Raw genomic sequence first — 115343 nt, forward strand, 5'->3', positions numbered from 1 at the left:
TGACCGAGAACAGGCTCGGGTCGAAGCTTTGGGCGCGCGTCGAATTGAGAATGATGTCGATGCCGCGATACTGAATATGCGCCGCGTCGCCGAAGGGAGCGAAGCTTTCGCCGAAACGCATTTCGGCGTTGCGCACCAGCCGCATCACTTTGACCGTACCATCGATCGGACTGCCCGTGCCGGGGGCGGACTTTGCCCCGAAGCGCAAGGGGATCTCCGCGCCTTCGCCGGCCGCCATGCAGATCTGCACGGCCATCGGATCCCAGATGGTGCCGATCGCTGCGTCGGTGACGCCTTTAGCGAGCAGTTCCCCGAGCACCACGGTCGCGTCGCCCGCCGTGCCGCCGCCGGGATTGTCCCACATGTCGGCGATCACCACCGGGCCGCAGGGCGCGGCGATTGCCGCGCCGACCGCCTGCCGTTCGTCGATTTCCGGCATGCGGAAGGTGCCGCGCTTGGCGAAGAGTTCGAGGCCGAGCTCGCGGGCGAGCGCCTCGCCCTTCTCCGGAACCCCATTGGTGACGGCAACCATCTTGGTGCCCATTTCCGGGACGTCGCCGGCCATGAAGCCGTGCACGACCGACAGCGACAGGACGTCCGCGTCCTCCCGCTCGATCCGCATGAGCTTGTCGACGAAGCTGCGCATCGGTTCGCGCGATGTCGGAAAGACGTCGATCATCCGGCAGTCGAACACCGACATGACCGGCCGGACGCGGTCTTCGAGCGTATCGACTGCAATGCGCCAGAGGTCTTCGGCGCGCTCGACGAAATCGGTGTGCGGAAATTCCTTGAAGAAGACGAAGAAATCGGCCGCCGCAACACGCTTTTCGGTGAGATGGCTATGCGGATCGAGCTCGACGCAGACGAGCACCTGCGGGCCGACGATCTCGCGCACGCACGTCAGGAGATCGCCCTCGGTATCCTCGTAGCCGTCGGCGACCATCGCTCCGTGTAGTCCGAGCACGACGGCGTCGACGGGGAGCGCGGCCCGCAATTGCCCGAGGATCTCGTCGCGCAGCGTTTCGTAAGTCTGCCGATTGACGAGTCCGGCCGGATCGGCCCAGGCCGCTGTTCCCTCGATCAGCTGCCAGCCTTTCTCCGCCGCCACGCGGCGGCCCACGGTTATCGGCGCGGTGCAAAGCGTCGGCGTTTCCGGGTGTTTTCCGGGAGGCGCATAGAGCGACGCTTCGAAGGCGCGCCGGTCGATGCAGATAGGAGAGAATGTGTTCGTTTCGGTCGCCAGGGCTGCCGTGAAGATCCGCAATGCCATTGCCTTCCTTGCCCTCAGTTCGAACCCATCGGATTCGGCAGATAGCCAGTGAAGCCGCAGATCTTCCACCGGCCTTCATGCAGCCGGCAATAATAGACCGTCTGCCACTTCAAGACATCGTAGCTTCCATCGGCCTTCCTGATGCCGCCATCGAATTTCTTGCGGGCCAACGCCTTCTCACCATTGATCTCGATGTCCTCGAGCGTCGTAGTCGTGAAAATGGCCGTGCGCACATCCTCCGCGAAGGACTGTCCGGCAAAGTCCCGCGCCTGGCGCAGCCACTCATCTCGATAGGCGCCAAGCGACGGGAAAGTCAGCCGCCAATCATCTGGGCTTGCTTCCCGCCTTCCGTCGATGCCGATGAAGCCGTCTTCGACAAAATCACCGGCCACCAATGACCAGTCGGCAGAAAGGAAGGCGGCGATGTCTCTGGTCACCAGCATCTCCCAGATCGAATGCCGGGCGGCGTCGCTGGCAGGAAACGGATTCTGGAAGGGATTCCGCATGTGTTTCGCTCCGGATTGAAATTCTTTTCATAAAAGGCGTTTTTCTCTGGCCAAATTCGGCTTTCTATGGTGACTTGTCAACGAGATGCGAAAATAATTTGCACAAAGGGTTCCGATGTCCATCAAACGTTTTGGTGCCGAACAAGTTGGGGCAGGCGGAAAAACTCTGCCTTTCGCGCGCGCCGTGGAGGCAGATGGCTGGCTCCACGTCTCCGGGCAGGTCGCCATGGAAAATGGAGAGGTCGTCGACGGCAATATCGTCACGCAGACCCGCAAGGCGATTGGCAATTTACTGGCCATTCTGAAAGCGGCCGACTACGGTATCGAACACGTGGTGAGAGTCGGCGTCTGGCTGGACGACCCGCGCGATTTCTGGAGCTTCAACAAGATCTATCAGGAGTATTTCGGAGCTCATCCGCCGGCACGTGCCTGCGTGCAGTCTTCGATGATGGTCGATTGCAAGGTGGAGATCGACTGCGTCGCCTACAAGCCCAAGGACGCCCAATACGACGTGGGGTGAGGAAAAGTGTGTGCGGTTTTCCGCCCGCATCCTGCGTCTCACGCAGTTATAGGAGTGGTCGTCCGGATGGATATTTTCGCAACCTTGCAGCATGAGAAGGAGCGGCTGTCGCAGTCGGAGAGCCGCATCGCCGACATTCTGCTCAATGATTTCGAATTTGCCGTCAACGCATCGATCATCGAGCTTGCCGGCAAGGCCGATGTCTCGCCGCCGACGGTGACGCGCTTCTGCCGGCGCTTGGGTTGCGACAGCTTTTCCGATTTCAAGGTGCAGCTGGCCCGCACCGCTTATGTTGGCATGCGCTATCTGAAGCCGGAGCCGAAAAGCGAGAAGCCGGGCGATGTCGCGCAGGACATCATCACCAAAGCACAGAATGCGCTGTTCCTGCTGCATCGTTCGCTCGATCTTGCAGCGATCGAGCAGGCCGCCGACCGGCTGGCCGGCGCCGAAATGATCTATGCCTTCGGTTCGGGCGGCAATTCCTCGATGATCGCCGGCGAATTGCAGAATCGCCTCTTTCGCCTCGGTCTGCGCATCACCGCAAGCTCCGACCACAGCATGCAATTGATGCTGACGGCAGCGGCCAAGCAGAACGACGTGATCATCGGCTCGTCCTTCTCCGGACGCAACGCCGAACTCGTGCGTGCCTTCACGCTCGCCCGCGACGCCAAGATACCGACCATCGCGCTCACCCAGACCGGCAGCCCGGTGGCGCGCGCCGCCGACATCACCGTTCCGATCGACCTGCCGGAAGGCAACAACATCTACCGTCCGACATCCACGCGCATCGCCTATGTGGCTCTGGTCGACATCCTCGCCAGCCTCGTCGCCTATCGCGTCCAGCCGCAAGCCACCGCGACGCTGCGGCGCATCAAGCAGCAACTGGTGGCGCACAGGGATGGCGATGATCGCCAGCTTCTCGGAGACTGATGTGGCACAGCAAGATCGCATGCCGAAATCCGTAGCGATCGTCACCGGCGCCGCCGGGGACATCGGCCGTGCCATCGCCTGGCGCCTGGCGGATGGCCACGACGTCGTTCTCCTTGCCGATATCGACGGCGATGCTGCAGGCAAGGTCGCGCGCGATCTCGGCGGCGAGGAGCGTTTTTCAGCCGTCGCCTGCGATGTGACGGATGCGGCGAGCGCGGCGGCCATGGCCGAGGCTGCGGCGGCGCGCGGCCTCGTGCATACGCTCGTCAACAATGCCGGCGCGGCGCACGCCGTCAGCCTGCACGAAACGACGCAGGACGTCTGGCGGATGGACAATGCCCTCAATCTCGAAGCCGCATTTCTCTGCTTCCGCGCCGTCGAGGACATGTTGAAGGAGAGCCGGGGCTCCGTCGTCAATATCGCCTCGGTGAACGGCATGGCCGTCTTCGGCCATCCAGCCTACAGCGCCGCCAAGGCCGGCCTCCTGCATCTGACGCGGCTGATCGCCGTCGAATACGGCAAGTTCGGCATCCGCGCAAATGCCGTCGCGCCGGGTACGGTGCGAACCCAAGCATGGGAGGCGCGCGCTGCCGCCAATCCTCAGGTCTTCGAGGAAGCCAAGCGCTGGTATCCGCTTCAGCACATCGTCAATCCGGAAGACGTCGCCAATGCCGTCCACTTCCTGGCTAGCCCCCAGGCGAGCGCAATAACCGGCGTCTGCCTGCCGGTCGATTGCGGGCTCACCGCCGGCCAGGCCGAACTCGCCCGCACCTTCTCGCAGTCCAGCCATTACTGACCAATCCCATTGGAGGATGTTCATGCAGCCGGTCTCTTATCGCCTTGAATCTGCCTGGCAACCGGATGGTGGCCTCAACGGGCGCTTCACCTTCAGCCTCTTCAACCTTTCCGGCAGACCGCTGAGCGGCTTCCGTCTCGTCTATACGTCACTCACCCGCGTCATCGAACCGGCCGCCTGCGAGAACGCCGTCTTCCTGCGCCGCAACGCCAATTTCCATGAGTTCGCGCCGCCCGAGGGGCTGACGCTACAGCCCGGCGAAAGCTGGACCTTCACCGTCAGCGGCCTGCACCGGCAGGCGAAGCACTGCACCGACGGGGCGAAGTCGGCTTATCTGACGTTGTCCGACGGCAAGCATGTGCCAGTGACGGTCTCCGATCTTCGGCTCGAAGGCGCGACGAGCGAACCGCCGCCCCTGCGCCTGCCTGAAGGCCGGCTCGACCTACCTTTCGCGTTGCAGCCCTGGCCGGCCGAGGTCGACGCGGTGCCCGGAGAAGGCTTCCCCGTCCTCCTCTATCCGTCGGCGGCAAGCAGCGCAGAGGACATCGCGGCGCTCTCCAACGTGCTGGCGCTGTTTCAACGGCTGTTTTCCGGCGGCCACGCCCCCTTCAGCCTTGTGCCCTCCGGTCAGGGGCTGCCGATCGTCTTTGTGAAAAACGGCGAACTCGGCGGCGAGGCGTACAGGCTTGCCTTCTCGGGTCGCGACATCCGGCTCGAATACGGCGCCGCCGCCGGGCGGCAATACGGGCTGACGACGCTGGCACAGCTTCTCGATGGCGCCCGCAATCATCCCGCCAAATTCCGCTTCCCGGCTTCAGGCACGATTTCCGACCAGCCGCGTTACGGCTGGCGCGGCTGCCATCTGGATGTGTCGCGGCAATTCTATCCGGCCGCCGACGTCCTGCGCCTGATCGACATTCTTGCCTGGCTCAAGCTCAACATCTTCCATTGGCATCTGACGGATGACGAGGCCTGGCGGCTGGAGATCAAGGCTTTTCCCACGCTGACGACGCTCGGCGTTCTGCGCGGACCCGACGAACCGATGCTGCCGCAGCTCGGCAACGGCGCCGTACCTTCGGGAGGCTTCTACAGCCAGAAAGAGATCAAGGCGATCGTCGCGCATGCGGCCGCCCTCAATGTCGAGGTGGTTCCCGAGATCGACATTCCCGGCCACAGCACAGCAGCGCTCGTTGCCTTGCCCGAGCTCGCCGATGGGCAGGAGGCGCCGGAGAGCTATCATTCGGTCCAAGGCTATCCCAACAACGCGCTCAATCCGGCCGTCCCGCTCACCTATGAATTCCTCGAAAAGGTCTTCGACGAAATGGTCGAGCTCTTTCCGAGCCGGTACATCCACATCGGCGGCGACGAGGTGGCGAACGGCTCCTGGCTGGCCTCGCCGCTGGCGCGAAAGCTGATGGAAGAGGAAGGCATTTCCGGCACCTTCGCGTTGCAATCCTACTTCCTGAAAAAAGTGAAGCAGATGCTGACGGCGCGCGGCCGCAAGCTGGTCGGCTGGAATGAGGTCGCCCACGGCGGCGGTGTCGGAATCGAGGGGACTTTGCTGATGGCCTGGGAGAACCCGAAGGTCGGGATCGAGCTGGCGCGCGAGGGTTATGACGTGGTGATGACCCCCGGCCAGGCTTACTACCTCGACATGGCCCAGGCGGACGCCTGGCAGGAACCCGGCGCCAGCTGGGCCGGCACGGCAACGCCGGCGCATACCTATGCCTATGAGGCGGAGGGCGAGTTTCCTGACGAACTGAAGAGCCGCATGAAGGGGGTGCAGGCCTGCATCTGGTCGGAGCATTTCCTGTCGCGCGGCTATTTCAACCGGCTCGTCTTCCCGCGCTTGGCGGCGATCGCCGAGGCAGCCTGGACGCCGAAGTCTGAAAAGGACTGGCTGCGCTTTGCCGCGATCGCTCCTCTCGCCCCGACGCTGTGAGGTTTGAGTGATGCGGATCGCCGTCGGTGGTATCCACACGGAATGCAGCACCTATTCGCCCGTCCTGATGTCGATCGAGGACTTTCGTATCCTGAGGGGCGATGAACTGCTGGCGGCCGACTATTTCAGCTTCCTCGAAGCGGCGGATGTGGAGCACGTTCCGCTGCTCCATGCCCGCGCCGTTCCCGGCGGCCCGGTTTCGCGGCCAGCCTATGAAGCGATCAAGACGGAATTCCTCGAAGGGCTGAAGGCGGCCCTCCCGATCGACGGGCTGTATCTCGCCATGCATGGCGCGATCAACGTCGACGGCATGGACGACGCGGAGGGCGACTGGATGTCCGCCGCCCGTGCCGTCGTCGGTTCCGATTGCCCGATTGCGGCAAGTTATGATCTGCATGGGAATGTCAGCCAGCGGATCATCGACCAGATCGATATCTTCGCGGCCTACCGCACGGCGCCGCACATCGACACGCGTGAAACCATGGCGCGCGCCTGGTCGATCCTCGTGGAGGCGCTCCGGAGCGGCACGCGGCCGGGCGTCGCCTGGGCCCCCGTACCGCTACTCCTGCCCGGCGAGCGGACCTCGACGGAAGACGAGCCGGCGGCAAGTCTTTATCAAGTCCTGCCGGAACTCGACAAGCGAGCCGGGGTTCTCGATGTCAACCTGATGGTCGGCTACGTCTGGGCGGACGAGCCGCGGGCGACCGCCTGCGCCGTCGTCACCGGCACAGATAAGGAAGCGGCCTCGAAGGCGGTGGAGGAAATCGCCGCAAGCTACTGGAATGCGCGGGAAAACTTCCGCTTCGGTTCGGTGACCGGAACCCTCAACGCAATGCTCGACATTGCCGAAGCGTCGACAACAAAACCGATTGTTCTCGCCGACTCGGGCGACAATCCGACCGGCGGAGGCGTCGGCGATCGGGCCGACGTGTTGAAGGCACTTCTGGCGCGTGGTTGGCAGGACGCGCTGATCGCCGGCATCACCGATCGGCCGGCGGTGGAAGCCTGCTTTAACGACGGCGAGGGCGGCACAGTCACGCTGCGGATCGGCGGCAGCCTCGATCCGTCAAGTCCAGCGGTGGAGGTAGAGGCGAAAGTGCTGCATCTCGACGATCCGGGCCCTCTCGCAGAACGTCAGGCGGTGGTCGAAGCGAGTGGCATCGTCGTCGTGCTTTCGGCGCGGCGGCGCCCGTACCACAATATAGAAGATTTCCACCGCCTCGGGCTCGATCCGAAGGCCGCGCGCCTGCTGGTCGTCAAATCCGGTTATCTTTCACCGGAACTCGCGCCGATCGCCAGTCCCAACCTGATGGCGCTCACCGAGGGTGTCGTCAATCAGGACATCGAAAACCTGGCGAGCGAGCGCCGTCAGCGGCCGATCTTCCCTTTCGATCGGGATTTCGATTTCACGCCGAAGGCGCGGCTCTCCGCCCGCTGGCGCTGACCCCGCAAGCCGCATGACCCCGCCCGGGGCCTTAGGCGGACAAAATTGACTTTGCCCCTCCCGCGGAACCGCCCCACCATGTCTTCGTCGCCGCTCATCGCGATGCGAAACCCGGTCATTCGGGCAAGCATGCTTGCAAGCCATGTCGATGCGCTGGCGCTCGGCACCACGGTCTACGTCGTCTATATGGTGCTGCTCGGATTTTCGGACCGGCCCTGGCAGGTCTACGCCCTGACGCTCGTCAGCGGCTTCGGCGCAGCGGCGCTGATCAGCATCCCGATCACCTATCTCCAGGACCTGATCGCCGATCGGCCGGGGCTTGGGAGTTCGCTGATTGCTGTCAACATCTTCCTGGGCGGGGCGCTCAGTGCCGGGCTCTTCGCGATCGGTACGCGGTTCAGCGACTATTCCGGGACCGCACTGCTCGGCGCGGCGGCCGGGCTCTTGGGGCTCGTCCTGGTGCTTATGCTCGACGGCAAGCGCGCCCGGACTTCCGCACCATAGGAGACGAACTGTCAGTGGAGAGGGAGGCCGCGGCGCAGCCTCCCGGCCTTTCATCAGTTCCCGAGAATGCCCGGCAGTCGCAGGCCCTTGTCCTTGGCGCACTCGAGCGCGAGGTCGTAGCCGGCATCGGCATGGCGCATGACGCCGGTCGCCGGATCGTTCCAGAGCACCCGCTCGACCCGGCGGGCGGCATCTTCCGAACCGTCGCAGCAGATGACGACGCCCGAATGCTGGGAGAAGCCCATGCCCACGCCACCGCCGTGATGCAGCGACACCCAGGTGGCACCCGAGGCAGTGTTGAGCAGCGCGTTCAAGAGCGGCCAATCGGAGACGGCGTCGGAGCCGTCCTTCATCGCTTCGGTCTCGCGGTTCGGCGAGGCGACCGAGCCGGAGTCGAGATGATCGCGGCCGATGACGACGGGCGCGCTGAGCTCGCCGGTTCTGACCATCTCGTTGAAGGCGAGGCCGAGGCGGTGGCGATCACCGAGGCCCACCCAGCAAATGCGCGCCGGCAGGCCCTGGAAGGCGATGCGCTCGCCGGCCATGTCCAGCCAGTTGTGCAGATGCTTGTTGTCAGGCAGCAGTTCCTTCACCTTGGCATCGGTCTTGCGGATATCCTCCGGATCGCCGGAGAGCGCCGCCCAGCGGAACGGGCCGATGCCGCGGCAGAACAGCGGACGGATGTAGGCGGGCACGAAGCCCGGGAAGGCGAAGGCGTTTTCGAGGCCCTCTTCCTTGGCCATCTGGCGGATGTTGTTGCCGTAGTCGAAGGTCGGGATGCCCATGTCCTGAAAGGCGATCATCGCTTCGACATGCTCGCGCATCGAGGCGCGGGCGGCCTTTTCGACGGATTTCGGATCGCTTTCGCGCTTTTTCTTCCACTCGGCCATGGTCCAGCCCTTCGGCAGATAGCCGTTGATCGGGTCATGTGCCGAGGTCTGGTCCGTCACCAGGTCCGGGCGGATGCCGCGACGAACCATTTCCGGCAGGATCTCGGCCGTGTTGCCGAGCAGACCGACGGATTTCGCCTCGCCCGCGGCCGTCCAGCGGTTGATCATCTCCATCGCTTCGTCAAGCGTTTCGGCTTTTGCGTCGACGTAGCGGGTGCGCAGGCGGAAATCGATGGAATCCGGATTGCATTCGACTGCAAGGCAGCAGGCGCCGGCCATGACGGCGGCGAGCGGCTGGGCGCCGCCCATGCCGCCGAGGCCGCCGGTGAGCACCCATTTGCCCTTGAGGTCGCCGTTATAGTGCTGGCGGCCGGCCTCGACGAAGGTCTCGTAGGTGCCCTGCACGATGCCCTGGCTGCCGATATAGATCCACGAACCGGCGGTCATCTGGCCGTACATGGCAAGACCCTTCCTATCCAGCTCGTTGAAATGATCCCAGGTCGCCCAGTGCGGCACGAGGTTGGAATTGGCGATCAGGACGCGCGGCGCATCCTTGTGGGTGCGGAAGACGCCGACCGGCTTGCCGGACTGGACGAGCAACGTCTCGTCCTCGTTGAGATCCTTCAGCGTCGCGACGATCCGGTCGAAATCCGCCCAGGTGCGGGCGGCCCGGCCGATGCCGCCGTAGACGACGAGCTCGTGCGGGTTCTCGGCGACGTCCGGGTCGAGATTGTTCATCAGCATCCGGAGCGGCGCTTCGGTCAGCCAGCTCTTGGCGCTGATCTCGGTTCCGCGCGGGCTGCGCACGTCACGGATGTTATGGCGCGGATTGTTCATGTTCATGCCTCACTCCCTGTCAATTGTGGTCCGGCGGGCAGATGAGGGTCCCGCAATAAGTGTTTGTGTTCGTTCAATTCTGCAAGTTTAAGCGTGATCGCGATAATGAAGTGCGATCGCTTCGATGCGTTCCAAGATCGCGCTGAGATGGCCGCGAAGTTGGTCGGCCTTGCCGGGGTCCAGGGCGAATGGCGGCGCCTCCATTGCCAGATGCGTCGATTGCGCCAGTTCCATCTGGATCGCGTGGACGCCGGTGTCCGGCTTTCCATAGTGCCGGGTCGTCCAGCCGCCTTTGAAGCGGCCATTGAGGATATGAGTGTAACTCTCTGCTTTTGCGGCGATTTCAACCACGGCTCTTTCGATTGCTGGAGCGCAGGTCCTACCCGTATCAGTGCCGATATTGAAGTCCGGCAGCTTGCCCTCGAAGAGGAAGGATATATGCGAGCGAATCGAGTGGCAGTCATAGAGGACCGCCACGCCGTGGATTGCTTTCACGCGGGCGATCTCGGCGGCGAGCGCGGCGTGATAGGGAGCGTGGAAATCGCGCAGCCTTGCGGCGATGTCGGCATCCGCCGGACCTTCGCCCTCCTTCCAGATAGGCACACCGTCGAAATCGGTTTCCGGCACAAGCCCGGTCGTATTCTGGCCGGGATAGAGGCTAACCCCTTCGGGGTCGCGATTGGCATCGATGACATAGCGATGGAAGGTGGCACGCACGGTTGTCGCTGCCGGCAGCAGGCCTTCATAGAGCTTGTGAATGTGCCAATCGGTATCGGCGAGGATACGGCCATTGTCGTTCAACCGCTCCCAGATCGAGGCAGGGACAACGGTGCCCGTGTGGGGAAAGGCGAGAATTACCGGCGAGGTCCCCTGCCGGACTTCGAAGACCGCCATCTCAAACCTCCAGTCGCGGCAGGATGCCGTCGGAAACGGCGGCCGCCAGGCGGCCGGAGGCGACCAGTTCGCTGGCAGCCCTGAGGTCGTCTGCCATATAGCGGTCTTCCTCGACCGTGGGGGAAACGGCGCGCACCGCAGCGGCCGCTTTCTCAAGCTCCGGGCTGGTTGCAAGCGGCGCCCGGAATTCGATGCCCTGAACGGCTGCCAAGGCTTCGATGCCGATGATCGAGAACAGGTTGTCGGTCATCTGCAGAAGTCGGCGGGCGCCGTGGCAGGCCATCGATACGTGGTCTTCCTGGTTGGCCGAGGTCGGCGTCGAATCGACGGAGGCCGGGTGCGAGAGCTGCTTGTTCTCCGACATCAGCGCGGCGGACGTGACTTCGGCGATCATCAGCCCCGAATTGAGGCCCGGCTTCTTGGCGAGGAAGGCCGGTAGCCCGTAGCTCAATGCCGGATCGACGAGGAGGGCGATGCGGCGCTGGGAAATGGCACCGATCTCGCAGATCGCCAGCGCCATCTGGTCGGCTGCGAAAGCGACCGGTTCGGCATGGAAGTTGCCGCCGGAGACGACGGAGTTGTCGGAGAGCACGAGCGGATTGTCGGTGACTGCATTGGCCTCGATGGTGAGCGTCGCGGCCACCGAGCGCAACAGATCGAGGCAAGCGCCGTCGACCTGCGGCTGGCAGCGGATGCAATAGGGATCCTGGACGCGTTCGTCTCCCTCCAGATGGCTTTGGCGGATCACCGATCCCTCAAGCAGCCGTCGAAGCGCAGCGGCCGTGTCGATCTGGCCGCGATGGCCGCGTAGCGTATGGATGTCGGGATGGAAGGGAGCGGACGAGCCCATGGCCGCATCGGTCGACAGCGCGCCGGTGATAAGCGCCGCCTGGGCTGCGCGATGGGCGCGGAAGAGGCCGGCAAGCGCCAGCGCCGTCGAAACCTGGGTGCCGTTGATCAGCGCCAGGCCTTCCTTGGCGGCGAGCGTCACCGGGGAAAGTCCGGCCGCCTTCAGGGCAGCATCGCCCTTCATGCGTTCGCCCGCGACGAAGGCTTCGCCATGGCCCATCATCACGGCGGCCATATGGGCGAGCGGTGCGAGGTCGCCGGAAGCACCGACCGAACCCTTTTCCGGGATCAGCGGGATGACGCCCTTTTCGAGCATTCCTTCGATCAGCCGAACAAGCTCGAGGCGCACGCCGGAGGCGCCGCGTCCAAGCGAGATCAACTTCAGGGCGAGGATCAGGCGCACGATGTTTTCCGGCAAAGGCTGACCGACGCCGCAGCAATGCGAGAGGATGAGATTGCGCTGCAAGGTCGCCACGTCGGCACTGTCGATCTTGATGGAGGCGAGTTTGCCGAAGCCGGTATTGATGCCGTAGACGGGGGCGCTGCCCGCGACGATCTCGGCAATGCGCCGAGCGGCGTTCTCGATGCCGCCATCGAAGGCGCGATCGAGGTGGGCCGGCTCGCCGGTCCAGTAGATCGTCTCCAGGTCCCTGAGCGTTACCGAGCCGGGTTTCAGAACAATGGTCATCGGGCAATCCTTTCACCCATGAATATCCGCTCCGAGAGGGGGTTGAAGCCGATGCGGTAGATCAGTTCCGCCGGCGCATCGATGTTCCAGAGGGCAAGGTCGGCGGATTTTCCTGCTTCGATCGTGCCGGTCTCGCCGAGTATACCGAGCGCACGTGCCGCCTCGCGCGTGACTCCGGCGAGGCATTCATCGAGGGTCAGGCGGAAGAGCGTCGCCGACATGTTCATCGTGAGCAACAGTGAGGTCAGCGGCGACGTGCCCGGGTTGCAATCGGTGGCAATGGCGATGCGCGTACCGGCGGCGCGCAGCGCTTCGACCGGCGGCACTTGTGTTTCGCGCAACGTGTAGAATGCCCCCGGCAATAGGACGGCGACCGTGCCGGACTTCGCCATCGCGGCTGAGCCGTCCTCATCGAGATATTCGAGGTGGTCGGCCGACAGCGCCCCATAGGCGGCGGCGAGCTTGGCGCCGCCGAGATTGGAAAGCTGTTCGGCATGCAGCTTCACCGGCAGGCCGAGGGCCTTGGCTTTGTCGAAGACGCACGCGATCTCGGCGGGCGAAAAGGCGATCCCCTCGCAGAAGCCATCGACGGCATCGACAAGCCCTTCGGCATGGGCCTGGACGAGGCCGGGAAGAACGACGTCGTCGATGTAGGCCGCATTCCGGCCCTTGTATTCCGGCGGCGTGGCGTGCGCGGCGAGATAGCTAGTGAGGACGCGGACCGGACGCATGCGCTCCAACCGGCGGGCGGCACGGAGCATCTTCAACTCGGCATCTATGTTGAGGCCATAGCCCGATTTGATCTCGACCGTGGAGACGCCTTCGCAGAGCAGCGCGTCGAGCCTCGGAAGAGCTGCAGCAACCAGATCGTCGACCGATAGCGCATTGGTCGCCTTTACCGTCGAGATGATGCCGCCGCCGGCACGGGCGATCTCTTCGTAAGACGCGCCTTCGAGCCGCAGCTGAAATTCGCGCGCTCGGTTCCCGCCATGGACGAGATGGGTGTGGCAGTCGATCAGCGCCGGGGTCATCCAGCGGTCTTCGCAATCAATCACCTGATCGGCCCGGGAAAGGTCGGAAGGCAAGTCCCGTTCAGCGCCGGCATAGACGATCCGGCCGCCGCGGACAGCGACAGCGCCATTCTCGATGGTGCCGAGCGGCCCCATCTCCTCGCGAAGCGTCGCGAGGCGCGCATTGCGCCAAAGGCTGGTCCGTTCCGGTGACATGTCGGCGTTTCCGTCCATCAGCTCTTCGCCCTTCCGTTGCGATAATGTATATACATAACAAAGCAGACGGCAAGCGGAAAAATGTTTGGTGTCGTGGCAAGAGGTAACGCGGCCGGCGTGAGGGGCCAGCGACCGCAACGAAAAAGCCCCGGACTCTTGGTCCGGGGCTTGGGGGGAATAGCCAGTTGTCGGTAATCAGGCGGGGAGATGGGCCTTGGTACAATGCTGTTCAACAAGCCCGATGAAATGCTGGCCGGCGATCTCAAGCCGCCCGCTGTTGTCGATCGCGGTCACGTCCGGCCCGGCGACGACGTCGGGCACTTGCCGCTTCAGTCGACGTAGCACGTCTTCCTCGTTTTCGCGTCCACGCTGGGCGAGGCGCTTCGCCAGCACCGACGCGTCGGCGGTGACGAGGGCGACGGCGACCTTGCCAAAGGCCGCCCGAATGGCGGGAAGGGCGGCGCGGCTGCCGTTGACGATCGCCGTCATGCCGCTCTCGATCTTGTCGGCGATGTCGCGCGGAATGCCGTAGCTCAAGCCATGCGCCTGCCAGGAAACGGCAAAGGCGCCGCTCTCCTCCATTTCCTCGAATTCCGCGGTGGAGACGCTTTCGTGCACTTCGCTGCCTGCATCCGAGGGGCGTGTGATGACACGTCGGACGAAGAGAATATCCGGCCGATGCGCGAAGTGGCGAGCGGCAAAGCCCATGACGCTGTCCTTGCCGGCCCCACTCGGGCCGACGACGACGATGAGCGTTCCGCCCTGGTTTTCCTCCGCCATCATGCGACACGCCGTCCTTCGCGCCATACGGAGCGAACAACCGGAATACCCTCTGGCCGATGGACCCGAACGATATCGGCGCGTAGCCCGACGGCGATCCGGCCGCGGTCGCTGAGGCCGACGGTGCGCGCCGGTGTTGCGGTCACCAGAGCGATTGCGTTCGGCAGGTCGATGCTCTCGACCTCGTCGGCGAGGATAAAGGGGGCGTGGATCAGGCTGAAGGGCACATAATCCGACGAAAGCACGTCGAGCACGCCGCGCTCGGCGAGGTCACGCGCGGCGATGTTTCCGGAATGCGATTTGCCGCGCACGACGTTGGGCGCGCCCATCAGGACGCTCAGACCCGCCCGGTGGGAGGCCTCCGCCGCTTCGAAACTCGTCGGAAACTCTGCAAGCCGGACGCCATAGCCGATCGACTCCTCGACATGCGCAAGCGTCGCGTCGTCGTGGCTGGCGATGGTGATGCCGCGCTTGACGCAGGCCTGGGCGAGTGCGGTGCGATGCGGTGCGGCATAGCGTTCCGACAGCGCCTGCTGACGCTCGACGAAAGCGGCGAAGGCCTCGTCCGTGAGGCCGCGCTTGGTTTTGTAGTAGAGCGTGTATTGGTCCATCGTCTGGAACTGGCGTTGGCCGGGTGCGTGATCCATTAGCGAGACGAGGCGAACCTGCGGGTCGTCGTGAAAATCCTCGAAGTGCTCGAGCACGTCATTCGTCGAGACCTCGCAGCGCAGGTGGATGAGGTGGTCGGCGCGCAACCGGCCCTCCGCCTTCGCCTGCGCCAAGGCATCGGCCATGCTGCGCATTTCGCCCTTCGGAAAGCCGCTCTCCTCGTCCGAGCCGAGACGCAGACAGTCGAAGACGGTGGTGATGCCGGAGGTGACGACCTGGGCGTCGTGCGCTTGGATTGCGGCGATCTTCAGCCAGCGCACACCGGGACGCGGCGAGTAGTGCGCCTCCAGGTGATCGGTGTGAAGCTCGATCAGGCCGGGGAGCAGATAGTCGCCTTCGACATCCTCGCCAACCCGGCTCGTGCGTTCCGAAATGTCGGCGATCCTGCCGTCGCGGATCAGCACTGAGCCTTCGACGATATCGTCTTCGAGGACGATGCGGGCATTGGTCAGAACCTGTTCGCTGCTCATATCATGCAATCTTTCGTGTGGATGCGCTGCCGAGCGGCAGCAGGGAATGAACGGTGAAGGGCGCGCCGCCCTGCGGCTCGACAAAAAGAGCGACCGTCGAGATGCCCAACGGCTGACCGATAAACGGGGCGAAGGCGGCCTCAAGCGTTTCGCGCATGATGCTGCGCATCTCGTCCGGCACGGGACCGGTGAGCGTCAGATGGAACTGGAACTCTTCGAAAACATACGGATAGCCCCATGCCGCAAGGTAATCCCTTTGACGCTGCGTCAGCGTCTCCGGATTCCGGCGGGCGACATCGATTTCGGACAACGGTGCCCGGAAGGGCTCGAAACGGCGAACCGCCTGTTCCGCCAAGTCTTGCAGAGGCGCGGACGGTGCCCTCGGTACGAGCGCGAAGAACGGGCCGATCTGGTGAAGCGCGATCTCCGGCACTTCGAAAGGCTCGATCTCCGCCGCAAACTCATCGAAGGCAGCAATCAGCTCGGCCTCGCTTCGCCCTGGCGCCAGCGTGAAGGGTGCCTTCAAGGTGCCATGAAAGCCGTAGCGGCGTGGCTCGGCCGTCAATGTCATCTGCTGTTCACCGTCGAGGGCCGAGCTTTCCGCCCAGGCCAACGCCCCGTCGCGGAAAGCATCGCGGCCGAGCCAACGGGACGCGGTCTGCGACAGCCGGTCATCGGACGGCGGCGCGAAGTAGATTGCATGACGCACGGATCTTCACTTTCTTGATGTCGCCTCGCCGCTAAGGCGAGTCGACTAGTCGTGGGTGCAAAGCGCAGCTATCCGATTTGCATGACAACATCATGATCGCATCGCTGTGAAGCGCAAAAAGGAATCAGTGTGCGCTGCGTCCGATCAGTCGCGACCGGCACGCGTTCGAGATGCTGTCGAAAACGAAGACAACCATCAAGATCAAAAGCACCATATAGGCGACATTTTCCCAATCCGAATTGGTGCGCATCGCTTCCCAGAGCTTGAGCCCGATGCCGCCGGCGCCAACGGCACCGATGATCGTCGCCGAGCGGGTGTTCGATTCCCAGAAATAGAGCGCCTGGCTCGCAAAGACGGGGAGCACTTGCGGCAGCACGCCGAAGCGCTGCACGGCGATCGACGGAGCGCCAACCGATTTCACTCCTTCGCGTTGCTTGTCGTCGATGTTTTCCAGCGCTTCCGAGTAGAGCTTGCCGAGCGTCCCGGTGTCGGTGAAGAAGATCGCCGAGATGCCGGCAAGCGGCCCAGGGCCGAAGGCACGCGTGAAGAACAGCGCCCAGATGAACATGTCGACCGACCGCAGGAAGTCGAAGAAGCGCTTTATCAACTGGTTGGTTACGCGGCTCGGCGTGATATTGCGGGCGGCAAGGAAGCAGAGCGGGAAGGCGATGAAGGATGCGAAGAGGGTACCCACGAAGGCCATGACGACCGTCTGCAGCATCTTGGTCCAGACGTCGAGATGCTGCCATTCGGCATTGTAGAGGATGTTGTTCCAGGCAAGCGCCAGGTTCGAGCGTGTCGGGTCGATCCGGTCTCCCGACAGGATCAGGGCTGCGACGTCACCATAGGACTTTCCGAAGAACGGCGAATTTGTATCGAAAAGGAAATTCGCCCAGCCGAAGAAGCGGTTGCGGATCGAGACCTCGTTCCCGGTAACCTCGGCCCAGCCGGTGGCACCGAAGGCGAGCGTGATCTTTTCGCCTGGGCGTTTCTGGGTGGCCCAGCGCGGCAGGGGTCCCTGCGGCGTGACGCTGTCGGCGCCATCGACCGTCATGGTGAGAGTTTCGCCGCCGTGGATGGCGGTGACCAGCTTGCCGGCGACTTCGATGCGCGTCGAGCGATCAAAGGTCACGACGGCGCGCGTGACGACCTGAACAGTGCGGGTGGTCGCGGCGCTTTGCCCGGTTGCGCTCCCTCCGTCGCCGAGCGCGGCCTTCGGCGCCATGAAGTTGAAGGAGGAATTCGTCTTCGGTCTCGGCGCTTGCACGGCGACCGCCGGCGTTTCAACCGCTCGCGTCACCTGTTGTTTGTCGAGCGTCACCCATTCCGGATTCGGATTTTTCCCAAGCGGTGAATTGCGCTGATAGGAAACCGTCATCATTCCGTCAGGCGCGATCGCGATTTCGGGTCGGACCTCGTAGGACACCCAGTCTGAGAGGTAGGTGCCGGCAATGCCCCAATTGGCGTTGGCAAGCACATGGCCGATCGAAAAGAACCACCAACTGAAGACCAGATAGAGCACCACGCCCGCACCGATCAGCATCGGTTTCAGCCCCTTCTTCGAAGAGGACTGCAAGAGATGGGCGTGTCGAGCCGCGATCGCTTCCATTTCGAGCGTGCTGGGCTTTGTCAAGGCAATCATGGCGCGCTCCTACTGGGCAAGCTGGAAGGCCTGATCGCCGACGAGGCGGCGGCGGAGCCAGGCGGAAAACTGATCGACGGCAAAGATCGTTGCGAAGAGCAGAAGCACGATCGCGAGTGTCTTGGCCTGATGCCCCTGCCCGATCGACAGGCGCAGGAGTTCGCCGATACCACCACCACCCACCGCGCCGATAATCGTTGAGGCACGCACGTTGATCTCGAGGCGCAGTAGAAAATAGCTGACGAAATTGGGCAGGACCTGGGGCACGACGCCAAACCAGACCCGCTCGATCCAGTTCGCGCCAACGGCGCGCAGACCTTCCTCCGGCTTCATGTCGGCATTCTCGACCACCTCGAAGAACAACTTGCCAAGCGCGCCGATCGTGTGGATCGATACCGCCGCGATCGCGGGGATTGGTCCGAGCGAGAGGATCGCCAGGAAGAAGCCGGCGATCACAACTTCCGGAAAGGCGCGCACCACTTCCATCAGCCGGCGGACAGGGGCGCGCACCCAGCGGTTTGGCATGAGGTTGCTCGCGGCGAGGAAGCACAGGATGAAGCCGAAAAACGCACCGATCATCGTCGACAAGATCGCGATGTTCACCGTCTCCAGCATCTTGTGGAAGTACTCGGGGATGTAGAAGCTGTCGGTCAGATAAAGGCGACCGTCCGGGTAATTGTATTTGAAACTGCCGTCGTCATAGGGTGAGGGCAGATCGAAGAGGGCGCGAACGATCTCCATCGTATCGCGCGGCATCAGGTCGCCGACGAAGTCGAAGAAGTGCGGCAGCCGGTCAAGGAATTTGCCGGCGTTTGAATCATTTGCGAACCAAAGCGAGCCAGAGAGTGTCAGCGCCAGGATGGCGAGCCCGAGCCAGGTGTAGAGACGCCGGCGGGCGTTGAGCTCTTGCCAATGACGATCGATGAGAGCGCCGTTCTCGCTTAGATGCTGTGAGAGCAGGGAAGTGGCCATAGGTATTCGGCGATGCCGGCCTCTCTAAGGCGCCCTCTGGCGCCCCGTAAAATGAGGCGCTGGCCGCTTGGCAGCCAGCGCCGGCAAGTGAGTTGGAACGATCAGCCGCCGATCGTTGCCTTGCGGGCGTCGATGATCGGCTTGTAGAAGTCGCTGTTGACCTCGGTATAGCCGGTGAACTCCCCGCCTTGGATAGCCGAGAAGCAGGCGGCGTCGGTCTTCGGCAGATCCGTCATGAACTGCTTGAACTTGGCCTTCAGGTCGTCATTCAGGGCGGTGCGCACGACGATCGGGCCGTTCGGGATCAGCGGCGAGCGCCACAGTTCGACGAGGTCGTTCATGTCGAGAATGCCCTTGTCGACCATCTTGCGCAGGTTGCCCGACGTGTAGCCGTCCTTGAACTCGCCGACGCCCGAGCCGAAGGTCGTGCCGGCATCGAAGGTACCCTTGACGACTTCGAGGACGAGGTTTTCATGGCCACCGCCGAAGCCGGTTTCGCCGAAATACTCCTTCACGGGAGCGCCGATCGTTTCCGGCAGCGTCACGAGCGGAATGAGGTAGCCGGAGGTGGAGTCCGGATCGGCGAAGCCGAGCTTCTTGCCCTTGAGATCCTCGAGCTTGGTGATGCCGGAATCCTTGCGGGCGACCATGATCGAATGATAGCCGGTCGAGCCATCGGTCTGGACCGTCGTCAGGATAGGCTCGACGGCGTCGGCCTTGGCGAGATAGATCTTGGCGTAGCCGGAGGCGCCGAGCTCGGCATAGTCGAGCGTGCCGCCGAGCAGGCCCTGGATAACACCGTCATAGTCCGCGGCCGGGAACAGCGAAACCTTCTCGACGCCGATGGCGGCCGGCAGCTTGTCCACCAGGCACTGGTAGTTGCGCAGGCGGTCGGCTTCGTTTTCGCCGCCGATGATGCCGACGCGGAATTCCTTGAGATCTTCGGCCTGGACGTGGCCGGCGAGGGCGATGAGCGCAACCGCGCCCAGAAGAGCTTTCTTCAGCATGAGGTTCGTCTCCCGTATTTCCGGCCGCGCCGGATCAGTGGCTGTTTCGATTAGGTACCCTTTACGCGGGCATTCGATCGCGCCGGCCTCAGAGGCCGGCCAGTGCCAGCGGCTTGTAGCCGGCCGATGCTGTTTCTTCCCGGGCGGCGGCCGCGGGAATGTTGATGCTTGTCGAGGTCATCGATTCCTCGATCGCCGTGTCGGCGCCGTAGATCGAGGCGACCGCTGCAGCGGTGAGGTCCTTCGGCTGGCCGTCGAAGACGACGCGGCCATGCGCCATACCGATGATCCGTTCACAATAGTTGCGAGCCGTATCGAGCGTATGCAGGTTGGTGACGACGGTAATGCCATCGCGCTCGTTGATGTCGCGCAGCGCGTCCATCACGATCTTGGCGTTCAGCGGATCGAGCGATGCGATCGGCTCGTCGGCGAGCAGCACCTTCGGCTGCTGCATCAGCGCCCGGGCGATCGCGACGCGCTGCTGCTGGCCGCCGGAAAGCGTCCCGGCTGGCTGCAGCGCCGTCTGCTCGATGCCGAGACGCTCGAGCGCACCGATTGCCATGATCCGCTCTTCTCGGCTGAACAGGTTGAGGATGCTCGAGGCGGTCGAGCGATGGTTGAGGCGGCCGAGCAGCACGTTGGTCAGCACGTCGAGCCGCGGCACGAGGTTGAACTGCTGGAAGATCATCGCGCAGTCACGCTGCCAGTGCCGCAGCGCAGAGCCCTTGAGCGACGAGACCTCGACGCCCCCGAATTCGATCGAGCCGGAGGAGGGATCGACGAGCCTGTTGATCATCCGCAGCAGTGTCGACTTGCCGGCCCCGGATCGGCCGATGATGCCGACCATCTGACCCTGCGGTATGTCGAAGGTAACGGCGTCGACGGCTCGCTTCTTGCCGAACTGGCGGGTCACTTTCCTCAACTGAAACATCGGCAGCAGGTCCTCTCTCTCGGAGACCGGTCATCTATTAGCGACCTCTGCCATAACGGCGCTTCATGAAGGCGCGATGTCAGTTTGTTGTCGGTTCTGTTACAGATCACAGGCGCGGCGCCTGGGCCTCTCATGATCTCCAACCCAAGCGCGTGAGACAGCTGCGGTTGCTACTTTCTGAGGCTACAGCTGGACTGGCGCAGGCGACATCAATTTCCTCGGCCTGCACGTGGACGGCTGGTTGCGACGACCTTCCGATCCAAGGAAATCATGTACCGAGTGCATGAGCCATTGTCTCAATTTCATTTGAACCCATTGACCTGCCTTGCGATAACTCCAGCAGACAAGGCGGGATGGGGAAGGTGCGTGCGGCTTTCCGCTTGAATCCCGCTTCTATTGTATCCGACGGGAGAGAATCATGGCCGGCAAAAGTCAATTTCAATGGGACGACCCATTCCTCATCGAGGATCAGCTGACCGAAGACGAGCGGATGATCCGCGATACGGCGCGTGCCTATGCCCAGGAAAGGCTGCAGCCGCGGGTGATCGAGGCCTATCGAGAGGAAAAGACCGACCCGGCGATCTTCCGCGAGATGGGCGAACTCGGCCTGCTTGGCGTCACCGTGCCCGACACCTATGGGGGCGTCGGCGCCTCCTATGTCGCCTATGGCCTCGTCGCTCGCGAGGTCGAGCGAGTCGATTCCGGCTACCGCTCGATGATGAGCGTGCAATCCTCGCTGGTGATCTACCCGATCTTCGCCTACGGCTCCGAAGAGCAGAAGCAGAAATACCTGCCGAAGCTGATCAGCGGCGAATGGATCGGCTGCTTCGGCCTGACCGAGCCGGATGCCGGCTCCGATCCGGCCGGCATGAAGACGCGGGCGATCAAGACCGAGAGCGGCTATCGGCTGATCGGCTCCAAAATGTGGATCTCCAATGCGCCGCTCGCCGATGTCTTCGTCGTCTGGGCGAAGTCGGAGGCGCACGGCAATGCCATTCGTGGCTTCGTGCTGGAGAAGGGAATGAAGGGGCTTTCCGCCCCGAAGATCGCCGGCAAGCTTTCGCTCAGGGCCTCGATTACCGGCGAGATCGTTCTCGGCAATATCGAAGTGGGGGAGGAGGCGTTGCTGCCGAATGTCGAAGGCCTCAAGGGGCCATTCGGTTGCCTCAACCGCGCCCGCTACGGCATTTCCTGGGGAGCGCTGGGTGCGGCCGAATTCTGCTGGCATGCGGCGCGCCAATACGGCCTCGACCGCAGGCAGTTCAATCGGCCGCTCGCCCAGACGCAGCTATTCCAGAAGAAGCTTGCAGACATGCAGACCGAGATCGCGCTTGGACTGCAGGGGTCGCTCCGCGTTGGGCGGCTGATGGACGAGGGGCGGATGGCTCCGGAGATGATCTCGCTCGTCAAGCGCAACAATTGCGGCAAGGCACTCGACATTGCCCGCATGGCCCGCGACATGCACGGCGGCAACGGCATTTCCGAGGAATACCAGGTCATGCGCCACATGCTGAATCTCGAGACTGTCAACACCTATGAGGGCACGCATGATGTGCATGCGCTGATCCTCGGCCGCGCCCAGACCGGGCTGCAGGCCTTCTTCTGAGCGGCGCCATCATGGAAGCGCCGCTCAAGGGCATACGGGTCCTCGAACTCGCCCGCATCCTCGCCGGTCCCTGGATCGGCCAGACGCTCGCCGATCTTGGCGCCGAGGTCATCAAGGTGGAAAGCCCGGCCGGAGACGACACCCGGACCTGGGGCCCGCCCTTCGTGGAGGGTGAGGGCGGCGAGACGCTCGATGCCGCCTATTTCCACGCCTGCAATCGCGGCAAGCGTTCGGTCGTCCTCGACTTCACGACGCAGGAGGGCCAAGAGGCCGTACGCCGGCTCGCGGCGCAATCGGACGTTCTTCTGGAGAATTTCAAGGTCGGCGGTTTGGCCAAATACGGGCTCGACTATGAGAGCCTTCGACAAACCAATCCGCGGTTGATCTATTGCTCCGTCACCGGGTTCGGCCAGGACGGCCCCTACGCCCACCGCGCGGGCTACGACTACATCATCCAGGGCATGAGCGGGATCATGGACCTGACCGGCGAGCCGGACCGCGAGCCGCAGAAGATCGGCGTTGCCTTCGCCGACATCTTCACCGGTCTCTACGGCGTCATCGCCGTGCAGGCGGCACTGGCGCAACGTGAACGCACCGGCGAGGGGCAGCAGATCGATATGGCTCTGCTCGACTGCATGACCGGCGTGCTCGCCAACCAGGCGCTGAACTTCCTCGTTTCCGGCAAGGCGCCGCGCCGCCTTGGCAACGCGCATCCGAACATTGCGCCCTACCAGGTGTTTGCGACAGCCGACGGCCATCTGATCGTCGCGGTTGGCAACGACCGGCAGTTCGTCAAGTTCTGCGACCTGCTCGGTCGTCCGGACCTCGCCGCCGACGAGCGCTACCGGACGAATGCCGGCCGCGTTCGGCACCGCGACATCCTGACGCCGGAACTCGCGGCGGAAACCGCGAAGTTCGAGCGCGACACGCTGCTCGCGAAGCTCGAGGCGGCCGGCGTGCCGGGCGGCCCGATCAATACGGTTGCCGACGTCTTCGCCGACCCGCAGATCGCCCATCGACAGCTGCGCATGGAGACGCCTCACAGGGGTGCGGCGACCGGAACCTCACCGGGCGTCAGGACACCAGTCCGCTTTTCCGGTGCGTCCTTGGCACTCGAACGCGGCGTGCCGCGGTTAGGCGAGCATACGGCGGAAGTGCTGGCGGAGATCGGGATGAGCGCAAGCGGCAAGGAGAAAGGGTGAGACCGGTCCAGATGCAACTCACCCAGCCTTGTTTGTGTGTGTCTTGATTTGCCCCTCAACCTAGCCTTCTCCCCCGCAAGCGGGGAGAAGGTGGCCGGCAGGCCGGATGAGGGCCAACAAGAACGAAACCGTGCCGGCTTTGCCTTACCCCTTCAAAGCCCGCTCGAAAACGCGCGACAGCCGTTCGGCGAACGCGCGCGGGTCCTCGGGCTTGTCGCCGTCGAGAATGCGTGCCTGGTCGAAGAGCAGCTTCACCGCATCCTCTCGAAACGCGCCGTCTTCCGCCGGGCAGCCGGCCAGCGCCGCGATCAATGCGTGGCCGGGATGGATCTCCAGGATCGGCTTTGCCGCGCCTTCGATTCGCCCGGCACCCTGCAGCATCTTCTGTAATTGGCGGTCCGGGCCGTGCTCCGGGGCGACTAGGCAGACGGCGCTTTCCGTCAGGCGATCGGAAGCCCTGACGTCCGAGACCGCCTCGCCGAGCGTCGCCTTGGCGAAGGTCACGAATTCGGCCACCGTCGGGCTCGTCTCGGAAGTGGCGGCTTCGGAGTCCTGCTTTGCGATGCCGGCGAGGTCCGCGGCACCCTGCGTGATCGACTTGAAGGGCTTGCCCTCGAAATCCGGCGCCGTCGTTACCCAAAAACTGTCGACCGGACACGTCAAGAGCAGCACCTCGATGCCGCGGGCGCGGAAACCCTCGAGCTGCGGCGACGCCTGCAACTGAGCGAGATTGTCGCCGGTGAGATAATAGACCGCCGCCTGGCCGTCTTTCATATCCTTGACGTAATCGCTAAGCGCGCGCGGCTTGTCCTCGGAAGCGGTGGTGCGGAAGCGGGAAAGGCCAAGGAGCTGCGTGCGCCGCTCGAAGTCCTCGTAGATGCCCTCCTTGATGACGCTGCCGAAGTTCTCCCAAAGCTTGGCGAAGGTCTCCGGCTCGTTCTCCGCAAGCTTTTCCATGCTCGTCAGCACACGGTTCGTCAGGCCCTTGCGGACGCTTGCAAGCAGCGGGCTTTCCTGGATCATTTCGCGCGACACGTTGAGCGGCAGATCGGCGGTGTCGACCAGGCCGCGCACGAAACGGAGATAGCGGGGCAGCAACTCCGCCTCGTCGGTGATGAAGACGCGCTTCACATAGAGCTTCATGCGGCCCTTGCGGTCGGGGTCGAACAGGTCGAACGGCTTTGAGCCAGGGACGAAGGCGAGCGCCGTATATTCGTGGCGGCCTTCGGCCCGGAAGTGCACCGTCAGCGCCGGCTCGTCATATTGGCCGGCAACGCCGCGGTAGAAGTCCGTGTAGTCTTCCTTGCTGATGTCGCTCTTCTGTTTGGTCCAGAGCGCGGTGCCGTCGGCAACCTGCGCGGCCTCGGCGCCGGGCTTCTCGACGATCGAGATCGGCACGGGCACGTGGCCCGACTGATCCTTGACGATGCGCTCGACGGTCCAGCGCGACGTGTAGGTTTTCGCGTCGTCCATCAGATGCAAGGTGACGCGCGTGCCGCGCGCCGGCGCATCGGCGGGTTCGACGGCGGAAACAGTGTAGCTGCCCTTGCCGTCCGATGCCCAGTGCCAGGCCTTGTCGGAGCCGGCGCGGCGGGAAACGACGTCGACATTGTCGGCTACCATGAAGGCCGAATAGAAGCCGACGCCGAACTGGCCGATCAGCTGCGCGCCATCCTTGCCCTGTGCCGCCTCGATCCGCCCCATGAAGGCGCGCGTGCCGGACCGGGCAATGGTGCCGAGCGATTCGACCAGTTCGTCGCGGCTCATGCCGATGCCATTGTCCTCGACGACGAGGCGAGCCTTTTCCTCGTCCAGCGTCAGCGTGATGCGTGGGGTGGGATCACTGCCGAGCAGTTCCGGCGCGACGATCGCCTCATAGCGCAGCTTCTCGCAGGCGTCGGCCGCGTTCGAAATCAGTTCGCGGAGAAAGACGTTCTTGTCGGAGTAGACCGAGTGCACCATCAGATGCAGCAGCTTCGCCACATCGGCTTCGAAGACATGTTTCTCTACGGACATTTCGACTTCACTCATCGTGTTGCAGACCTCCTTTAATTTCTGCCCCAATTGGCAAGGCCCGCGAGGAATTTCAAGAGTCGCCTTGCGAGGCGACCGTTTCGGTGCGATGCTAAACGCCGGAAGCGTCGCCAGAATGCTCGACGCTTTCTTTCGAAGCACTTGAAGGAGGCGGCGTCGAAGGACAGGATACGCGGCCAGGAACGTTCGCCCGCGTGCGGATGACAAATCGCCGTAACACACCGATGCTACGCTCTTCGAGCCGGTGAAGTCAGCTTCACGGCCATCAATGCCAAGCAATGTTGCGGCCGTGCCGCCCACCTTCTTTGACGCAGATCATCGCTCGAAAAAGTTACCCTATTTGCAGAGCAGAATGGGGCCGACCTCCGGTCAGGCCGAGGAGTGGACATCATGCCCAAGCAATCCACCATCCCGACATTTGCAGACGCATTCGCCTATTCGCTTGATGCCTGGCAGCGCTCCGTTCTGTTTCTCGACGTCATGCGTCGGCGTGGCGAGCAGTACGAGGAAAACACACGGCACAGACTGCTCCGCACGTGTTGAACTACGACGCGGAACTCGTCGTTGACGGCCGCAAGCTCGATCATCCGGTCAACTACGCGCTCGCCCGGATAATTCCGCCTCAAGGCATCGTGGTCGATCCGTTGAAACGACCCTTCGTCGTCGTCGACCCGCGCGCCGGCCACGGCCCCGGTATCGGTGGATTCAAGGCCGATAGCGAGATCGGCGTGGCCATGAAGGCCGGCCACCCCTGCTATTTCATCGGCTTCCTTCCGGAGCCTGTTGCCGGCCAGACCATCGAGGATATCGCCCGCGCGGAAGCGCTCTTCCTCGAGACGGTCATTGCTCGCCATCCAGACGCCGACGGCAAACCCTGCGTGATCGGCAATTGCCAAGCCGGCTGGGCGGTGATGATCCTCGCGTCGCTGCGGCCTGAACTTTTCGGCCCGATCATTATAGCGGGCACACCGCTTTCCTATTGGGCGGGCGTCAGAGGGCAATATCCGATGCGCTATTCGGGCGGGCTGCTCGGTGGCAGCTGGCTGACGGCGCTCACCAGCGATCTCGGCGCCGGAATTTTCGATGGCGCCTGGCTGGTCCAGAATTTCGAGAACCAGAATCCCGCCAATACCCTTTGGACCAAGCAGTACAATCTCTATTCGAAGATCGACACGGAGGCCGAGCGCTATCTCGGCTTCGAGCGGTGGTGGGGCGGTCACGTGACGCTGAACGCCGAAGAGATGCAGTTCATCGTCGATGAACTCTTCGTCGGCAACAAGCTCGCCGCGGGCGAGATACGCACATCCGACGGCACCGCCGTCGACCTGCGCAACATCCACTCGCCGATCGTCGTCTTCTGCTCGAGAGGCGACAACATCACGCCGCCGCCACAAGCGCTCGACTGGATCCTCGACCTTTACGACAGCATCGAGGAGATCCGCGCGCACGGTCAGACTATTGTCTACGCCGTGCACGAGAAGATTGGCCATCTCGGCATCTTCGTCTCCGCCGGCGTCGCGCGGAAGGAGCACGATGAATTCGCGTCAAACATCGATCTGATCGATGTGCTGCCGCCCGGTCTCTACGAGGCCGTGCTGGCGCCTGCCAGCGAGATTGTCGAGGGCAGGGATCTGATCGCAGGCGAGTGGGTGATGCGTTGCGAGGCCCGCACGCTGGACGATATCCGCGCGCTCGGTGGCAACGATCTGGAGGACAAACGTCGCTTCGCCGCAGCCGCGAAGGTTTCGGGGGTCAACCTGGCCCTCTACCGAACCTACTTGCAGCCCACGGTCAGGGCCATGGTTACCCCGCCTATGGCCGAGGCGATGCGCCACATGCATCCGCTGCGCCTGCAATACGAGTTCTTCGGACCGAGCAATCCCTTCATGGCCTGGATTCAGGCGGCCGCCGAGCATACCAGCGAAAACCGCAAACCCGCATCGGTGGAGAACCCATTCCTGGCGCTGCAGGAGAACATGTCGCGGCAGATCGTCGAAGGGCTAGAGTCCTGGCGTCAGGCGGTCGAACGCCTTTCGGAGGAAACGTTCCGTACCGTCTATGGCTCGCCGGTGCTGCAGGCCGCGCTCGGCATCGACAGCAAATCCGACCGCCTGCGCAAACCGGCCAAAAGCCTTCTGCACGAAGCGCTCGTGGAAACGCGGATCGCTTCACTCAGAGCCGAGATCGCCCAAGGCGGTCTGCGCGAGGCCCTTGCCAGGGCCTTGCTGTTCGTCGGAAAAGCGCGCGGCGGTGCCGACGAGCGCGGCTTCGAGGCGATCCGCCGGTTGCGCCGTGCCCATCCGACCGCAAGCCAATTGTCGCTTCCAGAGTTCAAGGCGCTGCTGCGCAAGCAGTATTTCATACTGCTGATCGACGAGGAGGCTGCTCTTTCAGCAATCCCGAAACTGCTGCCGGAAGACCTCGAGGAACGCCGCTCCGCCTTCAGCGTTCTGCGTGAGGTTCTGGAAGCTTCGGGAGCTGTGACCGACGCCGCCGCCGAGCGGCTGGAGCGCATCGAGAGGCTCTTTGCCCTCGGCAGCGAGACGGTGCCCTTCGTGGCGCGCAAGACCGCACGCGAGCGCAAGACGTCCTGATCCAACTGTTGGGAGGGTCCGTAAGTGTCCGAGGTGACTGCACTGACGGCCGAGCCGTCCAAGTACGACCGCCTGATCGCCGCCGCGCAAGCCGAAACGCCCGCGGTTACGATCGTTGCCCATCCCTGCGACGAGACCTCGTTGCGCGGCGCGCTCGAAGCGGCGGAAATGGGCTTATCAAGCCGGTGCTCGTGGGGCCGGAAGCGAAGATCCGCTATGTGGCGGCGGAGCAGCGGCTCGAAATCGGCGGCATCGAGATCGTCGATGTACCGCACAGTCACGCCGCCGCGGGCAAGGCGGTTGCGCTCATTCGTGAAGGCAAGGGCGAGCTTTTGATGAAGGGGAGCCTGCACACCGACGAACTGATGCGCGAGGTCGCCGCCTCCGCCACCGGTCTCAGGACCGATCGGCGGATCAGCCATGTCTTCGTCATGGATGTCCCCGGCCATGCCGACACGCTGTTCATCACGGACGCCGCCATCAACATTTTCCCGGATCTCGAAGCCAAGCGCGACATCGTGCAGAACGCGATCGACCTCTGGGTGACGATCGGACTCGGAGAGCCGCGGGTCGCGATCGTTTCGGCGGTGGAGACGGTCACGACGAAGATCCCTTCGACAATCGAAGCGGCGGCGCTCTGCAAGATGGCCGAGCGCGGCCAGATCACCGGCGGCCTGCTCGACGGGCCGCTCGCCTTCGACAACGCGATCGACCCGGAGGCTGCCCGCATCAAGGGCATCCGGTCGCCTGTTGCCGGCCGTGCACAGATCATCGTGGTGCCGGATCTGGAGGCCGGCAACATGCTCGCCAAGAACCTGACCTTCCTTTCCCATGCCGATGCGGCTGGCATCGTTCTCGGCGCGCGCGTGCCGATCGTGCTGACATCGCGGGCGGATTCGGTGCGAACCCGTCTCGCTTCCTGCGCGGTTGCCGCACTCTTTGCGGCCCGGCGGCGCGCGACACAAGTAGCGGCGGTCTAGTGCCATGGACGCGATCCTCGTCGTCAATGCCGGTTCATCGAGCTTGAAGTTCCAGGTCTTCGGCATCGCAGACGCGAACCTGACGCGCCAGGTGCGCGGCCAGTTCGGCGGCATCGGCACGCGGCCACGCCTGCAGGCGAAGAAGGCGGACGGAACGGTTCTAGTCGATCAGAGCTACGCCGCGGAAGCGGTGAGCGATCTCCCAGCCGCCACTGCTGCAGCACGCGAATGGCTGCTGACGCTCGACGGATTCGAGCTGCGCGCGATCGGTCATCGGGTCGTCCATGGCGGCCCCGACTACGCGCAACCTGTGCTGATCGACGCGACTGTGCTCGACCGTCTCGCCAGCTATCAGGACCTTGCGCCCCTTCATCAGCCCAACAATCTGGCGCCGATCCGGCTCGCCATGGAAATCAATCCCGACGTGCCGCAGGTCGCCTGTTTCGACACGGCCTTTCACCGAGGGCACCCGGAGCATACCGATTGCTACGCCCTGCCGCGGGCGTTTTATGACCAGGGCGTGCGGCGTTACGGCTTCCATGGCCTTTCCTACGAATACATCGCCGAGCGGCTCAGCGAGATTGCCCCCGAAGCGGCGCGCGGCAAGGTCGTCGTCGCGCATCTCGGGAGCGGCGCTTCGATGTGCGCACTGCGCGACGGCCGTAGCGTCGAGAGCACCATGGGCTTCACCGCGCTCGATGGCCTGCCGATGGGAACACGGCCGGGTCAGCTCGACCCGGGCGTCGTGCTCTATCTCATCTCGCAGAAGGGCATGAGTGCCGACGCCGTCTCGGACCTTCTCTACCACGAGGCCGGTCTCAAGGGTCTCTCCGGCATTTCGAACGACATGCGCGAACTCTTGGCGAGCGACGACCCGCGCGCTTCCTTCGCGATCGCCCATTTCGTGCACCGCTGCAGCCTCAATGCAGGCATGCTCGCGGCGGCGCTCGGCGGCATCAATGCCTTCGTGTTCACGGCCGGCGTCGGCGAGAACTCAGCGCCGATCCGCGCACGGATCGCCGAGGGTCTCGCCTGGCTTGGCGCGGAACTCGACCCGGCGGCGAACGACGCCGGCGCGGAGCTGATTTCGACCGCGACAAGCCGCGTCGCACTCCATGTTGTTCCAACCGACGAGGAATTGATGATTGCGCGCCAGACGCTGGCGCTGATCAAGACCCATCAAGCCTGATCCGCCGGAGGTACACGCTATGTCCATTCCTACCGTCAAGACCAAGCTTCTCGAAGGCCGCAAGGGCCTCATCGTCGGCATCGCCAACGACCGCTCGATCGCCTGGGGTTGCGCCCGCGCGTTCCGCGCCTTCGGAGCGGAACTGGCGGTGACCTATCTCAACGACAAGGCGAAGCCCTATGTTGAGCCACTGGCGCGCGAGCTCGAGGCGCCGATCTTCCTGCCGCTGGACGTTGCCGTGCCCGGCCAGATCGAGACGGTTTTCGAACGCATCGCGGAGACCTGGGGAGAGCTCGACTTCCTCGTCCACTCGATCGCCTTCTCGCCGAAGGAGGCGCTCGGCGGGCGGGTGACCGACGTGCCGCGCGAGGGGTTTCTCACGACAATGGAGATCTCCTGCTGGTCCTTCATCCGTATGGCGCACCTCGCCGAACCGCTGATGAAGCGCGGCGGGACGCTCTTTACCATGACCTATTACGGCTCGCAGGTGGTGGTGGAGAATTACAACATCATGGGCGTGGCCAAGGCCGCACTCGAGAGCGCCGTGCGCTACATCGCTGCGGAGCTCGGACCGAAAGGCATTCGGGTGCACGCGATCTCTCCAGGCGCTCTGGCGACCCGCGCCGCCTCCGGAATTCCTGAGTTCGATGCGCTCCTGGAGAAGACGAAAGTGAAGTCGCCGACCCGTGAACTGGTCGACATCGACGACGTTGGCGTCGCGACGGCCTTCCTCGCGCATGACGCCGCACGGCTGATAACCGGTCAGGTGCTCTACATCGATGGCGGCTATCACATCATCGATTGATGATGGCGGCGGCCGCCTGCGACCAGTCTCAGATGTTGCCCATGCAGAGATATTTCATCTCGAGATAGTCCTCGAGACCGTGGCGCGATCCCTCGCGGCCGATGCCGGACTGCTTGATGCCGCCGAAGGGGGCTGCCTCTGAGGACATGCGGCCGGTATTGATGCCGACCATGCCGTATTCCAACGCCTCGGCCACATGCCAGACCCGCTTCAGATTCTCGGCATAAAAATAAGCGGCGAGGCCGTAGATCGTGTCATTCGCCTCGGTCACTACCTGTTCGGCGGTCTCGAAGCGGATGATCGGGGCGATCGGCCCGAACGTCTCCTCCTGGGCGACGCGCATGTCGTGCGAAATGCCGGTGAGAACGGTCGGCTCGAAGAACGTACCGTTCGTGCCGATCCGCTCGCCGCCGCAGCGAAGTTCGGCGCCCTTGGCGAGCGCGTCGGCGACATGCGCTTCGATCTTCTCGATCGCGTGGCCGTCGATCATCGGGCCGATGGTGGCGCCGGCGGAAAATCCGTCCCCGACGCGAAGTTCGCGCACCCGCGCGACGAATTTCTCCGCGAAGACGTCGTGCACCGCCGATTGCACATAGATGCGGTTTGCCGAGACGCAGGTCTGGCCGGCGTTGCGGAACTTCGCCTGGATCGCGCCGTCCACCGCCTCGCCAATGTCCGCATCGTCAAAGACGATGAAGGGGGCATTGCCGCCGAGTTCGAGGCTAACCTTCTTGATCTGGTCGGAGCATTGCCGCATCAACAGCCGGCCGACTTCGGTCGAGCCGGTGAAGCTGATCTTGCGGACCTTGGGGTTGCTGCAGAGTTCGCGCCCGATCGGCGCGCCCTCGGACGCGTAGAGCAGATTAAGGACGCCCTCGGGGAAGCCGGCCTTTTCGGCAAGCACGAACATCGCACCGGCGACCAGCGGCGTCTGTTCCGCAGGCTTCAGGACAATGGCGCAGCCGGCGGCGAGCGCCGGCGAAATCTTGCGGGCGACCATCGAAGCAGGGAAATTCCAGGGCGTGATGGTACCAACCACGCCGACCGGCTGCTTGATGACGAGCATGCGGCGGTCATTGGCAGGAGCCGGGAACGTCTCGCCATAGACGCGTTTCGCCTCTTCGGCGTACCACTCGATATAGGAGGCTGCATGCAGGACCTCGCCCATCGCCTCGCCGAGCGGCTTGCCCATCTCCGCCGTCAGAATGGCGGCGAGATCGTCGACATGCTCGACGATCAGGTCGTGCCAGCGGCGCAGGATCGCGCTTCGATCCTTGGCGGGCTTTCCTGCCCAGATTGGCTGGGCCGTTGCGGCCGCATCGATCGCGACCTGCGCGTCTTCGACCCCCATGTCAGGAAGCGTCGCCAGCAATTCACCGGTCGAAGGATTGAAGACGTCGAAAGACGGGCCTTCCCACTTCCCGGAGGAACGAGTGACACGATCGAGGCGGGCGAACTGGTCCGCTGCGCGAAGGTGTTTCGTCAATGCGGATGTCAGGGCCATGGCGCGTCCTCCGGCGAGGACCCGCCACGGCTCAGCAAGCCTCGCTCTTTTGTTTTGTTGAGGGGCGCAGAATTTGCGCCCCCGAGCCGACAGTCGAACGAGCGCGATAGCCGTCGTTCGGCCTGCCGTCAACCGCGCGCTTCGAGGATCGATGCCTCGAGGATATCGAGAGCCTCGGCGAAGACCTCGTCCTGGATGGTGATCGGTGCAAGAAAGCGGATAACATTGCCGTGGACACCGCAGGTGAGCAGGATCAATCCTTTTTCGAGGGCAATGAGGCGGACCTTGTTGGCGAACTCGGCGCTCGGCAGGTTCGTTTTCGTGTCGTTGAACTCGACAGCGTTCATGAAGCCGGGGCCGCGAATGTCGACGATCTCCGGCGCCTTTTCGCGGATCGCTGCAAGACGCTGCTTCAGCCGGTTGCCGAGTTGGTTGGCGCGCTCGCAAAGCTGTTCCTCCTCGATCACGTCGAGGACGGCGTGCGCCGCGGCGATGCCGATCGGGTTGCCGCCATAGGTGCCGCCGAGGCCGCCCGGTCCCGGTGCGTCCATGATCTCGGCGCGGCCCGTTACTGCGGCGAGCGGGAAGCCGCCGGCAAGGCTCTTGGCCATCGTCGTCAGGTCCGGAGCGACATCGTGGTGTTCCATCGCGAAGAGCTTGCCGGTCCGGGCAAAGCCAGTCTGGACTTCGTCGGCAATCAACAGGATGCCATGCTGGTCGCAGATTTCGCGCAGCGCCTTCATGAAGGCGGTGGGGGCGGGATAGAAACCGCCTTCGCCCTGGACCGGCTCGAGGATGATCGCTGCGACACGGGCCGGATCGACATCGGCGGCAAAGAGCTTCTTCAGTGCGGCGAGCGACTGCTCGACACTGACGCCGTGGAGCGAGATCGGGAAGGGGGCATGAAACACATCGGCCGGCATCGAGCCGAAGCCAACCTTGTAGGGCACGACCTTGCCGGTCAGCGCCATGCCCATGAAGGTGCGGCCATGGAACCCGCCGCCGAAGGCGATGATGGCCTGCCGTCCCGTCGCTGCGCGGGCGATCTTCACGGCGTTTTCGACCGCCTCGGCGCCGGTGGTGACGAAGATCGTCTTCTTCGCGAACTTGCCGGGTGCCAGCGTATTCAGCCGCTCCGCCAGATGCACGTAGTTCTCATAGGGAACGACCTGGTGGCAGGTGTGTGTAAAGCGATCGAGCTGCGCCTTGACGGCGGCGATCACCTTCGGGTGACGGTGGCCGGTGTTGACGACGGCGATGCCGGCGGCAAAATCGATATAGCGATTGCCTTGCTTGTCCCAGATCTCGGCATTTTCGGCGCGGTCGGCATAGATCTGCGTGGTCATTCCCACTCCGCGGGAAATGGCGGCATTCTTGCGGTCGGTCAGGCTGGTCATCGTCGCTGTCCTGTCTGGAAGTGGTAGATATATTGCATTTTTTCTGCAAGATTTCTCCGGAAGAGGTACATCTTTTGGAATGGAAAGCAAATCAAATTTGGTGATCGAGACAACACCGCGAGTGATGACCGCTCCTTGTAAATTGACGAGCCTCACAGATAGATTGCCGAAAGCTGCAGAACGCAGGGAATCGCGTCGCTTTCGGCGCCGGAAGGACAGCGACGGATGAGCGGGGCGGGAAATATACGCTACAAGGTGGCCGAGGCGGCGAGGCTCGCCGGCGTCTCGGCTTCGACGCTGCGCCTATGGGAAACCCAGGGGCTCGTCGTGCCCGAGCGTTCGGCGACCGGTCACCGACAATATACCGAGACGGACCTGGCGCGGCTGCAGCGCATTTCCTGGTTTCGCGCCGAACGTGGCCTCAATCCGGCTGCGATACGCGAGGCCCTGGAAGCCGAAAGTGGCTTAAATGACGAACCCGGCAATGCAACCGCACCGGAAGGCAATATCGACCTGCAGGTCGGCCGAAAATTGCGGAGTCTCAGGCATGCGGCGGGCAAGACGCTGGAACAGGTGGCCGGCGACGTCGGCATAGCGCCGTCGGTGCTCTCGACGCTGGAGCGAACGTCCCAAGGCGTCTCGGTTGCCGTGCTGCACAATCTTGCGGAATATTTCGGAACCACGGTCTCGAGCCTCTCCGGCGAGGAGGAGCCGCAGGCGCGGGCACTGGTGCGCGCCGGCGAATGGCGCAATTGGCCGCGCACCACCCCCGGTGTCACAGTGCAACTGCTTGCCGAAGGCAAGAACCAGATGGACTGCCACCGCTTCGTGCTGGCGGCCGGCGCGTCGAGCGAGGGAGCCTACCGCCACGACGGCGAGGAATTCGTCTACGTGCTTTCCGGCCGCGTCGAGTTTGTGCTCGACGGGGATCAGTTCTATGACCTCTATCCGGGCGATTCCCTCTATTTCGAGAGCCGTCGCCGCCATGCCTGGTCGAACCGCCACGATGGCGAGACCATTCTACTGTGGATCAATACGCCGCCGACTTTTTAGGGCGGTTGGGCAATGACTTACAGCCAGACGTTAATGTAGTGCATCTGAATTGAAGTGCAGCTAATTTGATGTATTTCGAAAATTATCGCAACTAACGCGATGGTGTCGCGGCGTCATGCAAGGTCAAATCTGATTTCGCGCTTGCCGTTGCGCCCGCAACACACTTCGATTTTGTTGAGGTCCAGGGCGCAATTCTTGCAGTAGCCGCGTCAAAGTTTGGCCCTATTCGCCGATACATTCGCGCTCAACGCCTTAACCATCTTTCACCTAATTAACTCACCGCTTCTTCCAAAGAGCGTTTGACGAAACGGCGGCAACAATCATACCGGCCTAGGGAGTGATGCCACCAGGGGAGAATCCCGCAAAGGTTTTGCTCGGGGGATGTTCATGCAGATTGTGCGCGACCGGCAGTTGGATGGCCTGAGAGCCGTCGCCGTCTCATTGGTTCTCTACGCGCATTTCTTCGCGGCCGACGGAACCCATTGGGGTCATATCGGCGTACGACTGTTCTTCGTGCTGAGCGGTTTCCTGATCACCCGGTTGCTGCTGGAGGCGCGTGCGGATGCCCGTTTCGAAACGGCAACGGCGCTAAAATCCTTCTATGCGCGCCGGGCGCTGCGCATTTTTCCTCCCTATTTTGCCGTGCTCGGCTTCGTTTGGCTGATCGGCCTGGAAAGTTCCAAGGAAGTGCTGGCCTGGCACGCACTCTATCTTTCCAACTTCTGGTATGCACTGCAGAACGAGTGGAGCCCTTGGGTTCTCTGTCATACCTGGAGCCTGAGTATCGAGGAGCAATTCTACATCGTCTGGCCGCTGGTGGTCCTGGTCGCGCCGCGACGCTCGATCGGCGGAATTTGCGTCGGTGTCATCGCGTTCTCGCTGGTCTACCGCTTCTACTGGCCCCTGACCGGAACGCCGTCGCTGGTGCGCGACCTGCTGCCACCGGCATCGATGGATGCGCTGGCTGCGGGCGGTCTCCTGGCCGTCCACCGGTCTCAGCGGGGAGGGGTTTGGCCGCAATGGGCCCAGAAAAGCTGGATGCCGCTGCTCGCCGCCTCTTTGATCCTTTTGTGGCTCAGACCTGTTCCGAAGGCGCCAATGCTGGAGTGGCTGGCCTGGATTGGCCTGGAGGTCTTTCCGCTCTTGCCGCTCACGATGCTGGTGGGCAGTTGCACGCGCGGGATCGGCGGGTATCTCGGCCGCTTCATCGAATCTCCACCGATGACCGCGCTCGGCCGCGTCAGCTACGGCGTCTACCTTTTCCACGCAATCGTCCTGGCGCTTGTCGTCGAGGCGCAGCCTTGGATTCCCGTCAATGTATCCGAGCAGGGGTCTGGCCGCTTCCTCGTCGCCGGTGCCGGCACCCTCATCGTCGCTTCGATCTCCTGGCTTGCCTTCGAAAAGCCTCTGAATGCACTGAAGCACTACTTTCCTTATATGCGCTCCGGCGGAACCGCCGCTGCATTCGTGAAATCAGGCGGGCCAATCCGTAAGGAGAGGGGGAGCGCAGAGCATACCGTGTATCCGCAGGCATCCCTCGAACGCGGCAAAGCCTTCCAGACCTCTGATGTTCAATAAACACGCGAGCCGAACCATGCCGTCGCCCTTGGTGTCCGTCCTGCTGCCCGTCTACAATGGCGAACCTTATCTCGCGGCTGCCGTCGAGAGCATTCTGCGCCAGGACTATGAACGCCTGGAGATCATAGCGATCGACGACGGATCGACGGATCGTTCGCTCGAGATTCTCGAGCGCTTTCAAAACACGGACCGCCGCATCTCCATCCGGTCGCGGGAAAATCGGGGTCTCATCGCGACCTTGAACGAAGGGCTGGCGCTCGCGCGCGGCGAACTCGTCGCGCGGATGGATGCCGACGACGTCTCCTATCCGTCACGGTTTTCACGCCAGGTCGCGCTGTTCACCGAGCAGCCTCATCTCGCCATTTGCGGTTCAGGGGTCGATACCCTGATCGGCAATCGGATCGTCCGCGGCAAGCCCAGTCCCATCTACAGGCCCGGCAGCATGCGGATCCTGTCGATGTTCTTCACGCTCTTCATCCACTCGACCGTGATCTATAACCGACGCGTGATCCCGGACGATATGCTCGCCTATGATGCAGACTATCCGCATGCCGAAGATTTCGACCTGTTCCGGCGGATCGCCGAGCGCTTTCCGACGATGATGATCGACGAGCCTCTGGTGGCCTACCGGCTCCACACGGATAGCGTCACAAGCAGGCACCTGCGTCGGATGCGCCAGACGCACCTGAAGATTGTGGCCGAAAACCTTGAGCAGGATGGTCTTTTCGACGACGCAGGTGCGCTCCGCGAGATCGGCGCGGCCGTAACGAAGGAGACGATCCGAGTTGTTGCCGAATTCATCGTCTCCCTCGAACGGAAGATCAGCGCTTTTCCGCCCGAAATGCGCCGGGCTTACGAGGACGGCCTCTTGTGCTTCTTCTATTTTCTCTACCAGCTCATCGCCGATGAGAAGCGCCCGGAACTCACGCATGAGTTTCTGACGCGGACTGGTAAGTGGCAGCTCATCCGACGCCGTGAAAGGTACGGCCTGCTTGCCGGAGCTCGTGCACCCTGGTGCAGCCGTATTTCGTTGGCAGCCACCGAGCGGGTGGATGCGCTGGCGCGTTACCTGGAGTCCGTGCCGGCCGCCAGCGTCCTTCCGCAGCAGGGTGCTCTCTGAAATGGCGCGCGACGGTCATCAAGAAGGAAGGAATCTTGGAGCGGTCGAGCAACGCGTTGCTGCCGCTGCATGCGCAACCGGACAGCGGCCGTTTGCGACTTTCATCGTCTGCACACGCGATCGGCTACGGGCGCTCGCGGCCTGCATCCGGTCGATCGAGGCGGCGTGCAACGCCTGTGTCAGGATCACAAGTGAGCTCGTCGTGGTCGACAATGGCTCGACAGACGGCACGCCGGCCGAGTTGCGCCGCATCGCCGCAGCGTCGAAGATGAAAATCACCGTTGTCACCGAGCCACGCCCCGGCCTCGCTACTGCGCGCAACGCAGGGATGGAACGGGCACGCGGGCGGATCCTCGTCTTCGTCGACGACGATTGCGAAATCGAGCCGACCTATCTCATCGATCTGCAACGACACTACGCGAACGGCGAGCAGCGCGTCATCCGAGGCGGTCGCGTCGAGCTTGGCAAGTCCTGCGACCAGCCCTTCACAATCAAACGGTCGAAGATACCTGCGCGGCTGAGCCGCGATGTGCACCCCGGCGGCTTTGTACTCGGCTGCAACATGACGATGCACCGCGAGGTCGCCGACCTCGTCGGCCGCTTTGACGAGCGCTTCGGCGCCGGCGCACCGCTGCACTCCGCCGAGGACACCGACTATCTGGTTCGTGCCTTTCAGCTCGGAATCCCCGTGGAATATGTCCCGGACATGACGGTTTTTCATCACCACGGCCGAACGTCCCGTGCAGCAATCGAGCGGCTCCACCGCAACTACAGCCTGGGCAATGGAGCGCTTTGCGTAAAACACCTCTTCAAGGCGCCATGGCTCCTGCGACATTTTTGTTGGACAGTCAGGTCGGCCTGTGGCCAGGCCTTCGGCGGCGCCCGGTTCGATCCTGAGCTGCAACTGTCCCACTGGCCGATCGTGTCGATGAACCTATGGGGGGCTGCAAAGTTCGCGTACCTGGTCATGGCAAGACGGGGCGCGCCGACCGAGGTGCAGCCGATCAGCGAGGCGACGCCTGGCTGGGAGCGCAGCCGATGATTTTGCGGTTCCTCATGCCAAGCTTGCAGCTGCTCCGTGACGCCCTCGGGCGGCACGTGCGCCTGCTTCCATTTGTCGTCGTTCTGGGGCTCGCCAGTGCAGCGCTTGAAGGTGCCGGCATCGGCCTCATCATCCCGATGCTTGGGATCATCGCCGACAACGACGGATCGACCGGGCTGAGCGGCATCTCGGCGGTCTTCGAGGAGGTGGGCGCGGGCCTGGACAAAGGCGACAGACTGCTAGCACTCGCGGTCGCGATCCTGGCGCTGATCGTTCTCAAGAACGTGCTTGCCTTCGCAAACACCGTGCTCACCAACTTCATCTACGGAAAGGCGAGCCATTCCGTCCGCAGCGCGCTGGCCAATCAGCTCTTGAGGATAGGCTATCCGTTCTTCCTGCAGCAGAACCCCGGCCGGCTGCTCAATATCATTTCGAACGAATCCTGGCGGGCCTCCGACGCGATACAGACAGTGCTTGGGGCAATGGTGAATGCGTCTGCCGCGGTGATCCTCTTGGCTTTCCTGTTGCTTCTGTCGTGGCAGATGACGCTTTTCGTGGCGCTCGGTCTCGTCATTGTCCAGGTGGCGCATGCGGCGCTATCGGCCACTCTCAAGGGCCCCAGCCGCAACGTGACGTCCTTCAACAGCGATCTTGCGGCGCGGATGCTGCATCTCGTTCATGCGGGGCGACTGATCCGCGTATTCGGGCAGGAAAGCCGTGAAAAGGCGGCATTCGATTCCGCTTCTGATTCCGTGCGCCACGCGGGCTTCGTGCTGCAAACCCGACAGGGCGTCCTGCCGCCGCTCACGGAAGCGCTGCATTCCGCCTTGTTCCTGGCGGCGGTCGTCAGCGCCTGGTTCGTCGGCGTGAGCTTTCCAGTGATCGTCGCCTTCGTCGTGCTGCTCTATCGTCTGCAACCGCATGTGCGTGCCCTGCAAATGTCCTGGAGCCAGATCCAGGGCTGGAGCGGGTCGCTGGAAGAGGTACGGTGGCTGCTGGATTCGTCGGACAAGCCAAAACCGCCATCGGGGAGCGCGCCGATCGAGGGCCTCGACGAGGGGATCGTATTCAGTGACGTGACCTTCCGATATCCGGCCTCCGGCTCTCGTGCCGTCGTGCTGCGTTCGGCGAGCTTCGATATTCGCAGCGGTTGCTCGACGGCGATCATCGGGCGGTCGGGTGCGGGCAAGAGCACCATCGTCAACCTCCTGTGCCGGTTCGTGGAGCCGGATGAAGGTCGCATTCTCATCGATGGGGTGCCCCTCGAGCAGATCGATCCTGCTCAGTGGCGGCGCCAGATCGCTGTTGCGAGCCAGGACCTGGAGCTCGTGGATGGCACCATATTCGAGAACATCACCTACGGCCAAAGCGCCACGCTTGCCGAAGTCGAGCGCGCGGCGAGGCTCGCCGAGGCGCACAGCTTCATCGAAAAGCTACCCGAAGGCTACCAGACGGTGGTCGGCTACCGCGGGGCGAGCCTCTCTGCCGGGCAGCGCCAGCGCATCGCGCTCGCCAGAGCGCTGGTGCGCGATCCGGCGATCCTCATTCTAGACGAGGCCACGAACGCCGTGGACGGCCTCTCGGAAGCGGCGATTGTCGAGACGCTCAAGTTGCGGGTCGGGCGGCGCACGACGATCGTCATCAGCCACCACAGGAGCACAATCTCGTTCTGCGATGACGTCGTGGTGCTTGGCGGCGGGCGGGTCAAAAGCCGGGCCTCGCTCGCCGATGTGGCTTCGCTCAGCATGGACCAGCTCTACGAGTATGAAACGCAGATGGAGAGGCAGGGCTAGAAAAAAGAGGCCGCGCGCCCTTGTCCGGATGCGCGGCCTTGTCTCCCTGGCGTCGGAACGGCGCCGTCAGCCCACCTTGGCATAGCGCTTGGCCATTTCCGGCAGCCTCAGCACCCGGATCTTCGATGCCTGGCCGGCCGCATGGAAAGCCTCGAAGCGCTCCTTGCAGACCTCGGTCATACGGGCGATGGCCGGCTTCAGGTAGTTGCGCGGATCGAAATTGTCCGGATGTTCGATGTGGTGCTTGCGGATCTCGCCAGTAAAGGCGAGCCGTAGGTCCGTATCTATATTGACCTTGCGAACGCCGAGCGGGATGGCCTTCTGGATTTCCGAGACCGGCACGCCCCAGGTCTTCTTCATTTTGCCGCCATAGGCGTTGAAGAGTTCCTGGAGGTGCGCCGGCACGGACGACGATCCGTGCATGACGAGGTGCGTATTGGGCAGCCGCTTGTTGATCTTGGCGATCGTCTCGATCGACAGGATCTCGCCGTCCGGCTCGCGCGTGAACTTGTAGGCGCCGTGGCTCGTGCCGATCGCCACAGCCAGCGCATCGACGCCGGTCCTGGAGACGAAGTCGAGGGCCTGGTCGGGGTCGGTCAGCAATTCCTCTCGCGACAGCTTGCCCTCGAAGCCGTGACCGTCTTCCTTGTCGCCGGCGCCGGTTTCCAAGTTGCCGAGGCAACCAAGCTCGCCTTCGACCGAAACGCCGGCGGCGTGGGCGATCTTCACGACTTCAGCGGTGACCGCCACATTGTACTCGTAGCTCGCGACGGTCTTGCCGTCCTTTTCCAGCGAACCGTCCATCATCACCGAGGTGAATCCGTTGGTGATCGCCGAAATGCAGGTCGACGGCTGGTCGCCATGGTCGAGATGCAGACAGACCGGGATGTGGGGAAATTCTTCCGCCGCGCCGAGGATCAGGTGGCGCAGGAAGGCGTCGCCCGCATAGGCGCGCGCGCCGCGGCTTGCCTGCAGGATCACCGGCGAGTCGGTCGCGTCGGCGGCGCGCATGACCGCCTGGATGTATTCGAGATTGTTCACATTGAAGGCCGGCAGCGCATAGTCGTTCTCCGCCGCATGGTCGAGCAGTTGCCGCAATGTGATCAATGCCATTCGAATTCTCCCTGATGCTGGTGCGCCTCACTCCAGGCGCCACGAATTGAAGCGGACAAATTCGCCGCCGAAGCAACGGGCCGTCCGCCGGCGATGCGGAGGGCACATGAGCGCGCTCCGATACCTCCGGAACCGGCACCCCGGACCCAAGTCAAACGCACAATAATTGATGCAGACCTTTTGGCAACCTGGCCAAAGCGCGGCGCGGGCACTTGATTGACGTGCGTCAGGGGATTTTGCTGTGGATGAAAAAGTGCCCTGCCAAAAATCACTACATTCGCTTTCTGGTTGGTGGTCGCCGCCCTTGCGCGAGGCAGGAATGACGCGGGCCTTTGGTGTCTGTCGGGTGCTTGGCGTCTCGGGATGATTTTCCCGGTTCGCGCGCTCCTCGATAGCGAGCATATCAGCTGCTCGCAAAAACATTGCGAAAGAGGCGGAAAATTTTTCTGCATATTACGTAAAGTGCCGCTTCAACTCATGAAGTTTGCAAGACAGTCTTCTAGCGCCGATGGCGGCGATGTCGGGTCGGCCTTTTCGATGTCATCTAAAACGTTGCAGTTGGTTGTTCTCGGCGCATAATTCGATTTGGCTTACCGGATCGGGAGGCGAAGGAATTCGTGCCAGAGGCATTACAACTTACGCGATAAATGAGAATTTCATTTTATAAAGAAGGGTGCAATTTTCCGTGAGAGTCGCCTTGCCTTCGGGGAAAATTTGCACTTCTCTCGTGCGATTGGCACATCCAAAACGAGGGGAAGGAGAAGAAAAATGGCTTCACTGAAACTCAACCTCAGCGCCGCCGCGCTCATCGGCTCGCTACTTATCGGCGCAAGCCCGGCGCTCGCCGAAGCGGTGCTGCACCGCGGCAATGCCGGCGAGCCACAGACGCTCGACCAGGCGCACACTTCCATCAACATCGAGGAATTTATCCTCAAGGACCTCTATGAAGGCCTGACCATCTACGACGCCGCCGGCAAGATCATTCCGGGTGCCGCAGAAAGCTGGGAGCTTTCGGATGACGGGGTCGTCTATACGTTCAAGCTGCGCGCCGATGCCAAGTGGTCCGACGGCTCGGCGGTCACGGCCGAAGACTTCGCCTTCTCGTTCCGCCGCGTCGAGGATCCGAAGACGGCTGCCGAATACGCCAACATCCTCTTCCCGATCAAGAACGCCGAAAAGGTCAACAAGGGCGAGGTGCCGGTCGACCGGCTCGGCGTCAAGGCCGTCGACGAAAAGACGCTCGAAGTGACGCTGGAGCGGCCGACGCCGTTCTTCCTGGAACTTCTGGCGCACCAGACCGCTCTTCCGGTCAGCAAGGCGAGCGTCGAGAAGAACGGCGCCGATTTCGTCAAGCCGGGCGTGATGGTGTCGAACGGCGCCTTTCGCCTGACCGCGCACGTTCCGAACGACAGCCTGACGGTCGAGAAGAACTCGAACTATTGGGATGCCGCCAGCGTCAAGCTCGACAAGGTGATCTTCTACCCGATCGACGACCAGGCTGCCTCGGTGCGCCGCTTCGAAGCGAAGGAGATGGACCTCGTTTATAACTTCTCGGCGGACCAGATCGAGCGGCTGCGCACGTCCTATGGCGACCAGGTCCATGTCTCGCCGACGCTTGCGACCTACTACTACGCCTTCGACACGCGGCAGGAGCCCTATAGCGACGTCCGCGTTCGCCGGGCGCTCTCGATGGCGGTTGACCGCGACTTCCTCGCCAAGGAGATCTACAGCGGTTCGCAACTTCCGTCCTACTCGATGGTGCCGCCGGGCATCGAAGGCTACGGCGACCCCGCCAAGGCAGACTTCGCGGATATGTCGCAGCTTGACCGTGAAGACAAGGCGGTCGAACTGATGAAGGAGGCCGGTTATGGTGAAGGCGGCAAGCCGCTGAACATCGAAATCCGCTACAACACCAACCCGAACCATGAGCGTGTCGCCACGGCTGTTGCCGACATGTGGAAGAACACCTTCGGCGCCAAGGTCTCGCTCGTGAACCTCGACGTGTCTTCGCATTACGCCTACCTGCAGGAAGGCGGCAAGTTCAACGTCGCCCGGGCCGGCTGGGTCGCCGACTATGCCGACGCCGAGAACTTCCTGGCGTTGAGCGTCAGCAGCAACAAGACCTTCAACTATGGCCACTTCGAAAACGCCGAATTCGATGCATTGATGAAGAAGTCCTATGAAGAACAGGATCCGACGGCGCGCTCGAAGATCCTCCATGAGGCCGAGACCCTGCTGATGAAGGAGCAGCCAATTGCGCCGTTCCTGACCCAGGCGGACCTGTGGCTCGTCTCGAGCCGTGTCAAGGGCTGGCAGGACAATGCGCCGAACGCGCACTTGAGCAAGTTCCTGAGCATCGCCGAATAACGAACTGAGGCGACGCGCGGGCTGCTCCCGCGCGTCGCTTCCGGAGCAAGTCCATGATTTCCTTCGTCCTTCGCCGACTGGCGAGCGCGGTGCCGACGCTGTTCATCGTCGTAACCATCTCTTTCTTTCTGATGCGGTTTGCCCCTGGTGGGCCCTTCAATCTTGAGCGTCCTCTCCCTCCGCAGACGATGGAGAACCTGATGAGGACCTATCACCTCGATCAGCCGCTCTGGCGCCAATACGTTACGTATCTCAGCAATGCGGTGACGGGCGACTTCGGTCCGAGCTACATCTACCATGATAACAACGTCGCGCAGCTGATCGGCAAGGGCCTGCCCTATTCGATGGAGCTCGGCTTCTACGCCCTGCTGCTTGCGGTGATCGGCGGCGTCATCGCCGGCACGATCGCGGCGCTCCGGCAGAACAGCTTGCTCGACTTCGCCGTCATGTCTGTCTCGACGATCGGTGTAACCGTCCCGAACTTCGTCGTCGGCCCGGTACTGACCCTTATCTTCGCGATCATGCTCGCCTGGCTTCCGGCCGGCGGCTGGGGCGACGGATCGTTCCGCTTCCTGATCCTGCCGATGATCGCACTCGCGCTGCCGCAGCTTGCCGTCTTCGCCAGGCTGACGCGCGGCTCGATGATCGAGGCGCTGAACACCGACCACATCCGCACGGCAAAGGCCTATGGATTGCCGTCCCGCGCCGTCGTCGTCACCCATGCGATGCGCGGCGCCATGCTGCCGGTCGTTTCCTATCTGGCGCCTTGCGCGGCGGCTCTGCTCACCGGTTCGGCGGTCGTCGAGACGATTTTCACCATTCCAGGCGTCGGGCGCTATTTCGTTCTCGGGGCGATCAACCGCGACTACACGCTCGTCATGGGTACGGTGATCCTCATCGCCATCTTCGTCATCGTCTTCAATCTTCTGGTCGATATTCTCTACGGCCTGCTCGATCCGAGGGTTCGCCATGACTGATATCGTCCAGGTACCGGTGGCCTCGCCGGAAATGAAGGGCCGAAGCCTCTTCCAACTCGCGGCGCTACGCTTCCGCCGCAACCGTGCCGCCATGGCGGGCTGCATCATGCTGGCGCTGATCGCGCTCTTCTCCTTTGTCGGACCCTCCTTCTCTCCGCACACCTACGACGAGGTCTTCCCGTCCTATGTGTCGATCGGCCCGAGCCTCGAGCCGCGGCCCGACACCTCGACGCTTCAGGAGGTGATGGAGGGCGTCGCGACCCGTGCCCGCGTAACGCTGAAGGAATTTGCCGTCGAGGGTGAAACCTTCACCGCTACGGTGACCTCCGAGCAGCCGATCGATCCGCGCACCACGCGCTATTTCGACAGGGCGAACGAATTTGAAAACACCCAGGTCGTGGCGACCGAGGATGACGGCCGTACGCTGAGGGTCGAGGGCCAGGTGGATCGTGAGTATTTCCCCTTCGGCACCGATTCCAACGGTCGCGACCTGCTGGTCCGCGTCATGCTCGGCGGGCAGATCTCGATCGCCGTCGGCCTGCTCGCCAGCCTCGTGTCGCTCGGCCTCGGGGTCGTCTACGGGGCAACGTCCGGCTATATCGGCGGGCGCGTCGACAACGCCATGATGCGCTTCGTCGAGATCCTCTATTCGCTGCCCTTCGTCTTCCTCGTCGTTGTGCTGGTCGTCTTCTTCGGGCGGAGCTTCATCCTGATCTTCCTGGTGATCGGCGCGGTCGAGTGGCTGGACATGGCCCGCATCGTCCGGGGCCAGACGCTCGCTCTTAAACGTCGCGAATTCGTGGGTGCGGCGCAGGCCCTTGGCCTCACGGACTGGCAGATCATCCGCCGGCACATCATTCCGAACACCATCGGCCCGGTGATCGTCTTCGTGACCGTCGTGGTGCCGAAGGTGATCCTGCTCGAAAGCTTCCTGTCTTTCCTCGGCCTTGGCGTGCAGGCACCTCTGACGAGTTGGGGGGCGCTCATCTCGGAGGGCGCAAACAATATCCAGTCGGCGCCGTGGTTGCTCATCTTCCCGGCCATCTTCTTCGTCGTCACGCTGTTTTCGCTGAACTTTGTCGGTGACGGCCTGCGCGATGCGCTCGATCCCAAGGACCGCTGACATGGCAGACATCAAGGATTCCATTCTCACCGTCCGCGGCCTCAAGGTGGACTTTTCGACGCCCGACGGCACGGTCGAGGCCGTCAAGGGCATCAATCTCGATGTGCATGCCGGCGAAACGCTTGCGGTAGTCGGCGAATCCGGCTCGGGCAAGAGCCAGACGATGATGGGGATCATGGGACTGCTCGCGAAGAACGGCACGGTTGCCGGCGGGGCGCTGTACCGCGGCCAGGAACTCATTGGCCTTCCACCGAAGGCGCTCAACGATGTGCGCGGGTCGAAGATCACGATGATCTTCCAGGAGCCGATGACTTCGCTCGATCCGCTGTACACGATTGGCCGGCAGATCGCCGAACCGATCGTCCATCACCGCGGCGGCACGTTCAAGCAGGCGCGCAAGCGCGTGTTCGAACTCCTGGAATTGGTCGGCATTCCCGAACCGGCGCGCCGCATCGACAGCTATCCGCATGAGCTCTCGGGCGGCCAGCGCCAGCGAGTGATGATCGCCATGGCGCTTGCCAACGAGCCGGACATCCTGATCGCCGACGAGCCGACGACGGCGCTCGACGTGACCATCCAGGCGCAAATCCTCGATCTGCTCAAATCGCTGCAGCAGCGGTTCGGCATGGCGATCGTGCTGATCACGCACGATCTCGGTATCGTCAAGCACTTCGCCGACCGCGTCGCCGTGATGCGCCGAGGCGAGGTCGTGGAGCAGGGGAGAACGACGGAGATTTTCGAGCACCCTAAGGCCGACTACACGAAGATGCTGCTCGCCGCCGAGCCGAGCGGCCGCAAGGCTTCGCCGCCGGGCCATGCGCCGATCATTCTCGAGGGCCGCGACGTGGCGGTCGAGTACGCCATCGGCAGGGGCCTCTTCGGCGGCTCGTCCTCCGTCTTCCGGGCGGTTGACGGCGTCAACCTGCGCCTGCGGCAGGGCCAGACCATCGGCATCGTCGGCGAGTCCGGTTCGGGGAAATCGACGCTCGGGCGGGCACTGTTGAGATTGCTGCCGAGCAACGGCTACTACCGTTTCGGTACGATCGACATTTCCGGCTTCGACCGCGGCACCATGCGGCCCTTGCGCCGCGAGCTCCAGCTCGTCTTTCAGGATCCCTACGGCTCGCTTTCGCCGCGCCTGACGGTGGGCGAGATCATCACCGAGGGCCTCTATGTCCACGAGCCGGGGCTGAGCCGTGCGGAGCGCGACCGGCGCGCCATTGCGGCCCTGAAGGAAGTCGGCCTCGATCCAGCCTCACGCAACCGCTATCCGCACGAATTCTCGGGCGGCCAACGCCAGCGCATCGCAATTGCCCGGGCGATGATCCTGAAGCCGAAGGTGGTGATTCTCGACGAGCCCACCTCCGCTCTCGACCGGTCGGTACAGGGCCAGGTGATCGAACTGCTCCGCGACCTGCAGGAGAAGCACGGCCTTTCCTACATCTTCATCAGCCACGATCTTTCTGTGGTGAAGGCGATGTCGGACTATGTGATCGTCATGAAGAACGGCCGCATCGTCGAAGAGGGGGAGACGGACGCGATTTTCGAAGCGCCGAGGGAGCCTTACACGAAGACGCTGATCGGCGCCGCCTTCAATGTCTGACGATTCTACCGTCGGCGTTGTCCCCTAACTAACTTAAGGAAACATGCAGTAGCGGAGGGCCGCCCGCCGCTGTTGTCTGGCGCCTATACGGCTCTTAGCCGCAGATCGCCAATTTCGGAGTGCGCCTTGAACCAGGCATAGGTAAGTTCCAGGCCTGCGCGAAGCGTATGCTTGGGTCGCCATCCGGTTGCGAACAGCTTGCCGACGTCCATCAGCTTGCGCGGTGTCCCATCCGGCTTGGAGGGGTCCGCTTGAATCTCGCCCGTAAAGCCAACCACGTCGGCGATAAGCATTGCGAGGTCCAGGATGGAGACATCCTCGCCAGAGCCGACGTTGAGGTGGCTATCCGCCGAATATGTTTTGAGCATATGGACAATGGCGTCGGCGGCATCGTCCACATGGAGGAATTCGCGTCTCGGTCTGCCGGACCCCCAGATCGTCAGGCTGGGTTCTCCTGCGATCTTCGCGTCGTGGGTCCGGCGCATGAGTGCCGGGACCACGTGGCTTTTTTCCAGGTCGAAGTTGTCTCCCGGACCGTATAGATTGCACGGCATTGCCGAGACATAATCGGCACCATACTGGCGCCGGTAGGCTTGGCACAGCTTCAGACCAGCGATCTTGGCGATGGCGTACCACTCGTTGGTCGGTTCCAAGGGGCTTGTGAGAAGAGCGTCTTCCACGATCGGCTGTGGGGCCAGCTTCGGATAGATGCACGATGAGCCCAGGAACAGGAGTCTCTCGGCGCCACATCGGAAGGCGCCGTGGATGACATTCGTTTCGATCAGCAAGTTGTCCAGCAGGAAATCGGCCGGATTCCGATCATTGGCCAGAATCCCGCCGACCTTTGCGGCGGCGAGAACCACGGCGTCCGGCCTGGTTTCCTGCATCCAGCGATGCACGGCGTCCTGACTTCTAAGGTCGAGCACGTCGCGCCCGGCCGTTACCACCTCGCAGTTTTCCTGCTCCAATCGCCGCACCAGGGCCGAGCCGACCATGCCGCGGTGGCCGGCAACGAATACCCGTTTTGCTCCGAGCCGATAAACGTAGTCCATCGCTGATGGCCCTCTAGACGCTGGAGTCGATGTGCCAGCGCTCTCGCTCCAGACGTCTTAGATCGGCGATTACCATTTCCGCGACCAGATCGCTGAACGTTGTTCTGTGCGTCCAGCCGAGCTTTGAGCGGGCCTTCGCCGGATTTCCCATCAGCAGATCGACCTCCGTAGGACGAAAATGGCGTGGGTCGATTCTGACGAGAATCTCTCCTGTTTTGCGGTCCCGGCCGACCTCGTCCACCCCCTTGCCCTCCCATTCGATGACGCGACCGACTGCCCGAAAGGCTAGTGCCACGAACTCGCGCACCGAATGGGTTTCGCCCGTGGCGAGGACGAAATCATCAGGCTCAGCGTGCTGAAGAATCCGCCACATCCCATCTACATAGTCTCGAGCATGCCCCCAGTCGCGTTTGGCGTCCAAATTGCCAAGATAGAGCGTGCTTTGAAAACCGCGTTCGATACCCGCAACCGCACGTGTGATCTTGCGGGTCACAAATGTCTCGCCGCGCGTAGGGCCTTCATGATTAAACAGGATGCCATTGGAAGCGAAGATTCCGTACGCTTCCCTGTAGTTGATCGTAATCCAATAGGCATAGAGTTTGGCCGCCGCATAGGGAGAGCGCGGATAGAACGGCGTCTTCTCCGTCTGGGGCACCTCCTGGACCTTGCCGAACAGCTCGGAAGTCGACGCTTGATAAAAGCGCACCTGTTCTTCCATCTTCAGGATGCGTATGGCTTCAAGCAGTCTGAGTGTGCCGAGGGCATCGGCGTTGCCGGTATACTCCGGCGTCTCGAAACTCACCTGGACATGGCTCTGGGCCGCAAGATTGTAGATTTCTGTAGGCCGCGTCTCCTGAATGATTCGAATGAGATTGGTCGCGTCCGTCAGGTCGGCGTAGTGGAGAAAGAAGCGCGCACCCGGTTCGTGCGGATCGACGTAAATGTCGTCGATCCGTTCGGTATTGAAGGAGGAGGATCTGCGTTTCAGACCGTGGACAGTATAGCCTTTCTCCAACAGTAATCTGGCAAGATAGGCACCGTCCTGACCGGTTACACCAGTTATGAGCGCAATGCGATCTGTCATCGGATCCCAATCCAATCGTTGAGGGATGCGGTGGCGCCGTCACGACGGTCCAACCCGCACTCCTCAGATCAAAGGCGAAAGCGCCTTTTTCGACCAGAGCGTCATTGTGGCAGACACTCCAGCAAAAGGAGGTAACCCTCACCCCTCGATGCTCGTAACAGGTGCTGCGCGAGCGTCGTCTTTCCGCTTGGCTAGCTTCTTCGGCGATGCCCCTACCACATAGGAAGTAGCCGCGCCCGCTGCGAGCCCGTCAGCTCACGAGCCCACGCCACCTCGTGCGTGGGCGTCGTGCCGGCCAAGCGTAGCTGAGGAAATGGCAGTTCTTAATTCGTAAGCGCTATTTTCCCCGCGCGTTGACGCCTGCGCTTTCGACGGAGGGCCTTTCGAATTGGGAACGACATCTGGCCTGATCAGGCTGATGTGGGTTGGGGGTTGAAGGGCAGCAGGTCGTCGATATCAGTATCGACAGCGCGTTGAGGCAGTTCGGTGAGGACGTGGCGCAACCATGCGAGCGGCTCGACGCCACAGGCACGGCAGGTCAACATCAGGCTGTAGATGACGGCGCTGGCCCTGGCTCCGTCGACGGTGTCGCTGAACAGCCAGATCTTTCTGCCGGTGGCAAAGATTCTGATGTCACGTTCCAGGAGATTGTTGTCGATCGGCATTCTGCCGTCCTCGGTGTAACGAGTCAGATATCCCCATTGGTTCAGGGTGTAGGAGACGGCGTCGCCGAGCTTGCTGTCCGGCAAGACTTTCGGGGCGATGTCGTCGAGCCATGCCTTGAGAGCATGGAGAATGGGGACACTATGTTGCTGGCGGAAGCGGCGAATGCAGTGATCTCGCGTTTCGCCGTCATCGGGGATTTCGTTCCGCGCCTGTCTTTCAACCCGATAGAGCTGTTCGAAGAACCGGAGCGCCCGCTCCGGCGGCCCGCCACCTTTCTTTCTCGTCTTCAGGGCCTCGACAAAGCGCCGCCTCGAATGGGCCATGCATCCAAGATGCGTTGCCCCTTCCAGCGTGCGCCAAGCGGAATAGCCATCACTCATCACTATGCCGCGGTAATCGCCAAGGAAGGTCTGCGGGTGTATCTGGCCGCGACCCGGTTGATAATCGAGCAGCACGATCGGTTCGTCGCTGTCCTCGCCGCTTCGATAAGCCCACATGTACGATGTGCTGGTGGCTTCCCTGTCCTTTTCCTTCAGCACCTGAACCGTCGTCTCGTCGCCATGGATGAGGGTTTGCGATCTGAGCCGCAGTTTCAGCGCGTCATAGATGCGATGCAGATGTTTTTCGCTCGAACCGATCACCCAATGACCCAGAGCGCCTCGGCTGACAGGAACCCCGGCGCGCTCAAAGGCCTGCGCCAGACGGTAGAGCGGTGTGCCGTCGACGTATTTGTGAACGAGCGCGAAGGCCAGTGTCGAGGCCGTGGCGATGCTGCCCGGCAAGGGCTGTGCGGGCATCGGCGCGATGACAATCGGCGTGTTGATGCCGGTCCGGTCACAGTGACGGCATGCATACTTGAACCGCACATTCTGCAAAACCTTCGCCTTCACCTCGATATGAAGTTGCTCGGTAACGGCCTCGCCCATGCGATGCATCCGGCCACTACAGCAAGGACAGGCCTTCTGATCGTCGGGAAGGTCATACTCGACGCGCTCGCGCGGCAGGTTTTCCGGCAGCGGCCTGCGTCCGCGTTTCTTTCCCGTCGCGCTTTCGACTGGTGGCAACCCTGTGTCCGGCAGGTCGACGACATCGCTATCATCCTCATCAGCAACCTGTTCGGCTTCATTGAAGATGCGATCAACGTGCTTTTCGCTGCGCGGCGCAAAACGATGCAGCCGCGCAAGCGCCAGCTCTTCCTCAAGTTTGACGACTCGCTCTGTGAGCTGACGGTTCTCCGCCTGCAGCGCAGCAATACGCGCCATCAACTCTTCAACAGTCGGTTCGCCGGGTCGATTCATCAGATTCTTGAATCGAAAGCATGCCGCCGCGTCAACCGCTCAATTCGAGAGCCCTCAACCAGCAACCTGATATTGCCGCACCGGATGGCGGACCATCGCATCGATATCGATGCCGTCGAGGATCCAGTGCAATTGCTCGGTCGTAAGCGTGACCACCGCTGCCTCGCGGCGCGGCCACCGGAACTTGTCCTCGGTCAGCCGCTTCAGGACCAGCACAAAGCCCGACCGATCGAAGAACAGGAGCTTCATCCGGTCGCGACGGCGATTGCAGAACGCAAAAACCGCCGGAGCAAACGGATCGAGCGCCATCGTCTCTTGGACCAGAACCGCAAGGCTGTTGATGCCGGCCCGAAAGTCGATCGGCTCGCGGTGCAGGTAGACTTTCAGGTCAGCGCCCAGTCTGAACATGACCCAGTGCTCCGATGATCGCCGTCAATGCATCCACATCACCGCATTCCAGCGTCAACTTCACGCCGTTCGGCAGTGACGCGCTCACCTTGCCTGGAGAGGAAAAAGGCGCAGCCCTTTTCGATGCCGACCCACGCACTCCATCGCAAGTCCCCGGCAAATCCACCGCAGCCATGCTGCTCTGTCGCAGCAAGGCCCGATCGGAAGTGCTTTCAATCTGAACCGGGATAAACGCCGGTGATGAGGACGGCGGGGGAGGATGGGTCTCCTTGCGCTTCTTTATCCACTTCCACAGAAGGTTCGCGTTGACCCCATGTTCGAGCGCAAGTCTCGATACCGACGCGCCTGGCTCAAGGCAGGCCGAGACAAGACGGTCTTTCGATACCGGGTCGTATCGGCGTCGCCCGTTCCGACCAACAAGCCTTACCTGCAGTTTCTGATCATCTTCTTCCATCACAAGGTGTCCACCTCTTTCAGGTGGACACCTCATGCCTCAGCACACTCAACCGCAAAAGGTGCTGGGAAATTCGCGCTTACCTTAATTCAGCGTCCTAAAAGTCGGCAGGTGGCCAGCGGCGGCCCCCTCTTCTTAATAGCGAGGACACTTGTTCCAAGGGCGTAACTCCGGGTGCATGCAAGTGCTTTCGACGCTCCTGATTGCACACCAATTATGACATTGATCTCGTCTCACAACCGGAGCAAACCTGATGGTACAACAAGCCTGGGTTACAGCTATGGCCATCGACCTCAACCGACATGTTCCGCCCCGTAGCGCCGGCGATGGAGCGATTGGCGCGAAAGAGAAGCTGCAGCGTGAGCACACCGCAACTCCAAGCGCAGAGCTATTGGTGCCGTGGCAAGCGATTGTTCCGATCTTGCTCATGATCACGACCGCTCTTGCTTCTGTCAGTTTCGTGACTTTGGCGACGAGGTATCAGTTCGGTTATAACCCGCCGAACTGGCTTGTTCGACGGGTTAACGTGGACGAGGAAGCAAATATTCCAACATGGTTCGCGACGTGCCTGCTGTTTTCGGCGGCTGGCCTTTTATTTTTGATTGCCCGGGCAAAGCAGCTTCTGCGAGACCGGTTCAGCGTCTATTGGTTCGGACTGAGCCTGATGTTTCTTTACCTGTCAGTCGATGAGGCCGCCAGTCTCCATGAGATGGCGATGGCCCCAACACGGGCTTTGCTAGCGCTAAGCGGGCCGCTTTATGCCGGCTGGGTCATACCCGCAGGGGTGGCCTTGGTGATACTGGTGCTACTTTATTCGCGCTTCCTGCTGGCTCTGCCGCGGCGAACCTTGTGTTGGTTCGTGTTCGGGGGCGCCCTTTATACAGGCGGGGCGGTGGGAATGGAGCTTGTGGCGTGGGGGCATATCTATCCCGCCTACATCGCACATCCCGAAAACTGGTCGGGAGTCGTCGATATGCCTTTCCTGGTGATGACGCACTCGGAAGAAATAATGGAGATGGCGGGTGTTATCGCATTCATACAGGGACTTCTAGGTCATCTGCGCGAATGTTTGCACCAACTCGTCGAACGGTGATCAGACCCGACTCGCGGCCCTGGCTGGCTGTGCGCCAATGTCTACAGGAGCAGTCTTTTGGCAACTTCGCGTAAATCCTCGAAGGCTATTACGAGGTATGAGCCCAGAAAGCTGCACAGATAGAAGCTTGGTGCGGCGCCGCGCTCCCACCGGAGAATTAGAGCGCCGAGTTCAAGGCTGGGACGCGCTTGCGACAGCCATGCCAGGCTGGCGGCCAAGGCGAGGCTACCCAGAGCATTGGTCGGGTAATGCAGCCCCAAGTAGACTCGCGCAAGCTCTGCCGCCAAAGTATAGGCGACAGCGATGAGTCCGAGTTCGAAGCGAACAAGAAGAATGGCGATCGCTAGACCCACGAACAGAACCGCTCTCTCGCTAGGGAACCCGGGACTGCCGAAGAAAGGTGAGGAGCGCAGAACGGCAGCGTCGCCCAGAACATCTGGGATATGAAGCCCGAGTGCGGAGTCAAAAATCGGCTTTGGCGGCGTCGGCAGACTGCCTTGCAGGAAATGTGCGACGAACGCCGCGAGTACGGCGGCGCACACACCGCTCACTAGCCTTGCCCTCGATTCCGGCCCGACAAGGGAAAACCAGCAATACCAAAGCAGGGACAGGACTATAGCGCCTTCGGCTGTCGAATTGATTGCACCGGAAGCGAGCCGCGTGGCAAAGGGCTGATTGCTCGCTACGATGTTAATGGCCTTTGCGAGAGGCCTGTCGATCAAATCCGGGTTAAGCGCCAGGAAAATCGTACCGACAAAAATGAGGCAAAACGCGGTGGCATACGTCAGACAATGCGAGTCGGGTAACGTTCGCGCCATCGGTTCGGCCATCTCGAACTCCTGAGGTCAGTCAGCGGATCCTCTGATGTCCGGCTAATTTAAGCGGTCGCAGAAACCTTGCGCTGCGGGGAGGCTGCAGAGCGGCCGAAGAAGGCAAGATCCTGCTCCTGGCGCAGCGCGTCGCAGAGCCGCCCGTCTGGAAGCTCGACGTCGTCATAGCCGAGCACCTCGTCGCGCCTAACGTCGCGCAGCAGCCGGCAGCCCTCGGCGAGCCCGATCGGCAGAAGGCGTTCGGTGTGCACCGTCTGCGCGTTCTCACAGAGCCCGTAGGTCATGTAATGTCCAATGCCATCGATGATTTCTCCGGCACGAAGATCCCGCTTGGCGGCGGTCACCACGTCGACTGTCGGCGCGCCAAGCGGCGCAATCGCAGCATCATGGAAGATTGCGGCCCGCGCCACCGTGAACGGCACCTCGAAATGACACAGATGATAAGGCCAATAGAAACAATAGAGCGGCCCGGCGCCCATTTTGTAGAGTGAGAGATAGTGCTTCTCGACGGCATCTTCTGTGGTCCCGAGAACGAAGATACCGGGATTCGGCATGGCCCCGACGCAGTAATCAACTATCCCCGGGCCCTCGATGAGCTGATCGAGCTGATACCAGCCGACCGCCTCCTGGATCGGCGTACCGGCCTCGACGACAGGTCCGTACATGCCGCGCTTCGCCACCCGCATGCCTGTGGCGTTGGCTACAATGGCGTTCTCGAACGAGATCTTCGTGCCGTCCGCGAAGGAGGTGACCATTGGGGCCTTCATCCCCCACTTCTTGGCAAATCCCTCCTGGGTCGTCGGATTGCGGTAGGGGTCGTGCAGACCCTTGATGTTTCCGCAAAGCACAGGGCGTATGCCGAGGCCCTTGACCCAACGGTAGAGGTTCATGATGACGCCCGGCTGATCTCCCTCCACGTTGGTAAGAACCACTCCTGCTTCGTCGGCATACACTTTCAGGATCGGGCCGATCGTGCCGTCGAGTTCGGCGTTCATAAGGACGACATGCTTGCCGTACCGGATCGCACGCATTGTGACGTGAGCAGCGAACTCGATCGCGCCTGTCGCTTCGACGACGACGTCGATACCTCCGGCCTCGCAAATGTGCATCGGATCCGCTGTGATCGCGCGCCGGCCGCGAGCTACGATTTCCTCGAGCGCCATAGTGCTGGTCGCCTCCGTCACATCGTCTTCGCCTGCCGCGGCGTAGGCCTCGCGCGCCTTTTCCACGTGTCTGTTGGAAATGGCCACGAGCTCCATTCCCGGAACAAATCGTAGCATCTGCAGCGCGATGCCGCGGGCCATGAAACCGGCCCCCACCATACCCACGCGAATTGGACGCCCCTCAGCCTGGCGCCTCTCCAACTCCCTGTCGACGATGAACATTTGCGCCTCCTCTTACCGCTGCCCGCAAGGGCCGGGCGGTGCAGGGTTATCCGGCATAATCCGGCCAGTTTCGGTCCTTTTCTGAAACCACCGCCGGTGCATCTACCGGCCACTTCACTGCGAATGCCGGATCGTTCCAGCGAACACCGCGCTCGGCTGCCGGTGTGTAGAATTCGGAGACGAGGTACGTGGCCTCGGTGTGGTCCTCCAAGGTGAGAAAGGCGTTCGCGCAGCCCTTCGGGATCACCAGCATCCGTTGGTTCGCGGCCGAAAGCTGAACCGTGAAGTGTTGCTTATAGGTGGGGGATTCGGGCCGCAAATCGATCAGCACGTCGTACAAGCTGCCCCGGATACAGCGAAGCATCTTGTCCTCGCCATGGGGAGCCAGCTGATAGTGGAAGCCGCGAAGTGTGTGCTTCCATCGGTTGTATGAGATGTTCATTTGCACGACGTTGCCTGGAAGTCCGTGCTCGGCAAACTCTCGCGCGCACCAGCCACGCGCGAAAAAGCCCCGCTCATCCTCGAATTTCTGTAGTTCCACCAGGGTCGCGTTGGGAATATCGGTTTTCGTAAAAAGCATTTGTAAATCCATTAGGTAAGTAAAACTGTCAGGTCCCGCCGCAGATGCGGCTCAGACTTGCGCAGGATGCAAGAGGCGTGAACCGTGTACTTCATAGCCGATGGGAACATAGGTCAGGTGTGAGAGTGCCCGCCTTACACTTTCCTGGCGTTCTGGTTTGACCGCGAACATAAGGAAACCTCCGCCGCCGGCGCCGCACAATTTGCCGCCCTCCGCCCCTGCCTGCTTGGCGAGGTCGTAGTTGCGGTTGATCTCATCATTGCTTACGCGCGACGCCAAACTCCGCTTCATCTCCCAACCGCTGTGAAGAGCAGCGCCGAACCGCTCTATGTCGACGACCGGCTCAGAAAAAATCTCCTGAAGCATGAAGGCGTAGTCACGCATTTGTCTGAGCGTATCGAGGTTGCCGGACGTTTTCGCCTTCTGCTCGACCAGCACGGAACTGGCCGGGCGCTGATGCGACGTCCAGAACATCATCAGGTTTGCGAAGAGATGTTCGACGGCGCCGTTGCGCACCCGTTGCGGCTGGACCGTCACCGCGCCACCAGGCTGGAAGCGGAACAGGTTCATGCCTCCGAATGCGGCGGCATACTGGTCCTGCTTGCCGATCGGCTCCTTGAGGATGTCCATCTCGATGTGACATGCCTCTTCGGCCAATTGGCCGGGTGTGACGCGCTCTCCTCGGAACGCGTGCAAGGCGTTGAGCAGACCTACCGTGAACGAGCTCGACCCACCCATCCCGGTCGAAGCCGGCATGTCGCCGACCGTGGAAATGTAAATCGGCGGTTCGATCTCCAGCAAACGCAGGCATTCGCGAGCGATGTTGTTCTTGATCTCCCCTATGGTGTTTACCTGCTCCGTTTGCGAATAGTTCAGGCGGATCGGCTCATTGAAAATTTCGCTGTGACGCTTGACGGTGACATAGATGTACTTGTCCACTGCCGCGCTGAAGACTGCGCCGTAGTCGAGGTTGTAGAAATCCGGCAGGTCAGTGCCGCCTCCGGCAAAACTGACTCGCAACGGAGTGCGCGTCAGGACAAGAGACGGCAGTCGCTGCGCAGCGCGATCGATGATTGTCGGATGGGCAAGTCCTGAGAGGCGGTCGTGTATCGCTGGGGCATCGACTAGCTGTTCCATCTTTCGCTACCTCAAGGTCAACGGGAACGGTTTCATGCAACGCACGGCTGCGGCATACGCCAATGAAGTTGGTCATCGAGCTTCCCCGCTTCGCGCAGGTGATCGAGCCAGCGTAGCCGCGTGAAGCGCTTATCGATAAAGTCTTCATATCGGAGCGCGATTGCGCGGAATGCCTCGTAAAGCTCCTGCGCTCCTTTTCGTGCCGTCCACTGAAACTCGAAGTCCGGGAAAATCCGCGAGAACTTGCTAAAATCCGCCTTGTAGGTCCTTTGATCGGCGCCCGGCTGCGGTACCATGATCAGTTCCGCGCCCGGGACCGTCTCCGCGGCGACTTCCGCGATCTCGCGCACCTGAAGATTGAGGCTTTCAACACCCATGTTGAACGCCTCATTGTGGATGTCCTGGAGGGGCGCCTCCAGCATCAGTTTGAAATAGCGCGCAACATCCTGGACATGAACCACGGGCCGCCATGGCGTGCCATCGCTGTGGACTTCGACACGCCCCCTGGTGAAGGCGCTGCCCATGAAATTGTTCAGCACCGTGTCGAAGCGCATGCGCGGTGACAGGCCGTAGACGGTGCCGTTGCGGCAGTAGACGGGCGAAAACCCGTCGTCGGCCAGGGCACGCAGTCCTTCCTCGGCTACGACCTTCGATCTTGCATACTCCGTCTGCGGCGCCAGCGGGGCAGTCTCGTCAACGACTGCGGCTTCCGACATGCCGTACATGATGCAGGAGGAGGAGAACAGAAACCGCCGGATGCCGGCGGCCTTTGCCATCTCGGCCAGACGAAGCGTCCCTTCCGCATTGATCTGCCGCGTCCAGTCCGCGTTGAGATTCCCGATCGGGTCGTTCGAGAGGGCCGCCAGATGGATGACCGCGTCTAAGCCTTGGAGATCCGAGGGTTCGATTGCGCGCAAATCCTTCGTGATCTCCGCCACGCTGGTATTGTCGACCCCGAGGGTGCACGCACGAAAATATCCCGTGTCCAGCCCTATCACTTCATAGCCTGCCCATTGCAGCAAGGGCACCATGACGGAACCGAGATAGCCATTGTGTCCGGTGATGAGAATGCGTGATGTTTCAGCCATGTTTTCCCACGCCTGTTGTCGAAAGGAGTTGCCGGGTAAGGTCCAGAAGCGAGCACTGCTCGCTTACTTGCGCGTAGAGGCAGTCCGCCGCTTCGGCCGCCTGACGGTCACGATCGTCATCGCCGACAAAGAGCGTGCGCGTGAGATCGAGATCGAAGTCGCGTTGCGCCTCGTGCAACATGCCGGGTTTGGGCTTGCGGCAGTCGCAGCCATCGTCCCAACCGTGCGGGCAGTGATAGATCGCCGTGATCTTGCCGCCAACGGCTGCGGCCTCGGCGCACATGGACTGGTGAACGGCTTCGAGATCAGCGGCGCTCATCGCTCCGCGCGCTATCCCCGCCTGATTGGAGATGACAATTATGCGATAGCCGGCCTCGTTCAGGAGGGCCAACGCCTGCCTGGAGCCCGGGATCCATTCCCACTGGTCCCATGAACACACATACTGAGCCCGTGGGGGCTTCCGGTTCAGAACGCCGTCCCGATCCAGGAGGATGGTTTTCTCGCGCCTCATGAAGCGCTCCGTCGCGGGAAGTCGCTCAATCGAGCCCACGCTGTAGTAACGGTGCTCGCTCATGAAGCCGGCGAGGCGATGCTGAGCGGCTAGCGGCGTGTAGATCGCTTCCTCAAAGAGGGTGTCCTCCTCCGGCAGGAATTCGAGGGCGAGATCGGTCAGTATGGCATAGCTGATCTCGACTCCCTGCAATCCGGGCGTGGTCCGGAGCCGGTCGAAGACTGTCACATTATCATCCGCGTCAACGATCACGCTGCCGCGTGAATAGCCATCCTTGTTGCCGTAAACCGTGATCATTGCGGGCTTGCCTGCCGCGCAGAAGCGTTGCCAAAGCCGCTCCATCCGCATTGGCCAGTAGTTGTCGCAATACATCAGCAGGAAGCATGGATCTATGAGATGACGGGCATTGGATACCCGGCTGCTGGTCAGATCGTCGGGGTTGGTGACTGCATATTCGATGCTCAGGCCGAACCTGCTGCCATCGCCGAAATGGTTCATTACCACGTGCGGCAGGTAGCCCAGCAGCAGCAGGACCTTTTCGAATCCCTCCTGCCGCAGTTGCTCGATCTGGTACTCGAGAAACGGTCGGCCAAGCACCGGCACCATCGGTTTTGGGCGGTCTAGCGTAATGGGATGCATACGCGTGCCACGCCCGCCAGCCAGAATCACCGCCTGGCGCGGCCGGTTGTAGGTACGGCCTTCGATATATGCCTCTTGCCCGCGCGGAGACCTCGATAGGGCAATCGTCATTGACCGGGCTCCGGGCGGTCGTCGACAAGGTATCGCGTGATGGCATGACAGATCGCCGAGTGGACGTCTTCGACGAGTTCGTAGGCGCCCTTTTCAGACCGAACCCAAACCGGCTGATCCACGAGTTCCTTGAGCGTTCCGCCGTCAAAACCGACCATGGCGATGCTGGCCACCGACCTTTCGCGAGCGAGTTCGACTGCACGGACAAGGTTGCGCGAATTGCCGCTGGCTGAAATCACGATGAGCAGGTCGCCGGGCTTGGCGAAGTTCTCCATCTGGCCGGAAAAGATACGCTCATAGCCTTCGTCATTGCCGAGCGCCGTCATCCAGGAGATGTTGTCCGTCAGCCCCATGACCCGGATCGGCTGCCTTCCTGAGCGTTTCGTGGCCTTGCCGAGATCATTAACCCAGTGGGAGGCGGTCGCTGCGCTACCGCCGTTGCCGGCGATGAAGACAGTGCCGCCCGAATCTCGAGTGACGCGCAGCATCTCGATTGCTTCCTGGATGGCATCCGTATCGATCTGCATCAACGCATCGCCCAGCGACGTCAGGTATTCCCGAGTGGATTCCTTAGACGGCAAACAGAAAACATCACCCGCGAGCATTTGCGACATCCCCTTTCTTGTCCCTTGTTCTCAATATTCTTGGGCGCGCGCGGTCGGTTTGGTCTGCCAAAAACAACCGGGGCTCATGGAGAACAAGCGGTTCTACATGCCGCAAGAGTTTCACGCGGGATCAAGCAAGAATAGATGATCATTCGGGTAGGCGCTCGCGCGAGCAGACTAGCGAGGTCCAACCCCGCTAAGCTGTTTGGCGGAGAGTCGATCGGACTCACCCCTCAGCCCAACCCAAAGCGGTATGCCGAGCGGCGGGCCGAGGCTCGCTGTCAATGGCAACAGTCGGGGTCGCCTGTCCGCATGCCGCTGACGGGGTTTGCGATTGCCGGGTCGTGTTTAACGTGGATGATCGCCCCGCTCTGTGTATGCGCCGCCTACACCCCATTGATTCCGCGTGTTTGTGAACATTGAGGTTTCTGCCAGAAGGTTTTCGGCAAGAGCTGGAGATTTGGCATGGCGGATGGCGGTGATGGATTTGTCGGGCGATGCGAAGTTGTCGAGCCTCGTCGTGGAAACCGGCGATGGCCCAATGATCTGAAGGCGCGGATTGTAGCGGAAAGCCTTCAGCCCGGTGCGCGGGTTGTTGATGTTGCGCTCACTTATGATCTCGCTGCGCATCAGCTTTCGGACTGGCGACGGCAAGCGCGTCAGGGTCTTCTGGCGCTTCCTGCGGAACTGATACGGGCGGTGCCTTGCGACAATAGGAGCTCACTCGAGCCAGCCTTTGTGCCCCTGGCGATTACGACGGAGGCTGCCGATGTATCGCCGGTTCCGGAGCCGGTCGCGGCCGCTTCGCGGATCGTGACGGTAGAAATAGGCGCAGACCTCGTGATGAGGGTTCCCGGCGATGTGCCGGTTGATCGCGTTGCAGCTTTGGTGCGCGCGATGCGAGGGACGGCATGATCGTTGCGGGCCAACGCTTGCCGATCCTGATCGCGACGCGGCCGGTGGACTTCCGCTGTGGCCATCAGCGCTGGCCTTGATGGTGCAGACCGAGTTGAAGCTTGATCCGCATTCCGGGGTGACGGTGATCTTCCGGTCGAAGCGCGGGGATCGTTTGAAAATCCTGGTATGGGATGGCACCGGAATGGTGCTGATCTACAAGGTTTTGGAGCAGGGAAACTTTGCCTGGCCCAAGGTGCAGGATGGAACGATGCGTCTGTCACGTGCGCAGTTTGAAGCCTTGTTCGAAGGGCTTGATTGGCGACGGGTTATGGCGCAACGGGTGACGCCACCGACTGCGGCAGGATGACTCAGCCGCCCTATTTTGGCATTGTTTTGTTAGGCTTTTCTGCTTCGGTTTGTTATGAAGACACATGTCGCAGCCCATCGATCTCAGCCAGTTCCCGGACCTTCCTGTCGAGGTATTGAATGCCTTTGCGGCGGTGCAGTTCGAGCTGTCGGTCGAGCGTGCGGCCCGTCAGCATGAGCAGGCGGTGGTGGCCTCGGCGAAGCTATGGCTTACATGCTCAAACGTCAGGATGGCTTCCGGCTGTTCCTGGACGACGGCCGCGTCGACATCGACTCCAACCTCGTCGAAAACGCGATCAGAAGCCCGGCCATGAACCGCCGCAATGCGCTCTTTGCCGGCCACGATGAAGGCGGCCGTAACTGGGCCCGTTTCGCTAGCCTGATCGGAAGCTGCAAGATGAACGGCGTTGAACCCTACGCCTACCTGCGCGATCTCTTCACCAGCCTCGCCAACGGCCACCTCGCCAAAGACATCGACGCCTTCATGCCCTGGGCCTATGCGCAACGGATCAGCGCCTCACAATGAGCTCGTCCGGGACTCCCCGACGAGCTCACAAAACCTTCCGCGAGCGATCGACATCACCGTTGCAACCGCAAAATCAATGGGGCGGAGACGCCGCATACCGCTCTGTTGGAGCACTCCGAGCTCGAACGAGCAACGGGTGTTTGCAACGATCGCATTCAGCCGCTCGCCTGCCGCGACGACACAACGCGGGGTTGATTAGCCGCGCAGCGATCGTTCGCCGAAGCGTTTGAAACTGTGGCTGAGAGATCTACGCAGTCAGGGACATTCGACAGTACGGTTCTCGCGGGTCTAACTCGGCGTCTATCGTCGTGGGGCAGGCGAATCTCGTCACCGATTCATTTGCGGCATGGCGGGATTGTTGATCGCCCATACGGCAGCCTGCGTCCTGTTGCGGACGTGAATTTTTCGCAGAATCGCCTTAATATGAACCTTGACGGTCGCTTCGGCGATGTCGAGCCTGCGCGCTATCACCTTGTTCGATGCACCCTCGACAAGACATTGCAGGATATCATGTTCACGGCTCGACAGCTGGCGCTGGAGCCGTTCGCTATCCGCGTTGACGGAACCCTCGTCGTCCCAATCCTCGGTCTCAACCTCGGAGAACTCCCGGCGCACCAGCGGGAGCGCCACAGAAGGGAATATGACCTCTCCGAGCATCACCAGGTCGAAAGATTTGAACAGGCTCTCGGTGCTAACCCTCTTAGTCAGATAGCAGTTCACGCCGAGCCGAAGTAGAGTGGATAAGTCTTCGTCGTCGTAGCGGTCTGCAAGCACGGCAATTCGGGCCTGCGGGTGTTCGTTGCGGAACCGGACGAGATCTTGGGCCCGCAATTCCTCGCTTCTATAGTAGCATAGCACGAGGAGCCCGGGCTTTTCCCTACCGAGGGGGTGGTCCATCACGTCGGACAAGGTCGAAGCCGCCGCGGCGACGCGGAACGACGAATCCAGGAGGATGTGTTTGAGACCTTCGCGTGAAAGATCATGGGAATCGACGAGGAGCGTCGGCGTCATTCGTGCCATACTGTTCACCCGGATTCTTGTCATATTGGTTACTCGGCTTACCGCATCTGCGCCACGTTCTATAAATCAGGCTACCTTAGAAGAGCGCGGCACTTCCACCACGCAGAAGTGTAAGGAGCCTCAACTGTTTGCACTAGGACCTCGCCTGATCGGTCAAAAGTACTAACACTCTTTTGTACGTTGGAGCCACTCGGAGGATCGGGGCGGAGCGGCCAGAAAGACGGGTCCGCTCGTGGCGCCCGGAAATTAAAGGGATCGTGCCCACTGGAGTGGTGTAACTGACGGCTTTGGTCGCCGTGCTCTCCGGCGTAGGCCGGACTGATCAGCGTGCCACTGCCGGCAGGCTGATGAGCGGATCATCACTCATCTGGCTAATAGTTTCCAGTGTCATGTAGCGAGCCCGCTGCACGGCCCACTCGTCATTTTGTTCAAGCAGCAATGCGCCGACGAGGCGGACGATGGCATCGTCGTTGGGAAAGATGCCAACGACCTCGGTGCGCCGCTTGATCTCGCCATTGAGTCGCTCGATCGGATTGATCGAGTGTAGCTTGACGCGGTGCTCCTTGGGGAAGCTCATGTAGGCGAGGACGTCGTGCTCGGCCTCGTCCATGATGGCGGCGAGCTTCGGCACTTTCGGGCGGATCTGGTCGGCGACGGCGCGCCATTGCAGGCTTGCCGCCTCTGCCGTCTCCTGGGCGAAGGCGGTGGCAATGAAGGCCGACACGACACGACGGCCACTCTTTCCGGCATGCGCCAGCACGTTGCGAGCGAAATGAACCCTGCAGCGCTGCCAGGTGGCGCACAGAACTTTGGAAACCGCCGCCTTGATGCCTTCGTGGGCATCGGAAACGACGAGCCTGACGCCGCGCAGGCCACGCCGAGTTAGCTTGCGCAGGAACTCTGTCCAGATCGGCTCGGCTTCCGATGTGCCGACCTCCATGCCCAGCACCTCGCGCCGGCCGTCCGTGTTGACGCCGACGGCGATGATCACAGCGACGGAGACGATGCGGCCGCCGCGGCGCACCTTCAGGTAGGTGGCATCGACCCACAGATATGGCCAGTCGCCCTCGATCGGCCGGTCGAGAAAGGCCTTCACCTTGCCGTCGATCTCCTCGCAGAGCCGGCTGACCTGGCTCTTGGAGACGCCGCTCATGCCCATGGCCTTGACCAGGTCGTCGACCGAGCGGGTCGAGATGCCCTGAATGTAAGCCTCCTGGATCACCGCCGTCAGCGCCTTCTCAGCCATGCGCCGCGGCTCCAGGAACGAAGGGAAGTAGGTGCCTTTCCTGAGCTTGGGGATGCGCAGCTCGACGGTGCCGGCTCGCGTCTCCCAGTCCCGGTCGCGATATCCGTTGCGCTGGGCCGTGCGCAACGGGTTCTTCTCGCCATAGCCGGCGCCGGTGGAGGCACCCACCTCCATCTCCATCAGCCGTTCAGCGGCAAAGCCGATCATCTCGCGCAGAATATCGGCGTCGGGGGTCTTCTCCACGAGCATGCGCAGGTTCATCATGGCATCGGTCATCGGTGCTTCCTTCGAATCAGGTTGGTGTGAGCAACCCGACCCTACCGGGGAACATCGATGACCGCTGCTAGCCGCTCGCTCGCTACAGCGCTGTTGAGGGCGCGCTCCCGAGCGGCTTCGCTACCGCCGAGTTACACCACTCGACGGGACACAACCATTAAAGGCGCCGCGCGCTTTCCGTTCCATGCATCTTCGCCTTTGGAGAATGCCGCTATTCCTTTCTAGGTACCTCGGATGAGAGCTGCCTCCTCACTCCTATTCGGAATAGCAATTGAACCGTGCTCAGGCGCTGTGATGATGGTGCATCCATTTGCGGCAATCGAGGGCGAGATGGTGGAGTCTGCGATCAATCAGGTGCAAGTGCGGGAGCTTGTAGTTGGAGTGCCGGTACATGCACTGGGCTGGACGCAGGCAATCAACTGCGTTTTCGAGTGGGCCCTGAGGCGGGAGAGCCGAACGGTTTTCCTGTGCAATGTCCACAGCGTCGTCACCGCCCGCCGCAATCGCGCGCATGCCGAAGCGATGGAGAGTGCCGACCTCGTCGCGCCCGATGGAGCTCCGGTGGCCTGGGTCCTGAGGCGGCAGGGACATGGGGGGCAGCCGCGGGTCAGCGGTCCCGATCTGATGTGGCGTTGTTGCCGCAGGGCGTCGGAACTCGGCACGGAAATGTTCCTATACGGGGCAAGTCCCGGCACCCTTGGACGTCTCGAACAGCGCATCCGAACCGAGTTCCCCGGCATAAACATCGTCGGCACTTACTCGCCTCCGCGCCGTCCTCTGACCGACGACGAGGATGAAGCGGTGGTCAGGATGATCAATCAGTCCGGTGCGAGGATCGTGTGGGTGGGGCTCGGGTGTCCCAAGCAGGAAGCCTGGCTGCGGGCGCATCGTGGGCGGATCAATGCGGTGATGCTGGGGGTGGGAGCAGCATTCGACTTCCACGCGGGAGACATTAAGCGAGCGCCGCAATGGATGCAGAAGTGCGGACTGGAATGGCTGCACCGGCTCTCGCAGGATCCGCGCCGCCTGGCGAGCCGGTATCTCGTAACCAACAGCCTTTTCATTCTGGCTCTGTTACATACGTCGCTGCTTTCGATGCTCGGCTCTGTAACCGTCAAAGACAGGCACCGGACCGGGGGCTCCCCATGAAAATGCGCAAACAGGCCGTCAGCCTAGCAATCATGCATGCCGCCGACGTTCTGCAACCGCTGCTCCTATTGCCCTATGCCGGGCGTGTTCTAGGGCCCTCGAGTTTCGGGCAGTTTGCATATGCACTCGCCATTGGACAGCTTGCGGCCACGATAGTGGCCTACGGATTTCATTGGACCGCACAGCGCAGGGTCGCTTTCCTTCGGCACGAGCAGACGGCGATCGCGTCACTCGTTGCTCAGGTCATGGCCACCAAGGCAGTGCTTTTCGCTGCCGTATGCCTGGTTGGCCTTGTGCTGGCCGGTGACGTCCTGGCACTCAGCAAGCCGACATTTCTATGCGCAATGCTTTCGGCCGCCGGTGGCATCATTTATCCGTCCTGGCTCTTTATCGGCCTCGAAAGGGCCTGGCATGCGGCCGTCGCGGCGGTCGTTGCTCGCCTTTTGGCGCTCGTTTGTTTCGTCCTCATGGTCGGATCACCCGACCAGGTCGCGCTCGCCGTTGCTATCCAGAGCGCGGTTCCCGTTGTCAGCGGCCTGGTCTGCACGCCCTTCCTTCTTCCGATCGGCTTTGGGGGCTTCAGGTCGCTGACGCTCTCGGTCATCGGTATGCAACTGCGCAACGGCTGGCGGGGATTTCTCTTCACGGCCGTAGAGACTGCCCTCTTCACCCTCCCTGTTGCCCTTGTTGGTCACTTCGCAGGTTATGTTGCAGCCGGACAATACTCCGTCGCCGAAAAATTCCTGCAAGCCGCGCGAATATTTTTCAGATTGCTGATGGATACTTTTCTACCGAGGGTTTCATACTACGCGCATGTCGACCCCGCTGCTGGAATAGAGCTGTTAAGGAGATCGCTATTCACCATTGCGGGCGGGGTGGTAATTAGTATCGGTATGTTCTTCATCGCTCCGTATATAATATTGTTCTTCTTTGGAAATGAATTTTCTGGTGCAATACCTTTCGTGCGTGCAATGGCAATCATACCGCTTCTTATGAATATAAATACGTTCACATCCAATATATTCATGTTCAGTTATGGATATGAAAATGAATGGGCCGCCCTCAATGCGTTCGGGTTGCTGGTGTTCCTGATAGGCTCATACTTTTTGTCTTTCATAGTGGCGGAGCAAGCCATCGTCTATGCAATGGTAACGAAGGAAGTCGTCGTTCTGGTAGTTTCAACCGGCTTTTTCCTCGTTGGCGGAGCGGCCGTCCTTCGAACGGCATCGGCGCCCGACGCCGGCCGGACGCAAGGATATTTGCCGGCGTCCCGATCCGTGCCGCTTGAGCATGAGGCCGGTCGTTTCCAGTAGGAGTTTGTGTATGTTTGCCAATCGCTTTATCGTTGAGTCCTCCGGCCCGTCTCACCAATCGGTTCCCCCCGGGGATGGCGACGAGTTGACCGCGAAAGATATCATAGCATTTGTTCGCAGCAGTTGGCGCCTTTGTCTCCTCTGGGTGGTTGTGAGCGTCGGTATTGGCGGAGCCTATGCGGTCCTGTCGCCCGGATACTACACCGCTTACACGACGATCCTTCTTTCATCTCCGCCCGATCCGCAACCCGGCGAAGCTCAAGCAGATGACCGGGCCTATGTCGAAAGTCAGATCCAGGTCATTCAGTCGGACGAGGTCATCGGACGCGTCGTTGACCGCAATGGCTTATCGGAACGCGAAGAGTTTGTGGCGGATGACGGCTTGCGCGCGCGGATCTCCGGCTACGTGAAAAGCCAAATAGCTTCTCTTTTCGGCACCGAACTGCCGGCGGTTAAGCCAAACATCCGGCATGAGGCGATCGTCATCGTGCGGGATGCGCTCAGCGTTCGCCAGCTGGGTTTCTCGAGCGCCGTCGAGATCGGGTTCACCTCTACGGACCCACAGTTCTCGGCCATTCTCGCAAACGCGGTCGCAGACGGCTACATCGGAAATCAGAGCGATCGCCGGCGGGGGGCTCGCGCGGAGGAAACACTTGATCTGCAAAGGCGGTTGGCCGAACTCAGGCAGAAGGCCTTTGTGAGTGATCAACAGAAGGAACTCCCCCCAGATCCCGAATCCGCCGAGAGAGCAAGAGTGCTTTTTCGTGAGCAACAGAGCGCGGCTGAAGTTTATCGCTCCCTTTACAATGCCCTTCTGCAGCGCACGCACTCCGATTTCAGCGCCTCCTCACTAATCCCGAGCGCAAGAGTCATCACGGCAGCCGAGCCGCCTCGTCGACCCAGTTGGCCGTCAACGGTGCTGATCGCGGCGCTTTCCGTTGTGGCTGGCGGTGTTGCCGGGGTGGGTCATGCATTGGCCAGGCAGGTGATAAACCACCCCCTGACAACAGTCGAGGATGTGCGCCGGTCGACCGGCATTGATCGGGTAGTCGGGACCCCGAGAATTCCTCGCCACAGGTGGAAGATACTGCAGCGATGTGAGCAATTCTTGCAGCCCGTCTATTCGAAAGGTGCCCTCGAGCTTCTCAGTTCCCTAAGCAAAATTGCCGCCCGCATGCGCGGAGTTCACGGTCGCCAAACTGGCTTTGTCATCGGCGTCGCGTCGCCCCTTGCCGCATCCGGGACGTCTACGGTGGCAGCTCATCTCGCTCGGCTCATCGCGGCAACGGGGCAAAGGACACTGCTCGTTGATGCCAATTGGCAAAAACCGTCCATGGATCAGCCAATGCTGAGCGCGGAGCCAGGTCGGAAGCTCGCCAGGGCGTTTGCCACCATTGGCTCGGATCAGGAGGAACTGGAGGTTCTGGTTCTCAGGCCCACCGAGCCAATCTCCGACTTGAATGCCTCGCTCTCCATCTCCGCCGCACTCCAGCATCTGCAGCAAGAATACAGTTGTGTGATCGTTGACTTTCACAGCACTGACCGTACCGCCGATCTGGAGGCGGCCATGGGCATCCTGAGCGAGGTACTCGTGGTGTTGGCACGCCGCACTTCCGCCGATCACCTCGGTGAAATGCTGCGCATCATCCCCGCAGAGAAGCTCTCAGCAGTCGCTCTGACCCGGACAAACCGTCTGCCGTCCTTCTTGCGCCGCCCAGCTGGTGGCGGAAAGCCACGCGGACCGGTGGGGCTGGGGAAGGCTTCCGGTCGAATGCGGCAACACGGCCCATGACTTCGACGGCCACCTTGTCACGCAGGATGGACGTGAGGCCGGTCAACCTCGTCCGCAGCCATGCCCCTGACGTACTCGATTACACTCTTTTCCTCTCCGGCATTTGGCTAGCCTGCGGCCTCGCAATATCGCTGCGCCTGCTGGGCCCCTTCTTCGTGGTGATCCCGGTAGGTGCGTGCCTGGCCTACGCCGTGCTGAGCCAGACGATTCCGCCCCGACTGCTGTCGGTCTACACGGCCTTCTGCCTCTTAATCGCCCTGCTGTCCAGATACCGGCTGATGCCGGAATCCTGGCAAGTTCACTTCCTTCAGGAAGCAGTCATAAGGCAGATCGTCCCGATCGTCGGTTTCTTCGCCGTTGCATGGGCATCCAAGGCTTATTTCCGACGCAGGCTGATGAACGGCAACCCCTTTTGGGGTGCCGCGGTCTTCCTGTTCCTCTCTCTCGTCGTCGGACCGGCTGTCATGTATCAGCAGAGTGTGCAATATCAGGGCGCATCGCCGGCCGCCACGACATTGATACTTTATGGTTCGCTCATCAATAGCATTGCCATTGCCGTGTTCTTCATCACAGGCAGTATCTTCCTGACGAATGACTGGCGCCGCTATGGCGGCATTTTGCTCATATTGGGTTTTGCCCTCGTAAGCCCTTTGGTTCAGTTCAAGGTGCTTGCGGTCACCATTGCTATTATTTTAAGCGGCGTACCCGGCCGATTGACAGTTGCAGCGCTGGCAGCGGCAGTGACTGCAGCCTATGCCGTCGGGCTGAATTTCGTACCTCAAACCTTTGCTCTGGACCCGAACTCCGGAATCCGACTCGCGTTTATTTCGGACGCACTCGCATCCGTGGCGGATACATACGGGATTGGCATCGGATTTGGAAAAGAGTCGGTTCGGTGGCGATATGAGATCCCAGGCTTCGTGGATTTCACCTTTCTTCCTGACACCCGGAATATCACGCATGCCAGGATGCTTGAGATACTCTCAACGGGAATTCACAATTCGTTCTTTCAAGCCCTATTGCGGACCGGGGTCATCGGATTCATTTTGATAGTGTCCGCCATTTTGGCGGCCTTCCCGCCACGCCGGCTGCCTTGCGGTGTTCGCAATCATGCATCGGTAGTCTTCTTCACAATTTTCCTCGCCATGTTCGTCAACCCGGTCCTTGAGAGCCCCATACAGATCGTGGGAATTGCTTTCGCATACGGCTATCTCATTGCACTTCGCGCCAGCGCTCGGGCAGAGAATTAGCAGCGACCTTTGCGCGTCTAAAAGGACGCGCGGCGCTCCGATCGAACACTGATACGGCCGCGCGGGAGGCACGAGTATGAAAGCGGGCGCCGATGTGCCCGCGCCTCAACCCTGGCGTCGAATCCGGCCCATCAGGAGTGCCTCAAAAGAGCCAATCTGGCAGCCATTTGCCTCGGCCCCGGCGATGCCGCTTTTGGTAGCATAGACCATGCGAAGCACAGGTTCGTCCGCGCCGACGAAACCCACGACGGTCGCTGGAGCGATATCGGAAAAAACGTTTGGGTGATCCATGAAGTTATCGAAATCCTTGGGTTCGGCCTGCTCGTTGGCAATGGTGTCGAGCCGTCTCGTTTTGTTCGCTGGGACTGTCGCCCTGGTTCCGGCCGGGGCACTGGCCGAGTACAAATTGCAGCCCGGGGACACGCTTGAAGTCTCGATCCCTGGCATTAGCGAATTCAGGCAGAGATTGCTGATCGGCGTTGACGGCGAAGTGAATTTGGCGCTGGTCGGAGAGCTCCGGCTCAGCGGCCTTTCCATTCACCAAGCGCAGGAGCTACTGGCCGGCAATCTCGCTAACAAGCAGTATCGGCAGGCGACCTCGGACGGGCGTGAAATAACGCACCTGATCCAGGCCGACCAAGTCTTCGTTTCGGTTGCCGAATACCGGCCTATCTACGTTTATGGTGACGTGGCCAGGCCGGGAGAGTACCTGTTCCGGCCCGGCATGACCGTCCGACAGGCTGTGGCCGTTGCGGGTGGCTACAGCATTGCCCAGGTTCGCGTTACCAATCCCCTCGTGGAAGCGACCGATTTCCGTGCCGAGTATCGAGCCCTGTGGGCGCAATTCGCAACGGAACAAGTCCGCATTTGGCGCCTTCGCACTGAACTCGGCGAAAAAGTCGAACATGTCGAGAACGTGCCGGTGCCTGAGGCGCTCGCCGAAAGGTTGAAGCAAACAGCAGTAGGGCATCTCGAGGCTCGGCGCACAGACAGTGAAAAGGACAAGGCGCTCTTGGGCAAGGCGGTCGAGGAGGCGAGCCTGCAACTGGAACTCCTGGCTGAAAAGAAGAAGAAGGATGAAGAAGGCAACCAGGCCGACAGCGACGATTACGAGAGCGTCAGGAAGCTTTTTCAGAAGGGCTTGGCGCCGACTACACGCCTGTCCGAAGCCCGCAGAGCCATGCTTTTGTCATCAACTCAGCTGCTCGACACCGTCGTCCAGGCTTCGAATATCGAGCGCCAGCGCGGTGAATATATCAGACAGCTGAACAAGATTGACAGTGAACGCCAAATCGCGGCCTTGGGAGAGCTGCAGGAGGCCTATATGAACCTCGCCCAGGTCTCAGCGCGTCTTGAGGGTACGGCGCAGAAGCTGGCGCTTACTGGACAAGCGCAATCCACCTTGCTGGTAGCCGCCGACCGGCCCGACATTGCAGTCCATAGAATGCGAGAGCAGGGGGGCGAGACGCTCCCCGGCAGCGAAGATCTCGGGCTTCAGCCCGGCGACGTTGTCGAGATCGTTTTGCCGAAGCCCGACTTTGCCGGTGCTGTCGCGTCGTCGCCACCGGCGCCAGCGATGCCGAACTGAGATTCACCGGAGCGATCACCGATGCGCGTCTTGCTGGTTCACGCCTCACTACTTTGGAAGGATGCTCTTGACGGCTTTCTGTCGTGGAATGCGCCCCAGCCGGTGTATCTCTGCGCGCGCTCGGCCTATCGGCTCGGCCGGAAGGTGCTTGCGTGATGAGCGTCACCGTTCCTCTCCACTGCGATATTCTCTTCCTGGGACTCGCGCGCAATTGTGCGAGGACGCTTCCGAACTTCTTCCGCTTCATCGCCGAACTGCGAGGTGCCGGCCTGCGGGTCCGGGCAGCCATCGGCGAAAACGGGTCAACGGATGACACGCGCGCGCTGCTCCTCGAGCACTCCCGCGGCGATGCTTCGGTCGAGATCATTGCGACGGATTTTATGGCGACGATCCCCGAGCGGCTGCCGCGCATGGCGGCCGGTCGGGAATTCCTTCGTCAGCACGCGAGCAAAAACCATCCCGCCACGCACCATGTCTGTGTCGTCGACCTGGACTCCGTGTTCGCAGCCCCCCCTACGGTCGCCGCGTTCGTCTCATCACTCGATCGGCTCGCCGCCGACGGGAGCCTCTTCGCCGTGGCCGCGAACTCGAAGCCGCTCTACTACGATCTGCTGGCGCTGCGGTGCGAGGGCCTATTCATGGAGAATCTTCAGCATACTATCGATCGCGCAAAACGAAATCCGCTCACCTATCGCTCCACCCTGGCACGATGCGTCCACGATGCACAGGAACGGGTGTCGGCGAGTTCTCTGCGGCACTGCATCTCGGCTTTCAACGGCCTCTGCCTCTACCGGGCGGAACCCTACTATGCCCATTCCTACATGGATGCCCGTGATCGCGAGAGCTGCGAGCATGTCGTCCTCAATACGGCGATACATGCCTCGACTGGCAGTCACGTCCTTATTGACGACGGTCTGATTGTGACCGCTCCGCCCGAGCATCTTCGCGAGCAACCGCTTCGCTTCTACACGGTTCGCCTTTTGCGGCTGATGAGGAGCGTGTCGATATGGTCTGCTGGCTCAGGCCTACTCGGCTCGGGGGACCGGCCATGACTGCGATCACGTCATCGGTACGGCGGGAGCCGACCCCGACCCGCAGCCAAACGTGATGGCAGCGGCGCTGAAGACGGTGCTGGACGATGATGACCTGTGGTCGCGTCTGTCGGCGGGCACGCCAGAGGGTGAACCAGTTCGATGCCCACAGAGTCGCAATGCAATATCTTGAACTTGCCGGCCATACCGGATTGCCGCAGGAAGGCACAAAGACCGCAGAGCCGCGGCGGCCCTCGGCCTCTCAGATCGGCAGCGGTTTCATCGGACGCCTTGCGTCCTATTTCCTGAATGCTTGTTGTTGTTCGGCAATGTTATGATTATTGGCTACTGTCGTATTGGCAAGTTCGAACCCGTCGCAAGCCTGGAGGCGCAGAAGCTTCATCTTACGCGCTTGGGAGCCGAGCACTTCTTCTGCGAGAAGACCGGCATGTTCGGTTCGACGCCGGAACTGGAGAAGGCGATCGCTTGCGCCAGGAAAGGAGACGTGATTGCCGTCACGAGGCCTTACCGCATTGCGCGCACAACCCGGCAAGTTCTGGCGCTCATCGAAAGGCTTGGCAGCAAGGATGTCGGTCTCCGTATCGTTGGCACACCGATCGATACCAGCACGACGACGGGACGGATGGTTCTCGCCTCAGCGCCTCTCTGGACGCTTGGGATGTCCCCGCTGCGGTCTATGCTGGCGGATCTGGTTCACTTTTGGCGTGGTCGGTAGCAGGTCGGGGTGACGATCACTGCCAGTTGAAGACGAGCCGCAATGGCGGCCTGGGCTCGAATGCCTTATGCTCAATGGACCATCCGGCCTGCACGGCGCCCATTTCCCAGATGATGTTGTTGGCATTGGCCAGCGCATAAACGCAGCAGTCCCGGATGCTGTGCCTTTCAGCCCCTTCTGATATCCGGGTCTGGAACGACAGACCGTTGGAGGTCGGGGCATCCCTGCCGTCCCGTGGCTCGTTGTAGGTGTCCCGGCTTCGGCAGCGATTGAATGAGCAACCTCCACTGCCGACGTCACCCTGCGGAACCGCCGAAAAAGCGCCGTTTCCCTGTTGAACGGCGTCAACTTCATCGACCCGGCAATTGAAGCTTCCCTCCAGCATGACGCCGACGCCAGTGGGGCTGTTGTTGTAGAAGACGAGCCCACGTCGAATTGTACAGCGATCCGAGTGGAAGGCGGAAATATTGTCCTCGGTCCAGGAACTGGGGCCATTCTCGGCCGAAAAATCTTCGAGGCGCGCGTTCGGAGAGCGGTTGAACTGCACATTCTGTCCACGCGGGAAGGGCCCGCGCGGATCGTGGAGTTCGAGGAAGCTCATCTGGATGCGAGGACTATCGACGACATAGACGTTGGACGAGCCGCGGGACGCCTTGACTCGGACGATGATCGAATCCGGGCAGTCCTCCAGTTCGATATTGCTGCTGTCCTGGCTTGGTCCTGCACCCGAAGGAGTAGCGCCGACATGATCGATCTCAAGATCCTGCAGGCGTATTTCGGCTGCTCCGCGGGCATGTACTCCGCTGCCCTTACCATGACGGATGCGGCAGTTGCGGACTATGACGCCGGGATGGAGTATCGTGACACCATTCCCTTCGGGGGCATAGATGTCAAGATTTTCAATGATCTGCCCATTCGCGCGCGAGAGAACGGGTCCGCTCGGGCGCAAAAAGGTGGCCGCGCCGCCGCTCAGCCGCCCCTTTGCCAGATGTACTGCTGCACCGACTACGGCCGACGCAGGTAGCGCAAGCAACCCGGCAAGGAGCCACCGACGACTGTGCCACGGGACTTCACCAACGTGATCCGGTGAGCGGCGTTCCCGCCGTTCAACCTCAAGACGCTTCTGGCCGCGCGACATGGAAACCATCCGTCGATCCCGTTTGCGTACAAGATCTCAACGCGACCTGTGCGGCCACACCAAGGCGATCGATAAGCCCCAAATGCGCAGTCCACAGCGAGGCGGCGTTCTCGGCCAATTTGTCCTCAGGCATGACCATCTCCCTCGTGCGCCAGCCGCTTTGCAAAGCTCTAGAGGAAAACCCTTCGCGCCAAGTAACAGGCCCCTCAACCTGTCTCCATCTAATCCACCATGCAAGACCTTCGTAAGGCTTAATTCCGATTGGGTAAGTGCCATCCTCCGTATTCCCTGCCATGCTCGGGAGTTGAAAGGGAACGGAGCGCGGAACGATGTCGCTTGACGTGGATGTCTTTGACTACGTGATCGTTGGAGCAGGGGCGGCCGGCTGCATCTTGGCGAATCGCTTGGCGGCTGATGGGACCAATACGGTCTGCCTGCTGGAAGCCGGGCCGCCCGATCGCAATATCCTTCTTCACATCCCGGCGGGACTCTACAAGACGTCCTCGAATCCGAAATATGCCTGGTCGTTCGAAACCGTGCCGAGTCCGGGGACGGCCAATCGTTCCATACCGATGCCGCAGGGCAGGACACTTGGTGGTTCGACTACAATTAACGGTATGATCTATAACCGTGGGGCCGCTGCGGACTTCGACGAGTGGGCCACACAGGGCAATCGAGGCTGGGCCTACGCCGACGTGCTGCCCTATTTCAAGAGATCCGAGCGCAGGCTTGGCGAATGCGATTCCTTTTACCGCGGCACGGAGGGGCTGCTTCCGATTACGGATTGCGATTGGCGACATCCGCTGTGCGATGCATTCATCGAGGCTGCACTGAGCGCCGGTATTGCGCGAAATCCCGACTACAATGCAGCAGGCCAGGCCGGCGTGGGCTATTATCAACGCTATATCACACGCGGATGGCGCGTGAGCGCAGCGCGGGCGTTTCTACGGCCGCTTGCCAAGAAGAAAAACCTGGACATCCGCACAAATGCACAGGCCACTGCCGTTCAGTTCGAAGGAACGCGGGCCATCGGTGTTCGGTATGCACGCGGGCCGGGCCATCCCACGAGCTTCGTCAAGGCGCGTCGCGAGGTAATCCTATCCGCCGGGGCAGCGAATTCACCTAAGCTCTTGCAATTGTCCGGGGTGGGAGCTGCGAGCATACTCTCCGGTCTTGGGATTCCGCTCGTGCACGAACTACCAGGTGTCGGTGAAAGCGTTCAGGACCATTACGTAGTCCACCTGATCGCCCGCGTGGAAGGCATTCAAACCGTCAGCGGGCACGGCCTCGCTCTCCTGCGCGAGGCGGCCAAATGGATGCTGGGCCGGCCGAACTTTCTCGCCGTCAGCCCATCGCTCGTATACGGATTCGTCAACTCGCGGGATATTCACTCCACCCCTGATATCCAACTGGATGTTGCCTTGGGCAACTATGCCCACCACCACGGACGGCGATTTCCGGTCGTCAAGCTTGGCTATAGCCAGTTGCGGCCGAAGAGCATCGGATATGTGCGCGCCCACTCGGCAGATCCGTTTCAAGCTCCACTCATCCAACCCAACTATCTTGCCGATGAGCGAGACCGGCAGGTTATCGTCGACGGAATGAAAATTGCGCGACAGTTGCTTCGCGCCCCGGCACTAAGGCGCTTCAATTGCACGGAAGAGTTTCCCGGTCCGAAAATAACGGACGACACAGACCTTCTGCAGTTTGCCCGCGAAGTTGGGATGACTGGCTATCATTTATGCGGATCGTGCCGGATGGGCCCATCTGTCAGTGCTGCATCTGTCGTGGACGACCAGTTGCGGGTCCACGGTATGCAGGCGTTGCGGGTCGTCGATGCTTCCATCATGCCCGCCGTTCCCTCGGCCAACACGTCGGCCGCTGCATTCATGATCGCGGAGAAGGCGGCAGACATGATTCTTGGCCGGTTGCCTCTTGCGGCGCTGGCGCACAATGGAGCGGCCCAGCCTGCAGCGGCCGAATAGTCGAGCGACAACTGGCGGGAGAATTCCTTGAAAAGACGTACACTTGTTGCCTCTGAATTCAATGCGAAGGACCGGGCTCACTTTGCCTTGGCTTATGAATTCTGCCGTATCGTTGCGGAATGCGAGGACGGCGACCTGATCGCGCCCGGCATCGACAACTACCTTACGAGACATTTTCACGCCGTCTTGCCAAAGCACGACCCTCACGACATGCAACGTGACTTCAACAGACTGACGAACGCGATTCGCAAAGGGATAGGGTTGAGGAACGCGCCAACCATTGAGCATGTTCGGCTCACCCAAGACTACGATCTTTTCTTCTTCGTCGCCTGGAGCCCACAAAGCCTTGTAGAATTGTCTCGCATCCAGGACTGGCGCGGTCGCAGCAAGGTCGCGGTCGCGTATCTGTTCGAACTCTGGTCGACGACCCTCGAGGAGGACCGCCAATATCTCAAGCTTCTGGACCAGTTCGATCACGTGTTCCTATTGCACAATGCGTGCATACCGCGACTTCCTCAATACACCAGCACGCCTTGTTCCTTCCTTGCCACGGGTGTCGACGGCCTTATTTCAACGCCATGTCTGTCGCCGGCCAAACGTGTGATCGACGTATACTCGATCGGCAACCGAGCCGCGAAGATACATGGGCAGCTTCTGAAGCTGGCGGAGGAGCGGGACTTCTTCTATCTGTACGACACGCTCGCAAGCACGAGTTCCCGGGTGAAGGACTGGCGAGAGCATCGGTTGCTGCTCGCCAATATCATCAAGCGGACGCGCTATTTCATGGCCTTCAATCCAGCGACGCTTGCAAACTCAAAGTTCGTGACGGTTGCCGGCGAGCAGGTGCTGCCTGCCCGTCTCTTCGAAGGCGCCGCAGGCGGCGCCGTCATGCTTGGAACGGCGCCGCAATGCGCAGAATTCAGAGAGCACTTTGACTGGCCAGACGCGGTGATCGAGGTCAGTCCGGAATCGGGCAGCATCGCGGACGTAATCGACCTGTTGGACGCCGATCCCCGACGCACTGAGCGGGTGCGCCGAACAAACGCAATTCGCTGTCTCGAGATGCACGACTGGGTTTACCGGTGGGAGCATATCCTGTCCACGATCGGCATGGAGCCGCTCCCGCGACTCCACCTCCGCAAGTCCCGGCTGCGCCAGATCGCCTCCGATACAATGGCGCTCGCCTAGGCTCTAGATGTGAGTCACCGAAGGGTGTCCATCTGGATCGTCCGGGAAGGCTGAAATTACCAGACTTCAACACACCGGATGAACATCCCCAAGGATGCAGTTTTAGGCCATTGCGTTGAGGGTAGATGGTCCCGTCGGTCATCGAAGGCTTTTCCAAGGCCAGGCGGCGCACGTCCGTCACATCTAGATATCAAGAAGCTTGGCCGCGTCGTGGTCAATTCAGAACGTGGCGAGAGAACTCTGTCGCGCGAAGTCAGCGCGCCAGCGGCGTTAGAACTCCGCTCGTGCCATCCCGTCTGCCTTCCACCGCGGCTGCCGAGTCTCGTCTTGATTGACACGCTGGACGTTCCGGGCCCGAAGCTTGCGTCAGAACGTCCGAACGTCCGCCGCTTCGGTTGGCTTTCCATTTCGAGGTACTCCATAGGGAAAACGACGCCGGAAGCGGGCAAGGATAACGTCCTGTCTCTCCCGGCTCTGCCCTTTGGGGGTAGAGCTTTTGCCGAATTGGATTCGCACGGTGTCGCTGCCATCCTGACGTAACCCCAAGAACCGAGTGCTACCGCCGGCAACGGCAAGCAAACTTCCTGTGGAGGGGCAATGACCGCAGGCGACGGGTAACACGCGTCGCTGAGCATTTGGCTTCTTCAACCGAGGAGGGCGGTCATCGCGTGGACTGATGCGGCTTTGAACGAGCGGACCGTCATGACACTTCTTCAAGAAGGGCGCCCCAGCGCGGGCGCCGCCTCAAACGCACCGCGGTGGAACGTGCCTCTGAAGGTCAGCGTTCTTCTGCAGTTGTTTCCGCTTCTCGAGGCAACGTCCGTCGTGCTGCTCAGCATGGTCTCCGGAATGATATTCGACCTAGTGAGCTCCGGGCATCTCGGCGAGTACGGCCGGAACTTCGGACTCGGCGTCGTTGTAGCCGCCCTTTTTTCGACTACCGCATATGCGCGCGATCTATATCCGAGTTCCGAGCTGCGGCGGCCAGCCTCTCAGTTCAAGGAAGTCGTACTGATCTGGACGGCGGTCTTTCTTTGCCTCTCCGTTGTGGCGCTTGCACTCAAAGTGGGAGACATATTCTCGCGAGAAGCCGTCATACTATTCTTCGTGACGGGACTCGGCGGCATCATCTTCGCGCGCCTTGGCGCGAGCCGGCTATTTGCCTCTTTGACCAGATCAAACGTGCTTGCCAAACTGCAAGTGGTAATCGTCGCGCAGTCAGACGTGCGCTCGTTAAGCAGCGTGGTCCAGGCAATCAAGGCTTCCGGATGCGACGTCTGTCAAACGATTACATTGCCGCCGGCATCCAGCGAGGGTGCGCTCTTGGAGTGTATGGATAAACTCGTTGAACATGTGCGCCGGCGTTCTGTCGACGAGATACTCCTTGCAGCCAACTGGGCTGACATATCCCTGATCGAGAAAATTGCCGGCCATCTTTCCATGGTTCCGGTACCCGTAAGACTCCTCCCGGACGACATCGTCAGCTCGCTCTTGCAACGGCCGTTCGTCAACGTGGGAGGAACAAGGGCGATAGAACTGCAGCGCGCGCCCCTGACGGCACCCCAACTGCTTAGGAAGCGGCTGTTTGATCTTGTGCTGACGTCTGCAGCCCTTCCATTTCTTTTACCCCTTTTGGCCATTGTAGCGGCGCTGGTTGCTCTTGAATCCAGGGGGCCGGTGCTCTTCTGTCAACGTCGCGTCGGATTCAACGGCCGGCCATTCAAGATCTACAAATTCAGGACGATGACAATCCTGGAGGACGGACCCGTTGTCGCGCAGGCCTGCAGGGGAGACCCCCGCGTCACCCGCGTCGGGAGCATATTGCGAAGGACCAGCCTCGATGAGATTCCCCAGTTGTGGAACGTGCTGAAGGGCGAGATGTCGTTGATAGGTCCGCGACCGCACGCGCTGGCACATGACAGCGAATACAGCCAGATCATCTCCTTCTACACAGCTCGCCACAAGGTGAAGCCAGGAATTACCGGTTGGGCGCAAATCAATGGCTGGCGCGGCGCGACACCGCAGGTCGATATGATGATTAAGCGTGTCGAACACGACATGTGGTACGTTAACAACTGGTCGGCATGGCTCGACATAAAGATCCTGCTCCTCACCATTCCCCGCGTCTGGACGGGTCGAAACGCCTTTTAGCCGAACTTCGCCGGCTCGGAACCGCTGGCGGCGGAAAGAGCGGCAGGCGTGTCATCTCCACCTTGAGCGCCACGGCCTTTACGCACGATACACCGGTGGCCGCCAGCCAGCAGCAGCGCAACGTGTTAGTAGAGCAGCGTGACGACGTCATGCGCCTTGAATTGCGGCTCGAACACAATGGCGAGTGGGCGCTCCAACGGTCTAGGTCCTGAACCTAGTTACATGACCCCGGAGGCCATCGCCCGCGCTGAGCGATCTTTTTCATAATCCGCCTGCTTCCATGGCACGCCGACACCCCAGCGCCGGAACCAAGGCGATTCTGCCGAATGCTACGCCATCATCTTGGCTGCCAAGCGAGACCTCGGGGCCAGAAAATGGGACCTGTTGGATACGACTTTCGGGTGTGACTCCACATCTGAGAGGTGTAGCCCCTCGGTTGAGCCATGCGAATGTCATCCCGCAGATGACGTCATGAGATCCACGGGTGTACGTCCAAAGCCGCTGTTACAGAACGCCTGAATGCAAGCGATGATCAGCGGTAAGCCGAACTATGGGGATGGTTGACGCGTATCCGCACTGCTTTGGGACTGTCAATAAGCAAGAGTGCCCGCACGGCAAAGGCGCAGGCAAGTTACCGCTATGGGGAGCGGAGGAGAAATGCTATGACGCGAACGATTGACAATGATCGTGCCTTTCTCGTCGTGACTTTCGGTCGAGTTGAACGATCTCCACGCCCGGATCAACGCGGATGACGGTTTCCGTGAGGCCGCAAGAAAACCGAAGCGCTGGGCCTCTCCTTGTCGAGTATGCTGCGGCGAGCTTCCTTCCCCAAGGTCGGCTTGCATGCATCAACGGGCAAAATATCCTGTTCGGTTCAACGCAGGGGGCGGTTTTTACACTCAATGACACTGCGGCGGATATCTGGCGCTCGCTTCAAGGCGGCGTGCCGGTCCAGGCTATCTCGGATGAAATGGTAGCCCGCGGCGTTGATAGGCAGGAAGCCTATGGTTATGTCGAGGCCGCCCTTCGAGACTGGGAACGGCTCGGCCTGATCCAGCCCGCTCCACCACCGAGCCCAATCGCAACTGAGCGACATCTTTGCCAGGTCGTTGCCGTTCCAGGCGTGTCGGTGCGAATACTCTATCCGTCAACCATCGCCTTTCCGGCCGCAACTGTATTCCGGCATCTCGAGGTTCGAAACAGGCCCGCCGACGTCCTATTCCATCTGGTTGAGCACCGGGAGCGGGTCCATCTATTCCGGGATGGCCAGTGGACTGACTCCTGCTGTCGACACGAGATTCCAATTATGATCAAAGGTCAGCTGCTGGCCGAAGTACTTGGCCACAGTGAGTATGAACTCGCCCTCCATGCGGCTGCCCTGTTCAAAAGCGACCGCACGCTCCTCGTTTGCGGTAACCCTGGCGCTGGCAAGACGACCCTGACCTTAGCGCTGATTCACGCAGGGTTCGGCTTCGCGGCCGACGATGTGACACTTCTCGACTCAGCCGGACACGCTATCGGCCTTGCTTTTGCGCCTGCGGTCAAATCGGGCTCATGGCCCGTTCTGGGCGAATATTTTCCAGAACTCGTAAGGTCTCCGATTTACCGGCGCCCAGATCGTAAGCGCGTGCGCTTTCTTGTGCCTGAGAATCATGTCGCTCCCGTTCCCCGGCCCGTCGGTTGGGTGGTCCTGCTCTGCCGGGCGCAGAATGCCGAACCTTCCCTGCGGCGGCTTGAGCCGACCGACGTCCTCGATGGCTTGCTGAACGGCGCCTTTGCGCGGAACAAGGCGCTAAGCAACTCCGCGTTCGATGCGCTTTGCCAGGTCCTCCGAACCGCAAATGGCTATTGCCTCACTTATTCCAAGTTGGATGACGCGGTAGAACTTTTGAAGGCGGCGTGCCGATGAAGCCCGCCAGAGGTGCGCTTGAGGCATTGATCGCAGGACTCCGCGGCCAGCTCGTCGTGACGGCCGATTGGCAAGCGCTGATTGCCCTCGCCAATCACACCCTGCTTACTCCCGCGTTGTTTGACTCTCTTACCCAATCGGATCAGTCTGACCGGCTCCCCAAAGAAGTGCACCAGTATCTTCGCTTCATTTACGAGTGCAATCGGGAGCGTAATTTACGCTTGCGCAAGCAGCTGCATGAAGCCGTTGTTGCGCTCAATCAGTGCGGCATTGTTCCAGTCTTGCTCAAAGGGGCCGTCCCCTTGTTTCTGTCATCTGGCGGTAGGGTTCCGAACAGGATCATGACCGATCTCGACTTGGCTGTGGAACCGGACACTTTAGAGGTTGCCCGCGCTTGCCTCATCAATCTTGGCTATGCCGCAGTGGGGTTCTCTGGCGACGGCATGGGACGCCCACTAGACGTCGGTCTCCTGGAGCTTCGGCCGATTCAGCGGATCGATCGAGAGCCTGCAAAGCTTGCCAGCCGTTGTGGCGTTCGGGCAAGAATCCCCGCCCCACAGTCTCGGGCTCTCCACTGGATCATGCATGATCTCGTAAAGGAGGCGGACTACTGGCGCGGAAGAACAGACTTCCGGCACCTCTATGATCTGGCACTACTGGCCGAAGAGCATGAGCCGGATTGGGCAGTGTTGCGCGCATCATTGCCGGATCGGCACACGAGGAACGCGTTTGATACTCAACTCCTCGCATTGAGCCACTTCTTTGGCGCCAAGGTACCGGAGGAATGTGTGCGGCGTCCGCTGGTCCGCTTTCAGCACTGGCGGCGCGTCTTCCCCCTGTACCATCCCTTCCTCGGCATTCCGTTGCGCCTGGTCGGCAATTCGCTCTGGGCCCTATGGCGTGTGCTGCATGGTGATGGTTTGGCACTACGGAATCCGTTCGCCATGGGGCGCCGCGCCGCCAGCATCCTCCTTGATGGCGACCTTGGATCAAAAGTGTAGTAATACTTAGTTTCCCGAATGGACTCTCGAAGAGCGTGTTGTTGTCGCGAAAAGTGCATGGTATTATTAAGGTTGTAAAAAAAGAACGCTTCCAGCTAATAGGTATTTTCCATGAAAAGAACAGTAAAATCTCAAGTAAAGAGTGCGAAGGAACACGAAGTAAAGTCTGATGCGCTGGATCAAGAAGAGCGGGCGCGCCGAGAGTTTCTGAAAAAGGCGGGGCAGTTTGCCGTTGTGACGCCTCCATCCATTGCCCTGTTACTTGGGACGAGCTTGACGTCTCAAGCTATTGCAGCGTCGCATAGAGGACATGGATCGGGCAAGCATGGATGGGGCAAGAAAGGTTTACGCTTGGCTCGCCTTGGCCGCAAGCACAGGTAACGGCTCATCTCGACACCTCAATCGTTCGAAGGCAACTGGTCATTGCGAAGGAGGCGGAGCCCATTGTCCTGGGCTTAAGGGCATCCTGTTCTTTTGAACTTGCGTGCCAGCGGCATCGATGCGGCTTAGTTGCAGCGCAGCTGCGATCTGTCCCGATCCCGAGAACCCCGGCGTGTGCACAAGGGATCAGTTCTCGCGCATGCCGTGCCGGAAGGCGTCCGTCAAGGGTTGTGTCAGGTAGGACAGCACGGTCCTCTCGCCGGTAGCGACGATCACCTCCGCAGGCATGCCGGGCCGCAGCTTTGCGCGGACTTCTTCGGGAAAGCGAGAGACCTGCACGGAAACCTTGAGCTCATAGTAGGGCTCCCGCGTCACTTCGTCATGAAGCGCGTCGGCCGCAACCGCGCGTACCTCACCGATCGCAATCGGAGTCGAGCGAGCCTTGAAGGAAGGAAGTCGGATCTCGGCAGGCAGACCCTCGACAACATTGTTGATGTCCACCGTCGACATCTTGGCCAAAACGATCAGAGTGTCGTCGTCGGGGACAATCTCCATCAAGGTCTCGCCGGGGCGAACGACGGCTCCAATCGTGTGGACTTTAAAGCCAACGACGCGCCCGGAGCGAGGCGCGCGTATTTCGGTGCGGCTGAGCACATCATCAGCCACATGAAGCTTTTCGCCGGCGTCGGCGAGTTTGGCGCTGCTCTCGGCAAGCTGTAGCGAGACCTCCTCGAAGGCCTTACGCCCCACTTGCTCGATCTGGAGCCGCGCCTCGCCGATCGTGTGGCGTTCGGCCGCTATGTCGGCAACGAAAGCCCCAAGCTGACCCTGGAGGTCGGCCCGCTGCCGTTTGAGCGTGGTCAGCCGCGTAACCGGAATGATACCCTTATTGGCCAGAGGCGTCAGCTGGTCGTGCTCTTCCGTAATGCTCTCGATTTGTGAACGGGCAGCCTCGCTTCGGGATTGCACGGCCTCAATCTGCCGTTCGGACTGGGCGATACGCTCTTCCAAAATGGAAACGTCGTTCGTGCGGGCCAAGCGGCGCTTTAGGAACAGTCGCAACTGATCTTGCATCGCGCGTTGGGCCAACGTCACGTTTGCAGCTCGCGTGAGCTCGCTCGGGAAAGTGACCATGTCGGCCCCATCCAATTCCGCCTGCAGCCGAGCCTCCTGGGCAAGCAGCGAGAAGAAGGCGGATCTCGCGATTTCGCCCTGGGCCCGCGCCTCGGTCGGGTCGAGCCGAACGAGCACCTGACCTTCGCCCACATGCGCGTCGGGCGAGACGAGAACCTCACGTACGATACCGCCCGCAAGGTGCTGCACTGCCTTCCGGTCGGTTTCGACTACAATGGTACCCGAAGCGACCACGGCGCTGTCGAGTCTGGCCAGAGCGGCCCACCCGCCGAGGATGCCGAAGGTCAGCACGACGATGCCAAAGCCGATCCTCGCAGGCCTGCGCCAGTCGCCGGAGAGGTTCACGTGTGACGGTTCGTACCCTGCGCCGGCAGGATCCGTTTGCGCGGAAATTGGCGGGAAGGTGGCTCGAGCCGCCTGTGCCCGACGCAAAAGCGATAAAATCTTCGGCCCTACCACACCTGTACGAGCGGAGGTCAGGGTCGTGCGGGCGGTCCGCACTAGCTCGCGACCACGCGCTATGGTTGGGACCCTTTTTGAGATTTCAGGCGTCATGGTTGATCTCGGCGGGCTACGCATCGACGCGTGGCCTGAGGAGAGGAGTCGAGGCTGATGCTGGCGGTCCGGCACGCCCCCCGTCCCAGACAGGCCGCCGCGGTGCCGACGCTACATTCGGCCCGACGATGGATGGCAGCAACTGGTCCCGGCTGCCCATCTGCGCGACCCGTCCTTCTTGCATAATGATAATTCGATCCACCACGGACAGGAGGTTCGGCCTGTGTGTCACGATCACAACGGTCTTTCGGTCGCTCCTGAGTCTTTCGATGACCCGGACCAGTGCTCGGTTGCCATCGCCATCCAAGTTAGCATCAGGCTCATCGAGGACGACGAAGCTCGGCTTGCCGAACAGGGCTCGCGCGAGACCAACCCTTTGCCGCTGGCCACCCGATAGTCCAATTCCATCCTCCCCGATATCGGTCATATATCCGTTGGGGAGACGCTGGATCATCTCGTGCGCAGAGGCGTGTGTTGCCGCCTCAATCACCTGGGTATCTGCTGCGTCTGCCCGGAAACGCGCAATATTGTCGCGCACTGAACCGGAGAATAGCTCGACGTCCTGGGGCAGGTAACCCAGAGCAGAGCCGAGTTGGTCTGGATCGTAATGGCGCAAATCGTTGCCATCGAGTCTCACGCATCCTTGTGCCGGGGACCACGCACCCACAAGCGCACGTGCGAGCGAGGATTTGCCAGAGCCAGATGGTCCGACGAGCGCGACGATCTCCCCGGCCTTCAGCGTAAACGTCGCGCCCATGACGAGCGGCGTGTTCGTGCCGGGGGCGAGGACGACAAGGTTCTCCGCGGAAACGATGCCCGAGGCGTCAGGCAGGCGCATGCGCCCGGTAAGGAGTGGGTTCTCGTCGAATGTCCGTTCCAGGCGCGCACGGGCGCTGCGCGCGGAGACGATACTTTTCCATTGCGCCACCATAATCTCGATCGGAGCAAGCGCCCGACCCATGATAAGCGATGCGGCGAACAAGACGCCTGCCGAGATGTCCTGGTGAATAGCTAGGTACGCGCCGACGCCCATCATGCCGACTTGAATGGCCATGCGCAGGAATTTGGACAACGCCAGAAAGGTGCCTCCGCGCTCGCCTGCACTGACGGAGCTAGCAAGCGCTTCGTCACGGATTCTGGCGCACCGTGATTGGATAGCAGGCCCCATGCCGAGCCCCCGAATTGCCTCTGCATTGCGCAGTGAGGAGCCCAGCCCATCGATGGCGCGAATGTTCGTGAGTGAGGCTCGTAAGAGCAAGCCCTTCGTGGCGCGCTCATTTACAATTGCAATCGTCACGATCGCCACTGCGCCGACCAGGGCCACAAGGCCGATCAGCGGATGAAGCAGGAAGCAGATCACGAGATAGATCGGCGCCCAAGGCGCGTCCATCAGCGCCATCATGACGCCGCCCGAAAGGATTTCGCGCATGAGATCGAGATCGCGCATGGTCTGCGCGTGATTTGATCCACGGGAACGCAGCGCCGAGGAGAGCGCCGCCTCGAAGGCGGGAGCGGACAAGAGCCGGTCGAACCGCACGCCGGCCTGCTGGAGAATACGGCTCCGGAAATGTTCAAGAGCCACATAGGTCATCAGAAGCACACCGACGATCACCGAGAGCATGACGAGCGTGACTTCATTACGACTCGTGAGGACGCGGTCATAAATCTGCATTGTGTACAGCGGAGACACGAACATGAGGAGATTGACGAAGAGCGAAAGCCCGCCGGCCGCAAGGAGTCCCGGACGGATTTCGCGCAAGGCTCCCGTGAGCGGCGATGGCGCCTGCAAGGGGGGATTGGTCATCTGTCTTAATCCAATGAAGCCGTCGCGGGCGTCCTGCCTTTGACCATCGTCAAGTCTCAGTTCGCAAGAACGGAAGCCAGGCGGGCAGGGCCTGAGCCCTGCCCGCCGGGCGGTGCCGAAGTGTGGCGCAACCGTCTATTGCAGCCAGTTGTGCTGCCGTTCAGACTGCGTAGTCCCAGGCGAACTGGTTATCGATATGTGCCATTGGGGTGGCGGTGGGGTCCTCATCCACATCGGCTACGACCGCCTTTGAGGCGTCCCACACGATGTTGTTGGGATTGCCGGGGTTGGTGTAGGTCGAGTTCAGGATACTGACACCGCCTGAACTGACATTCCAGATCAGTCCATTCGACGAGGGAAGGCCGCGGCCCTGGTCCTCGTTGATACCATCGAACGATCTCGTATCATCAAAGGTCACATCGCTCGCGTAGGACGAGAACGCGCCATTGCCCTGATGGATGGCGTCAACGTTTTGCACGCTGCCGCCGGTCGATCCGTTCTCGAACATGACGCCCACGCCGGTCTGAGAGTTGTTACCGTCGATCACCCCGTTAGAGATCGTCGTGTTTGGGCTGGCATAGACCGAGACGATGTCCTCAGGATGCGAGTTGGCGGCGTCGTTGACGGCATAAAAGTCGCTCAGCGAACTATTGCCCGAGTTGTTGAACTGGACGAACTGACCGCGCGGGAAGGGGCCATGGAAGTCGTAGCCATCCACGTGCGAAAGATCCGCGCCGGGCGAGTTCACGAGATAGATGCCGGTCGAGCCTTCCCGCACCGTGGTGTTCTGAACGGTCAGGTTCTCGGCATTTTCTGCCCTGATGTTGATGATGTCCGCGCTCGTCTCGGGGGCGATTCCCGCCGGCGGGTCGGCGTTAATGACCTCGGTGTTCTCGATCGTGACGCCGGTTGCGCCCGATACTGACACCCCGTCGCCCTCGACGTGATGAATACGGCAATTGCGCAGAATGACATTGTCATGCGTAATCGAGACTGCGTCCCCATTGGTGACGTAGATGTCAAGATTTTCAATCACCTGGCCGTCATATTCAGAGTGGATCGGCGTGGTGGTGTGCGTAAGACCCGGCGCTGGCTGCGTGGTTGCCGTCGACGGGGAAGCCGTCGAGGTGGAAGCGGGGGAAGTGGGAGCCTCGGTCGTCACGGTCGAGGTCGGGCTCGTGGAAACGGTGGAAGTGGGGACCTCGGTCGTCACGGTCGAGGTCGGGCTCGGCGTGGAAGTGGTGGAAGTGGGAGCCTCGGTCGTCACAGTCGAGCTCGGGCTCGACGCTGTCTCTATCGTTGAGCCGGAGCTGCTCAACCCTTCCGAGTGTTTCCAATGCATTTCCTTGCCGTAATTCTTCGACCTCATGTGTTTCTCCAGTTAGAACATTTTTCCTGCAAGTATCACTTCAGCGAAGGACACTCATCGACAATAAACGATACTTCATGGTTTCAATGAAAACTCGGATACTACAACCAGAAATTTCGTCTTCTTAAGATAATGCTAACCTTAATGACCAAAATACGGCACGGATGTGGCTATACTGGGAAGACTCTTCGATAAGCGGCGCTTCTTTCAAGCTCGTGCCAACGTCGGATTGTAGACCTCGTCGTGATGTATCGGATCACGCGTGGTCTCATCGCCCCGCTATTCGGATATGGGCGATGGCTTTGATGAGATAGTCGTCGTTCCAGGCGCACTTTTTGATGCGGTGGGCGATTGGAACCTTGCCGGTGTCGGCGAACTGAAGGATGTTCCTGGCGATGCGGGTCAGGAGCGCGACGTTGTCGGGGGGCATTGTCCTTGCGGGCTCGGCTGAGGTCCTCACGCAGATGAACGTCGAGCATCCAGTGTAGGCCGTTCTCGATCTGCCAATGGGCGCGGGTCAGAGCGCCTCTTGTGGCGAGGGCACGGTGGAGGCCATGAACAGCCGTGTTTTCGGCTTTGCTGCGCCGCGCCGCTGCTGACGCGGATGGAGGCCTTGTGGCCGGGCATCAGCGGCTTGGCCGGCGCCGCAACCTCGGCCAGCCGCCATTCGTCGCGGCCATTGTTGACCTTGCTGATCTCGGCGCGGTCCGGCGTGAAGCCTGTCAGCCGCTCCTGCGCGGCTTTCTGCCACAGGCGGTTTCCCTTCAGGGCCAACAGGTAATCGCCGCCGCGTTCGGTGATCGCCTGGGCCATGCGCCGATGGCAGTGAAGCGCATCGGCGGTGATCAATCGGTCCGTGAGATCAAGCAGATCGATCACCTGAAGGGCGGTCTCGACCTCGTTGTCGCCGGCCTTCGGCGTGGCCGCGGCCAAGCACAGCCGGGATGGTGGGTGCGAAGGCCGAGACCGTCAGCGGCGGACTGGCCACGAGCCCGCCTCGTAGGCCCGCCCGAAGGCGTCCGGGTCGATGAGGCGCAAAAGCCGCGGAGTTGATCCTCGGCAAAGCAGGCGGTATCAGGCCGCCGCGACCCTAGCCGCTTCGCATCGCCAATCTGGAAGAATTCCTGTTAGCGAGCGTCCTGGGGCGGCGGCGAATAGCCGAGAAAGCGCTCAACACCGTCATCCAGGACTTGGATGTGCGAGGCCACTCGACGCGCCCGACCGTTGGGGCTCCGAAAGCAAAGCGAGATACTGAATTCGCATTAGCCCTTATTGGCGATATTATGTTGAGTTCGATTCGATGTAATATCCACGGCAATGACATTGTGCGTCTCACGGACAGCGGACGCTGAAAACGTCGATACTCAGCATTGGGCTTGGCGACAGCGACAAGGCCCATCCCGAATCCCCGGGGGCGCTGTCCGTCGCATGTCGTGATTGCACGGCAGGCAGATGAGGAGGACCGCATCTTTGTCTCAAAAGGCAATAGGAGATCATGTCGAAATCCGCTGCCGAAAAGTGTTGTTTGTGATGTCTATTTCGAATGAATTTTAGCAAACGAATTCACGTTCTCTTGCGTCTGTATTTGGCACTTCTCGCAAGGATGTTCTTCTTGAAACAGTGACATAAGCCCGCTGTTCAGCCGCTCCTCGTGCCCGAGTAACTGGTGTGCCGGGGAGTTGTATAGGGGAGTTGTGATCATGCATTCAGTGGCCCGAACATACGAGCATAGCGCGCTCGAATTCCATACTCAGGATCGGTTACTTACCGGCGAGGCGACCAAGGAAACGTCCGAAAGAGCAGCACCCGACTCGGCTCTGCTCCTACTGGATCGTCGCACCCTTGATAGGCAATGTCTGGCCCAATGCCTCGTGACGCATGGCGTAGACATAGAGGTCTTGGCCTTCGGATCGATCGATGAATGGCGAAGGGATAGAGATCCTCATCCGCCCCTGTCAGCAATTCTGTTGAGTTTGGGCGCCCGAAAAGCGACCGATCCCAGCATTGCATCCGAGATAGCGGACTCGGTGAAGGAATTTCGTCCGATTCCCGTCGTGGTCCTATCCGATGCGGACGAACTGGCTCAGATCCTCATGGCACTGGATTGCGGGGCCAGGGGCTACATTCCATCCTCGGTCGGCGTTGACGTCTGCGTGGCGGCCGTCGATCTGGCGCGGGCAGGGGGGATATTCGTTCCCGCGGACAGTGTCCTCGGGTACGCCGCAACGAGCGCCGGCGAGGAATCGGCACGACCTGGTGCGGCCATGTTCACACGGCGGCAAGAAGACGTCATCCGGGCGCTCAGGCGCGGCAAGGCGAACAAGATCATTGCCCACGAGCTCAACCTGCACGAGAGCACCGTGAAGGTGCACGTCCGGAACATCATGAAAAAGCTGAAGGCCACAAACAGGACCGAGGTGGCTTACAAAGCCAGCCAGATGCTTCCAGCCGAAGCCGGAACCCTAGCCTAGCCATGGTTGCTGGAGCGAGGCTCTTTCCAATCGTTTCAACAGCCGGCGGTATGCGAGATGGCGCAGATGGATCTTGTTTCCTTTAAACCAGGCTCGCCGCATGAGCCGCTCTACGAATCCGATCGGTTTGCACTCGAAACGAGCGCGCTGATCAGACCGACAGGGTTTCGGGAGTATGACGCGCGGTGGTGGTTCGGTCGGCCGGACGACAGGAAGCCTCCAGAGCTAAATTTGATGGGGGTGCAGGCGCTGGGAATGGGGCTCGGCACCTTCATCCGACGCTCGGGCGCCGGTCCCGAGATTGTGACGGGGCATGACTTCCGCTCCTACTCGCTTGCCATCAAGCTCGCCTTGGTCAGTGGGCTGATGGCCGCCGGCGCGCGGGTCAAGGACATCGGCCTGGCTCTGTCGCCGATGGCCTATTTCGCGCAATTCGCGCTCGACGTGCCGTCGGTGGCGATGGTCACCGCTTCGCACAACGAGAACGGTTGGACGGGCGTCAAAATGGGCACGGCCCGGCCGCTGACTTTCGGACCCGACGAGATGGCCGAGTTGAAAAGGATAGTGCTGGAGGCCGACTTCGACCTCGCCGGCGGCGGCGCCTATGAGTTCGTCCCGGACTTCCGCCAGCGCTACATCGACGATCTGACCCGTGGCAAGCTGATCGCCCGGAAGTTGAAAGTCGTGGTGGCATGCGGAAATGGCACCGCCGGCGCCTTCGCGCCCCAGGTGCTGGAGCGGATCGGCTGTGAGGTGATCCCGCTCGACTGCGAGCTCGACCATTCCTTCCCGCGCTATAATCCCAATCCCGAGGACCTGGCGATGCTCCATGCCATCCGGGACAAGGTGCTGGAAAGCGGCGCCGATGTGGGGCTGGGCTTCGACGGCGACGGCGATCGCTGCGGGGTGATCGATAATGAAGGCGGCGAGATCTTCGCCGACAAGGTCGGAGTGATGCTGGCACGGGATTTATCCGCCTTGCATCCCCAATCGGTGTTCGTGGTCGATGTGAAGTCGACGGGGCTGTTCGCGGCCGATCCGGTGTTGAAGGCAAACGGCGCTCGCGCCGACTATTGGAAGACCGGCCATTCCTACATCAAGCGCAGGGTCGCCGAACTCGGCGCCATCGCGGGTTTCGAAAAATCGGGGCACTTCTTCTTCAACCCGCCTCTCGGGCGCGGCTATGACGACGGACTGATCACCGCGATCTCCGTCTGCGAGATGCTCGACCGCAATCCGGACAGGAGCATGGCCGAGCTCTATCGGGCTCTTCCCGTGACCTGGAGCTCGCCGACGATGTCGCCGCATTGCGGCGACGAGGTGAAATACGACGTCGTCGAGCGCGTGGTGGAGCGGTTCAGGACCATGCAGCGCGACGGCCTGCCGATTGCCGGTCAGAAGATCGCCGATCTGGTCACCGTGAACGGCGTACGTGTGGTGATTGAGGACGGCACTTGGGGTCTGGTGCGGGCCTCCTCCAACAAGCCGGAGCTTGTCGTCGTGGTGGAAAGCCCGGTCTCGGAAGCACAGCAGCGGGCCATGTTCGCGGCGGTAGACCGCGTTCTCAGGGAGCATGCGGAGGTAGGCCCCTACAACCAGACGTTCTGAGCGGCATGACGTGTGCGGTATTCCGCCGGGCGGCGAGCAAGGGAAGGGACGAGAGAATGGCGGAACGGATCTCCTGCTTCGTGATGAGCGGCGGCGTCGGCTCTCGGCTTTGGCCCCTTTCGCGCGAGGACAATCCCAAGCAATTCCATGACCTTTCCGGCCGTGGTTCGATGCTGCTCAGCACCATCCGGCGGCTCAAGGCCCGGCCGGCGGGCGATACGTCGATCCACCTGATCGCCTCCGAACGCCATGCCGAGCGAGTGCGCGCCGACATGGCCGGCATCGACCTTGCGGGCGGTCGCGCCATATTCGAGCCGGTCGCCCGAAATACCGCGGCTGCAGTGGCGGTGGCCGCGCTCGAGACGATTGCTGCCCACGGTGACGGGCTGGTGCTGGTGGTGCCGTCGGACCACGAGATTTCGACCGAGAGGCAATTCTGGGAAACGGTGGAAAGGGGAGTGCCGGCTGCCGGCGCGGGCAGGCTCGTCATCTTCGGCATTCCGCCAAGTCAGCCGGAGACCGGCTACGGTTATATCGAAGCGACGGGGGAGGGCGATGTCCGCGATGTCGCGCGCTTCGTCGAAAAGCCCGACCTGGAAACGGCGATGGCCTATGTCGCGGCCGGCATCTTCTTCTGGAACGCCGGCATCTTCCTGTTTCGCGCCAGCGCCATGCGCGCGGCGTTCTGCAGGCATCAGCCCGAAATTTGGGAGACGGCGGAGCGGGCCTTCGCGGCCGCGGCGAGCGAGGTGTCGGGTGCCTATCTGCCGCAGGGGCTTTACTCGACAATTCCTTCGGTCTCGATCGACTATGCGATCATGGAGCATGCCAGCGACATCGCCATGGTGCCGGCAAGCTTCCGCTGGAGCGACCTTGGCTCCTGGCAGTCTCTGCTTGATGTCAGCCCGACGGATGCGACCGGAAACGTTGCGATCGGCGACGTCGTGGCTATCGACTGCGAGCACTCCTACCTGCGCAGCCAAGGCCGCCTGCTCTCGGTTATCGGGCTCAAGGACGTCGCGATCGTGGCGACGGCCGACGCGATCTTCGTGGCGCCGGTGGCCAAGAGCCAGGAGGTCAAACGCATCGTCGAACAGTTGGAGAAGAGCGGGCGGCTGGAGACGAAGTTCACGCCGGCCCACGACCGCGTGATGCTGCCCGGGGCCTGGCGCCAGCGGGTCGCCCATTGGCTATTCGAGGAGACCCTGCCGCTGTGGTCGACGGCGGGCGTCGACGAGCGGAATGGCGGATTTCACGAGGCGCTGAGCTTCGATGGCGCGCCGCTGATGAAGCCGAAGCGCATGCGCACCATGGCCCGCCAGGTCTACGCCTTTTCCGTGGCAAAGCTGCGCGGCTGGGACGGCGATGCCGACCGGCTGATCGCGCACGGCATCAAATTTATGGAGAAAGGCCGCACGAAGCGGGGCGGCTGGGCAAGGGTGCTTCATGAAGACGGCGCCATCGCCGATGGCTGCGAGGACGCCTATGACCATGCTTGCGTGCTTCTTGCGCTCGCCCACGCTCACCAGGCCGGCAATCCGGACGCGCTACGCCTTGGTCAGGAGACCTTCGCCTTCCTCGACGCGCATCTGGAGGACGAACGGCTGACGGGATTCCTGGAAACCTCCGACGGCACCGAACTGCGCCGTACGAACCCGCACATGCACCTGCTCGAAGCTTTTCTCGCCTGGCACACGGCGACCGGCGAGCGCGGCTATCTTCGCCGCGCTGCCCGCATCATCGATCTGTTCCGCAGCCATTACTTCGACGTCGAAAGCTGGACGCTCGGGGAGTATTTCGACAATTCCTGGCGGCCGGCGGCCGGCGAGCAGGGCCAGTGGACCGAGCCTGGCCATCACTTCGAATGGGCATCGCTGCTGGTCGAGTTCGTTTCCAAGAGCAGGCAGACGGATTTGATCCCCTTTGGCCGGAAACTCTATGCCTCCGCAATCGCCAACGGCCTCAACCGCTCGACCGGCCTAGCCTATGGCGCTGTCTCGCGCTGCGGCCTGCCGCTCGATATCATCTCGCGCAGTTGGCCGCAGGCCGAGGCGATCAAGGCCGCGATCGCGCTTGAAGGGACCGGCGGACCGGACCTCAAGCCGGAGATCGAGGCGCGCGTCGGCCACCTGTTCCGCTGGCATATCGACCCGGCCCCGCTCGGAATGTGGATCGACCGCATCGACGAAAAGGGAAGGGTCGTCGCTACCGAAGTTCCTGCCTCGACCTTCTATCACCTCGTCACCGCCCTCATGCAGTATCTCGACAAGACGGAAGGGACAGCGATCATCTACCAATTGCCTGCCTCCCCGCAAAGCACCAGCGCCGTGGATCCTTCAACCGCGTTTGGCAAGGCAACTGCGTGAGATGAGATCGAAGCGGAGCACGCGCCCGAGCTTCGCGCCTACGACTCGTCCGTCAGCGCCCGCTTGTCGAGCCCGAGCTTCTGCATCTTCTCGTAGAGCGTCTTGCGCGAGATGCCGAGCGATTCATAGACGGGCTTCAGCGCGCCGCCATGCGCTGCGAGGGCGCTGGCGATGACGCTCTTTTCGAAGGCGGCGACCCGGTCGGCAAGGCGAGACCCGTTGGCGGGCGAGGCTGCTTCGTCGCGTTCGGTTTCGAGGCCCAGCACCAGACGCTCGGCAGCATTACGCAGTTCGCGAACATTGCCAGGCCAATCACGCGTCGCCATTTCGGAGGCGAGCGACGGCGAGATCTCGAGGTCATCGCGGCCGTAGCGGGCGGCGGATTCCCGCACGAGCTGCATGAAGAGCAGCGGGACATCGGAGCGGCGCTCTGCGAGCGGCGGAACGCGCAAGGTGGCGACGTTCAGCCGGTAGAGCAGGTCGGCGCGGAAGCGCCCGGCGGCGACCTCCGGCTCGAGCTCCAGCTTGCTGGTCGCGATGAAGCGCACGTCGAGAGGCACTGTCTCGTTGGAGCCGAGCCGGGTTATCACCCTTTCCTGCAGCACGCGCAGGAATTTCGCCTGCAGATCGAACGGCATGGAGCCGATTTCGTCGAGCAGGATCGTGCCGCCACGCCCGTGCTCGAACTTGCCGTAGCGCGGCCGAAGGGCACCCGGGAAGGCCCCGGGCTCATGGCCGAAGAGCTCGCTCTCGATCAGGTTTTGCGGCAGGGCCGCGCAATTGATGGCGATGAAGGGGCTGTTGGCCCGGCTGCTCAGATCATGCAGCGCCCGGGCCACCACCTCCTTGCCGACGCCGGTCTCGCCGATGATCAGCGTGTCGGCGTCCGACGCGCCGATGGCGCGCACCCGGTAGCGCAGGTCGACCATAACCTGGCTTCGCCCGGGCAGGCGCTGCTCGATGTCGTCGCGCTTTCCGGCGACCGCTCGCAAGCGTCGGTTCTCCAGCACCAGGCCACGCCAATCGAGGGCGCGGCGGATCGTGCCTGCGAGCGTCTGCGCCGTGTAGGGTTTTTCGACGAAATCATAGGCGCCCTCCCGCATCGCCCTGACCGCCAGTTGCACATCGCCATGGCCGGTAACGAGGATCACCGGCACTTCCGAATCGATCTCGCGGATGCGCTGTAGGAAGGTCATGCCGTCCATTCCCGGCATGCGGATATCGCTGATGACGACGCCGGGAAAACTGAAGCTGATGAATTCAAGTGCCCGCTCGGCGCTGGCGAAGGTATCTACACGGAAGCCCGCGAGTTCCAGCGCCTGCGCGCTCGAGCGGCGCAGTTCCTCCTCGTCGTCGACAAGCAGCACGCGGCTCTCGCTCATTCGGCCTTACCCTTTTTCATAGTGCCTACTGCGGTGAGAAGCTGCTTAGGCGCAGGTGATGCGGGTATGATTGTCATTCTGGCTGTCCTTGATGGCTCCGGCGGCTGAGCCGCCCGCTTCACCGACCTGGATCGACCGCTGATTGCTCGATGCCCGCGATGGCTATGTAAGGCGATGTCGGCGTGTCCGGGCCTGCGCGGTCGCCACGTCATGCGAGGAGCGTCATGGAGATTTACGTTGGAATAGATGTTGCCAAGGAAACCCAGTGGGCCTGCGCTCTCGATGCGCGCGCCCAGGTTCTGCTCGACCGCGCGGTCGAGAACGATCAGGCCGCGATCGAGGGCCTCGTCGCCGACCTGCGCGGCCTCGGTGGCGAGGTCGTGGTCGGGCTGGACATCACCGGATCGCTGGCGCGCTTCCTGGAGGCCATCCTCCTGGCCGAGGGGTTGCGTCTCGTCCATGTGCCCGGCATCGCCGTCAACCGGGCCGGACAGGGCTTTTCCGGCGGCGAGCGCAAGTCCGACCCGCGCGATGTGCACACCATCGCCGAGCTGGTCCGGACGCGTGATCTGCGCCCGATCCTGCCAGACGACGAGACCGCGATCGCACTGCGTCTCAAAGTCACGCGACGCCGCGAACTCAGCGACGACCAGACGCGCCGCATCTCCCGAATGCGCCAGCTCCTGGGCGCTATTCACCCCGGCCTCGAACGCCGGCTCGACCTGACGGCCAAGGGACCGCTCGTCCTTGTCACCCGCTACGTCACGCCGGCCGAAATCCGCCGGGCCGGCCTTAAGCGGCTCATGGCGCATCTCAAGCGAACACCTCACCTGCACGCCGTCGAGGCACTGGCCCAACGCTCCCTCGAAGCCGCCGAGGGCCAGAGCATCGCTGTTCCCGGCGAAGCCAGCTTCGCCGACATGATCCGCGACTCGCCGCTGAGGCCCTGCAGGCGCGCGAGGCGATCGCCCGCATCGACCGCGATTTGGAGGCCCTGCTCGAGCGCCACCCTGACGGCGCCCTCGTCCGCTCGCTGCCGGGGATGGGGGCGGTGCTGTCGGCAGAACTCATCGCCAACATTGGCACCATCGAGCGATTCCACTCGGCCGACGCCCTGGCCAGCGCCGCAGGCCTGACGCCCGTCATCCGCCAATCCGGAAAATCCAGGAACTGGCGCCGCGCATTTGGCGGCGACAAGGCCCTCAAGCGGGTATTCCTCCAGAGTGCCTTCTGCGCCGTCTCCACCAGAGACCCGCTCTCCAAAGCCTTCTACGACCGAAAACGGCGAGAGGGAAAACACCACACCCAGGCCATCATCGCCTTGGCCCGCCGACGCGTCACCGTCCTGTGGACAATGCTCCGAACCAGGCAAACCTTCGTTCCAACTCAAAAAGCCGCTTGACTTGCGCATTACTCTGCCGCCTCCCGCTCTGCTTCGGGAACGGCAGCAAGTTCGATGCGGAACACGGCTCCCCCTTCGGCATGGTTCGACACCTTTAGGCTGCCGCCGAAATCCTTGATGATGTTGTAGGAAATTGAAAGGCCGAGACCGAGACCCTTGCCCACCCCCTTGGTCGTATAGAAGGGATCGAAGATGCGTTCGGCGATAGCGGGTGCGACGCCAGCGCCGCGATCGCGGATGGTCAGCACCGCCGTGTCGCCTTCGCGCCAGGCGCGCACCGTAATCGTGCGGTCCTCGAGCCCTTCGACAGCGTCGGCCGCATTGGAGATGACGTTGACGAGCACCTGCTGCAGCCGCACCGAACCGGCGCGGACGACGAGCGGTTCGGTGCCGAGGTCGATATCGATTCCGGCGTTCGCCGTCTTCAACCGCGTTGCGACGATCTCCATCGTATCGTGCATCACATCTTCGAGCGGTACGGGGCCGAGCTTTTCGTTCGGCTTTCGCGCGAAATTGCGCAGATGTCGGCTGATCGCCGCCATGCGGTCGATAAGGCCGGAGATGCGCCTGACATTGTCGCTCGCTTCCGTCGTTCTCCCCCGCTCGATCAGCAGCGACGCGCTGTCGGCATAGGTCTTGGCGGCGGCAAGCGGTTGGTTGAACTCGTGCGAGAGCGCCGCTGACATCTGGCCGAGCCCCGCAAGCTTGCCTGCCTGGACGAGATCCGCCTGCGTCTGGCGCAACTGTTGCTCGGTAAGGCGTCGTTCGGCGATCTCCGCTTCGATCTGCACGTTGACGCGAGCGAGATCCGCCGTGCGCTCCTCGACCCGGCGCTCCAGTTCCTCCTGCGCCTGCTCCTGCATCAGCATCCGCTCCCGCAGCCGCGCGCGCCGCTGGATGAGGATTGCGATCGCCAAACCGGTAAGGCAGAGCAACAGGATGGCGGCCGCGACCGTGGTCAAGGCCTGGGTCCTGACCGAGGCCGTATCGGTCAAGACGTTCACTGTCCAGTCCGCGTCCGACATATAGTGCGAGAGGACAAGGTACTCCCGGGCGCTGTCGCCGCCCGTAACCGTCATCAAGGCATGGCCGTCAGTCTCGCTTCGAGCGACCGGCAAGGGGTGGAGGATGGCATTGGCATAGCGCCGCGAGCCTTCCGTCCGGGCAAGCCGATCCGGCGTTAGGGGCAGGATACCGGCGTAGAGCCACTCCGGATCCCCGCTCATGAAAATGATCCCTTCCGGATCGGAAACGAAAATCCTGTACTCGCCGCCCTGCCATGAGGTTTCGATTGTCTCGATATCGACCTTGAAGACGATGACGCCGCGGATCTCGTCGCCGATTTGTATCGGCGAACCGAAGTAATAGCCGCGCTTGAGCGAGGTGGTCCCGAGCGCATAGAAGCGGGACTGCTCTCCGCGCAGAGCATCCTGGAAATAGGGGCGGTAGCTGAAATTCTGGCCGACGAAGCTCGCCGGACCGTCATAATTGCTGGCGGCAATCGTGTCGCCGTCCGGGGTGATGACGTAGATGTCGGACGATTTCAGGAGGCCATTGATCTCCTTGAGGTAGCCATTGACGGAGTCCCGCAGCCGGCGGTCCCGGGGACGCGTCACGAGTTCCTTGATGTCGTCGTGATCGGCAATCAGCGCGGGTAGCGCCTGATAGCGATTGAGGTGGCCGCTGAGTGCGGCGACGGCCAGCCTAAGGGTTGTGTTCGCCTGTGCCGAGGCTTCCTGCATGTAACTGCGCGTCGCAAGGACATTCCCGTGGACGGCAAGTGTCACGGCGGCGACCGGCAGGAGCAAAAGCATTAGCAGGAAACGGTATTTCACGGAATGCCCGGGCTCCTCCTCCCGCGCGTGTAAGGCGATGCTTGGATCGTAGAAGCGCGCTCGACCCGTGGCAAGCGGCCGGTGAGTACCGTCCCGCATAAACGATTGGCTGTGAGTGTCAACGAAGCATTGACACTGCGTTTGTTGCACTGGGCTTTCGCCGTTGGCTGCGAGAGAGCATCTATTCGGCATCGACAAGCCCGGAGATAGACGGGCAGAAAGGCACCGGCATGCTCGACCAGATCAAAGGCCTGCATCACGTCACGTCCATGGCGGACGATGCCCGCACCAACAATCACTTTTTCACGAATACGCTTGGCCTCCGCCGCGTCAAGAAGACGGTGAATTTCGATTCGCCGGACGTGTACCATCTCTATTACGGCGACAGCACCGGCACGCCCGGTACGGTGATGACCTATTTTCCCTTTCCGCAGATGCCGCGCGGCCGCGCCGGCACCGGCGAGGTGGGAACGACCGTCTTTTCCGTGCCAAAAGGGTCGCTCGGTTTCTGGCAGGACCGGCTGGCGCGGCTCGACGTTGGCGGCCTCAAGGCCGAGGAGACCTTCGGCGAGAAGCGGTTGCACTTCGCCGGTCCCGACGGCGACGGCTTTGCACTTGTCGAGATGAAGGACGATCCGCGCGCGCCGTGGACGGAAGGCGGCATTTCGGAGGATCACGCGATCCGCGGCTTTCACTCGGTTTCGATGCGGCTGCACGATGAAGGCGCGACGGCGGAATTGCTGAAGTTCATGGGCTACGAGGAGCTTGACCGCAAGGATGGTGTCACAAGGCTGATCGTGCCCGGCGGCAATGGCGCGGGCCTAGTCGACCTGGAGACGCTGCCGAACATCAACCGCGCCGCACAGGGCGCCGGCTCTGTGCACCACGTTGCCTTCGCCGTCGATAATCGCGAGAAGCAACTCGAAGTTCGGAAAGCGCTGATGGATACCGGCTATCACGTCACGCCGGTTATCGATCGCAACTATTTCTGGGCCATCTATTTCCGCACGCCGGGCGGCGTCCTCTTCGAGATTGCCACCAACGAGCCGGGTTTCGACCGCGACGAGGAGGTCGCCCATCTCGGCGAGGCGCTGAAGCTGCCGCAGCAGCACAAGCATCTCCGGCCGATTCTCGAAAGCCATTTGCAGAAGCTCGAGGGATAAAGAGTCTCCGGCGCTCCGCTCCTCCTTCGCACGTGCGAGGGACGGCAGGCGCTCTTAAAGTCGAGTGACACAAACGCCCACTAGCCTATTGGCTATAAAGGAGAAATCAATGGTTTACCATGGCTATGTGCATAAGCTGAAAGCCGGCAAGCCCGGCAACCCGATCCTCTTTGTCCTCCACGGAACGGGCGGCGACGAAAATCAGTTCTTCGGTTTCGGCGCCGAGCTTCTGCCGGAGGCTACCATCGTGTCGCCGCGCGGTGACGTGTCGGAGCATGGAGCCGCGCGCTTCTTCAGGCGCACGGGCGAGGGGGTCTACGACATGGCGGACCTGGCCCGCGCCACGGAGAAGATGGTAAATTTCGTGAAGACGCTCGCAGCCGAGCACGAAGCCACGGAGATCATCGGCCTTGGCTATTCGAACGGCGCCAATATTCTCGCCAACGTGCTGATCGAAGAAGGCGTCTTCGACAGGGCCGTGCTCATGCATCCGCTGATCCCGTTCCGTCCGAAGGACAATTCCGTTCTCTCGGGCCGCAAGATCCTGGTCACCGCCGGCGAACGCGATCCGATCTGCCCGGCGCCGCTGACCCGGGCGCTCGCCGACTATTTCAAGGCGCAGCAGGCGACGGTCGAAGTCGAATGGCATTCCGGCGGTCACGACATCCGCCAGAACGAGATCGCGGCGATTGAGCGGTTTTTGAAGGGGTGAAACCCATCTATCCCGGCTTATCGAGAAAGCTGCACGGGGAGAGCCCTTTATTATTGCAAAGGCGGGAAAACCCATGGTCAAGGTTGTCCCGCTGGACCAGCCTTCAAGTACCGAAAACCGCCGAATTGGTTTCATGGCCGGTCAGTTTCAGGGTTCCGTACGATTTTGATCGCCTGGGCCGAGATGAATCGAACGTATCTTCGGCGTATGAAGTCACTCCAGCCGACGGCGGAAGAGCCAAGCGGCCGATGAAAGCGTCACGACGGCAATCAGGCACAGCGGCAGCGTCTGATGTACGACTTCGGCGAGCGGGATGTCCTTGAGGAAGACGCCCTTCACGATCACCAGAAAATAGCGCAGCGGGTTGATCAGCGTCACCGGCTGCAGCCAGCTTGGCATGTTCTCGATCGGCGTCGCGAAACCGGAAAGCAGCATGGCGGGCACCATGAACAGGAAGGCCCCGAGGATCGCCTGCTGCTGGGTCATCGATAGCGCCGAGATGAACAGGCCGAGCCCGACCACCGCGGCGAGATAGAAGATGGCGCTGCCGTAGAGCAGGAAGAGCGAACCGCGGAGCGGCACGCCGAAGATGAAGACGGCGGCAAGAATATAGATCGTGATGTGGAAGAGCCCGATCATCATCGGCGGGATGAGCTTGCCGATGAGGATTTCGTGCGTACGCAACGGCGAGACGATGAGCTGGTCGAAAGTGCCGAGCTCCCGCTCGCGCGCAACCGACAGCGCCGTGACAATCAGCCCGATCAACAGAGCGATGCTCGCCACCAGGTTCGGCACCATGAACCATTGATAGGTGAGATTGGGATTGAACCAGTTGCGGGCCTCGACCCTAATCGCCTCGGAGGCGGCGCGCTCGCCGGCCGGTGTTTCGGCTGCGAGCATACCGACGATTCGCCCCAGATAGCCGGAGACGATTTGCGAGGCGTTGGAGCGCCGTCCGTCCAAAATCATCTGCACCTCGGCGGGTCTTCCCGCCTCGATGTCGCGGGAGAAGGTAGGACCGATTTCGACGGCCGCCAGCACATGCTGGTTGTCGATGGCGACCCGGATTTCAGAGGGGCTGTTGGCGTGGCGGATCGAGCGAAAGGTCGGCGACCCACCGATTTGCTGCACAAGCTCCTGGCTCCAGTGCCCGTTGTCGCGATCCAACACCATCAGGTCGACGTTGTTCACCTCCAGCGTCGCCGCATAGGAGAAGACGAGCAACTGGACGATCGGCGGGCCGATCAGGACGGTGCGACCCTTCGGATCCCGCAGCACGGCAAGAAGTTCCTTGACGATCAGCGCCTTCAGTCGACCCCACCACATTTTACCCGATCCTCTTTCTGGTACTGCGCGCAGCCAGCGCGAAGAAAACGCAGCCAATCAGGAACATCACCGCAATTGCGCGGGCGAACACCGGCCAGATATCTCCGGCGAGAAACACCGTCTGCAGGCTGGGGATGAGATAGCGCGCCGGGACGATATAGGTGATCCACTGGATGACGGTCGGCATAGAGTTGATCTCGAAGAGGAAACCGGACAGCAGGAAGGCGGGCAGGAAGGCCGAAATCAACGCGAGCTGCGAGGCGAGAAACTGATTCTTGGTGGCAGCCGAAATCAGCAGGCCTTGCCCGAGTGCCGGCATCAGGAACGTTGCCGAGAGCGCATAAAGCGCGAGTACCGAGCCGCGGAACGGCACGCCGAACAGGAAGACGGCGAGAAGCACGCAGAGCGTCATCGAGGCGAGGCCGAGGATGAAATAGGGAAGGAGCTTGCCGGCGAGCAGTTCGGCGGCCGAGACGGGGGTGGCCATCATCGCCTCCATCGTGCCGCGCTCCCACTCGCGAGCGACGACGAGGGAGGTCAGCAGCGTGCCGACCAGCGTCATGACGATAGCGATCGAGCCCGGAACGAGGAAGTTCCGGCTGGTCAGTTCAGGATTGAACCAGAAGCGCTGTTCGGCCGCGATCGCCGGCGGCTGGCCCCGGCCCTCCAGGGTGCGCTGACGCTCCCAATTGGTGACCGTTCCCTGGGCGTAGTTCTGAACGAAATTCGCCGTGTTCGGTTCGGATCCGTCGACGATCACCTGGACCGCAGGATGGCGTCCCGCCGCGTGATCCGCGGCGAAGCGCGCCGGGATCACGACAATGCCGCGTACCCGGCCGAGGACGAGGTCGTCCTCGAATTCGCGGCGATCGCGACCATTGGCGACTGCGAAATAGCGCGACGCCTGAAAGCTCGCGGCGAGATCGCGCGTTAGCGGCGTCGCCTCCTCAACGACGAGGCCGATCCGCGTCCGCGTGGTATCGAGCGAAACGCCATAGCCGAACAAGAACAGCAGGATCAGCGGCAGCACAAAGGCGATCAGGATGCTGCTCGGGTCACGCACCACCTGATAGCTCTCCTTGCGCACGAGGGCTGCGAAGCGCCGTGCGCGGCCCGAGCGATCGGGCTCTGGCTTTTTCGGCGCGGCGTTCACGCCGCCCTACCTTTCAGATGCTGTGTGAACAGCGCCTTGCGGTTTGCTACTGCTGTGGCAGGATCTCCGCCGGGCGGCGCTGCCGGGATGGTTTTCATGCTGGCTGCCATGGATGGCTCAGGAGGCAGATCCCCCGGTAGCGCCACACCGCCTCGACCGCTGATTAGGCTCCGCGATTGATCGCTGTGTAGGGCGATGACGGCGTGGGCGGAACGCCTGATCGTGGTCAACGCGCGGAGGGGAGAATGCGCATCAGTGTCGGCATCGATATTGCCAAGGACATCCACTGGGTCACTGCCATCGATAGCGACGGTACCATCCATATAGACCGCAAGGTCGAGAATACCCCGACGGCGATCGCCGACCTGATCGACGAGCTGAGGGCGCTCGGCGGCACGGTCAGTATCGGCCTCGACGTCATCGGCGGCATCGCTGGGCTCATCGAGGCCATGTTGGCCGAGGCCGGTTTCTCCCTGGTTCATGTCCCCGGCCTGGCCGTCAATCGGGCGCGTCAGGGCACCGTCGGCGGCGAGAACAAGTCCGATCCGCGCGATGCCCAGACCATCGCCGATCAGGTCCGCATGCGCACCGATCTGCGTGCGATCGAACCGACCTCTGAGCTCGATCTCGAGATCAGGCTGCTGGTTGGCCGGCGGCGCGATTTGGTCGATGCCCAAACCCAGCGTCTGGGGCGCATGCACGACCTGCTCGCCGCCATTTTTCCCGGCCTCGAGCGCAGCCTCGACCTCACCACCAAGGGGCCATTGCACCTTTTGACGCGCTATGTCACGCCAGCCGAACTGCGCGCCGCCGGCGCCAAACGGATCCTCCGCCATCTCAAGACCGGCGGCGGTATCCCGCACCCTGAGACCCTTGCCGAGCGCGCGCTCGCCGCCGCGGCCGAACAAGTCATCAGCGTGCCCGCCGAGCGCACGAGTGCGCGCCTCATCCGAGAACTGGCCGTCGAAGCGCTCGCAACCAGGGCCCGTCTCTTGGAGATCGACCGCGAGCTGGAGGCGCTTCTTCAACGCCACCCTGACGCGGCCCTCATCCGCAGCCTGCCCGGCATGGGGGTCGTGCTCACCGCCGAGTTCATCGCTGAGGCAGGCAATCTCTCCCGCTTCCGCTCGGCCGACGCGCTCGCCGCCGCGGCCGGCATCGCCCCCGTGCTGCGCCAATCCGGCAAAACCCGCTTCCTGCGACGTCCTGCCGGCGGCAATAAGGGCCTCAAGCGGGTCTTCTACCAGTCCGCCTTCTGTTCGCTCGCCCAGCCAGACAGCCGCGCCTTCTACGCCCGTAAACGCCGCGAGGGCAAACGCCATCATCAGGCCGTCATCGCTCTGGCCAGACGTCGCATCAACGTTCTGTGGGCCATGCTGCAAACCCGCTCCACCTTCCAGGCCAGCTTCAAAATTGCCGCTTGACGAACGCATTAGGCTGCCTCCTTCGCCTCCGAGCCCTGCACGAGAGCGATGAAGGCATCTTCCATGGTTGGGTCCGGCAGGTCCTTGCCGGCGACACGGGCCTTCATCTCGTCCGGCGAACCGAGCGCGATCGACCGGCCGCGATAGATGAGCGAGATGCGGTCGCAGTATTCCGCCTCGTCCATGAAATGGGTGGTGACGAGAACCGTCACGCCCTTTTCGACGAGCCCGTTGATGTGCGTCCAGAATTCACGCCTGGTGATCGGATCGACACCGGAGGTCGGTTCGTCGAGGAACAGCACCTCCGGTTCGTGCAAGACGGCACAGGCGAGCGCCAGGCGTTGCTTGAGACCGAGCGGCAGGTCCTTCGCCGACATGTCGTGGATCGCGCGGAAATCGAAGATCTCCGTCATCAGATCGATCCGTTCGCGTTTCCTCGCGCCGGACAGTCCGTAGACGCCGGCGAAGAAATTCAGGTTCTGCAGCACGCTCAAATCGCCGTAGAGGGAGAATTTCTGCGCCATGTAGCCGAGGCGGTTGCGCGCCTCGGCCGCGTCGCGCCGAAGATCGAAGCCGGCGACGCGTCCGTCGCCGGCGGTCGGCTTCAAAAGCCCGCACAGCATCTTGAACGTGGTCGATTTGCCCGCGCCGTTCGGACCGAGCAGGCCGAAGATCTCGCCGCGGGGGATGTCGAAGGTGATGTTGTCGGCAGCGGTGAAATCGCCAAAGCGCTTCGTCAGCCCGCGCGCTTCGATCACCGGACGGCCGGCATCGGCGGCGAATGGCCGCTGAGTTTCGGCGAGACGCGACCGCCCGCCCGGACCGCCGCCGAGCATATCGACGAAGGCATCCTCGAACCGCGGCGGTGTGGCGGTGGCGCGACCGGGTGATGCCTCATCGAGCGAGGGAGGGATGAGACCCGGCTTCATCACCAGGCGTATCGCTTCGCCCTGTATGACGCCGTCGACGACGCCTTCTTGATCGAGCAGGCGCGCAAGTCTTTCGCGGCGACGCCCCGTCGTGCCGGAAAGACGGAAGACGCGGTCTTCGACCCGCCGGGTCATCTCCTGGGGCGAGCCGCCAAAAAGTAACCTGCCCTGGTTGAGCAGCAAGACCTGATCGCAGGCCTCCGCTTCGTCGAGATAGGCCGTGGACCACAGCACGCCGATGCCTTCCGCCGTCAGGTTCTCGACCATCTTCCAGAGATCGCGCCGCGAGATCGGATCGACTCCGACGCCGGGTTCGTCCAGGAGCAGCAGCCGCGGCTTGCGCAGCAGCGCGCAGGCAAGGCCGAGCTTCTGCTTCATGCCGCCGGAGAGCTTGCCGGCCAGCCGCGAGGTGAAGCGAGCCAGATCGGTGAATTCAAGCAGTTCGGCGAAGGTTCGGCCGCGTTCCGCCAGTGGCAACCCGCGCAGGTCGGCATAGAGATCGAGGTTTTCCTGAACCGACAGGTCCTCATAGAGCCCGAAGCGCTGAGGCATGTAGCCGATCGACCCCTGGATGCTGGCCGGGTCCCTGCGCGTATCGAAGCCGAGCACTTCGACGGTGCCTTCGTCCGGCAATATGAGACCGGTCATCAGCCGGATGAGTGTCGTCTTGCCGGCGCCGTCAGGACCGACGAGGCCAGTGATCCGTCCGCCTGCAATGACGCCATCGATCGAGTCGAGGGCAGGGGGCGCCGCGCCGAACCGCTTGGAAACGGCGGCCAGCCGCACGAAGGGCGCCGCAACTGCGGCATCAGGACCACCAGCTGTCATGTGCCGGCCTCCGGACTCGGCAGGTGCACGGTCACCGGCATGCCCTGACGCAGGTCCGTGCCGGGCGTTGCGATGACGATCCGCAGCCGGTAGACGAGATCGGTCCTAAGCTCCGGCGTTTCCACCGATTTCGGCGTGAATTCCGCGACCGGCGAGATGAAGCCGATCGTTCCTTCATAGCCATGTGCAGGGTTGGTGTCCGAGGTCACCTTGACCTTCATTCCCGGATGGACGCGGCCAAGGTCCGGCTCGGCGACATAGGCACGGACCCAGACGGGCTTCGTCAGCGAAAGCACATAGACCGTGTCTGCCGGCGAGACGACTGCTCCGACCTCGCGGACGCGAGAGAGAAGGACGCCGGCGCTCGGCGCGACGAGCTCGACATCCTTAAGCGCCGTGCGGGCGCTCGCGGCCTTCGCTGTCGCGGCATTCGCCTGCGCTTCGGCTGTCGCTATGTCTTCCACGCGGCTTCCTTCTTCGAGCAGAGCCAAGGCTTCGCGTGCCGACGCGGCGCGGGCGGCAGCCGCGGCGCGGCTGGCGATCGCCTGGTCGAGTTCGGCTTGCGAGATCGTGCCGGCCGGCCGCAGTCGCTGCGCCCGCTGATAGGCGAGCTCGGCATTCTTGAGTTCAGCAAGGCGTTCATCATGGACGGCGCGGGCCTGGGCGATCTCGGTCGGGCGGGCGCCCGCCTTGAGTTTTGCGAGCGTGGCGCGGAGCGCCTCGGCATCCGCCTCGGCAGCATCCAGGGCCTGCTGGAAGGGCTCGGCATCGAGCCTGGCGATCACGTCACCGGCCTTGACGGGGTCGCCCTCGTCGACGCGAAGTTCGGCGATGCGACCGCTGACGCGAAAACCGAGCGACACCTGGCGGATATCGACATTGCCGTACAGGACCATGTTCCTGTTGTCTTCCGCCCAGCCGAGCCGCCCAGACAAATCCAGCCACCAGGCACCGGCCGCGCCCGCTACGAGGAGCAGGGTGATGAGAGCGATTTTCTTCATGGCTGCCGGTCCTTCTCCGCACCGAGTATGGCCACGAGTTCGGCCGCGTGCCGGTGCAATGTGTCGATCTCCTTCGGTCCGGCGGTTTCCCATTCGAGCTGCGCATAGACGGCGGCATGCGCCATTCGGAACACCAGCACGCTCCCAACGAAGGAGAGGGTTCTGAGCCGGATGTGTTCGGAAGCCGGGTCGTCCTCGAGAATGGCGCCGATCAGTCGGCGCGCCATCTCGATCATCGGCCGCATGATACTGCCGTAAATGCGCGTGAATGCCTCGGTCGGCTCCATCTGCTCGCGAATGATGAAGCGTGCCCAGCTTTCCGACTGCTTGCTGACGAAGAGAACGATCATCCTCTGGACCATCTGGGTGAGGAAGGCGCGCGCCTCGGCGGAGGTCATCGACTTGGCTTCTCCGTCGAGTTCAGCCAGGCGGCCGAGGATCGTTGCGCGCAGATCTCGAACATGATCGCCGATAAGAGCCGCGAGGTGCTCGGCTGCGGCGATATAGAGCCCTTCCTTGCCGCCGAAATAATAGGGGATCGCCTGCAGGTTAACGCCCGCCGCATCGGCGAGCATTCGCGTCGTGGCGCCGTCGAAGCCATAGCGGCCGAATACGTCGATCGCCGCGGCGAGAAGTTTGTCTCGCGTCGCGTCGCCGCGCTCAGCCTTCAGCTGTGTCGTGGTGTCGTTGTTTTTGATCATCTGCTTAAATTACCCCATTCATCCGAATAAGTCAATCGATCGAATGAACGTGAGATCGAAGTTGAGAGGCCGCGAAGGGGGCAACCGAGGCTGCGCGCCCGACGATGGGCCTTTGAACCGACGTAAAAGCTCGATCAGCGGTATCGCGAGCTCAGGCGACTTGCTGTACGGCATCGAGCCGCCGCTGAAACAGCGCGGCGATGAGGTCCGACTGCGTGACGATGCCAACAACCCGGTTGTCCGCGTCGACGACCGGCATGTGATGCAGGCCCATATCCGCCATGGGCGGCACGAGCTTGGCGATCATCGTTTCCGGCAGGGCCGACTGAACGCGGGTCGTCATGATTTCACAGACCAGCCGAGGCGATTTTGCCGGCAGGCCGATGATGTTGCCGATCCGCTCGCGCAGACCGATCTGCAGTCGGCCATCCGCCGTTAGCGTCGCGTGCCTCATGAAGTCCGTCTGGGTGATGATGCCTACCATGCCGTCTTTCTCGGTTACGACCGGCAAGGCCTTGATGCGGTGTTCGACGAGCATCCGCCAGGCCTTGCGCAGCGTGGTCTCCGGCGCAACGGTCAGGACATCTCGCGACATGATCTCGCCGCAGGTGACTTCGCCAGACCGGCGGGTGAAGGCGCGTATCTGCGCCTGATGGACGAAGCTGTCGAGCTCCTCTGGACTGACGTCGACGACCTCGCCGTACTGCGCCAGCACGGCTTGCAAATCTTCCGGCACCACGCCGAGACGCTGGCTCGGCAAAGGATCTTGTGTCTTGTGGGGGTTGGCGGCGGGCGCAAGGTGAGGATAGCGCCGGCCCGTCAGATTATTGAAGACAAGCGCGACGGCGAGGATAAGCAGCGAATTGACAGCAACCGGCGACAGGACGAAGGCATAGCCGGCCTCCCGTATGGCCGGACCGCCGAGCACGGCCGTGAGCGCGACGGCGCCGCTCGGCGGATGCAGGCAGCCGAGCAGCAGCATCAGACCAATCGCGACGGCGACGGCTATGGAGGCGGCGATAACCGGATCCGCAATGAGCAGAGCGCAAGTCACGCCGACCGTCGAAGCAACCACGTTGCCGCCGAGGATAGACCAGGGCTGGGCGAGCGGGCTCGAGGGCGCCGCGAAGAGCAGCACCGCCGAGGCGCCCATCGGCGCTATGAGCAGCGGCAGGCTGGCGTCAGTGCCGATGGCAAGCGTGCTGATGAAGCCGGTCAGCAATATGCCGATGAGCGCGCCGCAGGAGGAGCGCAGGCGCTCCCAGCCGTTGACCGGCACCAGCGAAGGCATGAAGCGTCGGAGGAGGACTGGGGCCTTGGACATGAATGCTCGCGAGCGATGCGGAAGGGTGGAACAGGGAACGAAGTGCACAGCGCAATAGCATGTGACTGGAGATTGGGCACGCAATCTGCATCCAAGAAAGCGCGGAGGATTAAAAAATATGCATTGTGCCCAATAAACATCCGGGCCACCGGATGATATCCAACTTCAGACTGCTGCGGCAAAGTCGATCGTGATCCTGGTGCCGCGATTAGGTGCGGTGTCGATCGAAATTCGCGCCTTGTGAAGCTCTGCGATCCGATGAACGATTTTCAAGCCGAGACCGAGCCGGCCGGAGCGCTTGACATAACCCAAGTCCTCATTGTGTTCCGGTAGATCGACCAGTCCTTTGCCGTCATCCTCGACGGAGACCTGAGGGCCGGGTCCACAGGTCAAGACGATGCGAGTGCCGGGCCCATTGTGCTTTACCGCGTTTTCGATCAGATTCCTAAGCATGTTCTCGACGAGCGCCGGGATCACTGTCACGGGCGTTGTCGCGTGGTCGACGAATTCGATCGACTTGTCGTGGTCGAAGACGAACGGCGCCGTGGCCTGCGCCACCTCCGCTCCGATCTCGGAAAGGTTAGCCCGCTGGTAGGCGGAGGGGTCTACGGCGTCCGCGCGCGCCAAGGACGTCAGTTGCTCGAGAATATGCGTCAGCGCGTCGAGATCCCGCTCCGCATTGCGCGCCCGAGGATGGTCGATGCGGCTCAGCTCCAACTTGGCGATCGAAACCGGCGTGCGTATCTCATGCGCGATCGATGAAGAGAAGACCTTCTGCGATTGAACAAGATCGGCAACGCGGGCAAGCAGGCGATTCACGGCGCTGACGAGGCGTTCGATCTCCTGCGGCATGCGCGTTATCGGCAGGCGGGCGCCGCTGTCGCGCGGGTCGATCGCATCCGCAGCCTTGACCGCCGTCGCGACCGGCTTGAGCGCGCTGCGTATCGACCAGATTGTCGCGCAGATGACGAGGCAGAACAGCAGCGTCATCGGTACGACCATGGAATCGAATACCTCATGGAGGAGAGCACTGTACATGAAACCGTTCGGGTCCTTCAGGATCGCCAGCTCCACAAGCACCGATTCACCACCGCGTTCAAAGGATTGGCCGCCCGCCACACTGAAGGGCTTGCCCGGCGCGATCAGCCGCTTCCAGAAGTTCGGTGCATTGAAGCTCAACGGCAGAAAATGCTCGGCGCACTCGGTCGTGCAATTGGAAAAGAGCACCGAGCCGGAAGCGGTGCGCACCCGAACGTAGATCGCGCCCGAGCGTCCATCCAGTTCCAGGTAACGTTCCCGGAGCTCGGGATCGGCCTTGTATGTCAGCAGCCCGTCCTGTGTGGTGATCGCCCGCGACAGGGTCTCCGTCTCCTGCTGCAGCATGAGAACGCTGAGCTTGTCGTTATCGAACCAGTAATCGGCAAAAACCACGCCGATCTGCAGGAGCATGGCAAGTAGTGAGAAGGCGATGACGCGCCGCGCCACAATATCGATCAGCGACGGGTTACGTTTCCTCATGCAACAGTCCGCAGGAGATAGCCGATGCCGCGTACCGTTTCGATCTGCACGCCCGTGTCGAGCGGCTGCAATCGCTTCCGAACTCTGGAAACGGCGAGCTCAAGCGCATTGGAACTGAGCTCCTGGCCATATTCTGAAAGGGCTGTCTCCAACCGACGCTTTGGAACGACGCGCCCGACCTCGCGCAACAGTATCTCGATCAGGGAGCGTTCGCGCGGGGGAAGAGCGACGATGATCCCATCGCAGGTGAGCTCTGCGGTGGCTGGATCGAAGCGCAACGCGCCGGCCTCGAGCACCGGCTGTATCGCGTGTGGATTGCGCCTGAGCATGGCCCGGCATCGGGAAAGCAATTCGCGATGGTGGAAAGGCTTCACCAGATAGTCGTCCGCCCCGGCATCGAGCCCCTGGACTCGCTCGTCGACGGACCCGCGGGCGGTGATGACTAGCACCGGCAAGCCGGCGTGCTGCTGCCTTATCCATCTCAGGAGATCGAGACCGTCGCCATCCGGCAGACCTAGGTCGAGAAGCACGAGATCGTGCTCCCGCTCGGAAATCGCAGCCTCGGCCTCGCCCACAGTTGAGACCGCGTCGAGCCGCCAGCCTGCATCGCGCATGGTCTCACCCACCAGCTCGATGAGGCGGGGACTGTCTTCGACAAGCAGCAGGCGCATGCGTTTTCCTGATCTCAAGCCTTCCTACGATCGGCGGTCGTGGGACCATAGGAGGTTTTCCGCAAGGTGCCAATGTCGCGCTGGTGGTTGAGTGAACGTTGCTGTCCGCTTGGCGATGTCACGGACCCGGCGCAGTTCCCGGGGCGTCTTCAACCATTCTCCCGACAGCCCTTCGACAGCTTGCCCGCAGTACTGGCGGAAACGTCGAGACGCGGAGAACCGGTTGCCTCTCTCACAGAGGTCGATGCCGGCTCGTATGCCGCAACGGAACCCACCGGAGCGATGAGCTCCCATGCCGGAGAGAATTGTTTTGGCTGTCTTCAAAATCCGCCGGCCGGAGATCGGCAGCGTCGCGTTAAGCGCGATCACCACGCTTTACCTCTTGATGCTCACCAACAAATCCTTCTGGAGCCATGCGGTAGTCTATTTCGATCACGCATGGATTGCCATGCTATCGCTCGGCGCGGCACTCGGCCTCACCACCTTTTCGGTCCTGACATCGCTGTCGATGAAGTATGTGATGAAGCCGGTGCTGATCCTGCTGGTCGCCATATCGGCGGCCGCCGCCTATTTCACCGATACCTTCGGCGTCGTCATCGATAAGGGCATGATCGGCAACGCCGCCGTCACCACTGGCCCCGAGGCGGGTCATCTGCTCACGAGCAGCCTTGCACTTCATCTTGCGCTTTACGCGCTCATCCCCTCGCTTCTTGTCGCCTGGGTGAAGGTCAAGCATCGTCGGTTTTTCTCAAAGGCGGTTGTCAATTTCCTCTTCATTGCTCCGGCGCTTGTCTTGAGCGGCGCGCTCATCTACGCCAACTTCGCCGGCATCGCCTATGCGCTGCGGGAGCATCGCGATCTGATGGTACGGTTCAATCCGGCCGGGCCGATCTCGTCGGCGGTGCGCTACGGTCTCTCCACCTATCGCGAACGTAATCTGGTCGTGCAGCCGCTCGGCACTGATGCCAAAGAGGGGCCGCGCATCGCCGCGTCCGGCAAGCCTGTCGTCGTGGTGGTGGTCGCGGGCGAGACGGCGCGGGCGATGAATTTCTCCCTCAATGGGTATGACCGGGAGACCAATCCGGAATTGAAGGCGCTTGGCGTGGTCAACTACCGCGACACGACGAGCTGCGGCACGGCAACGGCCGTCTCATTGCCCTGCATGTTTTCCGTCTATCCGCGCAAGCAGTACAGCGACTGGAAGGCTCGCTCGACCGAAAATCTCGTCAACGTACTGACCCATGCGGGCGTTTCCGTTACCTGGTGGGACAACAATACGGGCAGCAAGGGGATCGCCGATCTCATCAGTTTCGCCAGCATGACGCACCGAAAGAACAGCCCGCTGTGCCACAATGGCGAATGTCTCGACGAAATCTTCCTCGACGAACTGGACAAAAAGCTCGGCGCAACGACCAAGGACAGCGTCATCGTGCTGCATCAACTCGGCAGCCACGGCCCCTCCTATTACCTGCGCTATCCCGAGGCGTTCCGCCGCTTCACGCCGGACTGCCGCACTCCGGAACTGATGAACTGCACGACGGAGGAAATCGTCAATGCCTATAACAACACGATCCTCTATACGGACCATGTCCTGGCGAGCGTCGCGAGGTTGCTCGAGAACCATCAGGACCGAATTGCCGGCGCGATGATCTACATGTCGGATCATGGGGAATCGCTCGGCGAAAACGGCATTTACCTGCACGGCGCGCCCTATGCGATTGCACCGAAGGAACAGACGCAGGTCCCCTTCATCGCCTGGTTTTCGAAACCATATCAGGCCGAGATGGGGGTCGACACCGCCTGTCTCTTGAAAGATGCAGCCAGCCCGAAGTCGCATGACAACCTCTTCCATACCGTCCTCGGCATGATGGACGTGCAAACGGGAGTCTATAACCGCTCACTCGACGCTTTCGCGGCCTGCACGCGGCCGGCGGGACGGAAGAACGAGGCACCGGGTTACCACGCGGCCGAGAGCAGCCTGCGAGCCGCACCAGACGGAGTTCTATAGCGGTTGCCGCCCATGTTCCACCAGCGGACAAAGCAGGAGCGGCGCCGCGCGCATCAAACTGTCGGCAGTCCGGGAAATCTGGTAGACTGCATGCTCGAAACCGTTCCGGTTTCTGTCACGGTAACCGTGGGCCCTCGATGGGAGGAGGAACCGATGCAGTTCGTTGGGATCCAAGTCTTCCCCGAGCGCGGCGGCAAGGCGGGCTTCACCGTCGAATTCGTCGGTGCGACGGGGGAGGTCGTTTCCGTGCTATGCCCGCAGAACGCGGAGGGCACCCTCAACCGGATGAATGCCGTTGTGCGGGCGAAAGAAATACTCGCTGCCGCCATCGAGACGGACGGTGAACTGCTCGGCATAACGGGGACGAGGCGATCCCCAGCGGTCCCCGAAGGCGCGCTCCCGAACGCCCGCCAGGCGCACGACCGAGACGCGTTGGAAGAGCAGCTGGAGGAAGGGCTCGAAGATACGTTCCCCGCCAGCGATCCCGTGTCGATCACCAGTTCGGCCATTCCTAAGGGCACGCCGCGCCGTTGAACCACTCCGCGGAGGCGCTCCTGCGTGCCTACGCGGGTGTTCTTGCTCCTCAGATTAACCAACATGTTGCGTTTCCGCATTTTTGCGCCGAAAGCGATTTCGGTTGGAATTAGAATGCGATAGTGATGTGAGATGAACCACGTGTTCGCTGCAGCGATTGATCGCGCGGCTTGAGACGAGTGAGGGATCGATTCTCGTCCACATCCATGGAGAAAGCCGTCTTGGACGCCTACGAGAGCACCGGCTCATGAATGGCCGACGTCTCACATTCGCTGTCGGTGACATTCACGGCTGTCTCGCACAGCTCGACGACCTATTGGAGGCAATCGAGTCCTCCGCACCGGGAGGCAGGGTCATCTTCCTCGGCGACCTTGTCGACCGCGGCCCGGAGAGCCGAGGCGTCGTCGAACGGATCATGGCAGGACCGACCAAGGCCGGTTGGCAATGGATCACGCTCAAGGGCAACCATGAGGATATGCTGCTGTCGGCCCGCAAGGGTCTGGCCGAGATGAGCTCGTGGCTGATGAACGGCGGCGACGAAACGCTAGAGTCCTATGGTGGCGCCATACCTTTGAGCCATCTGGTCTGGATGGCCGAGCTTCCGTCGATCATCATCGAGCCTTATCGGATTTTCGTGCATGCCGGAGTGGAGGAAACCATCCCGCTTGAGGAGCAGGACGACGAC

91 protein-coding genes and 6 pseudogenes (2 of these 97 running past the window's edge) are annotated in these 115343 nt (G+C 61.8%); 50 read left to right on the forward strand and 47 right to left on the reverse strand.

Annotation, left to right across the window (positions count from 1 at the left end; genetic code table 11):
* Together USDA257_RS05005 and USDA257_RS05010 are read right to left on the reverse strand one after the other, a co-directional pair.
* Positions 1-1264 carry the 5' portion of a M81 family metallopeptidase gene (locus USDA257_RS05005; protein ID WP_041414958.1) on the reverse strand. It extends 212 nt beyond the left edge of the window, so the window shows 1264 of its 1476 coding nt (coding positions 1-1264); it begins with the start codon at positions 1262-1264; the stop codon falls past the left edge of the window.
* 20 nt (positions 1265-1284) lie between these two features.
* Positions 1285-1776 (reverse strand): hypothetical protein, encoded by a 492-nt coding sequence (locus tag USDA257_RS05010; RefSeq protein ID WP_014761805.1) that lies wholly within the window; start codon positions 1774-1776, stop codon positions 1285-1287.
* 115 nt (positions 1777-1891) lie between these two features.
* On the opposite strand from USDA257_RS05010, the gene USDA257_RS05015 reads away from it, so the two are divergent.
* The 6 genes and pseudogenes from USDA257_RS05015 to USDA257_RS05040 form a co-directional block, all read left to right on the forward strand.
* A complete protein-coding gene (locus tag USDA257_RS05015; protein ID WP_014761806.1) occupies positions 1892-2296 on the forward strand; it encodes a RidA family protein in 405 nt (134 codons plus the stop codon).
* A 66-nt stretch (positions 2297-2362) separates the two neighbouring features.
* Positions 2363-3226, forward strand: a complete 864-nt coding sequence (locus tag USDA257_RS05020) for a MurR/RpiR family transcriptional regulator (protein ID WP_014761807.1) — start codon at positions 2363-2365, stop codon at positions 3224-3226.
* Between the two features lie 19 nt (positions 3227-3245).
* A complete protein-coding gene (locus USDA257_RS05025) occupies positions 3246-4022 on the forward strand; it encodes an SDR family oxidoreductase (protein WP_041414959.1) in 777 nt (258 codons plus the stop codon).
* 22 nt (positions 4023-4044) lie between these two features.
* Positions 4045-5964, forward strand: coding sequence for a beta-N-acetylhexosaminidase (locus tag USDA257_RS05030; RefSeq protein ID WP_014761809.1), 1920 nt, complete (start codon positions 4045-4047; stop codon positions 5962-5964).
* Positions 5965-5974: 10 nt separating this feature from the next.
* Positions 5975-7408, forward strand: coding sequence for a M81 family metallopeptidase (locus USDA257_RS05035; RefSeq protein WP_014761810.1), 1434 nt, complete (start codon positions 5975-5977; stop codon positions 7406-7408).
* Between the two features lie 138 nt (positions 7409-7546).
* Positions 7547-7912 (forward strand): annotated as a pseudogene (locus tag USDA257_RS05040) (MFS transporter); the annotation flags it as partial.
* A gap of 53 nt (positions 7913-7965) precedes the next feature.
* Here the strand turns inward: USDA257_RS05040 and hutU are convergent.
* From hutU to phnC, 11 genes are all read right to left on the reverse strand, one after another.
* Positions 7966-9639, reverse strand: a complete 1674-nt coding sequence (gene hutU, locus USDA257_RS05045; RefSeq protein WP_041414960.1) for a urocanate hydratase — start codon at positions 9637-9639, stop codon at positions 7966-7968.
* Between the two features lie 87 nt (positions 9640-9726).
* Positions 9727-10533, reverse strand: a complete 807-nt coding sequence (gene hutG, locus USDA257_RS05050; protein ID WP_014761813.1) for an N-formylglutamate deformylase — start codon at positions 10531-10533, stop codon at positions 9727-9729.
* Position 10534: 1 nt separating this feature from the next.
* Positions 10535-12070, reverse strand: coding sequence for a histidine ammonia-lyase (gene hutH, locus USDA257_RS05055; protein ID WP_014761814.1), 1536 nt, complete (start codon positions 12068-12070; stop codon positions 10535-10537).
* Positions 12067-13314 carry an imidazolonepropionase gene (gene hutI, locus USDA257_RS05060; protein WP_014761815.1) on the reverse strand — a complete coding sequence of 416 codons (1248 nt, stop codon included), beginning with the start codon at positions 13312-13314 and terminating at the stop codon, positions 12067-12069. The genes hutH and hutI overlap by 4 nt, the downstream gene beginning before the upstream one ends.
* Positions 13315-13491: 177 nt before the next feature.
* Positions 13492-14079 carry a phosphonate metabolism protein/1,5-bisphosphokinase (PRPP-forming) PhnN gene (gene phnN / locus USDA257_RS05065; RefSeq protein WP_014761816.1) on the reverse strand — a complete coding sequence of 196 codons (588 nt, stop codon included), beginning with the start codon at positions 14077-14079 and terminating at the stop codon, positions 13492-13494.
* Positions 14076-15215: an alpha-D-ribose 1-methylphosphonate 5-triphosphate diphosphatase gene (locus USDA257_RS05070; RefSeq protein WP_014761817.1), complete on the reverse strand. Its 1140-nt coding sequence runs from the start codon at positions 15213-15215 to the stop codon at positions 14076-14078. The genes phnN and USDA257_RS05070 overlap by 4 nt, the downstream gene beginning before the upstream one ends.
* Before the next feature lies 1 nt (position 15216).
* Positions 15217-15924 (reverse strand): DUF1045 domain-containing protein, encoded by a 708-nt coding sequence (locus USDA257_RS05075; protein ID WP_014761818.1) that lies wholly within the window; start codon positions 15922-15924, stop codon positions 15217-15219.
* 124 nt (positions 15925-16048) lie between these two features.
* Positions 16049-17566, reverse strand: coding sequence for a phosphonate ABC transporter, permease protein PhnE (gene phnE / locus USDA257_RS05080; protein WP_014761819.1), 1518 nt, complete (start codon positions 17564-17566; stop codon positions 16049-16051).
* 9 nt (positions 17567-17575) lie between these two features.
* Positions 17576-18538, reverse strand: coding sequence for a phosphonate ABC transporter, permease protein PhnE (phnE, locus tag USDA257_RS05085; RefSeq protein ID WP_014761820.1), 963 nt, complete (start codon positions 18536-18538; stop codon positions 17576-17578).
* Between the two features lie 101 nt (positions 18539-18639).
* Positions 18640-19545 (reverse strand): phosphonate ABC transporter substrate-binding protein, encoded by a 906-nt coding sequence (phnD, locus tag USDA257_RS05090; RefSeq protein WP_014761821.1) that lies wholly within the window; start codon positions 19543-19545, stop codon positions 18640-18642.
* An 88-nt stretch (positions 19546-19633) separates the two neighbouring features.
* Complete coding sequence (gene phnC / locus USDA257_RS05095; protein ID WP_014761822.1) at positions 19634-20476, reverse strand: phosphonate ABC transporter ATP-binding protein; 843 nt, start codon at positions 20474-20476, stop codon at positions 19634-19636.
* A gap of 418 nt (positions 20477-20894) precedes the next feature.
* Here phnC and USDA257_RS05100 point away from each other — a divergent pair, with 418 nt between their 5' ends.
* Positions 20895-22082 (forward strand): acyl-CoA dehydrogenase, encoded by a 1188-nt coding sequence (locus tag USDA257_RS05100; RefSeq protein ID WP_014761823.1) that lies wholly within the window; start codon positions 20895-20897, stop codon positions 22080-22082.
* Positions 22083-22093: 11 nt separating this feature from the next.
* Positions 22094-23284, forward strand: coding sequence for a CaiB/BaiF CoA transferase family protein (locus tag USDA257_RS05105; RefSeq protein WP_014761824.1), 1191 nt, complete (start codon positions 22094-22096; stop codon positions 23282-23284).
* Positions 23285-23428: 144 nt separating this feature from the next.
* Here the strand turns inward: USDA257_RS05105 and htpG are convergent, their stop codons facing one another.
* Positions 23429-25315 (reverse strand): molecular chaperone HtpG, encoded by a 1887-nt coding sequence (gene htpG / locus USDA257_RS05110; RefSeq protein ID WP_014761825.1) that lies wholly within the window; start codon positions 25313-25315, stop codon positions 23429-23431.
* A 393-nt stretch (positions 25316-25708) separates the two neighbouring features.
* Here htpG and USDA257_RS05115 point away from each other — a divergent pair.
* The 4 genes and pseudogenes from USDA257_RS05115 (at position 25709) to fabI (ending at position 30886) form a co-directional block, all read left to right on the forward strand.
* Positions 25709-27912 (forward strand): annotated as a pseudogene (locus USDA257_RS05115) (DUF3141 domain-containing protein).
* 24 nt (positions 27913-27936) lie between these two features.
* A pseudogene (locus USDA257_RS05120) lies at positions 27937-28892 on the forward strand (phosphate acetyltransferase).
* A gap of 4 nt (positions 28893-28896) precedes the next feature.
* Positions 28897-30081: an acetate/propionate family kinase gene (locus USDA257_RS05125; protein WP_014761829.1), complete on the forward strand. Its 1185-nt coding sequence runs from the start codon at positions 28897-28899 to the stop codon at positions 30079-30081.
* 19 nt (positions 30082-30100) lie between these two features.
* Entirely contained in the window at positions 30101-30886 is a 786-nt protein-coding gene (gene fabI / locus USDA257_RS05130; protein ID WP_014761830.1) for an enoyl-ACP reductase FabI, read from the forward strand.
* 28 nt (positions 30887-30914) lie between these two features.
* Here fabI and USDA257_RS05135 read toward each other — a convergent pair whose 3' ends face one another.
* Entirely contained in the window at positions 30915-32390 is a 1476-nt protein-coding gene (locus USDA257_RS05135) for an NAD-dependent succinate-semialdehyde dehydrogenase (protein WP_014761831.1), read from the reverse strand.
* Between the two features lie 128 nt (positions 32391-32518).
* Positions 32519-33787 carry a 4-aminobutyrate--2-oxoglutarate transaminase gene (locus USDA257_RS05140; RefSeq protein WP_014761832.1) on the reverse strand — a complete coding sequence of 423 codons (1269 nt, stop codon included), beginning with the start codon at positions 33785-33787 and terminating at the stop codon, positions 32519-32521.
* A gap of 225 nt (positions 33788-34012) precedes the next feature.
* Between USDA257_RS05140 and USDA257_RS05145 the strand changes: the two genes are divergently transcribed.
* From USDA257_RS05145 to USDA257_RS05165, 5 genes are all read left to right on the forward strand, one after another.
* On the forward strand, positions 34013-34840 hold the full coding sequence (locus USDA257_RS05145; protein ID WP_014761833.1) for a MerR family transcriptional regulator: 828 nt from the start codon (positions 34013-34015) through the stop codon (positions 34838-34840).
* A gap of 387 nt (positions 34841-35227) precedes the next feature.
* The gene (locus tag USDA257_RS05150; protein ID WP_014761834.1) at positions 35228-36418 is read left to right on the forward strand and encodes an acyltransferase family protein; all 1191 of its coding nucleotides are present in this window, start codon (positions 35228-35230) and stop codon (positions 36416-36418) included.
* Between the two features lie 16 nt (positions 36419-36434).
* A complete protein-coding gene (locus USDA257_RS05155; RefSeq protein WP_041413921.1) occupies positions 36435-37538 on the forward strand; it encodes a glycosyltransferase family 2 protein in 1104 nt (367 codons plus the stop codon).
* Position 37539: 1 nt separating this feature from the next.
* Positions 37540-38580, forward strand: a complete 1041-nt coding sequence (locus USDA257_RS05160; protein ID WP_014761836.1) for a glycosyltransferase family 2 protein — start codon at positions 37540-37542, stop codon at positions 38578-38580.
* A complete protein-coding gene (locus tag USDA257_RS05165; protein ID WP_041414961.1) occupies positions 38580-40373 on the forward strand; it encodes an ABC transporter ATP-binding protein in 1794 nt (597 codons plus the stop codon). Before USDA257_RS05160 ends, USDA257_RS05165 begins: the two co-directional genes overlap by 1 nt.
* Positions 40374-40439: 66 nt before the next feature.
* Here the strand turns inward: USDA257_RS05165 and fba are convergent, their stop codons facing one another.
* The gene (gene fba / locus USDA257_RS05170; protein WP_014761838.1) at positions 40440-41486 is read right to left on the reverse strand and encodes a class II fructose-bisphosphate aldolase; all 1047 of its coding nucleotides are present in this window, start codon (positions 41484-41486) and stop codon (positions 40440-40442) included.
* A 768-nt stretch (positions 41487-42254) separates the two neighbouring features.
* Between fba and USDA257_RS05175 the strand changes: the two genes are divergently transcribed.
* Genes USDA257_RS05175 through USDA257_RS05190 form a run of 4 tightly spaced genes read left to right on the forward strand, consistent with a single transcriptional unit; the run spans position 42255 to position 47556 of the window.
* A complete protein-coding gene (locus tag USDA257_RS05175; RefSeq protein WP_014761839.1) occupies positions 42255-43853 on the forward strand; it encodes a peptide ABC transporter substrate-binding protein in 1599 nt (532 codons plus the stop codon).
* A 53-nt stretch (positions 43854-43906) separates the two neighbouring features.
* A complete protein-coding gene (oppB, locus tag USDA257_RS05180; RefSeq protein WP_014761840.1) occupies positions 43907-44830 on the forward strand; it encodes an oligopeptide ABC transporter permease OppB in 924 nt (307 codons plus the stop codon).
* Positions 44823-45953 (forward strand): ABC transporter permease, encoded by a 1131-nt coding sequence (locus USDA257_RS05185; RefSeq protein ID WP_014761841.1) that lies wholly within the window; start codon positions 44823-44825, stop codon positions 45951-45953. The genes oppB and USDA257_RS05185 overlap by 8 nt, the downstream gene beginning before the upstream one ends.
* 1 nt (position 45954) lies before the next feature.
* Positions 45955-47556, forward strand: coding sequence for an ABC transporter ATP-binding protein (locus USDA257_RS05190; RefSeq protein WP_041413922.1), 1602 nt, complete (start codon positions 45955-45957; stop codon positions 47554-47556).
* Between the two features lie 83 nt (positions 47557-47639).
* On the opposite strand, the gene fcl is transcribed toward USDA257_RS05190, so the two are convergent.
* The 5 genes from fcl to tnpA (USDA257_RS33515) all read right to left on the reverse strand — a co-directional run bounded on the left by fcl (position 47640) and on the right by tnpA (USDA257_RS33515) (position 52518).
* Positions 47640-48608: a GDP-L-fucose synthase gene (fcl, locus tag USDA257_RS05195; RefSeq protein ID WP_014761843.1), complete on the reverse strand. Its 969-nt coding sequence runs from the start codon at positions 48606-48608 to the stop codon at positions 47640-47642.
* A 13-nt stretch (positions 48609-48621) separates the two neighbouring features.
* Positions 48622-49692 carry a GDP-mannose 4,6-dehydratase gene (gene gmd, locus USDA257_RS05200; RefSeq protein WP_014761844.1) on the reverse strand — a complete coding sequence of 357 codons (1071 nt, stop codon included), beginning with the start codon at positions 49690-49692 and terminating at the stop codon, positions 48622-48624.
* 410 nt (positions 49693-50102) lie between these two features.
* A complete protein-coding gene (tnpC, locus tag USDA257_RS05205) occupies positions 50103-51656 on the reverse strand; it encodes an IS66 family transposase (protein ID WP_014761845.1) in 1554 nt (517 codons plus the stop codon).
* A gap of 54 nt (positions 51657-51710) precedes the next feature.
* Entirely contained in the window at positions 51711-52064 is a 354-nt protein-coding gene (tnpB, locus tag USDA257_RS05210) for an IS66 family insertion sequence element accessory protein TnpB (RefSeq protein WP_014761846.1), read from the reverse strand.
* The gene (tnpA, locus tag USDA257_RS33515; RefSeq protein ID WP_080605522.1) at positions 52045-52518 is read right to left on the reverse strand and encodes an IS66-like element accessory protein TnpA; all 474 of its coding nucleotides are present in this window, start codon (positions 52516-52518) and stop codon (positions 52045-52047) included. The genes tnpB (USDA257_RS05210) and tnpA (USDA257_RS33515) overlap by 20 nt, the downstream gene beginning before the upstream one ends.
* A gap of 280 nt (positions 52519-52798) precedes the next feature.
* On the opposite strand from tnpA (USDA257_RS33515), the gene USDA257_RS05220 reads away from it, so the two are divergent.
* Positions 52799-53611, forward strand: a complete 813-nt coding sequence (locus USDA257_RS05220) for a hypothetical protein (protein WP_144051894.1) — start codon at positions 52799-52801, stop codon at positions 53609-53611.
* Positions 53612-53652: 41 nt separating this feature from the next.
* Here USDA257_RS05220 and USDA257_RS05225 read toward each other — a convergent pair whose 3' ends face one another.
* The 7 genes from USDA257_RS05225 to USDA257_RS05255 are packed head-to-tail and all read right to left on the reverse strand — an operon-like array spanning position 53653 to position 60419.
* Positions 53653-54441, reverse strand: coding sequence for a hypothetical protein (locus tag USDA257_RS05225; protein ID WP_014761848.1), 789 nt, complete (start codon positions 54439-54441; stop codon positions 53653-53655).
* Between the two features lie 47 nt (positions 54442-54488).
* Positions 54489-55826, reverse strand: coding sequence for an NAD(P)H-dependent oxidoreductase (locus USDA257_RS05230; protein ID WP_014761849.1), 1338 nt, complete (start codon positions 55824-55826; stop codon positions 54489-54491).
* A gap of 46 nt (positions 55827-55872) precedes the next feature.
* Positions 55873-56406 carry a dTDP-4-dehydrorhamnose 3,5-epimerase gene (gene rfbC / locus USDA257_RS05235; protein WP_041413924.1) on the reverse strand — a complete coding sequence of 178 codons (534 nt, stop codon included), beginning with the start codon at positions 56404-56406 and terminating at the stop codon, positions 55873-55875.
* Between the two features lie 51 nt (positions 56407-56457).
* Positions 56458-57543, reverse strand: coding sequence for a GHMP family kinase ATP-binding protein (locus USDA257_RS05240; RefSeq protein WP_014761851.1), 1086 nt, complete (start codon positions 57541-57543; stop codon positions 56458-56460).
* A 32-nt stretch (positions 57544-57575) separates the two neighbouring features.
* Positions 57576-58631 (reverse strand): NAD-dependent epimerase/dehydratase family protein, encoded by a 1056-nt coding sequence (locus USDA257_RS05245; protein WP_014761852.1) that lies wholly within the window; start codon positions 58629-58631, stop codon positions 57576-57578.
* On the reverse strand, positions 58624-59892 hold the full coding sequence (locus tag USDA257_RS05250) for an HAD-IIIA family hydrolase (protein WP_014761853.1): 1269 nt from the start codon (positions 59890-59892) through the stop codon (positions 58624-58626). The genes USDA257_RS05245 and USDA257_RS05250 overlap by 8 nt, the downstream gene beginning before the upstream one ends.
* Positions 59889-60419: an SIS domain-containing protein gene (locus USDA257_RS05255; RefSeq protein ID WP_048657450.1), complete on the reverse strand. Its 531-nt coding sequence runs from the start codon at positions 60417-60419 to the stop codon at positions 59889-59891. Before USDA257_RS05255 ends, USDA257_RS05250 begins: the two co-directional genes overlap by 4 nt.
* 543 nt (positions 60420-60962) lie before the next feature.
* On the opposite strand from USDA257_RS05255, the gene tnpA (USDA257_RS33520) reads away from it, so the two are divergent.
* The 3 genes and pseudogenes from tnpA (USDA257_RS33520) to USDA257_RS05270 form a co-directional block, all read left to right on the forward strand.
* The gene (tnpA, locus tag USDA257_RS33520; protein WP_014761855.1) at positions 60963-61412 is read left to right on the forward strand and encodes an IS66-like element accessory protein TnpA; all 450 of its coding nucleotides are present in this window, start codon (positions 60963-60965) and stop codon (positions 61410-61412) included.
* Entirely contained in the window at positions 61366-61761 is a 396-nt protein-coding gene (gene tnpB / locus USDA257_RS05265) for an IS66 family insertion sequence element accessory protein TnpB (protein ID WP_161623523.1), read from the forward strand. The genes tnpA (USDA257_RS33520) and tnpB (USDA257_RS05265) overlap by 47 nt, the downstream gene beginning before the upstream one ends.
* Before the next feature lie 192 nt (positions 61762-61953).
* A pseudogene (locus USDA257_RS05270) lies at positions 61954-62286 on the forward strand (transposase domain-containing protein); the annotation flags it as partial.
* 327 nt (positions 62287-62613) lie between these two features.
* On the opposite strand, the gene USDA257_RS05275 reads toward USDA257_RS05270, so the two are convergent.
* Positions 62614-63306 (reverse strand): LuxR C-terminal-related transcriptional regulator, encoded by a 693-nt coding sequence (locus USDA257_RS05275; RefSeq protein WP_014761858.1) that lies wholly within the window; start codon positions 63304-63306, stop codon positions 62614-62616.
* Between the two features lie 322 nt (positions 63307-63628).
* Positions 63629-64828, reverse strand: coding sequence for an IS256 family transposase (locus USDA257_RS05280; protein WP_014761859.1), 1200 nt, complete (start codon positions 64826-64828; stop codon positions 63629-63631).
* Between the two features lie 294 nt (positions 64829-65122).
* Here USDA257_RS05280 and USDA257_RS05285 point away from each other — a divergent pair, with 294 nt between their 5' ends.
* The 7 genes from USDA257_RS05285 (at position 65123) to USDA257_RS05320 (ending at position 73687) form a co-directional block, all read left to right on the forward strand.
* A complete protein-coding gene (locus USDA257_RS05285) occupies positions 65123-65977 on the forward strand; it encodes a WecB/TagA/CpsF family glycosyltransferase (RefSeq protein ID WP_196777087.1) in 855 nt (284 codons plus the stop codon).
* Complete coding sequence (locus USDA257_RS05290; protein ID WP_014761861.1) at positions 65974-67290, forward strand: oligosaccharide flippase family protein; 1317 nt, start codon at positions 65974-65976, stop codon at positions 67288-67290. Before USDA257_RS05285 ends, USDA257_RS05290 begins: the two co-directional genes overlap by 4 nt.
* Positions 67291-67300: 10 nt before the next feature.
* Positions 67301-69082: a Wzz/FepE/Etk N-terminal domain-containing protein gene (locus tag USDA257_RS05295; RefSeq protein WP_014761862.1), complete on the forward strand. Its 1782-nt coding sequence runs from the start codon at positions 67301-67303 to the stop codon at positions 69080-69082.
* Positions 69079-70332, forward strand: a complete 1254-nt coding sequence (locus USDA257_RS05300) for a hypothetical protein (protein WP_014761863.1) — start codon at positions 69079-69081, stop codon at positions 70330-70332. Before USDA257_RS05295 ends, USDA257_RS05300 begins: the two co-directional genes overlap by 4 nt.
* A gap of 289 nt (positions 70333-70621) precedes the next feature.
* Entirely contained in the window at positions 70622-71920 is a 1299-nt protein-coding gene (locus USDA257_RS05310; protein WP_048657355.1) for a polysaccharide biosynthesis/export family protein, read from the forward strand.
* A 155-nt stretch (positions 71921-72075) separates the two neighbouring features.
* Entirely contained in the window at positions 72076-72972 is an 897-nt protein-coding gene (locus USDA257_RS05315) for a glycosyltransferase family 2 protein (RefSeq protein WP_014761866.1), read from the forward strand.
* Positions 72973-73270: 298 nt separating this feature from the next.
* Complete coding sequence (locus USDA257_RS05320) at positions 73271-73687, forward strand: recombinase family protein (RefSeq protein WP_144051896.1); 417 nt, start codon at positions 73271-73273, stop codon at positions 73685-73687.
* Between the two features lie 16 nt (positions 73688-73703).
* Here USDA257_RS05320 and USDA257_RS05325 read toward each other — a convergent pair whose 3' ends face one another.
* A complete protein-coding gene (locus tag USDA257_RS05325; RefSeq protein WP_014761869.1) occupies positions 73704-74834 on the reverse strand; it encodes a right-handed parallel beta-helix repeat-containing protein in 1131 nt (376 codons plus the stop codon).
* A gap of 320 nt (positions 74835-75154) precedes the next feature.
* Between USDA257_RS05325 and USDA257_RS05330 the strand changes: the two genes are divergently transcribed.
* From USDA257_RS05330 to USDA257_RS36895, 6 genes are all read left to right on the forward strand, one after another.
* Complete coding sequence (locus USDA257_RS05330) at positions 75155-76810, forward strand: GMC family oxidoreductase (protein WP_014761870.1); 1656 nt, start codon at positions 75155-75157, stop codon at positions 76808-76810.
* 27 nt (positions 76811-76837) lie between these two features.
* Positions 76838-77998, forward strand: a complete 1161-nt coding sequence (locus USDA257_RS05335; RefSeq protein WP_014761871.1) for a glycosyltransferase — start codon at positions 76838-76840, stop codon at positions 77996-77998.
* A gap of 702 nt (positions 77999-78700) precedes the next feature.
* Complete coding sequence (locus tag USDA257_RS05340) at positions 78701-80149, forward strand: undecaprenyl-phosphate glucose phosphotransferase (protein ID WP_014761873.1); 1449 nt, start codon at positions 78701-78703, stop codon at positions 80147-80149.
* A gap of 748 nt (positions 80150-80897) precedes the next feature.
* Positions 80898-82058 (forward strand): PqqD family peptide modification chaperone, encoded by a 1161-nt coding sequence (locus USDA257_RS32975; protein WP_014761874.1) that lies wholly within the window; start codon positions 80898-80900, stop codon positions 82056-82058.
* The gene (locus USDA257_RS05355) at positions 82055-83059 is read left to right on the forward strand and encodes a nucleotidyltransferase family protein (RefSeq protein WP_014761875.1); all 1005 of its coding nucleotides are present in this window, start codon (positions 82055-82057) and stop codon (positions 83057-83059) included. The genes USDA257_RS32975 and USDA257_RS05355 overlap by 4 nt, the downstream gene beginning before the upstream one ends.
* 111 nt (positions 83060-83170) lie before the next feature.
* Complete coding sequence (locus USDA257_RS36895) at positions 83171-83440, forward strand: hypothetical protein (RefSeq protein WP_144051897.1); 270 nt, start codon at positions 83171-83173, stop codon at positions 83438-83440.
* 186 nt (positions 83441-83626) lie between these two features.
* Here USDA257_RS36895 and USDA257_RS05360 read toward each other — a convergent pair whose 3' ends face one another.
* The 3 genes from USDA257_RS05360 to USDA257_RS05370 all read right to left on the reverse strand — a co-directional run bounded on the left by USDA257_RS05360 (position 83627) and on the right by USDA257_RS05370 (position 87969).
* Positions 83627-84919 carry an HlyD family type I secretion periplasmic adaptor subunit gene (locus USDA257_RS05360; protein WP_223843395.1) on the reverse strand — a complete coding sequence of 431 codons (1293 nt, stop codon included), beginning with the start codon at positions 84917-84919 and terminating at the stop codon, positions 83627-83629.
* A 226-nt stretch (positions 84920-85145) separates the two neighbouring features.
* Positions 85146-86933 (reverse strand): type I secretion system permease/ATPase, encoded by a 1788-nt coding sequence (locus USDA257_RS05365; protein WP_014761877.1) that lies wholly within the window; start codon positions 86931-86933, stop codon positions 85146-85148.
* A 160-nt stretch (positions 86934-87093) separates the two neighbouring features.
* On the reverse strand, positions 87094-87969 hold the full coding sequence (locus tag USDA257_RS05370; RefSeq protein ID WP_052316330.1) for a right-handed parallel beta-helix repeat-containing protein: 876 nt from the start codon (positions 87967-87969) through the stop codon (positions 87094-87096).
* Between USDA257_RS05370 and USDA257_RS36715 the strand changes: the two genes are divergently transcribed.
* Complete coding sequence (locus tag USDA257_RS36715) at positions 87950-88288, forward strand: hypothetical protein (RefSeq protein ID WP_161623524.1); 339 nt, start codon at positions 87950-87952, stop codon at positions 88286-88288. The genes USDA257_RS05370 and USDA257_RS36715 overlap by 20 nt on opposite strands.
* Positions 88289-88570: 282 nt before the next feature.
* On the opposite strand, the gene USDA257_RS38695 is transcribed toward USDA257_RS36715, so the two are convergent.
* Entirely contained in the window at positions 88571-88732 is a 162-nt protein-coding gene (locus USDA257_RS38695) for a hypothetical protein (RefSeq protein WP_014761879.1), read from the reverse strand.
* 26 nt (positions 88733-88758) lie between these two features.
* Positions 88759-89235: a transposase gene (locus tag USDA257_RS05375; protein ID WP_014761880.1), complete on the reverse strand. Its 477-nt coding sequence runs from the start codon at positions 89233-89235 to the stop codon at positions 88759-88761.
* A gap of 767 nt (positions 89236-90002) precedes the next feature.
* Here USDA257_RS05375 and USDA257_RS05380 point away from each other — a divergent pair.
* The 3 genes from USDA257_RS05380 to USDA257_RS05390 all read left to right on the forward strand — a co-directional run bounded on the left by USDA257_RS05380 (position 90003) and on the right by USDA257_RS05390 (position 94747).
* A complete protein-coding gene (locus USDA257_RS05380; RefSeq protein ID WP_014761882.1) occupies positions 90003-90773 on the forward strand; it encodes a response regulator transcription factor in 771 nt (256 codons plus the stop codon).
* 66 nt (positions 90774-90839) lie between these two features.
* Positions 90840-92381 carry a phosphomannomutase/phosphoglucomutase gene (locus tag USDA257_RS05385; RefSeq protein WP_041414980.1) on the forward strand — a complete coding sequence of 514 codons (1542 nt, stop codon included), beginning with the start codon at positions 90840-90842 and terminating at the stop codon, positions 92379-92381.
* Between the two features lie 56 nt (positions 92382-92437).
* Entirely contained in the window at positions 92438-94747 is a 2310-nt protein-coding gene (locus tag USDA257_RS05390) for an AGE family epimerase/isomerase (RefSeq protein ID WP_014761884.1), read from the forward strand.
* Positions 94748-94785: 38 nt separating this feature from the next.
* On the opposite strand, the gene USDA257_RS05395 is transcribed toward USDA257_RS05390, so the two are convergent.
* Positions 94786-96129, reverse strand: a complete 1344-nt coding sequence (locus USDA257_RS05395; RefSeq protein ID WP_014761885.1) for a sigma-54-dependent transcriptional regulator — start codon at positions 96127-96129, stop codon at positions 94786-94788.
* A 224-nt stretch (positions 96130-96353) separates the two neighbouring features.
* Between USDA257_RS05395 and USDA257_RS05400 the strand changes: the two are divergent.
* A pseudogene (locus USDA257_RS05400) lies at positions 96354-97531 on the forward strand (IS110 family transposase).
* An 8-nt stretch (positions 97532-97539) separates the two neighbouring features.
* Here the strand turns inward: USDA257_RS05400 and USDA257_RS05405 are convergent.
* Positions 97540-99366 (reverse strand): sensor histidine kinase, encoded by a 1827-nt coding sequence (locus USDA257_RS05405; protein ID WP_041413928.1) that lies wholly within the window; start codon positions 99364-99366, stop codon positions 97540-97542.
* A gap of 230 nt (positions 99367-99596) precedes the next feature.
* Between USDA257_RS05405 and USDA257_RS05410 the strand changes: the two genes are divergently transcribed.
* From USDA257_RS05410 to USDA257_RS37470, 3 genes and pseudogenes are all read left to right on the forward strand, one after another.
* Complete coding sequence (locus tag USDA257_RS05410; RefSeq protein ID WP_014761888.1) at positions 99597-100529, forward strand: VOC family protein; 933 nt, start codon at positions 99597-99599, stop codon at positions 100527-100529.
* A gap of 109 nt (positions 100530-100638) precedes the next feature.
* A complete protein-coding gene (locus tag USDA257_RS05415; RefSeq protein ID WP_014761889.1) occupies positions 100639-101241 on the forward strand; it encodes an alpha/beta hydrolase in 603 nt (200 codons plus the stop codon).
* Positions 101242-101260: 19 nt separating this feature from the next.
* Positions 101261-101429 (forward strand): annotated as a pseudogene (locus USDA257_RS37470) (type II toxin-antitoxin system Phd/YefM family antitoxin); the annotation flags it as partial.
* A gap of 25 nt (positions 101430-101454) precedes the next feature.
* On the opposite strand, the gene USDA257_RS05420 reads toward USDA257_RS37470, so the two are convergent.
* Both USDA257_RS05420 and USDA257_RS05425 read right to left on the reverse strand, forming a co-directional pair.
* Positions 101455-102567: an ABC transporter permease gene (locus USDA257_RS05420; protein WP_014761890.1), complete on the reverse strand. Its 1113-nt coding sequence runs from the start codon at positions 102565-102567 to the stop codon at positions 101455-101457.
* Position 102568: 1 nt separating this feature from the next.
* Positions 102569-103720, reverse strand: a complete 1152-nt coding sequence (locus USDA257_RS05425) for an ABC transporter permease (RefSeq protein WP_014761891.1) — start codon at positions 103718-103720, stop codon at positions 102569-102571.
* Between the two features lie 245 nt (positions 103721-103965).
* Here USDA257_RS05425 and USDA257_RS05430 point away from each other — a divergent pair, with 245 nt between their 5' ends.
* Positions 103966-105144 (forward strand): IS110 family transposase, encoded by a 1179-nt coding sequence (locus tag USDA257_RS05430; protein ID WP_014761892.1) that lies wholly within the window; start codon positions 103966-103968, stop codon positions 105142-105144.
* An 8-nt stretch (positions 105145-105152) separates the two neighbouring features.
* Here USDA257_RS05430 and USDA257_RS05435 read toward each other — a convergent pair whose 3' ends face one another.
* The 6 genes from USDA257_RS05435 to USDA257_RS05460 all read right to left on the reverse strand — a co-directional run bounded on the left by USDA257_RS05435 (position 105153) and on the right by USDA257_RS05460 (position 112116).
* Positions 105153-106901, reverse strand: a complete 1749-nt coding sequence (locus tag USDA257_RS05435; protein ID WP_014761893.1) for an ATP-binding cassette domain-containing protein — start codon at positions 106899-106901, stop codon at positions 105153-105155.
* Positions 106898-107902 (reverse strand): secretion protein HlyD, encoded by a 1005-nt coding sequence (gene hlyD / locus USDA257_RS05440; protein ID WP_014761894.1) that lies wholly within the window; start codon positions 107900-107902, stop codon positions 106898-106900. Before hlyD ends, USDA257_RS05435 begins: the two co-directional genes overlap by 4 nt.
* The gene (locus USDA257_RS05445; protein ID WP_014761895.1) at positions 107899-108603 is read right to left on the reverse strand and encodes a CerR family C-terminal domain-containing protein; all 705 of its coding nucleotides are present in this window, start codon (positions 108601-108603) and stop codon (positions 107899-107901) included. Before USDA257_RS05445 ends, hlyD begins: the two co-directional genes overlap by 4 nt.
* Before the next feature lie 151 nt (positions 108604-108754).
* Positions 108755-109927, reverse strand: coding sequence for an HPP family protein (locus USDA257_RS05450; RefSeq protein WP_014761896.1), 1173 nt, complete (start codon positions 109925-109927; stop codon positions 108755-108757).
* A gap of 165 nt (positions 109928-110092) precedes the next feature.
* A complete protein-coding gene (locus USDA257_RS05455) occupies positions 110093-111445 on the reverse strand; it encodes a sensor histidine kinase (RefSeq protein ID WP_014761897.1) in 1353 nt (450 codons plus the stop codon).
* On the reverse strand, positions 111442-112116 hold the full coding sequence (locus tag USDA257_RS05460) for a response regulator transcription factor (RefSeq protein ID WP_014761898.1): 675 nt from the start codon (positions 112114-112116) through the stop codon (positions 111442-111444). Before USDA257_RS05460 ends, USDA257_RS05455 begins: the two co-directional genes overlap by 4 nt.
* Before the next feature lie 292 nt (positions 112117-112408).
* On the opposite strand from USDA257_RS05460, the gene USDA257_RS05465 reads away from it, so the two are divergent.
* From USDA257_RS05465 to USDA257_RS05475, 3 genes are all read left to right on the forward strand, one after another.
* Complete coding sequence (locus tag USDA257_RS05465) at positions 112409-114124, forward strand: phosphoethanolamine transferase (RefSeq protein WP_014761899.1); 1716 nt, start codon at positions 112409-112411, stop codon at positions 114122-114124.
* 153 nt (positions 114125-114277) lie between these two features.
* Positions 114278-114658, forward strand: coding sequence for a hypothetical protein (locus tag USDA257_RS05470; RefSeq protein ID WP_014761900.1), 381 nt, complete (start codon positions 114278-114280; stop codon positions 114656-114658).
* A gap of 247 nt (positions 114659-114905) precedes the next feature.
* Positions 114906-115343, forward strand: partial view of a metallophosphoesterase family protein gene (locus USDA257_RS05475; protein WP_014761901.1) — the 5' portion only. The gene runs 216 nt beyond the window's last position; the window shows 438 of its 654 coding nt (coding positions 1-438); its start codon is at positions 114906-114908; the stop codon falls past the right edge of the window.

The organism is Sinorhizobium fredii USDA 257, from assembly GCF_000265205.3.
GTDB classification, from domain to species: domain Bacteria; phylum Pseudomonadota; class Alphaproteobacteria; order Rhizobiales; family Rhizobiaceae; genus Sinorhizobium; species Sinorhizobium fredii_B.

Coding starts and splice junctions, on each gene's coding strand:
- USDA257_RS05010 (WP_014761805.1), bottom strand. CDS start 1,776: ATGCGGAATCCCTTCCAGAATCCGTTTCCTGCCAGCGACGCCGCCCGG.
- USDA257_RS05015 (WP_014761806.1), top strand. CDS start 1,892: ATGTCCATCAAACGTTTTGGTGCCGAACAAGTTGGGGCAGGCGGAAAA.
- USDA257_RS05020 (WP_014761807.1), top strand. CDS start 2,363: ATGGATATTTTCGCAACCTTGCAGCATGAGAAGGAGCGGCTGTCGCAG.
- USDA257_RS05025 (WP_041414959.1), top strand. CDS start 3,246: ATGCCGAAATCCGTAGCGATCGTCACCGGCGCCGCCGGGGACATCGGC.
- USDA257_RS05030 (WP_014761809.1), top strand. CDS start 4,045: ATGCAGCCGGTCTCTTATCGCCTTGAATCTGCCTGGCAACCGGATGGT.
- USDA257_RS05035 (WP_014761810.1), top strand. CDS start 5,975: ATGCGGATCGCCGTCGGTGGTATCCACACGGAATGCAGCACCTATTCG.
- hutU (WP_041414960.1), bottom strand. CDS start 9,639: ATGAACAATCCGCGCCATAACATCCGTGACGTGCGCAGCCCGCGCGGA.
- hutG (WP_014761813.1), bottom strand. CDS start 10,533: ATGGCGGTCTTCGAAGTCCGGCAGGGGACCTCGCCGGTAATTCTCGCC.
- hutH (WP_014761814.1), bottom strand. CDS start 12,070: ATGACCATTGTTCTGAAACCCGGCTCGGTAACGCTCAGGGACCTGGAG.
- hutI (WP_014761815.1), bottom strand. CDS start 13,314: ATGGACGGAAACGCCGACATGTCACCGGAACGGACCAGCCTTTGGCGC.
- phnN (WP_014761816.1), bottom strand. CDS start 14,079: ATGATGGCGGAGGAAAACCAGGGCGGAACGCTCATCGTCGTCGTCGGC.
- USDA257_RS05070 (WP_014761817.1), bottom strand. CDS start 15,215: ATGAGCAGCGAACAGGTTCTGACCAATGCCCGCATCGTCCTCGAAGAC.
- phnE (WP_014761819.1), bottom strand. CDS start 17,566: ATGATTGCCTTGACAAAGCCCAGCACGCTCGAAATGGAAGCGATCGCG.
- phnE (WP_014761820.1), bottom strand. CDS start 18,538: ATGGCCACTTCCCTGCTCTCACAGCATCTAAGCGAGAACGGCGCTCTC.
- phnD (WP_014761821.1), bottom strand. CDS start 19,545: ATGCTGAAGAAAGCTCTTCTGGGCGCGGTTGCGCTCATCGCCCTCGCC.
- phnC (WP_014761822.1), bottom strand. CDS start 20,476: ATGTTTCAGTTGAGGAAAGTGACCCGCCAGTTCGGCAAGAAGCGAGCC.
- USDA257_RS05100 (WP_014761823.1), top strand. CDS start 20,895: ATGGCCGGCAAAAGTCAATTTCAATGGGACGACCCATTCCTCATCGAG.
- USDA257_RS05105 (WP_014761824.1), top strand. CDS start 22,094: ATGGAAGCGCCGCTCAAGGGCATACGGGTCCTCGAACTCGCCCGCATC.
- htpG (WP_014761825.1), bottom strand. CDS start 25,315: ATGAGTGAAGTCGAAATGTCCGTAGAGAAACATGTCTTCGAAGCCGAT.
- USDA257_RS05125 (WP_014761829.1), top strand. CDS start 28,897: ATGGACGCGATCCTCGTCGTCAATGCCGGTTCATCGAGCTTGAAGTTC.
- fabI (WP_014761830.1), top strand. CDS start 30,101: ATGTCCATTCCTACCGTCAAGACCAAGCTTCTCGAAGGCCGCAAGGGC.
- USDA257_RS05135 (WP_014761831.1), bottom strand. CDS start 32,390: ATGGCCCTGACATCCGCATTGACGAAACACCTTCGCGCAGCGGACCAG.
- USDA257_RS05140 (WP_014761832.1), bottom strand. CDS start 33,787: ATGACCAGCCTGACCGACCGCAAGAATGCCGCCATTTCCCGCGGAGTG.
- USDA257_RS05145 (WP_014761833.1), top strand. CDS start 34,013: ATGAGCGGGGCGGGAAATATACGCTACAAGGTGGCCGAGGCGGCGAGG.
- USDA257_RS05150 (WP_014761834.1), top strand. CDS start 35,228: ATGCAGATTGTGCGCGACCGGCAGTTGGATGGCCTGAGAGCCGTCGCC.
- USDA257_RS05155 (WP_041413921.1), top strand. CDS start 36,435: ATGCCGTCGCCCTTGGTGTCCGTCCTGCTGCCCGTCTACAATGGCGAA.
- USDA257_RS05160 (WP_014761836.1), top strand. CDS start 37,540: ATGGCGCGCGACGGTCATCAAGAAGGAAGGAATCTTGGAGCGGTCGAG.
- fba (WP_014761838.1), bottom strand. CDS start 41,486: ATGGCATTGATCACATTGCGGCAACTGCTCGACCATGCGGCGGAGAAC.
- USDA257_RS05175 (WP_014761839.1), top strand. CDS start 42,255: ATGGCTTCACTGAAACTCAACCTCAGCGCCGCCGCGCTCATCGGCTCG.
- oppB (WP_014761840.1), top strand. CDS start 43,907: ATGATTTCCTTCGTCCTTCGCCGACTGGCGAGCGCGGTGCCGACGCTG.
- USDA257_RS05185 (WP_014761841.1), top strand. CDS start 44,823: ATGACTGATATCGTCCAGGTACCGGTGGCCTCGCCGGAAATGAAGGGC.
- USDA257_RS05190 (WP_041413922.1), top strand. CDS start 45,955: ATGGCAGACATCAAGGATTCCATTCTCACCGTCCGCGGCCTCAAGGTG.
- fcl (WP_014761843.1), bottom strand. CDS start 48,608: ATGGACTACGTTTATCGGCTCGGAGCAAAACGGGTATTCGTTGCCGGC.
- gmd (WP_014761844.1), bottom strand. CDS start 49,692: ATGACAGATCGCATTGCGCTCATAACTGGTGTAACCGGTCAGGACGGT.
- tnpC (WP_014761845.1), bottom strand. CDS start 51,656: ATGAATCGACCCGGCGAACCGACTGTTGAAGAGTTGATGGCGCGTATT.
- tnpB (WP_014761846.1), bottom strand. CDS start 52,064: ATGTTCAGACTGGGCGCTGACCTGAAAGTCTACCTGCACCGCGAGCCG.
- tnpA (WP_080605522.1), bottom strand. CDS start 52,518: ATGGAAGAAGATGATCAGAAACTGCAGGTAAGGCTTGTTGGTCGGAAC.
- USDA257_RS05220 (WP_144051894.1), top strand. CDS start 52,799: ATGGCCATCGACCTCAACCGACATGTTCCGCCCCGTAGCGCCGGCGAT.
- USDA257_RS05225 (WP_014761848.1), bottom strand. CDS start 54,441: ATGGCCGAACCGATGGCGCGAACGTTACCCGACTCGCATTGTCTGACG.
- USDA257_RS05230 (WP_014761849.1), bottom strand. CDS start 55,826: ATGTTCATCGTCGACAGGGAGTTGGAGAGGCGCCAGGCTGAGGGGCGT.
- rfbC (WP_041413924.1), bottom strand. CDS start 56,406: ATGCTTTTTACGAAAACCGATATTCCCAACGCGACCCTGGTGGAACTA.
- USDA257_RS05240 (WP_014761851.1), bottom strand. CDS start 57,543: ATGGAACAGCTAGTCGATGCCCCAGCGATACACGACCGCCTCTCAGGA.
- USDA257_RS05245 (WP_014761852.1), bottom strand. CDS start 58,631: ATGGCTGAAACATCACGCATTCTCATCACCGGACACAATGGCTATCTC.
- USDA257_RS05250 (WP_014761853.1), bottom strand. CDS start 59,892: ATGACGATTGCCCTATCGAGGTCTCCGCGCGGGCAAGAGGCATATATC.
- USDA257_RS05255 (WP_048657450.1), bottom strand. CDS start 60,419: ATGCAGATCGATACGGATGCCATCCAGGAAGCAATCGAGATGCTGCGC.
- tnpA (WP_014761855.1), top strand. CDS start 60,963: ATGGCGGATGGCGGTGATGGATTTGTCGGGCGATGCGAAGTTGTCGAG.
- USDA257_RS05275 (WP_014761858.1), bottom strand. CDS start 63,306: ATGGCACGAATGACGCCGACGCTCCTCGTCGATTCCCATGATCTTTCA.
- USDA257_RS05280 (WP_014761859.1), bottom strand. CDS start 64,828: ATGACCGATGCCATGATGAACCTGCGCATGCTCGTGGAGAAGACCCCC.
- USDA257_RS05285 (WP_196777087.1), top strand. CDS start 65,123: ATGATGGTGCATCCATTTGCGGCAATCGAGGGCGAGATGGTGGAGTCT.
- USDA257_RS05290 (WP_014761861.1), top strand. CDS start 65,974: ATGAAAATGCGCAAACAGGCCGTCAGCCTAGCAATCATGCATGCCGCC.
- USDA257_RS05295 (WP_014761862.1), top strand. CDS start 67,301: ATGTTTGCCAATCGCTTTATCGTTGAGTCCTCCGGCCCGTCTCACCAA.
- USDA257_RS05300 (WP_014761863.1), top strand. CDS start 69,079: ATGACTTCGACGGCCACCTTGTCACGCAGGATGGACGTGAGGCCGGTC.
- USDA257_RS05310 (WP_048657355.1), top strand. CDS start 70,622: ATGAAGTTATCGAAATCCTTGGGTTCGGCCTGCTCGTTGGCAATGGTG.
- USDA257_RS05315 (WP_014761866.1), top strand. CDS start 72,076: ATGAGCGTCACCGTTCCTCTCCACTGCGATATTCTCTTCCTGGGACTC.
- USDA257_RS05325 (WP_014761869.1), bottom strand. CDS start 74,834: ATGGTTTCCATGTCGCGCGGCCAGAAGCGTCTTGAGGTTGAACGGCGG.
- USDA257_RS05330 (WP_014761870.1), top strand. CDS start 75,155: ATGTCGCTTGACGTGGATGTCTTTGACTACGTGATCGTTGGAGCAGGG.
- USDA257_RS05340 (WP_014761873.1), top strand. CDS start 78,701: ATGACACTTCTTCAAGAAGGGCGCCCCAGCGCGGGCGCCGCCTCAAAC.
- USDA257_RS32975 (WP_014761874.1), top strand. CDS start 80,898: ATGACGGTTTCCGTGAGGCCGCAAGAAAACCGAAGCGCTGGGCCTCTC.
- USDA257_RS05355 (WP_014761875.1), top strand. CDS start 82,055: ATGAAGCCCGCCAGAGGTGCGCTTGAGGCATTGATCGCAGGACTCCGC.
- USDA257_RS36895 (WP_144051897.1), top strand. CDS start 83,171: ATGAAAAGAACAGTAAAATCTCAAGTAAAGAGTGCGAAGGAACACGAA.
- USDA257_RS05365 (WP_014761877.1), bottom strand. CDS start 86,933: ATGACCAATCCCCCCTTGCAGGCGCCATCGCCGCTCACGGGAGCCTTG.
- USDA257_RS36715 (WP_161623524.1), top strand. CDS start 87,950: ATGTCAAGATTTTCAATCACCTGGCCGTCATATTCAGAGTGGATCGGC.
- USDA257_RS38695 (WP_014761879.1), bottom strand. CDS start 88,732: ATGCCCCCCGACAACGTCGCGCTCCTGACCCGCATCGCCAGGAACATC.
- USDA257_RS05380 (WP_014761882.1), top strand. CDS start 90,003: ATGCATTCAGTGGCCCGAACATACGAGCATAGCGCGCTCGAATTCCAT.
- USDA257_RS05385 (WP_041414980.1), top strand. CDS start 90,840: ATGGATCTTGTTTCCTTTAAACCAGGCTCGCCGCATGAGCCGCTCTAC.
- USDA257_RS05390 (WP_014761884.1), top strand. CDS start 92,438: ATGGCGGAACGGATCTCCTGCTTCGTGATGAGCGGCGGCGTCGGCTCT.
- USDA257_RS05395 (WP_014761885.1), bottom strand. CDS start 96,129: ATGAGCGAGAGCCGCGTGCTGCTTGTCGACGACGAGGAGGAACTGCGC.
- USDA257_RS05410 (WP_014761888.1), top strand. CDS start 99,597: ATGCTCGACCAGATCAAAGGCCTGCATCACGTCACGTCCATGGCGGAC.
- USDA257_RS05415 (WP_014761889.1), top strand. CDS start 100,639: ATGGTTTACCATGGCTATGTGCATAAGCTGAAAGCCGGCAAGCCCGGC.
- USDA257_RS05420 (WP_014761890.1), bottom strand. CDS start 102,567: ATGTGGTGGGGTCGACTGAAGGCGCTGATCGTCAAGGAACTTCTTGCC.
- USDA257_RS05430 (WP_014761892.1), top strand. CDS start 103,966: ATGCGCATCAGTGTCGGCATCGATATTGCCAAGGACATCCACTGGGTC.
- USDA257_RS05435 (WP_014761893.1), bottom strand. CDS start 106,901: ATGACAGCTGGTGGTCCTGATGCCGCAGTTGCGGCGCCCTTCGTGCGG.
- hlyD (WP_014761894.1), bottom strand. CDS start 107,902: ATGAAGAAAATCGCTCTCATCACCCTGCTCCTCGTAGCGGGCGCGGCC.
- USDA257_RS05445 (WP_014761895.1), bottom strand. CDS start 108,603: ATGATCAAAAACAACGACACCACGACACAGCTGAAGGCTGAGCGCGGC.
- USDA257_RS05450 (WP_014761896.1), bottom strand. CDS start 109,927: ATGTCCAAGGCCCCAGTCCTCCTCCGACGCTTCATGCCTTCGCTGGTG.
- USDA257_RS05455 (WP_014761897.1), bottom strand. CDS start 111,445: ATGAGGAAACGTAACCCGTCGCTGATCGATATTGTGGCGCGGCGCGTC.
- USDA257_RS05460 (WP_014761898.1), bottom strand. CDS start 112,116: ATGCGCCTGCTGCTTGTCGAAGACAGTCCCCGCCTCATCGAGCTGGTG.
- USDA257_RS05465 (WP_014761899.1), top strand. CDS start 112,409: ATGCCGGAGAGAATTGTTTTGGCTGTCTTCAAAATCCGCCGGCCGGAG.
- USDA257_RS05470 (WP_014761900.1), top strand. CDS start 114,278: ATGCAGTTCGTTGGGATCCAAGTCTTCCCCGAGCGCGGCGGCAAGGCG.